This window comes from Leptospira perdikensis (genome assembly GCF_004769575.1).
Lineage (GTDB): Bacteria > Spirochaetota > Leptospiria > Leptospirales > Leptospiraceae > Leptospira_A > Leptospira_A perdikensis.
Genome location: NZ_RQGA01000003.1, coordinates 519,044 through 634,386, shown reverse-complemented (window position 1 = coordinate 634,386; position 115,343 = coordinate 519,044). Strand labels below are relative to the sequence as shown.

Sequence of the window (115,343 nt, the reverse complement as noted above, 5' to 3'; positions counted from 1 at the left end):
TCAAAAGAGTATGGATGTACTTTAGCGACTGATTAACAACTAACGATAATAACGAATGCCGGGAAAGATAAAGTTGATTCCAAAGATAAGTCCTTTGGATTTCACTTCTTCTGGTACCGGGCCAAAGTTTTGTCCTCGAATGGAATCCATACATGCTTGGTCCACTACCACTTGACCTTGTGAAGACACCAAACGAACATCCAAAACTTGGCCTTGTTCACTTAACATAAATAAAACTTTTGTTTCCCCTTCTTTGATTCCTTCTCTTGCTACAACACCTGCCATATCTCGGTAAGCGTAGTTTCCACCACCAGGAGGAGCAAAAGATTCTTCAATTCGTTTCAACATGTTTTTAAAATAATAATAACCTGCCAATTGTTTGGTGGGAATTGTGAGAGCCTTTGCTCCGTCCCATCGAAACAAAAAATCCTGTTGGAATCTATAGTTAAAAGGAATTTTTGTCATCTGTCCCGCACTTGCGGACTGGTTTGGACTTTCTTCTGAATTAGAATTACTTTTAGGATCTGCTTTAAAAATCCCTACTTCAAAAAGTTCTTCTTCTTTGGATTGTTCTGATTTGGGTTGGGCTTTACTCGGAGTGGAAGCAGAACTTCCCATGATGAATTCACGAAACTGGGTGAGTGTATGAAATCCTTGTTTTTCGGTAAGGCCACCACCACCCGATGAATCTTTGTTAGAGAGAGCTTTGTACTCATCCTTTTTGTCCGGATTGATGAACTGTTGTTCGACGAGAACTTCGTAAATTTTTTCTTGTTCTTTCGGTCCTAACATTTCCGAAGCTTGTTCTTCTGCCAACATCTTCCAGAGCATATTTCTTGTGATGAGATGTGCCAGAACCAATGAGGATATGAGGATGACAAAGGTGAAAGCAAAGAAAAATCTGCGTTCCCCTTCTTCCTTTTCAGGCAATCGGAAATCAAAAGAGAGTTGGGCCATTTTCGCGATTTTCCCCGGTATTTCCAGTATACACAATTCCTAAATGTTCGTAAGCCTTTTTCGTAGCCACTCGGCCCTGCGGAGTACGGTCCACAAGCCCCACTCGGACTAGGAATGGCTCGTATGTGTCTTCCAAAGTCCTTTCCTCTTCTCCGAGAACCACGGCAATGGGTTTGATTCCGACAGGGCCACCACCGTAACGGTTGATGAGGATGTCCAAAATTTGGCGATCCACGGCATCGAGCCCCAAATGGTCTACCCCCATTCTTTCAAAAGCAAAACGACAAGTATCTAAACTAACAGATGTTTCATTTCGAACTTCAGCAAAATCACGAACACGTTTTAAAAGATGGTTGGCGATCCTTGGAGTTTTTCGGCTTCGTTTTCCAATCTCAAAGGCCACCCCTTCGCCGAGGGCTACACCCAGAAGTTTGGCCGAACGATCCACGATGATTTGCATCTCCCCATCGGTATAAAAATCAAGTTTGAGATGGATTCCAAATCTTGTCTTTAAGGGTTCACTGACAAGACCAGAACGAGTCGTAGCACCGACTAGGGTAAACGGCTGGAGTTGGATTTGGAGGGCATTGGCAGTGACTCCTTCGCCGACAACAAGATCCACAAAGAAATTCTCCATGGCAGGATAGAGTAATTCTTCCTGTTTTTTGATAAAGCCGTGAATTTCGTCGATAAAAAGTACTTCGTTGGTTTTGAGTAAGGTTAGGAACCGAACAAGATCCGCACCCTTGGAGATGGCAGGAGCCGAGGTGGGTGTGAAGGCCACCGCAAGTTCATTGGCAATGATATTGGCGAGTGTGGTTTTCCCAAGGCCAGGAGGGCCCGAAATCAAGACATGGTCGAGGGGGCTCTTACGTTTACGAGCCGCCTCCACGTAAACCGAAAGATTGGCCAATACCTCTTTTTGTCCGATAAATTCGGATAATTTTGTGGGGCGAAGGCTAGGTTCATCTTCGCCCGGTTGGATCCAATCTTCTCTTAAACTCACCTCAATTTGGTTTCTGCTCCGGAGTGATGGAAGTCAAGATTTCATTTTTATTTCGAATGATTTTTATCTCAATTCGTTTTCCAATTTTGGAAGATCTTACAAACCCGATGAGTTCTTCCGGTGTTTGGATTTCTTTTCCACCCATTTCGATAATGACATCAAAGAGTTTCAAACCTGCTTTGTCCGCAGGAGATCCTTTCATGATTTGACGAACAATAGCACCCTTGTTGTCTTTCAACTTTAATTGTTCGATATCCTCTTCGTTGACTGCATCAAGACCGACACCAATCCAAGGGCGAGTGACTTTTCCATTTGTTTTGATCTCTTCTGCCACTCTACGTGCTTCATTGATCGGAATGGTAAATCCAATTCCCACAGACCCACCAGACTGAGAGGCAATCATACGATTGATCCCAATCACTTCACCTCGGATGTTGAGAAGTGGACCTCCACTATTTCCTTGGTTGATCGCAGCGTCTGTTTGGATATAAGAAAGACCTGAAGAATCGATCCCCCCACGTTGTACGGCGGAAACAACTCCTACAGTAAAGGAATGTTCAAAACCAAGTGGGGCTCCAATGGCAATGGCCCAGTTTCCTACTTTTACTTTATTGGAATCGGCAAGAACAATCGGACGAAGTGTTCCCTTAGGGGCATCTATCTTAAGTAAGGCGATGTCCATGGTTTCATCAGAACCAATTACTTTTGCTTCAAAGGTTTTTTGGTTCTTAAACTTCACTGTGAGTTTGTCCATGTCTTTGATCACATGGTGGTTGGTCATAATATAACCATCTTCATTGAGAACGATTCCAGAACCAAGACCGGTTTGTTTTTGTTTCATCACACGACCTGAGCCGCCACCTGGGCGTCCAAAAAAATGATCAAAATAAGGATCACCCGAAAATGGATGTTGTTGGACATTTACTGTCCTTTCTGTGGCAATCGAAACCACACTGGGGGACACTTTATCAAATACTTCTTGGAAGGCATCTTCCAAAGCCACAGCCTGTGTTTGTGCCGGGGACAATTTATCACTTCCATCCGCTTTTAACTGCAGAGGATTTTCGGAAGAATTTCCGCAAGTGAGGATGGGTGACAAAAATGTTCCCAAAAGTAAAAAACTAAAAGCAATGGCAAGGTAACGCAAAGGATTCGTTTTTTTATCAATCATAGACAATTAACTATCTCTCCTACTATATAAGACCCCCAGAGTTCCAGGAAAGTTCTCATTTCTTGGGATCGTTTTTTTACAAAAAAACTTGAACAATTTGTTTTAAACCAAACTAGTCATAGTATGGCAAAACGAGTTTTGATTCCGCTCTGCACAGGCTTTGAAGAAATGGAAGCCATCATCCTCATTGATGTTTTGAGAAGAGGGAATGTGGAAGTTGTTTCCGCTGGAAAATCAAAAGACCCCATCCTCGCTTCGAGAAAAACTCTGCACTTAGCTGATAAAGTTTTTTCCGAAATCATACCGGCAGAGTTTGATGCCATCTTACTTCCTGGTGGTTTAGAAGGAAGTAAACAATTGATGAAAGATCCAGAGATTAGTAAAATTCTAAATTCCTTTCAATCAGAGAAAAAACTCATTGGTGCCATCTGTGCTGCACCTAACGTACTACGTAACTTAGACATCATTACAGGAGATGATCCCTTTACCGCATTCCCAACTTCCTTAGATTTAGCTAAAGGAAAAGGAGGAAAATATACAGGCCAAAGAATCGAATCACATAACCATATTTATACGAGCGTTGGCCCCGGTTCTGCATTTGAATTTGTATTGTATATTTTGGAGATATTAGAAGGAAAGGATGTGATGGAAACAGTGAAAGCCGGTTTACAACTTCCATAACCCTATCGGTTAAAAAGTTTTTCCGAACAAGGGGACAAAACTTTAGTTATTCGGCAGATTCTCGTTCTTTGACCAGTGAAAGGACAGCATTTTCTTCTGTATCAAACACTTCTAAATGGCTTTCCATTCCAGTAAGTTTGAATACCTTTGCCACCGATCCATGTACACTACATACTTTTAAATTTCCATGGTATTTTTTTAGTTTATACATGGCGGTCACCAAAGTTCCAATTCCGGAACTATCCATAAAAGGAACCTTTTCCAAATTCACTACAATTTCGTATTGTTGTTTGTGCATTTTGTCATCTAGAATGTCTTTCAATTCTTTTGCATTGTACAAATCAACCTCGCCTTCAATGGATATGATTGCGACTTGATTAGATGACTTCTCGAGAATTACCATTTGTAGTTAGTTTGCATCCCAAAAGGAAATGAAAAGACAAAAAATTACATTCGAAAGACACCGAATGGTTTTCTTTCTTCTTTCCTTTGACTGAGAATTGACAAAGCCCTTCCTAAAACTTTCCGAGTCTCAGCAGGATCAATGATCCCATCATCCCAAAGGCGAGCCGAACTATAAACAGCCGATGACTTTTTCTCATAATCTTCTAAAATTGGTTTTTTAAAAACGGTTTCTTCATCTTCGGAAATAACCTCTCCCGCCGCTTCTTTTTGGTCTTTTTTCACAGTCCAAAGTACATTGGCAGCTTGTTCTCCCCCCATGACAGAGATCCGAGCATTGGGCCACATCCATAAAAATTCGGGAGCAAAGGCACGGCCACACATTCCATAGTTTCCTGCACCATAGGAACCACCAGTAACTATCGTTAGTTTAGGAACGGTAGTCGTTGAAACTGCATTCACCATCTTGGCTCCGTCACGTGCAATTCCATTGTTTTCGTATTTTTTTCCCACCATAAACCCAGTGATGTTTTGGAGGAATAAAAGAGGGATTCTTCTTTGGTCACAAAGTTCGATAAAATGGGAAGCTTTGAGTGCAGATTCGGAAAATAAAACTCCATGATTGGCAATGATTCCAACAGGATATCCATACACTTCGGCAAATCCAGTTACTATAGTTGTCGCATACAATCTTTTGAATTCATGAAACCTGGAACCATCTACAATCCGTGCAATGATCTCTCTGGGATCATAAGATTTACGAGAATCACGTTCAATGATTCCATAAATTTCTTCTGCAGGATATAAAGGTTCTTCTGTTTCTTTGGGAAGGGTTTCTTTTTTTGAATTTAGATTTTTAACAATAGAACGAGTGATCTCTAAAGCATGAAAATCATCTTCTGCATAATGATCCGTCACTCCAGAAACACGGCAGTGGACATCAGCCCCACCTAACTCTTCACCAGTGACCACTTCTCCTGTAGCAGCTTTGACAAGTGGTGGACCACCAAGAAAGATAGTACCATTTCCTTTAACAATTACAGATTCATCGGACATAGCAGGTATATATGCCCCACCGGCAGTGCAAGACCCCATAACAACCGCTATCTGGGAAATCCCTTTGGCACTCATCCTAGCTTGATTGAAAAAAATTCTACCGAAGTGGTCTTTGTCTGGGAATACTTCATCCTGCATGGGTAAAAATGCCCCACCAGAATCCACCAAATAAATACAAGGAAGAGAATTGGTTTCCGCAATCTCCTGGGCCCGAACATGTTTTTTGACTGTGAGTGGATAGTAAGTTCCGCCTTTGACCGTTGCATCATTGGCAACAATCATACAGTCCACTCCTTCCACCTTTCCAATCCCAGTGATGATTCCTGCAGAAGGAACTGGATCAGGATAAACACCCTCTCCTGCAAGACCACAAATTTCCATAAACTCTGTTTCTGCGTCGATGAGTTCGGCAATACGTTCCCTTGCCGTTAGTTTCCCTCGCGATTTATGTTTTTCGAGAGCTTTTTTCCCGCCACCTAACTTTACATTATCGATAATTTTACGAATAGGAACTATAGTTTCCAAATAAGCCGTACGATTGGCAACAAATTCGGATGTATTAGGGTTTGTTTTGGAGATGATTCTTTCCATATCAATCCTTGTTCTGTTTATTAAAATGAAAGGTTTTTGTTTTTTTATGTGAGAAGGAATCTACAAAATAATGAAGTTTTTCAAAAACAACTTCTGGACATTCTTCCATAGGAAGGTGTTTTGCGGGAAGAAAAACAAGACTACTTGTCCGAAGTGTTTCTTTCATGTATTCGGTTTGGTTTGGAGAGATACGAAAATCCTCGTCACCTAAATAAATTTGGCGAAGGCCTACAAAGTTTTTAGCACCTTCTTCAATTTCGCGAAGAGCATGAGTCGAACGATCCACATTACGAACAAACTCTAACGTGTTTTTGCGAGCCTTTCCTTCAAATAACAAATGATACATGGTCTTTTCCCATTCATAAGTTAAGTGGTGTGTTTTTTTGACTAAAAACAATTTATAAAACAAACGAAGCAGTGGCGGTCGAAACAAAAAAGAAAACACTTCACCAATGAGTGGTAATCGTAGAAAGTGTAAGGGGAAATAAAACCGAAATTTTGGTAATTTCATAAATCCACCCAAAATGGATAAAGATTTATACTGAGAAGCATGTTCTTTAAAAGTAAAACAAAGTATGGGAAGTGCATAATCAAATGCAACAACATGAACTTTTTTATCCCCTACAACCTTCTCTAAAAACGGAGCCAGGTAATGCGCCTGAAGTCTATGAGAAAGAGGACCATCTGGTCTTGTGCTAAATCCAGTTCCCAAAAAATCAAGGGCAATCACTCGATAATGAGTAGATAACAAATTCACCAATTTACGGTAGTTATATGATGTTGTCAAAAACCCAGGCAGAAGAAGAATGATCTCATCCCCTTTCCCTTCATCTAAATAAAAAAAACGTAGGTTGTCAATTTCTACTGTTTTACCAGAATTGATATGTTCTAACAAACTGGGGGTCATTGTTACTCCGCAAAACTTCCGTATAACTTTCTTAAATATTCATCTTCAAAATCAAAAAGGTTCATCCCACGACGGGCCATTATTTTTTTGGTATCAAAAAGAAATTCTTCCAAACGGTATCGTCCACCAGGTTTGATCCAAGTGAATGCAGGAACATAACCTTGGATTCTGGATTCGACGATATTACTCGCAATATCAAATACAGTTCCTGTATTCGACATCACACCAATGGCTAGTTTTGTAAAGGGACCAATGAGAGATCCAAACTTAATGGTACCCGTGTTAACAACAGAATCACCAATTTTTAGTTTTACGATTCCATAGTTATTTTTTAAATCACTAGTTGTGGATAAAGCACCTAAGTTCACCCAGGTAGAAACAAAACTATGACCGAGGAAACCTTCATGGTGTTTGTTGGTATAATCCAGAATGATAGAATTTTCTACTTCCCCACCAATTCGACACTGGTTTCCTATAAGGCATCCTCCAGTAATCCGAGCATTGTCAATTTGGGTATTTTTTCCAACAAAGAGGGGACCTTCTAAAAAACTAAACGAAGAAATTTTGGCCCCATCTTCAATGAGGATGGGGCCGTGAGTTGTATCAAAAACAACACCTGGATAGACAGTTGCCTGTGGATGGATGTAGAGATGTTTTTCTTTACCAACAATGGAAAATCCAGATTGTTTTGCTTTGTACTTTTGACGAAACCGTTTCCAATCTTTTTCTAAAGTGAGTGTGTCTTCAATGATAGAAGTGACTGTACCCAATAGTTCCCAAGGTAAATAAGAATCCGAACTATAAATCGAATCATAGGTTTCTAAGTTTGCAGGTAAAACATGTGGATATCTATGAAAGATCAGTTTCTCGAATGCTTGGTCAGGGCCTTTATAAAATATCTTAGCCCCTGGATACTTACGTTCTAGTTTTTCGAGTAAGGTGATCCCACCGAGATTCCATTCAAAAAAAGCATGGAATCTCGATAATGGTTGGAGAGACGGACTTCTTCTAGAATCATCAAGTAAAAGGTTCACTGTTTACTCCACAGTTACAGATTTCGCCAAGTTTCTCGGTTGGTCCACATTACATCCCCTAAGGATTGCTATGTGGTAAGATAAAAGTTGTAAAGGAATCACAGCAAGTAACGGAACGAGAGCATCCGCTGTTTTCGGAATTTCAAAGGTATAATCAGCCATAGCTTTTATATCTGTGTCCCCTTCTGTTACAATCGCAATCACCTTTCCTTTCCTAGCTTTGACTTCTTGGATATTGGAGATCACTTTTTCGTATGAACCATCTTTTGTGGCAATGAACACAACGGGCATATCTTCATCAATGAGGGCAATCGGCCCATGTTTCATTTCTGCTGCCGGATATCCTTCTGCATGAATGTAGGAAATTTCTTTTAACTTTAATGCACCTTCCAAGGCGACAGGGAAGTTAAACCCACGACCCAAATAAAGAAAGTTAGACGCACGATAGAAGTTTTCAGCAATTTTTAATATAGCATCGTCTTTAGTTAAAATTTTTGCAACCTTATCTGGGATCGAATCCAATTCGAGCAGAAGAGTTTGGTAGTCAGATAAAGAAATAGAACCTTTTTTCAGACCCAGATACAAAGCCATCATTGTAAGGATACTAACTTGCGAAGTAAAAGCTTTAGTAGATGCTACACCGATCTCTGGACCGGCATGTAGATATGCTCCGGCATGAGAGGCACGGGCAATCGATGAACCTACCACATTACAAACTCCAAAAATCAAAGCACCTTTTGATTTAGCAAGTTCTATGGCAGCAAGTGTATCGGCCGTTTCTCCTGACTGAGAGACAGCAATGATCACGTCTCTTTCCGTCACAATGGGGTTACGATAACGAAACTCTGATGCGTATTCTACTTCTGTAGGAATTCGCGCCAAGTCTTCAAATAGATACTCACCAATTAGACCTGCATGCCAAGATGTTCCACAACCCACAAGGATCAAACGATCGGCATTTAAAAAACGATTTAAATATTGGTCAATCCCACTTAAGAATAAATGGTGTTCTCTCGAAACCAAACGTCCACGCATGGCATCACGCACAGACTTTGGTTGTTCAAAGATTTCTTTTAACATAAAATGTGGGTATCCACCCTTTTCTATGTCTTCCAAATCCAATTCTAATTTTTGAATGAATGGAGTTTTGGTTACATTTTCTAAGTTTTTAACCACCAAGTTTCCGTCTTTAATGATGGCCATTTCTTGGTCATTTAAATAAGTTACGTTGTTCGTATATTCAATGATAGGTGTTGCGTCAGAAGCAACAAAGTATTCATCCTCACCAATTCCAATCACAAGTGGAGAACCTTTTCTTGCTGCAATCATCATTCTTTCATTTTCTTTCGAAAGGATGACTATGGCATAAGCACCAACCACTTCATTCAGAGCTAAGCGAACTGCTTCCTCAATGGAACAGTTGTTTTGTTTTTTAATTTCCTCAATTAAGTGAATGAGAACTTCAGAATCAGTATCTGACTTAAAAGTATGTCCATTCCCCTCTAATTCTTTTTTGATGGAACCATAGTTTTCAATGATCCCATTATGGATGATTGCCAATTTTCCATCAGAACTTGTATGTGGGTGGGCGTTACGATCATTGGGTTCTCCATGAGTGGCCCAACGAGTGTGACCAATTCCAAGAGTAGCAACCAACTTACGATCACCAATTTCGTTTTCTAGATCGGCAACTTTTCCTTTCTTTTTAACGATATCAAGTCCACCATTTAACAAAGCAACACCGGCACTATCATATCCGCGGTATTCAAGGCGTTTGAGACCTTTGATGATGAGAGGAAGTGCCTCTCTTTTTCCTAAATAACCTACGATTCCACACATTGTTTTACCCTCTTTAAGGTAGTTTCCAAATCTGATTTGGATTTAGTTTCAGTAATGACACGAAAGATTGGTTCTGTATTGGAAGGACGTATATGGATCCAAGAATCGGATACATACATCCAAAGTCCGTCTTTCTCTGAAATGACTTTCGGAGAAAACTCTGACTTAAATTTTTCATAAAGACTTTCTAAAGACATTCCCGTTGCCAAAGGAAAGGATTGTTTGTCCATATAAAGTGACGGCAGTTCGTCCAAAAGAGCATCCGCTGATTTACCAGTTTCTGCCATAAGATTCAGGATATGTGCAATTCCGGACAAAGTGTCCCTACCAAAAGAAGGGATGGTTGGATCAATCACACCACCGTTCCCCTCACCACCAAACACAGCTTTGGTTTTCAACATTTCTTCTACTACGTTTGCTTCACCCACTTTGCTGCGAATGACTTCGGCACCAAATCGTGATCCAACCTCTTCGTTTAAAAAGGAAGTAGATAAGTTCACAACGACCTTGGCTTTTTTCTTTGCTGTAGAGAGAACATTCATGAGTGCCAATGGCAAAGTGTATTCCTCAGAAACTGCACCACGTTTGGGAGAAAATAAAACGAGTCTATCCGCATCAGGATCCAGAGCAAAACCAATGTCTGCTTTGGATTTTTTAAAATATGGTTCCACTGATTTTAAAGCGGCCGCAGTAGGTTCTGGAGGTCTTGGGAAAGTTCCATCCGGGTTACAATTATGTGCCACAACCTTACAACCTAACATCTGTAAAAACTTTGGCACAACGTAGGAACCTGCCCCACCTACCGCATCAACAAAAACAGTAAATTTTTTCTTTTTGATTTTGGCTACATTCACTCGTTTCAAAACAGAAGATAAATGAAGGTCAATGTAATCTTCACCGGAATCAATATATCCTTTAGGTGAAATTTGTTCTTTCGGATAAGATCCATTTTGAATGATCGAAAGAAGTTTTTTGTTTTCCTCTGCCGAAAAGAAAAAACCTTTTTTAGAAATGAATTTAAATGCATTCCAATCCATAGGATTGTGTGAGGCAGAGATCATAATTCCGCCATTGGCTTTCGAAAGATTGACAACCGCTTTGGTAGTGGGAGTAGGAACCAAACCCAATGTTAAAACAGAATTTCCAGAAGCTAACAATGCCGAGGTGAGAAGTGATTCTAAGTAAGGCCCACTTGGTCTTGAATCCCGCCCAATCACTGCCGTCCCGCCATTCATCATAGAAGCAAATGATTTTGAAAATGCCAATGCCTCTTCCAGGCCAAATCCTAACCCAATTTTTCCCCGGACACCGGAGATAGAAATCATCAGGGAGGACAGATCATACTCTTTCGTAAATCGCATACAATACTATCAAAGCTGGTGGATTCACACTGCAAGTCTATCTTTTTGCTTTTTGGAATGTGTCAGTGACGTGGAATTAACGTGAAGATAAAAAGAAAAACGGTTTGGGCGATGACAGGATTGAACTGCCGACCCGCTGCTTGTAAGGCAGCTGCTCTCCCAGCTGAGCTAATCGCCCGTTGTTATGACCAGTGAACCGGAGTGGAGATTTTTGTAAATAAGATTTAGAAATAAAAAAGGCCACCAATGGTGGCCTCATTCCTTCTAGCTAAAAGCAAATGTTAGGCGGCTTTTGTTTCGATGGAGTTGATTCGAAGTGCCATACGTGATTTTTTACGATCCGCATTTTTCTTATGAATGAGTTTAGTTTTTGCAGCTCTGTCCAACTTGGAAGCAAGTTTAGAGAATACTGTAAGAGCTTCTGTTTTGTCTCCAGCTTTGATTGCTTTGATGAGAAGACGAGCGTAAGTACGCAATTCAGTGCGATCCTCACCATTTCGCTCTTTTCTACGAGCGGTTCTACGAATGTCTTTTTTAGATGATTTTAAATTAGCCAAGGAATGTCCCCTACGAGGAATTTTTACTTATCTTTTGAGTACCACCCTGCCGGTCAAGGCGAAAGAGAAAAAAAAGGGTACCAAAGAGAGCCTCCGCAACCCCTTTCCATAGGAGAAAACCATGTTCCCCATTCTACTTTGGATCGATTCCGAACTTTATGAAATCCTCAAACAAAGAAATTTGGATCTAGGTCTTGTCACGAAAATGGCTATATTGTCCCTAAAAGTAGAAGGAATGGAACCTGGAAGCTTTGAAAAACGAGAATCAGGCCATTATCAACGTATGGAGCTCAACCGGTATGATTTTTTTACCTTAACTTTGATTTCTCGGGAGAAGGAAGTTGACCCGAACGTATTACTCTCGTATGCTTTCACAGAAGCTTTGTTGGAAATTTTACGACTGTGACTCCCGATAAATCAAAATACCATTATATAAAAATAGATTCCATTTCTGAAATTGATCCTATCAAATTATCAATTTCTCAGATCCAACAAAGGTATATTGACAAAGATAACAATCGTTATGCGCTACGTTTCAATAAAGATACACGTAGAATTGAGATTTTAAAACTTATCGGCAATCATTTTGAAGTGGTTCCACAAGCCTCCACTTCTCAATTGCCAGATACATCAAAACCTTCAGCGAACCCAGCTGCTTCTACCACTCCTACGCCCCCAACTCAAATCTCCGAAGGTTTAAAAGCAAACCCCATATTAAGTAAGTTAGTTGGTGCCCAATCACAAACACAGCAAAATCCTATAGAAAAACCGATAGATTCTCAAAAAGATAAACCTGGATTTACCCCAACAAATCCAGAAGAAAACCTGATGCAGGAAGATGTGGATTTGGATATATTTGAAGGAGAAACACCACCACCCCTTCTCCCCATTAAGGAAGTGCTCTCCCATGACGGGCTTCTCAACACTCCGGATTTACCAAAACCAGAAGAAACAGAAGAAGCTAAAAATACAGAACCCAATTTACAAGTGGGAGAAGATTCCGGAGACAAAACGGCTTTTCAAAGTATAGAAGATTTTATTAAATTATTATCCACTTATCGAGAACGAGTGACCGCTATCATTCGGAACTTACAGTCTTCCCGAATTTTTGAACTCACAGGAGATCCTTCCGAAAACAAAAATATAGTGGGGAACTTTGCTCGTGAAATGGAATCACAAGTTTTTGAAGCCCTAGATAAAATGGTCGATCTTCACAAAGAAATGACATCATATCCTCGTCCTATTACGTATTATATCTCGAAAGCACCTGCAGAAAAAAGGGAAGAAATGAAATTTATTGAATCGGATAAGGAAAAATTAAACAGACTACATCTGTTTGAAATGCAAAGACATTCCGATACTATAGTCAAAGACTTCAAAAAACTTAGTTTGCAATTGTTAAATATTTTAAACCTAAAAAACGAAATTCAGGTCAAACAATTACAATATGCGAACCAGTTGATGTATGTTGACGCTAAAAATGCATCCCTTTATTTTGCACAAGATTTGGATAAAACCATACTTGATATAGAACACTGGAAACAATCGAAATGAAAGAACTGTCGGAAGCAGAAACAAAAGCAATATTAGAAAAAATTAGAGCCGAATACCAAGAACACGGAAAACTAAATCCCAAAGCCTTTGACCAAACAGGATTCGAACAAAGATATTTACAAATTCTAAAACTTCGTGGCAATATCACAAAATTTCTAACAGAAGAAGTAACATTCCTCGAACAATTAAAATCCAAATTCCAAGAACTTGCTGCGAAAAAAGAAGCAGCCAAAGCACAAACACTCAATCGGATCATGGACGAGTCCATTGAAAAGTTAGCCAACTATAAGAAAGTGGATTTTCATCCACTCGCAAAAGTAGAAACAAGATACTTCTATGGAGCGATGTTGGATTTTACAGAAACGGAACTTCCTGTTCTCATTTATATCTTTAAGGGAACTCCAGAGTATTCTTTTTTACAAGACGCAGTTTTGCAAGTAGAACGAATTGGAATGACAAGACGTGGCCTACCTTCGATGAAAATGCAAGAGTTTATCAAAACATTACTTGATGCCAATGGAAACAATATTGTGATCGAAAAGGCTTCACAGAATCTTTTAAAAGATGGATGTATTGCACTAAGAAATATTACCGTAGCCGTGCAAGATTTAGTCAGTAAAAACAGAATTAATCCAGATATGATTGTACAAGTCAATGAAAAGGATTACCCCAACGCCCACAGTTCTTTTGGCGGAAAAAAATTCGGAGAAAGCCTCACTCGAATTACTGAACGATGCAAACAAATCATACAAGATTTTCGAATGAATGCGTTGATGAATATGGAAGGTTAATTCTAATGTGCCATCATGAACCCAATTTTACTCGGTGTCAGTGACACCATCGAATCTGAATTTGATTCGGAAGTTTACAAAAATCTTTCTCCTTTAGAAAAATATCATTCCCTACTTTTCCGTTCCGTAGATAAACTTTTTGGATATTTAGGAACGGATCGTTCGTCCATTGCTCCTCACCTAACTGATTTTGTTTCCATTGAAGCCCAATCTCTTGGTCGCGAAGGTTATGGATTTACTGTCAAAGATGCAAACGATTTAGGATTTGGTGGGCTTGCTTGCCATACAGTGGATTTAGGCGGAGCAAGTGTTGGTGGAGCAATTGGGCAAGCCCATACCATTGTGAAAGCCAATCCCTATGCTGTAGTTCTTGTGGCTGCCGCAGATGTTCCTAAATCAGTATTCAAACAAGTATCGGATTTAAAACGACTCACTGCCACAGTTTGTCATAAAGAATGGGAAATGCCTTATGGGGCAACTCTCATTGGTCTATATTCTTTGTTGTGCGAAAGAATGATGTTTGATACTGAAGTGACCAGTGAAGATTTGGAAGAAATCACAAAACACTTTCGAAAGTTAGCGGAAACAAACCCCCGTGCTTTCCAATACCAAAAACCAATCAATGAAAAACAATTAAAGAAACCTCTTTCAGGTGTGTATAGTACACCGATGATTGCCATTGTCACCGATCATGGATTTGCAACTCTTGTTACTTCTGAACTCATGAAACAAAAGTTAATCGACAACAAAATCATCAAAAAAGAATCCGAACATATTTATTTGGTAGGTTCTGGTCAGAGCGCCCATGCAGAATATTTCATCCAAAAGAAAGACTTAAAAAGTCCCGCAGCTCTTGCCTGTGAAAGAGCAGTGGCTTCATCCGGCCTCAAACGATCTGACATCGAATACGCATGGATTTATGATTGTTTTACTGGAATGATCATCCATGAAGCGGGATTGTATTTTGGAGTGTCACCCAAAGACACAGCCACATCTCTTCGAAAAGGTAAAATCTCTAATGGATCAAAAGAGATTCCTATCAATTTAGGTGGAGGGATTCTGAACTACCAAGCAGCGATGGCTCTTTCTGGTGCCACAGGACTTGTGGATATTGCAAGCCAATATGGACTTGCCGTTGATCCCATTCCAGAAAAACTTGCAAGTCCACCTAAGGTGAGTTTATTGGGAGGGAATGGAGGGATCGATAGCATCAACACTGTCATTCTTTTTGCCAAAGACAAACCAGAATCTATCACACGGGAACCTCTAACCTTAAAACCATTAGAGGTAAATGTTCCCAAACCCAAACCGGGTGAACAAGCCACCATCCTGACTGTTAGTACCATTTATTTCAATCCAGGGGGAGAGAAAAAACCTCCTTATCTGATTGTTTGTTCTAGAAAAGAAAATGGAGAGATGGTCCTTACCAATCTTTTTGCTAAGGATGGATCCGAAATTGTATCAAAAGAAGGATTGGATCTTGGAAAATCAAAAGTAGAGTTCCAAGAGAAAGATGGGAAAATTCAAGGTTTTCTTTTAGGTTAAGATCTCAAAGGCCAGAGATGGAAGTTTTTGGCCTTTGTTTTCTAGTCTTTTTCAATCTACATTAGATCTGATAGCGGTTTGATCAATAGAACAAACTTGAGTTTGGATTTATGAAATTTTCAAAAACCATAACAACCCAGAACACGTTCGCCTAACTACACTAAAACTGTTTTAAAAATCTTAGATTCCCTGATTGGAAATAACGGATATCATGGATTCCGTAACGCATCATCACAAGACGGTCAAGACCAAGACCAAAGGCAAACCCAGTCCATTTTTTAGAATCAAGTCCTGCTGATTCGAGAACGTTCGGATGAACGAGTCCACAAGGGAGTAACTCCAACCAACCGGAATGTTTACAAACACTGCAACCATCCCCACTACAAACCAAACAGTTGATATCAAGTTCAAAACCTGGTTCGACAAAAGGAAAGTAACCGGGGCGTAATCTTGTTTTGATTTCTTTACGAAACACACGGGAAAGAAGTGTTTCCATGGTATAAATCAAATGAGCCACAGAAATATTTTCTCCAACCACCATACCTTCTACTTGGTAAAAAGTATTTTCATGAGAAGCATCTACCTCTTCGTATCGAAACACTCGGCCTGGGGCAATGATTCGAAACGGAGGTTTTAGTTTGCGAAGGGCACGCACTTGGATGGCAGAAGTATGAGTTCTGAGTAGGTTACCATCAGCCGTATAAAACGTATCTTGCATATCACGAGCCGGATGGTCTTCCGTAAAATTAAGAGCACCAAAATTGTTTTCATCGGTTTCTACTTCTGGCCCATCCATCACAGAAAAACCCATAGAAGTAAAGATATCTTCGATTTCGTATTGGATTTGGGAAATGGGATGGAGGCTTCCTCTTTCTTTGGTTGCCAGTGGTCGTAAACCATCAAAGAATTCTTGGCCAAGTTGGTTTTCATAAAAACTTTCTTTTAAAGAAATTCTTTTTGTTTCTACAAAACTTTCGAGCCGGCTTTGTGCTTCGTTTGCTTGTTTACCAACTGTTTTTTTCTCTTCTACAGAAAGTGATGCGAGGCCTTTTAAAACAGAAGTGAGTTTTCCTTTTTTACCAAGGAATTGGTTTTTGAAAGAATCCAATTCTTGTTCGGATGTTGCAGAAGATAAAACAGATTCCGCCTCTTTGACTAAATCTTCAATTTCTTGGGATAGGCTCATACAGTTTCTCTTAATTCTATTAATGATTTTAATTCAGGATAAATTCCACCAAAGGCACCATTAGACATAGCAAGGATGATTACTTTTTCTTTTTGGAATTTTGGTAGAATCTTTTTTAGGATGGAAGGAATTTCTTTTGCATCTTTTGCATACAAAGCTTCTTTCTTTGTATTCTTTGCAATGTCTTTGACCAATTTTTTCACATTCAAACGAAGGGATTTGTTAACCTTGTCCACTTGGTAGACCTCGGTAACAACACTAATATCACTTCCCTTAAAACATTTTGCAAAGTCATCTTGGAATACATTCCGATGAGAAGTGGCACTCCTTGGTTCAAAAAGTGCGATGATTTTATATCCAGGATAAGCTTCTTTGTGGGCTTTGATGGTTTCTTGGATGGCAACGGGATGGTGGGCAAAATCCTCTACAAGAAGACTTACGTCAGAAACAAATAAATTTTCTTGTCTACGTTTCACACCAGGGAATGATTCCACTGCTTCTAAAATTTCTTTCCTTTTTTGAGGAGCAATCTCTAAACAAATTCGAGTTGCCACTTCCACATTACGGTAGTTATGTGAGCCGATAAGGGATGGTTTTAATTTAGCTTTCGTTCTGATCTCAGACAAAATACCCTTTTCATATTTAAAAATGGAATTTTTGTCCCCTAAATCAAACGATTCCACCGGAGCATGTTTATAGTCTTTGGTGATTTCTACTAAATTTTTGGAACCTTTCCAGTAAAAAACCTTACCGCGACCAGGGACTAAATTTAACAGACGTTTGAACATAGTTTTAATTGCATTTAAATCTGCAAAAATATCTGCATGATCAAAATCCAAAGCATTCATCGCTAAATAATATGGCCTATAATGTAAGAACTTGGAACTTTTATCAAAAAAAGCAGAATCATATTCATCTCCTTCGATGACAAAATAATCCCCGTCTCCCAGGGCAAAGCCGGGATACCCATCTTTTCGAATCCCACCGACAAATAGACCGGGTTTGAGTCCGATAGATTCTAAAATCCAATGAGTTAAAAATGTGGTCGTCGTTTTGCCGTGAGTTCCAGAAATCACAATTGGTTTTTTCCCTTTTAGAAAAAAGGTTCCAATTGCCTGCGCCATACTCATGTATTCCATTCCCGTGTTTAGAACTTCTTCTACTTCAGGATTTCCGCGAGAGATTGCATTTCCTATGATTACTAAATCGGAGCCTTTTACATTTTCTTTACGATAACCAGATTTAGGCGAAAGCCCCCACTCGACCAACTTATCTGACATAGGCGGATATAGATTTTGATCTGAACCCGATACATCATGACCTTGTTGTTTGAGCATATAAGCCAAATTGCCCATAGCAATCCCACCAATGCCGACCATAAAGATTTTCAAAAGAGCACCGTCCTAACCAAGTTGTAGAGAAATAGAGGAACAGAAAGAAGAACCAAAAAAAACAGAATCACTTTCATAAGGAAAAATAAAAAATCAAAGGAGGTCCATTCCCTTCTATGAGAAAGATAGTAGTAAGCTAAATGTAATGAATAAAGAAAACCAACACCTAGCGCAAGTAAGGGGACAGGAGCAGGGAAAATCCAAAAAATTGCCGTGGCTGTAAATGGCAAAAAGGAAATCATAAATACATGAGGTTCTGGGCCTTCCCAATCTTTCGTACGATCGCGCATCTGGTGATACATTCGAAAACTATCCACAAGCCGTATGAGTAGATAACATCCTAAGTAAAAAAAGAATAATGTCCCTATTCCTTGTGTGTAGGTTAACTTTGTTTCTTCATCAACTGTGGAAACTTTGAACAAAAGGATTTGCAAAAGATTACCAAAAAATTTGGCAATCGGTGCGAGCAGAATGAGTTGTAGATGGGCCAACCATAAATCACGACCACCCAAATCCGTTTTGTGATAATAGGATTCGAAGGCGGACATGGGGGAATAAAATAAATCTCGGATCATTTCCATCCGAGATGCGACTGTAGAAACTTTTTGCACCTTATTGGATTTTCTGGTTGGGACGCTCGTACCGGGAAGCATTTTTCACTTTCATGACGGCATTCACCAAATTTTGGAAGGATTCTTCCTTGATCCAAGTGATTGTTTCCGAAAAATAAGGAAGGAGCTCTCGACGCACCGGTCTCCATTTTCCCGAATCGGATTCCCACAATGGGTAAAAGGAAAGACGGTATTTGATTCCTTCCGATTGAACCACATCCAAAACTGCTTCCGGATTTTGTGAGAGAGAAACTTCAGGAAACTGCGGCGCACCCACTTCATCGGAATAAAACTCTACTTTCAATCCTTTGGTAACCGATTCCCATTGGTTCCCGACATCCGGAGCTAAAACAATCCGTTCCCCCGTTGTGCGACTCCAATCGTTTACATAAACATTGTATTGGTTCTTTTTGGCTCGGTTTTCGACTTTTACCGAAATCACTTGGCCAGAAAAGGAAAGTTCTTTCAGATAACCATTGTTAAATGTTACATACATCTTTTCACGAAAACTGGTAACGGGTGTGCGAAACTTTTCGATCAAATAGTTATAGGGAGCAATGACTTCGTCTTTTACTAAAACGGAAATGCGACCTTCATCCGATCCAATTTTTTTACCAAAAAACAACTGTTTGTCTTTTGAGAATTCAATGGTAGTCCCATTTTCCTCTGACAAACCCAAGGAAGGAGAACTCATTCCCAAACAATAAGACTTTTGGATCTCTTCTGTTCCCTTTTCAATTAATTTTGTTTTAAGAACACTCAGTTCTGAAAAACTATTTTTTACATTGTAATTGGCTTCATAAGAAGTGGTGTTTCCATTTTTCGTAGAAGTTACCGTATACAATGGTGTTTGGTTCCAACCACGAGAAAATTTACGAAAGACCATTTCCTCTTCTGCAAACTTTGGTTCTAAGGCCCCACACCAATCGGATTTGGGTGGGATGTATCGAATGGACTTCCAATCTTCTTTCCAGTAATTCGTTTCTGAAATATTTTCTGGATGGTCTTCCATCCAATAGAAAAGTAGAAATAAACCAACAAAAGCTAATACAACTAAACTAATTCTCTGTTTCATACTTCAATCATGGAATTTTTTCGTCGAGAATACACAAAATAAGATCCCACTGCCAAAATGAACCCAGGAAACAAAAACACTCCAATCACCCAAGCAACTAACTTTTGATTGTCGGAAAGGGAGATAGTATCAAGTTCTTCTTTTTTTAATGGAATTTCAGCAACGGCTACATCTTGGAACAAACCGGTAATGGAAACAGTTGAAAACTGAGAATTCATGGCGTACGGAATGAACTGATCAGTCACCCAAGAAGTTCCTGTGTGTAAAATGATTTTTCCTGATTTTTCATTAGTAAGTGAAGTCGGAGTTAACACAACAGAAAGGATTTTACTTTCTCTTTTTTCATTTGGGTCTAATTTTCCGTTACTATTCTCATCAGAATAAGCTTCAAACCCAGACTCGAGGAGAGTTTCCGACTTAAATGCATAAGGTGAAGGAATGGAAGGTTCCAGTTCTAAAAAACCGCTATAAGGAAACAATATCCCCATATCTTTTTTCTGAAGTAAATCAGTAAGCCTATGATCAGGGAAACGTTTAGCTACAACAAATCCTGGTTTTTCTTCTCTTTCGATTAACTGAGAAGTTTTATATTTGAGACCAGCGGCCGTAAGTAACCAAACAAAATCCTCATTTCCTTTCGGTTCCATTGTAATAAGAAGTTTTCCATTTTTCTCCAAAACAAATTTCCGCAGTTCTTCTTTTGCTTCTTTAGAAAAAGGAACCGTAGGCCCAAGAATCACTAACATATCAGCATCTTCTGGTAATTTTGATGGCCAACCTTGTGCAAATCCGAGTTCAGCTACCTTAAAATTTAAAAACTGCAAGAAGGAAACAAAACGATTTACTTGTTCATTCGGAAGGGCTTTGAAGGACATTCCATATCGCTCTCCATTGGAGACTGTAAAATAAACTTTTTTCTGTTCGGTGGTAACATTCAGAAGTGCACCCACTAACTTACGTTCTAGATCTTCTAAATCTTTGGTTTCTTTAGCGATAACCCTTTCTTCCGCAAAAGGAGTTCCTGAACTAAGTAAGGATTGTTTCTGAGAACGAACAAAGATGGTTCCATTGGAAACTTGGCCAAATTCTTTTAATAAATCTACTTCCACATCCGCGTTGATAAACTGGACAGTGATATGTGAGTTTTCAGCTTTAATTTGGTCCAAAAGAATTTCTATATCAGGCCGGACGCGAGTGAGAGCAAACGCAGCCAACTTATCACCGTTTGCTGGTCCATCTGCTTCTAGAGGTCGAGGATAAAATGCAGTGATGGTAACATCTTTTGTGATTGGTTTGATCAGGTTTCTCGATATTTGGGAAAGAGAAAATTTACCCTGGCTACTCAAATCAAAATTATAGTTTCGTTTGATCGCAAAATAATTAACTGCGACAAGAATCGGCAAACCAAACAAAAATCCTAAAACTGCATTTTGTAATAGAGAACTTTTGGATTTTGCCAAATTACTTTGTGCTTCCAAGGAAGATTTTCCTATCTCCAGTAATATGATTTGAAGTAAAAAAACGATAGAAAGAAGCACCACACAAAGTAGTAAGAATTCTCTTACTTTCGGAATGGCGCTGACTTCTTCGTTAAATCCAGCAACTGGTTTCAAATCTAGAAAGTCACGTAATACTGATAATAAAAAGGCACCAATTCCAAAGCTGGCAGCGATGTAACGGTTTTGGTCTTCTTTTCTTAATCCTTTAGAGAAAGCACGAACGATAGTATCCGATGCTAAAAATAAAAAGACTACACCGAAAAAAAGAATTCTTTTTTTGGGATCTACAACCATTCCATCGAACAGAAAGTAGGCGAAAAGTGAAAGTAAACTAATAAATGGTAAAACTCGATCTGCTGTTAAAAACATGGTCTATCCCCTCCATCTCCTGGATTCCAAGACCTTTACGGTAAGATATAAGAACAAAAATGTTCCGCTAAGGAAAAACACAATTCCAGTCAATGGAACCACACCCTTTGCAAAAGCAGCAAAGTGAGAAAAGATATGTAGATGAAATAGAACTTTTCTTGTGGTTGCTTGGAATAGATGAGAGAAATATCCCACCACCCAAAGTGTCAAAATAATAAGAACCGAGATCAATAAAGATATCATTTGGTTCTTCCCAAGACTGGAACCAAACATCCCAATTGCGAAAGTAAAAACACCTAACAAAAATACTCCTACACTACCAGAAGCTACCATATAAAACGGAGCTTTCCAAAAAGAATAGAGTAACAAAGGAAACAATCCATTGATAAAAACAGTGATGATCCCACAAACGGTGACACCAAATAGGAATTTACCAAATACAATTTCCAAATCAGTAATGGGAGAGGTAAAAAGTAATTCCAGAGTTCCTTTGTTTCGTTCTTCCACAATCGATCCCATAGAAATGATCACCATTGCAATGAGGATAGTTGTCATAAAAGAAATAAAAGTGATATAGGTTGCAATTTCATAATTTGCAGTACCGTTAAAATTTAAAATCATTACGAAAAGGGCATTGAGAAATGCAGTTCCCCCAAGAACCAAAGGTCCCATATAAGTTCCAAAAAATAATCGTAATTCTTTTTTATAGATCCAAACAGCCGTTTGCCAGTTCATATTCTCTCCATAAAAATCTGTTCCAAAGACACTTCTTGTTTTTTTAAAGATTCGATTTGAATTCCAGAAGCCATCGCTTTTGAAAATAAGGATTCTTTAAATTGTTTAGGATGAATGGTTTTAACCAAAAATTGAATTTCTTCTTTATTGGTTCCAAGTTCAACTACACTGTCACCATCACCTATCACTGATTTTACGAATGTATGGAGTTCTTCGGCACTCTTTCCTGAAAGCCCCACTTCCCATCCGGCAAGTCGATTCATTTCTTCTTCTAAACGAGACAAAGAAAGTTCCTGTTTAAGACTTCCTTTGTGTAAAAATAAAAACTTATCACAAGTTTTATAAATCTCAGTCAGGATATGACTGGAAATAAGAACTGTATGATCACCAGCGAGACTTCTAATCAAATTTCGTATCTCAACAATTTGTTTGGGATCAAGACCCGATATGGGTTCATCCATAATAACAATTTCAGGATCACCCAAAATTGCTTGTGCGATTCCCACTCGTTTACGGAATCCAAGCGATAAGGTTCCAATCAACTTATCCTTAACAGCAGTAAGGTTTGTTTTAGTAAGAACCTTTTCAATCTCAGAACCAAGTTTGGTTTCCTCAATTTTTTTGATCCGACCAACAAAAGTAAGATACTCTGTGATGGTCATGTCCTCGTAGAGAGGAGGAGTCTCCGGAAGATAACCTATTTTCTGTTTGGCTTCCAAAGGAAAGTCAAAGATTGACTTTCCATCAATGGATGCATCCCCTGCACTAGGGATCAAATACCCAGTAAGGATACGAATGGTAGTGGTTTTGCCGGCGCCGTTAAGCCCCAAAAGACCGACTATTTCGCCTTTTTCTAATTTAAAATTGAGCCCTGAAATGGCTCGTTTTTCGCCGTAAAATTTGGATAAATTGCTGACTTGAATCATAACTCTGGTTTAGTTTTAGTATACCTGCACCTATGAATGAATTTCTGGAAAAAATCAAAAGCTTTTTCAAAGATGAAGATAGCTTTTTTGATGCAAAGCAACTTCTGCAACAGAATTGGCACAAATTTGTACCACAATATCTCGACAAAATCCTGGAAACTCGCGCCAATGCGGTCTTTATCTTGGATAATGAAGGAAATTACACGTATGTGAATTCTTCTGCGGAAGCAATGGTGGAAAAAACTGCAAATCAGATGCTCGGGCAAAGTATTTGGAATTTGTTCCCCAACCTCGATGTTACCGAATTTGGCAAAAAATTAGCACACGCCATCAAAAATAAGGAACCATTCCGGTATGGAGAGTTCTTTTTGGAATCTAAAGGATGGTTTGATACACAAGTTTTCCCTCAGGAAAATTTCACCATTGTCATTGCAACCGAAGTCACATCTGAAAAAAATGCAAAGGACAATTATAGCCAAGTTCTTATCAAAAATAAAGCCATCCTAAGTTCCTTACCGGACAAATTGTACGGAATTCATAAAGATGGATCAGTGATTGATCACAAAGAATTTCCTGAATTTAAAGGTTGGGATTCCCGTGAGGAAGGAAAAGGGATCCGACTCACAAGAATCGAAAATTTATTTCCCACACGAAAACTTTCCGAAATTGAACCCATTTTAGAACAAGTTTTAGAAATTGGCGGAACCAAAACTTATGAGTATTCAATCGAAGACTACGACGGTGAAAAATACTTTGAAGCTCGGTTCACTAAAACGGGAGAGGAAGACATTCTTGCTATCGTTCGGAATATCACAGAACGTAAAAAAGCCGAAGCCTTAAAAAATGAATTCATTAGTTTGGTAAGCCACGAATTACGAACCCCCCTCACTTCAATTAAAGGATCTATCGACTTACTCCTTGCAGGTGTTGCCGGCGAACTATCCAACCAAACCAAATCTCTACTCAATATTTGCAGAAAAAATACCCAAAGGCTCGTGAGGTTTGTCACAGATCTCCTCGACATCGAAGCTTTAGATTCAGGAAATATTAATTTTAAATTTCGAACCTACAGATTGGAAGAAATCTTACAAAGTTCTGTGGATGGGATGAGAACCTTTGCAGAACAATACCATGTATTATTAAATTATGATCAAAACTTTCCTTCTACTTCTGTTTATGTAGATGAAGACAGGTTGAATCATTGTATCACCAATCTAATCTCCAATGCAGTGAAATACACACCTAAATTTTCAGAAGTATATATCACTGTAGTTCCCAAAGACAATCACGCAGAAATTTTAATTAAAGATAATGGTCCTGGTATTGATCCCAATTTTGCACCTAGATTATTTCACAGGTTTGCACAAGGAGCACCACCGAAAGATAAATTAGTAGGAGGATCAGGCCTTGGACTATCGATTACAAAAGGTTTTGTAGAAGCAATGAAAGGTAAAATATTTTTTACCTCTGATGACAAAGGAACTGTTTTTACTATTGAATTTCCTATAGTAAAACCAGGAGCCATTCCTTCTGGATATGACCAATGACAGAATCTACCTTAAAACATGTGTTAATTGTTGAAGACGAAGAAGATATAGTAGAAATTCTACGAATTGCCTTGGAATTCAACTCACCTTACCAGGTTAGTTTTGCCAAAACTGGACCAGAAGGTTTACACAAGGCTATCATCTTACAGCCCGACTTGATCTTGTTAGATGTGCTGATGCCTGGTATGAATGGGATGGAACTTATTGAAGAATTAAAAATTTTTCCAGAAACCAAAGAGATCCCTGTAGCCTTTATGACATCTCGTGTTTTAAAAAATGAAATTCTAGAATACCAAAAAAGAGGAGGCATCGGTGTGATTGAAAAACCCTTTGCCCCTCTTGAGATTGCGGAGAAAATTCAAACCCTTTGGGAGGATTCGAAAAAAATTCAATAAATCTTATTTATCTTTGAACCCGTCTAAAATTTCGTCTTGTCTTCCCATAAGGCGAACAGACAAACGAGGACCTACCTCACAAACAATGCGAGAAGCAACATAGTTTCCCCAACGCGCTGATTTTTGTGCAGAGTATCCTTGAGTCAGTCCATACAATACTCCAGCAGCAAAAGCATCCCCTGCCCCTGTTGTATCAATAGGTTTTACTGGGAAACCAGGAACCAAAGTAATGACGCCATTTTCAGCAACATAAGCACCTTCTTTACCCGCAGTCATAAACACTAATGGGCAAAGTTTGGCGATATACTCAACAGCGTCTTCTGCGTTTTTTGCTCCACTAAGAGCTAAACCTTCTTCTGTATTACAAAAAACAACATCTACATATTCTTTTGTTAGATGGATAAATTCGTCTCTAGAACGATTCACACAAAAAGGATCACTATAAGTAAAAGAAACTTTTACATTGTTTTCTTTCGCCAACTTCATTGTGAGTTCACTTGCTTTTTTTGTGGAATCTCCATCCCATAAATAACCTTCCACATAAACAAATTTGCTTTTTTTAAGGTTATTTACATCAATATCAGTAGGTGCAAGTGATGTGGAAATGGCAAGATTGGTAAGCATAGTTCTTTCGGCATCAGGAGTGGTCAACACAACACAAGTGCCAGTGTGGCCATTTACGTCAGGAGTGGTTTCAAATAAAACACCTGCATCTTCCATGTCTTTTTTATAAAATTCACCATAAGTATCATGAGTGACTTTTCCCGTATAACAACATGTTCCTCCAGAGTTTGCAATTGCGATCATAGTGTTCGCAGCACTTCCACCAGAGCGAAGTTCTTTCTTTTCATCGTGTAGGTCGGCAAGAATTTGACCTTGTCTAGATTCATCTACAAGGGTCATCACACCTTTGGTGATATTTTGTTTTTGTAAAAAATTGGGATCAATAAAGGCAATAATATCTACCAGGGCGTTCCCTACGCCGAATACGTCGTAATGCTTCATGGGGACAATGCTTTTTTCCTTTAGGGAATTGACACTCAATTTTCATGTTTCAGTTTGGTAGGTACTGAGAAAATACGGCTCCATGCTTTCTAATTTCAAATTATCCATTCTCCTTTGTCTCAGTTTTGGTCCTATTAGTTTACTCGCACAAAACAAAGATATAAAAGAAGTGGAGATTCGGGCCGGTGTAGATAACCAGTCAAAAAATTCTAATTTTGCAAAAAACCCAACAGGATTTCAAAAAGAAATCGACCTAAAACAAACAAACACGCGTTACATGAGTTTACCGGACGTATTAAACCGAGAAGCCGGTGTTCGGGTCAGACAATACGGAGGACTTGGTTCCTACTCCACTCTTTCTTTGCGAGGAACCAATCCTAACCAAACAAGAATCTATTGGAATGGGGTTCCCATCAACAACTCTATGGGTGGTGAAATCAATTTAGCCGACCTACCATTTGATAACTTAGAAAAAATTGAAATTTATAAATCAGGAACCCCTGCCGGATTTTCTGGATCTTCTATTGGAGGATCCATCAATTTAGTTTCAAAATCTAAAATAGACAAACCTGTCACTCGAATCAATTTAATGGGAGGAAGTTTTAAAACTGCGAAAGCCAGTGTTACACATATGGACCAATTTGCAGGTGGTTCTTATTTTATACAGGCCCTTCAAGAAACATCTGATCAAAACTTTAGTTATCTCAATAACAAAGGAACTGTTTTATTTAATACTTACGATGATACAATAGACACGCGCAGGAATGCTCAATTTAGAAAAACAGGATTTACAGGAAACCTCTCGTTCGAATTCGGAAAAACTAAAGTTAATCTACTAAACGATTATATTCACAGAAAACAAGGGTTACCTGGTCCTGGAAATAGACAAACTGTCGCAGTAGAACGGGTTTTTAGTAAACTCTCTTCTGCCATCACAACAGAAACCAATGAATTTCTTTTACAGAACCTAACACTCGAAACAAAAGCTTACGGCAATTTTTCTAAAGATGATTTTTTCGATCCTAAATCTGAATTTAGTTACGGAACACCGAATGCATTTACGAAAACAAATCAATACGGATTCCAACTATCGCCGACTTTGTATTTATTAGAATACAATCAAGTGATTCGAACCTCTTTTCAAACGGAACAAGAGTTCTTTACAAGATACGAAAAAAGATACAACCACGAAACAGAAAGGAAAGAACCTAAAAAACGTCGAGATACTTTGAGTGCCACTTTCCAGGATGAAATCAGACTTTTTTCCAACCGACTTTTTTTGGTCCCACAAATTCGCTGGGAACGATTTACAGACAGGTTTGGAAAAGATGAAACCAGTGTTCGTAACCAACTACTCGATCCACTCAATGATGTTTTTTATGTAAAACAGGCATTCACCAATCCAAGTTTTGGAATTAAAATTGTTTGGATCAAAAAAGAAAATTGGGAATTTGGAACACTTGCTAATATCAGTAAGGACTTTCGAATTCCCACCTTTTTAGAGTTATTTGGAGAACGTGGAAGTATTGTAGGGAATACTAAGTTACGACCAGAACAAAGTAGGAATGGAGACTTTGGGTTTTATTTACACGCAAAACCTTTTACCAATTGGAAAATACAATCGGATGTTTCCATTTTTCAAAAACGAATTTATGACATGATTTTGTTTTTACCGAACTCACAATTTACACTTAGGCCTGAAAACGTTGACCAAGCTCTCATCCGCGGTTTAGAAACAAGTCACAATGTGATTTGGAACAAAGGAGTTAAATTTAATTTTAATTATACATACCAAGATGCAAAAAACTACTCCGAATCACCGGCGTTAAATGGGAAGTACCTTCCGCTACGTTCTAAAAGCCAAGGAAGTGCCTTACTCGCTTTTTTTAAAGATTTTGGAGAAATTGGATTGGAGTACCAATACATTGGCGCCAATTTCAGAGACCGAACCAATGAATATTTAGGATATTTGCCGGCTAGACAGTTCTGGAACCTTTATATCCAATACATACCTTATAAAAATTTAGAAACAGGAAACGAATTGATTTTAGGATTTGAAGTTCGTAACCTTTCAGACAAACGAGTTGAAGATTTGGTAGGATATCCACTACCCGGCCGCAGTTACTATTTTACAGGGAGTTACAGATTCTAATGAACACAAATAAGATTGGATTCGTTACCTCCAGGAAACATGGGATTAAATTCGCAATGCGGATATTTGCGGCAATTTTGTTGGGTTTCAGATATAAACCATTGCGGGAAATATACGCTATTCGTATATTCGCACGTATATATACGGCCTACTTTTATAAGCCTTTCCGGGGAATATACGCATTACATATAAATCGCAAAAGTTTCACTTTATTATTTATGTTTTTCCATTTGCAGTGTGCTCAGTTGGAAATTGAAAAACCAAGTTTATTCCAGTTCTTATTTTTATCGGCATCCCCCACTTCGGTTGGTGTTGTCACTTCGGACTTTGCGAGTGGTGGACGATTCAAAACTTTTGAACCAAACTCATTTACAACCTTTCCTACTTCAATCCCAATCCATTCGGATGCAGTGGGAAGGTATACAAACGATAGAGTGTTCATCGTCAATCGATTGAATCGCGATAGCATTCAGGTTTTAAACCCGCAACTAGGTTTTCTCACCGAACAAGAGTTCAGTGTAGGTCAAGGTAAAAATCCCCAAGACATTTCTGTCTGGAACGACAAATATTTTATAAGTTTATACAATTCTGACGAACTGGCTATTTATTCCAGAACGAACGGAACAAAAATTGGAGGTGTCTCTTTTACGTCACTACGAGAAACATTTTCTACTTCTGGAATTCCAGATAGTTCTGTTGAATCTTCTTATATGATCCAAGATGGGACCAGTTTATTTATTCTGTTACAACGATTGGATCGAAATGATGTGTCGGGGTATTTGCCACCTAACTCAGATTCTTATCTTGTGGAAATAGATATGGATCTAAATCAAATTAGAACTGTTTATACTCTTCCTTACAGAAATCCAAGTTCCAAAATCCAAAAAGTAAATTTGTTCGGGGAGCCGTATTTGGTATTCTCTTGTGTGGGGAGAGTTGGGTTTATTTCACAAATTGATGCAGGAATCATTGCATTTCGTTTGAGCACTCGCCAATTCCATCCGAGCCGCCTCTTTGCAGAAGAAAACGCAGGTGGTGATATCCTTGCCTTCCAAATTAAAAATGAAGAATTGGGATTTGCAGCTGTCCTTGACTCCGGATTTACAAAAACGGTCCAAGCCTTTCGTCCAAGAACCGGTGAACGGATTGGAACTCTTTTACAAATTCCAGGTAACATTGGGATTAGTCTCTCAGGTTTACTCCTCACAAGCGAAGGAAAACTTTTGGTGGGATCTACGGATTTCACCCGACCAGGGATTTATGTTTACGACTCTAACCTTGGGAACGTCCTTCTCAATCCCATACCAAGTTCAGTTGAACTAACACCTTTTGATATCTTCCAGTTGCAAAATCTTCAATAAATCTCAAAGTGGAAAAAGACAGGGGAATCTAATTTATGTTAACTCTTAAAAAAAATCCAAATGGTTCATTAACCAAACAAGTATTACTCATCGTCTTGGATGGAGTTGGGTTTACAGAAAAAGGATATGAAAACGGAAATGCCGTTGCCAAAGCCCAAATGCCTGTCCTTAAGGGACTTTGGAAAACTTATCCCACCGTTTTATTAAAAGCGCATGGAACTGCAGTTGGCATGCCTAGTGATGATGATATGGGTAATTCGGAAGTTGGTCATAATGTTCTAGGATCCGGAAGGATTTTTGATCAAGGAGCCAAGTTAGTATCCCAATCGATAGAGAACGGGAGTTTGTTTGTAGGTCCCATTTGGAAGAAGTTCATTTCCAATTGTAAATCCAACCAATCAACATTTCATTTTCTTGGTTTGTTCTCAGATGGAAATGTCCATAGCCATATCGATCACCTAAAAGCAATGATAGACAATGCTATCAAAGAAAATATCAAAAAGATAAGGCTCCATATCCTTCTCGATGGAAGAGATGTTCCCGAAAAATCAGCGTTAGAGTATTTAAATCCTTTTGAAGAATATTTAGATTCTTATCGGAAACAAGGAATCGATATTCTTATTGCTTCTGGTGGTGGACGAATGGAACTCACCATGGATCGTTATGATGCTGATTGGTCTATGGTAGAAAGAGGTTGGAACCACCATGTCGAAGGAGAAGGCCGCATCTTCCCGTCAGCAAAAGAAGCCATTGAAACATTTAGAAAAGAAAATCCATCCGTTATTGATCAGTATTTGCCAGGATTTGTTGTTGGAGATTCCAATGGGAAACCCGTTGGTAAAATAGAAGACAATGACTCTGTAGTATTTTTTAATTTCCGAGGTGATCGTGCCATCGAAATTTCAAGAGCATTTACAGAAGATTCATTAACTAATTTCAAAAGAAAACGATTCCCGAAAGTTGAATTTGCAGGTATGATGCAATATGATGGAGACCTTTTCATCCCCAAACAATACTTAGTTGCTCCTCCCACCATTGATCGAACTATGGGTGAATACTTTGCTAACGAAGGAGTTGCTCAATATGCGCTTTCTGAAACACAAAAATATGGACATGTAACCTTTTTTTGGAATGGAAACCGCTCTGGATACTTCAATCAAACTTTAGAAACTTATGAAGAAGTGAAATCAGACATCATCCCCTTTGACCAAAAACCAGAAATGAAAGCAAAGGAAATTACGGACAATCTTGTACTTGCTCTAACATCCCATAAATTTCCATTCCTCAGAGTCAATTATGCTAACGGAGATATGGTGGGGCATACGGGAAATATGGATGCTACTGTTCGTGGATTGGAGTATCTGGACATATGTTTAGATAGAATCAAAAAAATCTGTGATGAAACAGGAACAGTTCTATGTATTACAGCCGATCATGGTAACGCAGATGAGATGTACCAGCTTACCAAAAAAGGAACCGCTGAGACATCAAAAGATGGGAAACCAGTTCCTAAAACTAGCCATACACTAAACCCTGTACAATTTGTTCTTTATGATCCTAAAGGTAAAATCAAACTCAATCAAAACTTAAAAGAGAAAGGTCTTGCCAATGTTGCGGCAACAATGATGGATCTTTTAGGATTTGAAGCACCAGATGGATACCATCCAAGTTTAATCCAAAGAGATTAAGTCCTTAAAAGGTACTATGCACTTTCGGATTATCATTGGGGTTCTTTTCAGTTTATGTTTCACCAGCTGCACAGAATCCGGAATCGGCTCTTTTTCTGAAGAAACCAAAGAAAAGATCCGAAGAAAAATCAAACAAGAAGGTTTTCAAGGTGTTGTCTTGATTTCCCAAGATGACAATATCCTCTTTCGAGAAACCATCTATGTTGGGAAAAAAAGAAAACGATCCCAACTTTACAAAAAGCACAATTTTCCGTTAGGTGAGTCTACAAAAACATTTACTTCTTTTGCGATTCATATATTAGAAGAAGAAAAAAAAATATCTTTATCAGATCCAGTTTCAAAACATTTAAAATGGTTTCCCTATTCCAAAGTTACGATAGGCCATCTATTACGACATACATCAGGATTACCAAAAATCATTGAGTTCCTACCAAATTTTGATACTGAAAAATCTCATTTAAAACGTGAAGATATCAAACGATTTTTTTTAGAATCCAAATTAAAACCAGCCTTTCCTCCGGGCGAATACTGGAAGTATAGTAGACTCGATTACTTCCTCCTAGCTTATATCATAGAAAAAGTTTCAGGAACTTCCTATCCTCAATATTTAAAAGAAAAAATTTTCACCCCTCTTGGTTTCCAAAACACAAACGTAGAACCAAACGAAGTTTTAATTGGGAATAGGGGAATTTATTCTACTCCGGAAGACCTTTCTCTTTTCAGTTTAGAACTTAAAAAACCAAAACTAATCTCAGAACTTTCCAGAGACACAATCATCAAAAAAACAGTTTTATCTGATTCTATATCAGAAGATCCGATTGCATTTGGTGAAGGTGCCTATGTTGGAGATTATTTTTATTGGACCTATGGTAAAGAAAAAGGAATTTCCAATTTTATTTACCATGATTTAAAAAGTAGAATTTTTATCACAGTGATCAGTCCTTACGGAAATAGCAAAGGAGATCTATCATCTGTAAAATCTGCCTTAACAGAAATCATCTTCGATGCAAAAAAGTTAAACCTGAAAAAAAAATCGAATCTTCCAAACGAAGTGTATATAGAAGATTTAATGAAGGAAGAAAAAGTTCCATCTCTTGGAATTGCCGTGTTTAGAAACCACGGTCTTAGTTGGAAAAAAATGTATGGAACAAAGTCACAACATACTCTTTTTCGTGCAGGTTCTCTTTCCAAAACAATGACTGCCACCGCAACGCTAAGATTGGTTGAGTCAGGACAACTAGATTTATATTCCAATTGGATTGGAAAACTCAAACAATACAAAGTGTCCGTTCCAAAAGGAAAAAGACGATCCCTAGTGAATCTAGATTTATTACTCTCTCACACAAGTGGGCTTACTGAAAAAGGAAATTGGGACGACCCTATCAACTCAGGAAAAAAACACTTACGGGAGTTAAAGGATACAAATACAACAAAGGGTAATGGATTAAAACTATATTACAAACCTGGGACCAAATCTAGGTATTCCGGTGGCGGTTATAGCATTGTGCAAGAAATCCTTACAGAACGAACGGGAAAATCGTTTCAGAACTTAATGTCTGAAGTTGTTTTCCAACCTTTAGATATGACAAGAAGTACCTTTCGTCAAAACCTTGAGACGAAGGAAGACCGTTGTGATGGGTATGATGAACTAGGCAACATACTTCCACAAAAATCCTTTGTCACTCCCGAACTATCTTCAGGCGGGCTTTGGACCACTCCAGAAGAAGTGGGTCTGCTATTCTATGAAATTGCAAAAGCAAAACAAGGAAAGTCAAACTTCCTTACAAAGGAATCGGCGGAATACCTACTCTCACCCAAAATGAGTGCAGCCAACCTCACGGTCCATGCTCTTGTAGCCCATGGATTTTTCTTAAATCGCACAGGCAAAACAGAATATTTCTTCCATGGTGGCCATACAAAGGGACATAAGTCCTTAGCCCTTTTCAATACAGAAAAAGGGTACGGAGTGGTCATTATGACCAATTCGGAAAATGGTTCTAAGCTAATTTGGCGGATTCTCCGATCCATTTCGGTTGAAGAAAAATGGGATAAGTTCGTCAATTAATCTATTGACCAAACCGGAAAATTGGCTATTCTCAAAACGGTTCAATGGAATATACAGAATCTAAATCTGATGGCATTGTTGTTCTGAAGTTGTTCGGCAACTTAGATATGTTAAACGCCGGCATTCTAAAAGAACGAATCAAAGAATCTGCATCCCAGGAAGAACACCGATTTATCTTCGATTTGGAAGGAGTCAGCTTTATTGATTCTTCTGGATTTGGACTGATCATGTCTTTGAATGATAAATTAACAGATTTAGGTGGTGGGTTGCGTATTGTGAACGTTTCCAAAACCATCAGGCAAATCTTTCGTATCTCAAAAATCTCTTCCGTTATTCAAATCTTTGAAAGTACGGAAGAAGCAATTAACTCATTCAAATAACTTAACTCACAGAAGTAGTCACCATTTTCTTCCAAAAGTTTTTTAACTTCTGAACTTTGGGATTTTCTGGAGCCATTTCTTGTAAGGCAAGAAGCACTTCTTTGGAACGTTCAATGTCCCGTCGATGCATTAGTATTTCTGCAAGTAACAATAAATTATTAAAATTTTTGGGGTCTCTGAATCGAAGCCTTTCTGCAAAATCTGTGGCTAGTACAAAGTCTCTTCTTTGTTTATGAGCATATGCAATATAAAACAAAAAGTCAGTATCTCCTGGATTCAATTGTAAATACCGATTCGCAAGTTCAATTGCCTTTTCATAATCCTTGGATTTCATATACAACTTGGACAATTCTCTTAAACAATAGAGATCATCTGGTTCAGATTCCAATGCAAGTTCCAAAGCAAAGATTGCGTTATTCCATTCCCCGTCACGATAAGATTGAATTCCTTCTCCCAACATTTGGTAATAAATATTCGGTTTGGCAGATTCTTTCGCAGCATATGCAACTTCTTCTAAAAAAGCAATTCGCATCAAACTTAAGTCGTCGGTGAGATCTCCAAACAAAGACATTGCTTTACAAATTAAATTTAAGTCCCCTGCACCTTCCGTGACATGTCGCAAAAATACAGTTTCATCATCATTGATCACTCGGTTTCCACCCGATTGACCAACAAACAAATCATCCCGTCCATCCGATCCTAATATCAATACGTCACCAGGTCGAAGAGGATAAATTTGAATTACCACTTCGTCACCACTCATTTCGGTGAAACCGATTTTGCGTAAGGAATGTTCATTCTCAAGAAAACTTGCATTACCATCACGATACAATACAATCCAAGGGTGTTCTGCATTGATATAATACAAAGTCCCTGTTTCCTCATCAACTAATCCTAGTATAGCGGACAGTAACATATGACCATCAAAACTGATAAATACGTTATGAACTTCTTGGAAACATTCTTTCAGCCATCGTTCAGGATGTCTGTCTTGCATATAACGTAGTTTTTGGGTTCTTGTGATAATGGATTTAAAAACAGTACCCATTACAAGTGCCCCGCCAGCACCTTGAATGGACTTACCCATAGCATCTGCATTGAGAAAGACCGTATACTTTTTACCCATCAAATATATAGAGTCAGATACGGAAAGGTCACCCCCAATTTCCGATTGTTTGTTTCTGAATCGGAATTGTTTCATCTGCCGTTCAAAAATTTTAATCGAAATGGTTTCTGATTTAGAAAAAGAACCACGTAAGGGTTTGATGAGAAGTGAAGTTAAAAAATAATCTCCATCTTGTTTGTCTTGGAGTTTTTGCATCTCAGATAATGTTTCATTCAGTTCCCTGGTTCTTTGGTTTACCATTTCCTCTAAATGATTTTGGTGTTCTGCTAATTCCTCTTTCATTCCCACAAAAACTCTTCCCATCTGCCCAATTTCATCACTTCTGTGAGTTGGCAAAGTTTCCGGTTTCCACTGATCCAAATCCACCATCGCGGTAGTAAGAAGTTTAATCGCTTCCACCATATCTCGAGAAAACAAAAATGAAATAAGAAAAATGACACCACATAGCACGAGCGATGCGACAACAAAAAAGGACCAAATTTTCCAAGTTTTAGATTCTACTTCGTTTTCATCAATCATCACATGAAAGACTAACTTTTTCACAGATTGAGAATTACCAACATATGGAATTTTCACCATATAATATGGTTTACTTTGAAAGTGAAACCTCTGTTCATCCATTAACAAAGTTGGATTTTCATTCATTACCAAACGGATCATATCAGATCCTATCGTTTTAACTTTTCCCTCTTGAAAAATTGCTAAATGAATTCGATTGTCTTTCGAAATGGTTTTTGTAAAATTATCATCCACAACTTGACCGATAAGTAAAGTTCCCCGACCAAAAAGAGGAGCCGCCAATCTAAATCCCAGCCCACTATGTCCATCCTCCAAAGCAGCAGTGGATAACCCATTCAGCGCATTCCGAATGATAGGTTGATTTTTTTTATCATCTCCAAAATCTTTGGGACGATGCACGCGGAACAAAACCTTACCTTGGTTGTCTCCAATTTCGAAAATAGAAAGGCCATATCGTTTTAAAATTTGTTGTAAGTAAGGAAGTTCCTTGGATAAAACGGAACGATCGGCAAGTCCTCTTTCTAAAATCCCACGAGTTTGGGAGTTAAAAGTGATTTCCTCTAGCAATAAACGCAGTTTTTCTTCTTTAAATTCCAGTTCTCTTTGAAAATTCCGAGATAAGTCCTCGGCACGTTGTGTTTGTGGGATATTTTTAACCGATTGCAGAAGATAGGCAAAACTAGTTGTGAGAGCAATTACAAGAAGAATTTGACTCACACTCAATATTAATAAGAATTTGTAACGTATGCTCATAGAAAACTACGTGAATCTTCTCAGTTTTGAGTTACAATCAAATGACATTCCCTTGAAGGAAATGTATCATCCAAAAAATTTAAGATGAAACCAAACGCTTTTCTTTTTTTTCTCATCATCCTCGTTTTGTTACTTTATTATACAGTTGAATACTTTTTTCACATTCGAACATTAAAAAAGTTTAAACATAGAATTCACGTAAACGGAACCCGAGGAAAATCTAGTGTAACAAGACTCATACGTGCTGGACTTTCTGCGACCGGGATCTCTGTTTTTGCAAAAACAACCGGGAGTATGGCAAGAATCATTTTTCCAGATGGATCTGAAGAATCTATATCTCGATTTGGAAAACCATCAATTTTAGAACAAATTAAAATTCTAAAAAAAGCCGAACAAAGCGGAGCTGAAATTGTTGTGTTGGAATGTATGGCCCTAGAGCCACGTTACCAGTGGGCGAGCGAAGGACAAATTTTAAAATCAGATATCGGCGTAATTACAAACATTAGAGAAGATCATTTAGAAGTAATGGGACCAAACTTAGTCGACGTCGCCAAATCATTATTATCTGCCTGTCCTATAAAGGGAACACTTATCACTGGACCAACTGAATTTGAATCATTGGTTCAGGAAGTATGTGAGGATCGAAAATCAAAAGCAATTATAAACAAAGAAGGATCAATTCAAACAATCACAGATGAAGAGATGAATCAGTTTTCGTATTGGGAACATAAAGAGAATGTATCTTTAGCTCTTCAGGTTTGTGAATTACTCGGAGTCAATCGAAATAAAGCTCTAGAAGCTATGTGGAAAGTAAATCCAGATCCAGGAGCCCTTTCTGTTTCACCAATTCATTTTTTTGGAAAAGAATTTTTATATGCTAATGCAATGGCGGCAAACGATCCCAATAGCACTAAACTCATATGGTCATCAGTCATTGAAAGATATCCACAATACAATAAACGGTTTATCTTGTTTCATACGAGAGATGATAGACCAGAACGAAGTCATCAATTAGCAAAAGAGTTTGCCAATTGGGAAGGATACGAAGCAGTAATTTTGATTGGATCCTCAACATCTCTTGCTTTTAAATATCTAAAAACATATTCAAAAAAAGACATTCCTATTTTTGTATGGGAGGATTTAAGTTTAGATGAGATTTTTGAATCTTTACTTTCTATACTACCAAAACAATCTTTGGTTTTTGGGATTGGAAATATCGTAGGACTCGGAATGGATTTATCCTTATATCTGAAAAATAGGTCGGAACAAACGAATGAATGAAATTCTTCCTCTATCCATCGGGCTTAGCCTTGTTGTTAGTTTAGTATTTTCAGAATTGTTTGGAATTCTTGGAACAGGACTTGTGGTTCCGGGATATTTGGCCATGTCTTTAAACCACCCGAAAAACATAGCCCTTACCTTTCTCATTGCTTTACTTTCTTATATTTGCGTAGAAGTACTTTCCAATTTTTTACTTATTTTTGGGAAAAGAAAAATCGTCTTTATATTGTTATTTGGTTATTTTTTTGGATATTTACTAAATTATCAAATCCTACCCGATATCGATATTGGATACCTTTCAGAAGTAAGAGGTATTGGTTTTATCATTCCGGGACTGATTGCCGTTTGGTATGAAAGGCAAGGTGTATTAGAAACCACTTCAGTACTCATCCTTGCCTCTATATTTGTAAAAATTCTCCTGATTTTCATCTTGGGCACAGAGTTAGAAACATTATGATGACTAAAATTTATTGGTCTCCTTGGAAACATTCCCGAATTGCCTTATTTTTATTAGCAGTACTCGGAATCTTAGGCCTAATGTTAATCGAAACATGTAAGGTAAAAAAAGAACAATCTTACTTCAAAAAAAAACTCCATGCGGCAAAACTTGCGGAACGTGGATTCCAAATTCTAAAACCCGAACTTCTAAAACATAAAAAACCAGATTATAAAGAACTAGATCCAACCAATTCAGGACTAATTGGAGAATTTTTAACCGTTGTTACTAGTAACAGCGGTTCGTTGTCAGCAAAACAAACTTCAATCAATCCTAACTTCGCAGCAGTGATGATCCAATTTCTAAAAAAAGCAAAATTAGAAGAAGGTGATACAGTCGCAGTTGCAGTATCTGGATCTTTTCCTGCACTCAATATATGTTTATTTGCAGCGCTAGATACTTTAAAACTCAAACCAATCATTATCTCGAGTGCTTCCGCATCACAATTCGGAGCAAACCATCCACAAATGTTATGGTTGGATATGGAAAAGGAACTTGTTGAATCAGGAATTTTTTCGTTTAAATCAAGTTATGCGTCTCTTGGTGGCATTCAAGACAAAGCCATGGGAATTTCTAAAGAAGGTAAAGATCTTCTCGGTCGATCCTTACAAAGAAACCAAGTAAAACTTTTGGACCCCATTCACTTTGATGATTCAATTGAAAAACGAATGAAATTGTATGATGAATTGTCTGGTGGAAAACCAATCAAATTATTTGTAAATGTTGGAGGTGGTACAACCATCCTTGGAACCAACTTAGGGAAACAGGTGTTCAAAAATGGACTCATCACCAATTTACCGGAAGAAATTCACATTCCTAATTCAGTGATTAAATCCTTCTTAGAACGAGAAATTCCTGTCATCAATTTCATCCAAATCGAATCCCTCGCCAGAAAATTCGGCCTTCCCCAAACTCCTAAAAAAGTGCCCAAACCAGGAGAAGGAAGGGTATTTTATTCAGAAGAATACAGTCCCTTACTTTATCTTTCCGTTTTCCTTTTTCTCCTAGTGGGATTGTATGGTGTGACAAGGCTCGGTTGGGGCGAAAATCAGGAGGACCGTCATCTTCCCAAATCGCTTCGGGCCAGGTGAGGTGTTATGGCAAAAATTATCGTCCTTTCAATCCTCCTTTTTTTGGTCCTACGATGGGTGAGTCGTATTTTGATTTTACCTGCCAAAATTGCCGAAGAATTAGGAAACAAACAAAGGGAAGGACATCCCAAAAATCCAGAATGGACCCAAACAAAGGAAAAGGATATTTCGGATCGTGGAAAAATTATAGAGTAAAGTTTCGATTTCCTAACATGCGAATTCGAAATTCTGTCGAAAATGAAACTAAGATGAGACAGAATTCGGTATTAGATCCCCTCATTCGGAATTTTTCCAAACGCATCCTTCCCCTTTTGCCCATTCTATTTACAGCCACTCTCATCCAATGTGGGGTTCCTAAAGGTGAATTTGGCTGGACTACAACCAAAATGGAAGAAATGGACATTTTGGAAAAACACATCCAAACCATCACAGACTATAAAATGATGCGTGATGATCTTATCTTTTCTCCTACAGATACCATACATTACGTTTATCAATTCTCAAGAAGTCCAGGTCTTGAAACGGACTTTCATATTTCACTGAATCGTTATGAACTAGATTATGTTGAAATTGATATCAAAAAGAAAAGGGCCGAACCGGAATCTCTTGCGATCAGAGATGAATTTTCTCTATTAAGAACTGGTGAGTATTTAATCAAGATCGTTCACGAAGGTGACACCGTGGATGAAGTAAAATTTCGTGTTTTACCTGATGAAGGTTATACACAAGAAAATCTTGAACAAGAATTAGCTGGTGATCAAACAGATGAAATCATTAAATACTCTCGCTGATTGGTGCTTGTATATTTCCTGTTTCTAAAATTCTTCTCACACGTTCCAATTCTTTAAGAGCAACTCGGATATCTGTTTCTCCGCCCTCTTTGATGATTCGTTCATAAAACTCTTTTGCCTTAACAAAGTCCCTTGATTCCTCAGCCAAAACACCCAATCGAAATAAAATCTTAATCAAGGGAATTTTTTTTCGCTTCGTTTCTAACACACGAATGACGGCTTCTTGGTCTTCAATTTTTAAATCCATCAATCTGTATTGCGAAAGAATATCATCTAATGTGGTTACTAGAAGGTCCTTTTTAAGATTTTGTTTTTTCTCGACCAAATCTTTCAGTTCAGTTTCTGCAAGAATCAATTTTTCATCTAATCTCTTCCACTGTGCAAAGGATATATTTAACTTATTACGCTCCAGTTCATTACGTTTATGTTTTTTATCTTTTTTACTGAGATGGTAATAAGCGATTGATTCAAGTTCAGTAAGCCCAGTGTCTTTATCTAAAGAAGGATTCCAATCTTTACTGTTTCGTTCCAACCAATATTCTAAAAACGGAGTAGCGCGATCAGGATCTCCGATTTGTGAGTTGAAAAATACACCAATTTCATAGGAAACTCGCGTTTTATCAATAGAATCAGGCGATAGGTTAAAATACTTTTCATAATATTGGCCGGCGATGATATTTCTTTTTAAATCAGCATTGATTGTTGCTAAACGAAGATTTGCTTTTATGATTTTTTCTTGGTCCTCTGGGGAAGGATTTTTTATTTTTAAAAGTTCTCCCAATCCCTTTTCGTAAAAGTCTGCGGCTCTTTCCTTTTTTCCATCCTGCCTATATTGTTCTGCGATATCATTAAGAACCAAAGGATTTTCATTCCACAACCTGTAAGCACGTTCCAAAATTAATTCATAAGCAAAAAAATCTGTGTTCCGCTTATAATCGAATAGAACATAAATCCCTTTACCTGCAGTGCCTAATTTGTTAACTATCTTGAGACGTTCTTTGTTATCATCCTCAAGTTTCCTAACCACATTAGCAAAAGCATAAAGGTCACTTGACTCCACTTGTTTTCGTTTGTTGAGGTACGCCAAATATCTTAAATTTACAGAATCATCATATTTTTGTTTGGTGGTTTTTTGATTTTCTTCCGCAATCCGAACATCCTCTTTCCAAACTTTTGATTGAGGAATTAAATCCGAAAGTTTTTTCCCCTCTCGAATCCAGTTACTTTCCTTGAGATGAAGCTCATCTTTCGTTTTTTTCAGTTTTTCTTCTGATTGTTTCCATTCATTGAATAAACGATCATGTTCTTTTGCAGAATTTGCATCATATCCCAAAATATCTTCTTTTTGCCACTCTCCATTTCTAAATCCCTCTTCCGTCATTTCTAGTGGGTGGTATCGAAATGCAGCGAGGTAATGGCGTAAAGCGGGTGCATATTTCTCTGACTCAACATACAACCTAGCAAGCCTTATATGTAAGTTGTATAATAATGGCGAATCTCGAACAATATAAGTTTCTGAATATTTATGAGTACTCTGCCATAATAAAAGACGAATATCATTCATCTCTGTTCTAGAATTATAAACATTTCCTTTTTCTCGATCTTCCCAAATTCTTTTTTCTTCAATAAACTGACTATAATATCGTTTGAGAAGACCTTCCGCCTCACGGATCTTAGTTTCTATACTTTTAGGCCCTGTGTCTGCTCCAGAAGTTTCTGTCGGAGTATCGGCTCCTGGGACAACGGGAACATCGGCTGCATTCGGATCCACTGCCTTGGGTTCTTCCCGAAGGGCAATTCCCGAATCTTCATCTATGGGAATTCGTTTTTCTGAATCCAGAGTTTGAATTTCTTCTGTCGATATCACTTGTAAGGGAGATAAATAAAGGCCTGATAAGGAATTTCGCCGGTCTTCTTCCCCCGCCGAAACCTCCCCAAATCCACTGAGTAGGAAGTAAATAGAACCGAGGGAAAAAGCAAGACAGAGAAAATCGTAACCCGCGCGAAAAAGTAACTGACTTACCTTTTTTGCTGACTTACCAAACTGCCCCACTTTCCAAAGAAAGTTCCTTTCCATCATTCCCTCTCTTTTCTCCCTTCCCGGAAATTCTCGGAACTAAAACGGCCACAAAACATTGGCTTTTGAGTTCCCTAGTCTCCACTATCGGCGAAAAATCAAATTTCAACAACCAAAAGGTGTTGTATAATTGGTATGACTGGCGTTCACTGTAAGGCAATCCGCCAGTAGATTCGGATCACCTATGTCAAAAAACATCGTCGAAAGGTATCTCGTCCTCAAAAACAAATATCGAAATTATGATACAAAATATGCCTTAAAACGTATGCAGGCATTCCGGCTTGCTACGCAAGAATTATCACGTAAAGGATATGAAGTTGCTTTAGAACTTTTAGGATCCATCAACTTTGGGATTGTCGACCCCACTTCTGATGTGGATTGTATTTTGCTTCTGGAATGTGACTTACACAAAGATCAAAGTTGTTGTCCCGCTCATTGCACAAATTTAAGTTTTGTAAAAAACGAAATTTCTAAATTTGTTTCAAAAAGATTAGCTCCTGAAACAGTTAACATTGATTATCTGGATACAATCAATTTAAAATATGTTGAAGAAAAAATCCGAACAGAATCGGTTCTTGGTGATGAAACATTGTACTGCCTTTTATTTTATAGAAATATCGGCAGGCCAGTGAACCGTCCTCTTTTCATTCCGTTCTGTGATCAATTAGAAGAAAATCACGACTTCGTTAAAGAAATTATGTCTTGGGCGGCAGAAGCATTGGAAGGTTATTTAAACACCAACCAACATCGAATGTCTTTCAATAAATATAACGAAAGAATCCGCGCACGGGGTTTAAGTCTACCCGAAGGTTTACAACAAGAATTACAGGCCTATATGGATGGAAAAAGGTAAATTTTTGTTATTTATATAGTAAGGGTACGAGTACTTTTTTAACCAATACAGACACAAACCCAGAACCAATCTTTAATAGAAAAAACTACTGAACTTGGTTTTGTATTATTGGAATATTATTTTGTTTACCTTACAGAATGAATCACTAAATTCTTGCCATGCTGGCTAGAATTTGGAATCAAAAAGGTAGACTCTTTCCCTACCTTCTTTTGAATATCCTACTTTTTATTTTTGTTTCTATAGCCTTCTTATTGTATACTGCCAGCGAACGGAATATCGATGCGGCCGAAGAAAGCCGATACAAATCCTTACAAGTTGCAAACGAACTGAGGCAGTCCTCAGACCAACTCACAAACTTAGTGAGATTGTATGCGACCCAAAAAGATGAAAAATACAAAACCTATTTCCAGATGATTCTGGACATTCGTGATGGCAAACGCCCACGACCGAAAAATTACGATTATGCCTATTGGGATTTAGTCATCGCAAACAAACTCCCACCACCAGATAACGAAGGTGAACGCGTGAGCATTTATGATTCAATGAAAAATGCTGAGTTCCTTTGGTCCGATCATTTATTACTTTCTCAGTCAAAACTCAAATCTGACCAATTGACAAAAATTGAATTTGAAGCGATGTCCATTGTTGCCTCAGATATAAAAACAGGATCTAAATCAAACTTACGTGCTATCAATTTATTGTTCGATGACAATTACCTCCGTACAAAAGCGGAGATTATGCAACCAATCAACAATTTGTATCTTCAATTGGATGAACGTACAACAAGAGCGATTACCGATGCAAAAAGTAAGGTTTTTTTTCTAAGAACAATACTTATTATTGCAGGTATATTTTTCGCGGTGAGTCTTTTTTTGACGCATAGATCACTTACATCAATCATTGGTGGCAGTGTTGATGAAGCCTTTAGTCGGATTTCCTTACTTGGAGAAGGAAATTTTTCTGGTGAAATTCTACTGGGAGTAGAAAAAAACTCAATATTAGATAGCTTAAATATAACACAGAAAAGACTCCAGGAATTGTATGAGAATGGAGAGTCCACAAAACAAAGATTAATTGATAGTGAATCAAAACTTCGTTCTATCTTAGACAATGTGTCTGCCTGTATTTACTTAAAAAACACAGAAGGAAAATACATATTCGCCAACCAAGAAGTATGTAAACTATTCGGTCATCCGTTAGAAGAAATATTAAATCAAACGGATGAAAAATTCACAGATACAGAAACAGCAAAACAATTATTCGCAAATGATAAATTGGTTTTAGTAGAGGGACAAACACTTCGTGAAGAAGAAACCATTCACAATCTCTATGATGGAAAAGTAACTTCTTATCTTACTGTCAAAATTCCATTAAGAAATCAAAATGGAGAAATTTATGCACTTTGTGGAATTTCCACAGACATTAGCGTCACAAAAGAAATCCAAAAAGAATTAGAACGAGCAAAAAACTCTGCAGAAATTGCAAACAGAGCCAAGTCTGAATTTTTAGCTTCTATGAGCCATGAAATCCGAACTCCTTTGAATGGAGTGATCGGACTCACTCAAATGTTGTTTAAAACCAATTTAGATTCAGAACAAGAATCTCTTGTGAAAACAATCGCCTCTGCCGGAAGTTCTTTACTTTTAATTCTAAACGATATTTTAGATTTTTCAAAAATTGAAGCGGGAAAAATGAATATCGAAAAAGTAAAATTCGACATTCATAATTTGGTTACTGAAATTTATGATCTATTATCCATTGAATCCAAATCAAAATCCATTGATTTGAAAATAGAAATCGATCCCAATGTTCCTAAATTTATTTATTCAGATTCCAGTAGAATCCGCCAAATCATTTTCAATTTGCTCGGGAATGCTGTTAAATTTACCGAAAAAGGATCCGTTATTTTAAGACTCAAAAAAGAAAATGAATGGATTCTTTTGGAAGTAGAAGACACCGGAATCGGAATCTCTGAAGAAAAAATTCCATTCATTTTCCATAAATTTTCCCAAGCGGATGCTTCCACCTCACGAAAGTATGGTGGCACAGGACTTGGCCTTGCGATTTCAGAAAGGTTAATATCTTTGCTTGGGGGAAATATTGGTGTTAAAAGTGAATTAGGCAAAGGTAGTTTGTTTTGGTGTCAGTTCCCTTGGGAAAATCCTGATTCCATAAACAATGACAATACATCCTCCTTCCTTTCACCCGAATCCAATTCCATCGAAGAAGTCATCAAAAATCAAAAATTTTTGATCGTTGAAGACAATGTCTTAAATCAATTCGTTGTCGGTGGACTTTTAAGAAAATTTAACGTACATTACGATGTTGCAGAAAATGGAGAAGTTGCAGTCGAACTTTTCAAAGAAAACAACTACGACCTAATCCTAATGGACTGTGAGATGCCCGTGATGGATGGTTTTGAAGCCACACAAAAAATCCGAGAACTCGAAATAAACAAACCTAAAAAAACCATCATTCTCGCGGTAACTGCCCACGTCCTCGCCGAACACAAAGAAAGATGTTTTGAAGTAGGAATGGATGGTTTTATCGGAAAACCTTTTTATATTGAAACAATATTTCAAACTTATAAAGATATACTCGATTCCAAAACTAGGATCTAAACTTTAAAGAAAGTTTGAAAACCATCAACTAACTAAGTATTTGTTACGTGTAAAATCCCACCATCACCATATGTTTTTGTAACCTCTGCGATGATGACTTGATAACCCTCATACCATTTGGAATATTGAGACTTTGCCAAAGTATGATCTGAGTAAGTTCTTAAAGATTCCAAACCAAGATTCGATTTAAAATAATAAACAACTGCCATAGTCCCCTGTTCTAAATTCACCCAACTATCTTTTCCAAGATATTCTGGATGACTTTCTACATGAGATTCAATAGAACGATCTAAAGTTTCAAATTCTGAATCTGATTTTTTTTGTTTAAAGATAAAAGTAGCACTAATCATTTTATAACTTAAATAATGATAACTCTCGATTTAATTCTAGAATCAAGGAATTTAATTCTTGTGATGATTTTGCTGTTTTCTCGGACATAAGTGATAACTTAGCAGTATCGTTTGCCAGGTGGTGGACAGAAGAACTCATTTCTTCGTTTACTTTTTTTTGTTCCTCTGTTGCAGAAGAAACCGAACTCGACCGATCCACAATATTCTCCGATTGTTTGCGAATTTCTTCTACTTCGGTAATTTGTTCCAGATTTGCTTCATTAACTTGGTCAATGCTACGAATGATATCAATCACACTTTCCGATAAATATTTAAATGTTTCGTTTGCAGACTGCACCGATTCTACAGAAAGGGTTGTCGATGCTGACACTCTTTTGATGAGCTCCGAAATTGTTTTTGTTGAATAAGCTGTCCTTTCTGCCAATTTTCCCACCTCTGAAGCAACAACAGCAAAACCTCTTCCCATATCTCCTGCCCTTGCCGCTTCAATCGATGCATTTAAAGCGAGTAAGTTCACTTGTTCCGAAATTTCTTTGATGATTACTAAAATTTTTCCAATTTCGATCGCATTTTTATCCACTTCTTTAATAGATTCAATAGCAGTAATGATTGACTTTGCGCTCTTTGATACTTCACCTTCTACAGAGTCAGCTTTTTCTTTTGCGTGTAACGAAACTTGTTTTAAACTAGATGATAAAGTGAATAAATGAATGATGGATTCATTGGTTGATGCTGTGAGTTTTTTTTGTTCTAAAGAATCCGCATAAATTCCATTGATAGAAGATCCATTTTCTTCCAATGCTGCAGCCACCTCTTCCAAAGAGGCTGCTTGGACCTGGGAATGTTCCGCAGACTCTCCGGATAATCCTTCCAAATTTTTTGCTTCCCCTTCAATCCGAGTCGAATGACTGGTGATAGAGGAAATCAATCGATTGAGTTTCATTTTGGCTTCATTTAAATAAACAGAGATCAAACCTATTTCATTTCTTGTTTGGTTTGTTTTGATTTCAGAACGTAAATCTCCATCGGCAAATGCCCTTAACATAGAAGACAAATCTCTGATGGTTGCAGAAGTATTACCCGTTAGTTTCCAAAGCACAACAAACAAAATAACTATCATCACAAGGATAAAAACACTGAGACCAACGCAGATCACTTCTAAACGATTGGAATCCACTTGCGACCGAAACTGCGAATATACATAAAAAGCAAATAGAAAGTATTCGATCACAAATGTAGAAAAAATAGGGAAAAGTAAATTGGCAAACAAACTGAGTGGTGGTAGATGAAGTTCGTTATAGACATCATAAAGTTTCTTTTCAACAACAACATAAAAAAAGGAAGAAATCGACATCGCGAGAAGAATCCCAAGAATGATAAAAAATACAACCTCTCCATATGTTTTTACCAAACCATAATGATAAGCAAGCAACATGGTTAATATTGGTCCACCCACATTGGTAGATAAAATATTCAAAGCCCCCGTCTTTGAAAAACTTCGAATAAAAATTAACTCTTTTTCAGTATAGATAATACCTTCAGGCCGTCGCAGTTGTTTTCGAAATTCTAGATTTTTGAAAAAGAATAAAATAGCATGAAGTCCAATGATCGGGGGAGCCAGATAAATTAATATTTTTAGAATGGATTCAAAATTTTCCAATCCAAAGAGAAAAAACATCCCAACAAAAAAAATCAATGGATCTAAATTGGTAATGAGAAGATAAGAAACCATAAATCCAGGAGGTTTTTGGTTTGGATTTGTTCCATGTTTGATCATAGGCAAGGAATTGTAATACCCTCTCATATTCGATGTCAAATTAATTTACAAAGTTAGTGAGAGAATCTGGATAAAAGGAAATAAATTGTAAACAAAGAAGGATGAAAAAATTTCTTTCGGAAAGAATTTAAAAGAATTAGGGTTACACCGCAGGTGAAACTATAATCCTTCTAAGGAAAATTAGAAGCTTTCGTTTTTACATTCTCTAAATGGCGGATGTCTTTGCCGGTATTGAGTCGCACAAGTTCTTCTGCAACGTTTACCGCATAGTCACCTAACCTTTCTAGTGCGAGGATGATTCGATACACGTCTGCAAATTCTTGTTTTTCCATATCGGGAACGCAGCGATATTTATGAAATGCTTGGTCACAAAGAGCATTCAATTCTTCTTCCAAAGTATTGACACTTCCCATAAATCGCTCTTTTTCTTCTACGAGAGATTCAATGGCCATTCCTGCAAGTGTAGTCACTCGAGATAAAATGAGAGTCATTGGTTCTTCGTTTTTAAATAAACCTTTGCGAATGGTTTTATGGCGGAAAACATCAGCACAGTTGACCACTTGGTCTCCCATCCGTTCCATGTTCCTTGTGATTCGAATGGCAGAGAGTGCAAACCGTAACGGGTCTTTTTTTAAAACGATGTCGTTGTCTACATCCCCCATACCGAGAATATTACGATTACTCACTGCTTCCAAAATGGCATTTTGGGAAAGGTTATCATTTTCCTTTTCCAAATCGTCTATCAAATCATCTCTTTCTACAATACGTTCCGCTTGTGCATAATCATCATCTTCTAAAGCTTCACTTAAGAGAATCACCTGTTCCAAAACAAGTTCTGCCATGGAATATAAGTTCTTTCTTAGGTAATAAAACTTTGAAATGATCATACTTGTTAATTAAAAACAGAAACCTTTCAGTAGTTATACGGTCACTAATTCAGCGACTTCTTCCACAGTAAGAATTTTTTCAATATCAATAAGGATAATGAACCTATTGTCTTTTTTACCCACTCCGGTGATGTATCTAGAAGAAATTCCTTTGACCGAAGGTGGAGGTGGATCCACTTGGTTTGCAGGAAAATGCACTACGTGTGACACCTTGTCCACAATCACACCAATGGATTTACCAGAGACATTAATAACGATGGCCCGGTCAGCCGTTTCTGTGATGTTTTTGATATTCAGACGTTTGGCAAGGTCAATCATTCGAACCACTTTGCCACGGATGTCCATAATCCCTGCAAAAAAACTTTTGGATTGTGGAACACGGATTAGGTTAGTGATTTTGACAATTTCTTCGACAATGGTGATGGGAATCGCATACTCTTCATCGCCCAAATTGAATATAATGTACTGCTCATGAATGAATTGGTTTGCGGATGATGTTTCTTTTGCCATATAACTTTTCTACAATGTAACCTACGCCTAAAAGTAGACGTAGCCATTGTAGAAAAAATATGAACCGAAACTGAGAAATGACAACACTTTTGTCATTAAGACAGAACGTTTTCTGACAAGAAAATCGAGAAGCCCTGCGACCATACCCAAAATTCCTAGAGTCAATCCTAATACGACATAATCATAGTAGAGATAATAGACCAAACATCCAAATCCAACGCCCAAACAGATATCTTGCAAATCTCCCCAGACCCGTCTCTTAAAACGTAACCAGAGCGATCCTCGAGCCTCTCTTGCCTCTCGCCTTTCCCTTCTCCAACGTTGGAACCGAGTTTCCCGGACAATGCCGAAAATAGAATCATAACGAGTGGAAGGAAAAAGTGCCGATTCTAAAGGAAGTCTGGAAGAACGACCTTTTTCTTGGGTATCAGGTACAAAGGGGGGATAAATTTCGTACGCCCCACCAATACATGCAAGCATGTCTTTATCGGGGAGGGTACTAAAGTATTCGCGAAAGGGCCAAACCTTTCGAAAGACAGGATAAGCACGGCCAGAAGTTATATCCTTCTCAGCCTGTACAGTGCCGTTTTTCACAGTAGCACCATACATACGACCCTTCTCTTCTTTGATTTCGACAGCTAAACGAACGAGACGTTCGTGAAAGTTGAACTCAGCCTCCAGGACATCCCCGAGAGGTGTTTCCATGGTGAATGCTCGGATGAAACCGGGTGTGCGGGGTTTCTGTTTCCTCCAGACTTGTTTCATAACAAATCTATCGGAGGAAACATTAAGTCACTGAAGAAAGATTATTTCTTCTTTTTGTGTCTGTTGGCTCTGCGTTTTTTCTTACGTTTGTGGGTTGCGATTTTTCTACGCTTTCTCTTTTTTCCGGAAGGCATTCCTTCCTCCTTATATCAAGCCTGTTCTGTCAAAATTCTAGTCGAGGTACTTTTGTAAAACTTTATTTTTCCTCATTGTGGATAACATCGCTTTGATGTCTCCCACTCCCTCTCGAGAAGTGACGAGTAAAACATCTGGTTCTTCCACGACGATAAGATTCTGTACTCCAAGAAAAGCGATGAGTTCCTTCTGAACCGAAGAAATATTTCCCGAAGCTTTATGATAGAGCACTTCTTTTCCTTGGTGGTGGTTCTTTTCTTTATCACCAGGTAAAATTCGTTCGAGTGACATCCAAGATCCTACATCATCCCAATTGAAGGTTGCTTCCACCATTCGGATCCGATTGGATTTTTCCATAATAGCAGTATCAATCGCTTCCGAAGGAAGCATTTGGAAGGCTGTTTTTAAATCTCCAAAACTCTTAAAAGGAAATCCATTTTTTAAAGGACCTAAAATATGAGGGGCATGGCGTTCCAACTCAGAAAGAATGGTCTCAGTGCGAAATAAAAAAATCCCAGGATTCCAATAGAAATTCTTCTTCTTTATGTATTTTAGAGCCGTTTTAAAATCCGGTTTCTCAAAAAAGGCCTTTACCGTGTAACCTACATCAGTTGGTTTTCCCGTGCTGATATAACCGTATCCCACTTCTGGGCGATTTGGTTTCACACCGAGTAGAACCATTCCATTTTCTGTTTCGTATAAAGCTTGTTCAATGGTTTTGGTAAATTCTTTGATGGGATCAATAAAGGCATCCGCAGACAAAACGATTAAGTTTGGATTTCCAAATTTTTTCTGAAAATAAAGGGCAGAAAGGGCAATGATAGGTGCTGTGTTTTTTCCTTCTGGCTCTAAGATGAAATTAGTAGAAGGAAATTTAGGATCTTTTTTTAAGATCTCCGTTTTTAGGTTGGCGTTGGTTCCAATATAAATTCGGTCAAGTGAGGTGATGGTAAGAGCACGGTCAATGGTCTCACGCAGAAGGGTTTTATTGGAATAAACTTTCTGGAGCTGTTTAGGAGAATTGGTGCGGGAGCGAGGCCAAAACCTCTCTCCCTTTCCACCAGCCATAATGAGGACAACCGGGGATTCTTTTGGTAATTTTGCCATAGGGTTTGGAACCAGAATTTAGCAAAGCAGACAGAGGAAAACCAGAAAAGAGTTAGGTCCCTCCCGCTTCTTTCGGCGCATCTTCGCTGTGGAGTTTGATGGGTTTCGCAGGAATGATGGTGGAAATCGCGTGTTTGTACACCAAGTTCTGTTTGCTATCGTTTTCTAAAATGATGGTGAAGTTATCAAAACTGACAACCTTTCCTTTCAGCGGAACTCCGTTTAACAAGTAAATGGTGAGGTCAATTTTCTCCTTTCTTGCTGTATTTAGAAGTTGGTCTTGGATATTATTTTTTGCCGACATTGGAAATCCCGAGTGTTTTCTCTATATTTTATCTATATTTGTAAACAATTGGACAGCGGCTTCGAAGGAAATGGGTGAAAGTAACGGATCTTTTTTGAACCAAGTGATCTGTCGTTTCGCATAATTCCTGTGGCTTTGGGCCAGCTGTTCAATGAATGTATTACTGTCGATCATTCCATTTAAGAAAGCAAGCGCAAAATTGTAACCTAAGGTTCGTAGGCCCGGACAGTCCGGTCCATATAGGGAAATAACTTCTTTTGTCTCCGCTAACATACCAGTGGCGATCTCTTCCACTCGATGATTGATTCTTTTATAGAGAATGTCACGTGGCCAGTCCAACCAATGTCCAATCAGTTGGACATCCGGATAATCGTTTAAATACCCTCCGACTGTTTCCTTGGAAACTTCGGACCACAAAACTCCGGTGAGTACGACTTCCAAAGCCCTTTTGATTCGGTATCCATCTTGTGGTGATAAAGAGGCAAGGGCCTTTGGATCTTTTGCAGACAATTCAGCTGTTGCTTTTTCCAAAGAAAGATCCAAAACATAATTTTTGGTTTCCTTAGGTACATTTGGTACGGGATACATTCCTAAAAGAAAAGCTCGAAGGTAAAATCCAGTACCACCAATGAGAAAGGGAATTTTTCCCCTGGAAGTTATATCTTCAATAGCAGCACGAGCCCATAAAGAAAACTGACTTGCATTGACGGACTCGTCTGCATTCAAAATACCAACAAGCGAATGGCGGATATAAGAGGACTCTTTTATTGTAGGTGCCGTAGTGCCTACCGGAAGGTCCCGGTAGACTTGGCGCGAGTCAAAAGAAACAATTTCAAAACGTTCAGGGTCTAGAACTTGAGTGAGTGCGGTTTTTCCGGAACCGGTGGGGCCACCAAGGACGGGGAGGATCACTCCTCTTCCTCGGCTACGACCTCCTCTTCTTCGGTCTCTTCCAATTCTTCCGTTTCTTCCATGAGTTCATCATCTTCTAAAACTGGCTCTTCCTCTTCTTCCACTTCGTATTCGGAACTGCGAATGGCAGCCATTCGGGATTTGATTGCCGGTTTTGCTAATTGGTCTGCACCACATTTCGGGCATTTCTTTTCCGGTTTGTGCAAATCATAAAATTTAGTACCACAAGAGTAACAATTGAACTTTTTACCGAGAGGGTTATTGGGATCAATTTTGACGGCGGGAGCCTTTGCCACAGGAGCCGGTTTGTCTTTAGCGACTACCGCCGCTGTTTTGGGGGCTGGTATGGCTTTCGCCTTGGTAACGGGTGCTTTTGCGCCGGCTACTGCCTTTTTTTTATCTTCCTTCGGGGAAGAGGACTTGGCGTCCTTGGGTTTTTCTTTGGCTACCGCTTTTTTCTTGGGCGGAGCCTGCTTCTTAACTGCTTTTTTTGCGACCATAAACGTACTTTTGACAGTTTTGGGAATCCCCTCTCGGGGACAACCTTTTTGAAATTGGACGGTTTTCTCCTGGATGAAATTTAATGAAAAGTTTTTTTTTTCCTATGACCCAATTAAGTGTCAATGTCAACAAGATCGCCACTCTACGGAATTCTCGTGGTGGATCCATTCCTAGTGTCATTCAAATTTCTGAGATCATTCTAAATGCCGGAGCATATGGCATCACCATCCACCCCAGAGAGGACGAAAGGCATATCACCAAACAAGATGTATTCGAAATACAAAAGTTTTTAGAATCTTACAACGAAAATTTACCTAAAAAAGGATTTCCGAAAAAAGAATTCAATATCGAAGGCGAACCAAGCGAACGATTTTTGGACCTAGTTCTTGCGGCAAAACCAGACCAAGCGACTCTTGTTCCTGTGAAACCAGGAGAAATCACCTCCGACCATGGTTTCAATTTACAAGAAGAAACAGTGTTCCAGACCTTAAAGTCCATGATCCAAAAGATTCATGCACAAGGAATCCGCGTTTCTTTGTTTATGGAAACCAACTTTGAACAGTATCCTCTGGTCAAAAAATTAGGAGCTGATCGGATCGAATTGTATACTGGGCCTTTTGCTTATGCTTACGACCAGTCAAAGGAAGCAGGGGAAATCAGCTTTAAAAGCTATAAAACCGCAGCCATCGAAGCCAACAAACTAGGGTTAGGTGTGAATGCGGGACATGATTTGGATACAAACAATTTACAACTTTTTGCCAAACTTCCTCATTTAGCAGAAGTTTCCATTGGTCACAGACTGGTGAGCCAAAGCCTTCTTGTGGGAATGGAAACTACAATAAGGGATTACCTTAAAGTTCTTTCGCAAGGGAACGGAGTTTAGAATACTGAGGGTCTTGTTCCAAAAGTAACTTGGCTGCTCTTTCTAAGGCAAGGGCTAACTGTCCTTCTAGTTTTCCTTTTCGTTTGGCTTGTTGGACTTCAGATAAAAAACTACGAATGGCTTCTCGACCTTGGGTTTCATTTCCTGAAATCGAAGCAAGTTTCAATTTTCTCCAAGCCTCGGTAATCGGGGAACCAGGCCTTATGGTTCCTGAAGAGGTAGATCCTGTTTCCATTCCCAGAGAGGCGTTCACCGTCACCACCCCGGCACTGGCACCCACAGCTTCCTTTCCCGCTTCTCCCCGGTGGTAACTGGCAGTGTCCCAAATGCGAGAAAATGGATCGGACTTCATTTGATCCGCATAAAGACGTTCCTTATAAGAAAGTGAGGAGAGGCGGATTTCCTTTTGAATTTGAGATTTGTCTTCCGAATTCAATCGTTGGAAACAGTCGGCAAGGATTCCTCGACGGATCGTGTCCTTTGTGAGGATCCCATGTTCTGCGAGGAAACGAAAGGATTCAAACTCTGGAGGTTTGTCTTCCTTACAATGTTTTTGTGTTTCTGTAAAAATGGCCAAAACTTCTCCGTCTCGAGAATGAGCTTTGAGATCAGCTAAATTTCCAGACTTTTCCGCAGAAATTCGTAACATATTTTTATAAAGGCTATCGTTTGGATTTTTTTCTAGAGCCTTTCTAAAGGCAGTATAACTTTCGGCATAATTACCGCGGTGGTATTCGAGTAGTCCCCATGTGTAACATAAATATCCATCGTCTGTGTCCCGTGTTCGGCAAACGTATCTTAGTCGAGACATTGCCCCTTCCTTCGATTCTGAGGACTCCCACACATCGAGAAGTACCTCTTCCAAAAAGATTAGGGTTTCCAAACTGTACGGATCCCGGGTCGGGTTCTTTTGAGGTTCTGAGGTACAAAACCCAAGGGAAAGCGCAAAAATCAGGACAACGAATGGACGCATGGCACCGTCTATGATATACGTGTGTCCTAGATTTGTCCCAATTTTTTTTGAGTTGCATGGACTGGAAAATCGGAAATTCTTAGGATAATCTATCCACTTTACGAGAGATCCCTTGAAACGAATTGTTTACCTACTTTCCTTTTTCACCCTACTCAGTTTTGCCTTTCCCGTGGGATTTATTTCCTGCGAACCGGAAGCAAAAAAAGCTCCTAACCGTGTAACCAATTTTACATACCAAGACTTCGAAACCGTGGTCAAATCTGTGGATAAGTATTATATTGATAAAAATATCAATAAAAACCGAGCTTTCACCGATGCGGCGTCTTTTGCCGTTCTCAGTATGCCTCACCCACTCTATATTTACCCAGAAAGTTATTTCAAAGAAAGAGAAAAATACGATGATAAAGAAGATCTTTGGCCAGGAAAAACTTTCAAAATTTCTCCTTCCGACAAATTCGTGTTATTTGATCCTGATTACACTCTTGTAGAAAAAATTCAAAAAGAGAAACTTAAGAAAAACGAAAACAGAAAACTTTCTGACGCAGAAGTCAAAAAACTCATTGAAAAAGAAAAACTGAAAAAATCAGTAATCGCCTCTAAGTGGGAAGAAATTAACTTTTCTCGTAAAGAATTTGATCGAGTGATCTCTTATATCCAAGACAATTTAGAAACCTACAAAACTCCAGTACTCAAAGGACTTGTGGAACTTGACGGAGAACTTCCGGAAGAAGAGGAAGAAAAAAAAGAGTTCAGCATGGAACAAGTGTTTCTTGCTGCAGCCAATGGCTATCTGAATTCACTTGATCCACATTCCAATGTATTCTTAAAAGAAATGTGGGAAGAATCCATGGCTAAAATCAGCGATGGTTCTTTTGAAGGAATTGGAGCCATCCTTTCTGGTGGGGGAAGCCGCGAAGTTGTGGTAGAAAATCCATTGGAAGGAAGTCCAGCAGTCCGCGCTGGGATTCGCAGTGGAGATACCATTGTTGCCGTGGATGGAAAGGTAATCAAAAACCTATCTCTGGACAAAGTGGTAAAAAAAATCAAAGGTCCAAAGGCAACTAAAGTTGTTCTTACCATCACAAGAAAAGGGAATACGGGAAAAACAGATATCGAAGTGATCCGTGACAAAATTACGATTAAAAACGTAACCCATCATATCGTAAAAGAAAACCCACAGGTTGGTTATATCAAACTCACTGGGTTTGTAAAACCAGGTCCCGGCGAAGCACCGATCGACACACAAATTGCAAATGCTGTTGTAGAGATGGAACAAGAAGCAAAAGAAAGTGGTAAACCACTGAAGGCTCTTATTTTAGACTTACGTGGAAACTCCGGCGGGTATTTGGATCTTGCTATTGATATTGCTGACATGTTTGTTGAAAAAGGAATGATTGTGTTCACAAGAACTCCATTCCGTAGCGATGAAGAAAAATACGCAAAAAATAAAGATATCACGAAACTTCCTTTAGTTGTGATGATCAATTCCAAATCTGCTTCTGCTTCTGAAATTGTAGCAAGTGCCATCCAACACCATGGACGTGGAATTTTATTAGGTGAAAGAACTTTCGGAAAAGCAACGGTTCAAAGTTTAAATAACTTAGAAAACAATCCTGATTACCTACTCAAAATTACCAATGCACGTTATTACTCACCATCCGGAAAAACCATCCAAGTTGTGGGAGTTTCTCCTGACATTGAAGTTTCAGAAGAACCAGATGCTAGTTTTCCTTTCCGTTACCGTGAAGAAGATATGTGGAACCACCTTCCATTAATTCCGCACGAAGGTGTTGTGAAGTCCAAGTTCAACGTAAATGCCATCAAAGAGTATGCAAAGAAAAATGGGAAAGCCGATGCTTTCTTAAAATCACATGCCAATGATGCCATCAAACCAGACTATATGCTTATCAGAAGTTTGGATTATATTGAAGGAATGTTAAATACAAAATAATCCGAAGTCCCAAAAGACAAGGATATGGCTTTAAGATATAATTGGAAATCATGTGACACGAATTAAATCGGATTTTTTGATCATTGGAAGCGGAGTGAGTGGTCTCTTTACCGCACTAAAACTGGCTCCGCTTGGGTCTGTAGTAGTGGTTACCAAAAAAGCAGACTACGAATCCAACACCAATTATGCACAAGGGGGGATCGCCTCTGTTTTTGATGATAAGGATAAGTTTGAAGAACATATCCAAGACACTTTAGAATCGGGAGCCGGCCTCTGTGACTTAGAGGCAGTGCGGGTCCTTGTCGAAGAAGGCCCCACTCGTGTACGGGAACTTCTGGACTTGGGAGTTCCTTTTACCAGGAATCAAACAGGGGAACTGGATCTCGCCCGTGAAGGTGGTCATAGCAAAAATCGGATCATCCACTCTTTGGATCGAACAGGGAGTGCCGTAGAACAGTCGTTACTCGACCATGTACATGCTAATAAAAACATCCAAATTTTAGAAAACCATGCTTGTGTGGATCTAATCACCAAACACCATTTAAAGGATAAAGACAATCTTCCTTTAAGGTGTTACGGAGCCTATATTGTAGATACAGAAACAGGAGAGGTATTTCCTGTTCTCGCTAAAAAAACAATTTTGGCAACTGGTGGTGCAGGACAGGTGTATCTGCATACTACCAATCCCAATATTGCAACTGGTGATGGTGTGGCGAGTGCTTACCGTGCAGGTGCGATTGTTAAAAATATGGAATTTTATCAATTTCATCCAACTTCGCTTTTTCATGAACAAGGAAATAGTTTTTTAATTTCAGAAGCTGTTCGAGGCCACGGCGGCATCTTACGGGAGATAGGTGGTAGACCTTTTATGAAGGACTACCACGATATGGGTGAATTAGCACCACGTGACATTGTAGCTCGCGCCATCGATGATACGATGAAAAAAAGAGGAGAACCTCATGTCCTTCTCGATATCACTCATAGACCTGCAAACGATATCATCAACCACTTCCCATCAATTTACGAACGTTGTAAAAAATTAGGAATTGATATCACAACTGATCCGATCCCTGTTGTGCCAGCAGCCCATTATATGTGCGGTGGTGTGGCGACGGATCTTCTCGGAAGGACTAATATTGCCGACTTATATGCGTGCGGGGAAACCACTTGCACGGGAGTTCATGGTGGTAACCGATTGGCATCGAATAGCCTACTGGAATGCCTTGTATTTTCACACCGAATCGCTGGAGATATCCGTGATCAGGGTAAACTCCATTATTCCGCAGAAACGGATCTCATTCCCGATTGGAACAAAGAAGGAACGACAAACACGGAAGAGTGGGTCCTAATTTCTCACGATTTGGTGGAAATTCGAACCATTATGAGTAATTATGTGGGTATTGTTCGCTCCGATATGCGACTAGAAAGAGCACTTCGCCGCTTGAAACTAATTTCTGAAGAAGTGAAAGACTATTATAATCGTACGACTGTGTCACTGGGACTCCTCGAACTTCGTAACTTGGTAAAAGTGGCAGAACTCATAGTTCGTTCTGCACTCCTCCGAAAAGAAAGTCGTGGCCTTCATTTTAGTACGGACTATCCGGAAGACAGAACACCGTCGAGACAAGATACCATTCTTTCTCACAAACTCTGATCACAAACAAAAGTCAAACGCCAGGGACCCTAGCGGAAATCCTTTCTCGTAAGAGAAAGATTGCAGCGGAGGGCCCGGTCCTTTTTAGAATCAAATACAAATCCAAAACCAATTTGGAGGCGCCCACATAACTTAAGTTTGACTTATTTTAAACCAAGGGACCTTGTCAAATCCACCAAACACTCATTAGCCCTTGAACCCAAGAATGGTATAAACTATGCCAAAAATGATGGGAAGGATCGAATAACTAAAGACGTGGATGAAGTATCCGCGTTTTTCGCCCCATTTTTGTTTCATCGGTTCTAGTTTCCAAAAAAATCCTGGTTTGTAAAGGCGTAGGATGTAAGTCGTAGTTCCATAGAGGATAAAAAATACTCCGATTCCCAAAGTAATTAGGTTCATAAGTCTCCTTAATAAGATAAGGTTAAGCAGGAATGTGAACTTTCCAAGAAAAAAAACAGGAGTATTACGATTTGGATTTCGGATCTGGTGCATATGTGATAGAAGGTAAGCATTGGGCGGCGGGTCTAGTTCCCCTCCCTAAATCAGGGTGGGGAGATTAGATTCACAACCCCCCCCCCTCCCCAAAAACCTCACTCCTAAAATTGAGGAACCAAATAACAAAAACCACACCTAATCAACTTACCAATCTAAGGTTAGGTGTCGTGTGCTCAAATTACGTTATTCCAACAAAAACAACCGTTTCCATTTACAATTTGGTTATTCGAAACAGCTCTTTTTGATTGCGAAATCCATACCGAAAGGTTATTACGATGCACTGGATCGTTCTTGGTCTTATCCAAACGAACCAATGATCATAAAACAAATATTAAACGAATTTGAAACACATGACATTCGAATTCTTCCCAAAGAAATCCCGAAACAATGTGGGATTTTGGAAGATTTTTTCAAAGCAACAAGGGATCGAAACTTCTCCTTTTGGACAGTCAAAACATATTATTCTCACTTGATTCAATTGCTGACCTTTACCGAAAAACTTCCGGTAAACATTCGAATGAATGATTTAGAAAATTATCTTGACCACCTAACTGTACATCGCGGCGCAAAAGCCGCAAGTATTCAATCCTCAAGACAAGCTTTTGTTTTTTATTTCCGCGAAGTACGAAAACAATTCACTCATTTAAAATTTCCAAGGATGAAGATGGGATCAAGGCTTCCAGAGGTTTTATCGGCTGAAGAAATAAGAGCCATCTTCAATGCCCTTCCCAACAGAAAACATAAAATGTTACTTCTTATCAGTTACTCTTCTGGTCTTCGTGTCAGTGAAGTGATTCACTTAAAAATTTCAGATATCGATTTAAAAAGAAATATGATCCGAGTCCAACAAGGCAAAGGAAAAAAAGATAGATACACTGTACTTGCCAAAACACTTCTTGAAGAACTAAAAGAATATTTGAAAGTAAGAGAATACAATTTACTTCTCCGACAAAGTGATAACGAAGTCCGAGTGAATCCTTGGTTATTTCCAGGTGTCAAAAATCGTCCCCTACACATCCGCACGGCAGAAAATATATTCTCCAGTGCAGCAAAAAAAGCAAAAATCCAAAAGAAAGTCAGCTTTCATAGTTTGCGACATGCCTTCGCTACTCATTTGTTAGAGTTGGGAACCGATTTACGGATGATCCAAACATTACTCGGACATTCCAGTGTCCGGACCACTCAAATTTATACAAAGGTAGCACGTAGCCGATTAGAAAACATCGCAAGTCCGCTAGATCGTATTTCCCAAAACAAGTAGTTGACGTAATCCAAACACTCATTATATTTCGTTCCATTCTGATCTTAGTTAGATTCAATTAAAACATAACAATGAAACAACGTATATTTCTATCTCTATTCATCCTAGTTTTATCCACTAACAGTGTTTTTGCCCAACTCAAACCCGAGTTAGATAACGAGTGGATCCAATCCAAAAGTTTAGGTCCTGTATTAGATGAATCTTCCATCCGATGGAATTTTATCGCAGATGTAAAAGTGGATCATTTAGAAAGTATCCAAGGTTATGAAGTCAAAGGATCACAAAAAACAAAACAAATTTCAGAAACCTCCAAGATAAACCAAGGAACTCTTTCATTATCAAGCCAACCTCTAAGTGAAAAAGATTATCAATGGATTTATGAATTTGGGAACACAAGCCTCTTTTTTACATTCGAAATCACAAACAAAAAAGGTGAAAAAAAAGTTCTGAATGTCCCTATCAATTTTTCAGAAAAAAGTAAAGAAACCTTACGGCTCTTTATGGAAAAAAACCTAAACATCAAAAAGGATATCGTTAAAGTTCCTTTTCTCCGTAACTTAGATGGAAGGCGTTGGTATGTAGGCAATTCTGGTGAAAACGACGAACAGATATTAATCGAAATGATACCGGAAGGGACAAAAATAGAAACTTGGACGGAAATCTATCGATTGAACATTTTAAAAACCATTGGCACATCCAATCGAGAATCGTTTATCAACGCTGTCAAAGACGGACTTTCCGAAAACTGCCCCTCCTTAGTTTTTAATACCATCACGGAATCACCGAAAGAAATCATTTATGAATGGTCACATGAAGGTTGTAATGGTTGGCCTGCCTCCACAGAAATCACCAGAATGATTTCTACCCCGTCTAACTCCACTATGTTTACCTTTGCAAACAAAAATGGCAAAGTTTCCAAACAACTACGCGAAATTTATCTTACCATTTTGGAAAAAGAAAAATAGAAATAAGTGCGTTCCCAATCTTATTTATTTTTTTCAATTTGAAAGAAAAAGGGTCGGGCCACTCCGGGGTGCGCTTACGCTCCCGTCACCAGCCATCTAACGATGGCAGGTGACCAAGCCCTTCGTCTCCCTAACGCCTAAAGAATACAGAATGGAAATCTTGGACTTGTTTATTTTCCTTTTTGTGCCCAGAAAAAAATAAGCACAAGGATTCCAATTCCCGTCAGACCAATCAATTGCCACCATCCACTTTTTCCTGTATCGTGCAATCGACGTGCTCCCACACTCAAACTTGGCAAAAGCACAGCTAATGAAAAAACTCCTGCTAAAAAAGGAAGAACTACACTAATTGCAGCACTAATGATGATACAGGCAACAACCCACCACCAGAACTCTGGTCGTTTCGCATTACCGCTAAAATCAGCGTACTTTTGTAAACATACTTTGATCGCATCTTGGAATGACATATCGTTTTTACCTTCCAGTTTATTCGTAAATTTGTTTCGTTACAAACGAGGCAAATTAGAAATTAATTATTTATATTGTAAAGTAAAAAAAGGAGAATTGAGGTAATGTTACAAGTAGGTATCCTCGTATTTCCAGAAGTAGAAGTGATGGACTTTGCTGGACCTTTTGAAGTTTTTTCAATCGCAGAATCTAACGATCGTAAAAAACTATGCCAGGTATTTCTAATTGCAGAGAACCTTTCTCCTGTTAAAGCAAGAAATGGTTTGATGGTTTTACCTAACTTTAACTACACAAATTGTCCCACTATGGACGTTCTGATCGTTCCTGGAGGTTACGGTGCCGAAGAGTTAGAGATAAAAAATCAAACAACTCTTAGTTGGATCAAAGCGAATTACTTAAAAGTTAAGCATTTAGCCTCCATCTGTACAGGTGCTTTTCTATTAGCAGAAATTGGGTTTTTAGATCACTTAGAAGTCACCACTCATTGGATGGATATTGAAACTCTTAAAAACAACTACCCACTGTTAAATGTAAAAGAAAATGTTAGATATACGGATAATGGAAAAATTCTAACATCGGGAGGAATTTCCTCCGGTATCCATTTGAGTTTTTATCTTCTTAAGAAACTGTTTGGTTTGGAAGTAGCAACGCAAACCGCAAAACGTATGGAATACGATTGGAGTCCGGATTGAAAAAGGTATATAATATTAATCGATTTTTATTTTTTACTAATACATCATTGTTTTCGCATTGTGAAAAACGAATTAGTATTGTTTATTAGGTTTCACTCTCTCGTTTACCGAAAGATTCTATTCCTCGTCTAAATCTCTATAGATCACTAAAAAATCGTTCGAATTCCAATACGCTTTAGTCTTAAGTAAACTTTTTACTTGTACCCATTTCCCCAATGAAATCTAGTTCTTTCTGAGAAATGGCACGGGCGCCGCACAGCATCCACGGATGGATGCGAGCGGGAGCTCTGGCCATGGAGGGCCAGGCGAACGCAAGGCGCCCGTGCCATTTCTTAGAAAATATTTTCGCTGAAGGGGGAAATTTACGTGGGTGGATGACGGGATTTCGCCTTACACGGTTCTCCCATCCAGGTCGAACTCGCTCCAGGCCGTCTTTTGCGAGCCCTCGCACTTCCTGTGCTCGGTCGTTCTCGCTTAACGGAAAACATGCAAGGTGTCTTGCATGTTTATCCTACTCGAACTCTATCGCAAAATCGTTCGAATCCCAATCATTTGGTTTCTAATATAAGTTTGTTTGGAATTTGAATCGCCGAGGGCGATTTAAGTGGGTGGATGACGGGATTCGAACCCGCGACGACTGGTACCACAAACCAGGGCTCTACCGCTGAACTACATCCACCATTTCGAGAACAATCTTCGACCCGAGAGGGATTCGAACCCCCGACCAACTGCTTAGAAGGCAGTTGCTCTATCCAGCTGAGCTACCGGGTCAGATAGAACCAACTGATTCGGGATGACAGGATTTGAACCTGCGACCCTCTGTACCCAAAACAGATGCGCTACCACTGCGCTACATCCCGAGAAAGTCCTTGAATCACCAGTGTTTTTGGAAGAAGGACTGTGTCAACAAAAGGGAGATTTATTTCTTTAGGTTCTTGAGTCTTTCTAAGAGAACAGGATGGTTTGGATTCTTTTGTAGGGCCTTACGGTAGGCCTTCCATGCTTCTTCCGGTTTGCCTATGGTTTGTAGAAAGTATCCAAAAGAATCCAAGTAGGCGGGATTGTTTGGGTCCAGTTCCAGTGCTTTTTTCAGAGACCTGATGGCTTCGGAACGTTCTTCTGTATTCGTTTTTTTCTTTAGAGCCAGAAGATAACCAAGCGAGTTCAAACTATTTTTGTAATCAGGTGTGTGCCTTAGAATCCTTCTATGGATATCGATTGCTTCTTCCAGCCGATGAGTGTATTCATAAACATGAGCCAAAAAAGAGAGCAGTTTCGGATCATCCACGGCGACCTGCAAACGTTCTTTGATAATGGACTCCGCTGTTTCCCAATCCTTTAGTTCCACAAGAGCAAATACTTTCAAACGGTAAACATTATCGAGTTCAATGAATCCCGGGTATTCGCTGAGGATACGATCCAAAACCTGAATGGATTTTTTGAAGTTTTTGGTCTGAAAACAACACAAAGCAAAATTGTACAAAAGAACGGGATCTTCTGGATTTTGAAGTAAGGCCTGATCCAAAAGATTGAGTGCCATGGCATAATTGCCTTTATTCATGTAACCGAGGTAGTCTGTCTCTTCTGCCATTGTTTCTACTTAGATTGTAATTCCGAAAGCCGTCTTATCTCTGTTAGATCCAGTTGAATGGGTGTAACCGGAAGTTTTCCTTGGTAATAGGCTTCAAAGTCTGTTCCAGTTTCTTCATCATGCCCAAGTAAACTTCCATTTAATTGAAATTCGCTCACACCTTCGATGATCTGTTTTTTCTCATACTTTTCTGAATAACGACGACGGCCAAGTCTCGTAAATACGATTTCGTTTAATGTACCAGACCCAGAAATCTCTGGAGGAAAATTGAGATTCCAAACTTCACCCGATTGGATTTGTGATTTGTATTTTGAGAGGAAAGATAAAACCAACTCTGCTTCTTTTTCGTATCCATCTTCTGGGTCAATACGGCCAGAACTGACAGCAAGTGATGGAATTCCATGGAGAGCTCCATGTTTAGCAGCGCCCACAGTTCCAGAATAATGGACATCATAACCCATATTCACTCCCCGGTTGATACCAGAGATCACAAAGTCAATTTTAGGAAAAATCTCAGCATACAAACCGATGTTCACACAATCCGCAGGAAATCCATCAGCAATGTAGTGATTATCATTGATTCTTTCCACGCGCATCCCTTGGAATACAGTGAGTGCCATGGAAGTGACAGAACGTTCTTTTAAAGGAGCGATGAGATAGGTGTTATAAGATTTTCCAAGGACACGTTCTAATGCTTTAATTCCGGCGGAAGAAATTCCGTCGTCATTTGTAATGAGTAAATTCAACTAAAAACCGCCTGAAATCGATTGGAATATACTAGTTGCTGTATATAAATTCATAAGAAAAGGAAATAAAATCGTTAGTCCAAGAGCGTAAAAAGAAAACCTCAACGAATCACGACTTCTTAATTCATAAATAGATTTAAGCCCACGAGAAAGTGCCAAACAATATAACAAAACAAAAGTTAAAAGCAAAAAGAATCCAGATCCAAGACCAGAAAGACCCAATGCGTGAAAAACAATACTCACTGGAGCAAATAACAAAAATAAAACGACAGAATGTCTTGCAAACAGCAGTAAAAACAAAAGTTTTTGCGATCTTCCTTTTTTTTGGACATAGTAATCAGCCACTAAAGAATAAAAAAAAGGAAAAAATCGAAACATAAACAAATTGGCAATAAAACCAAAAACTAAAAAGGATATGGTGGAAATAGTATAAGGTGCAGAAAGAATACTCATTCCCACTGACAGAGACAAGGCGGCAAGTATCGAAAACAACCAACTAGATGCTGGGCTTGCCGCAAATGGGATTTCTTGGATCTCTTCCGAATATCGAAGTGGATCCAAAAATACCAATTCTAATACATCAACTAAGTCGAAGAAAAAATCTCTCATAACATCAGTTTTCCAAGAGCCGTCGGTAAAATGACAAGAACCTGTGATTGGATGAGGGAACGAATTTTAGACACATGAGAATTGTCTCCAAAAAACGTTACACCCAATGATTGTAAAAATCGATCAAAAGGAGAAATCTCCTGTTCAAAAAGCGGAATCAGCCCATCGTATTGGCAAAGTTCAGAAAGTTTTTTGTGAGCTTCCCTTCTCCCTCCAATGTCATCCACTAGTTTGTTACGAAATGCATCTTCACCAGAATAAATTTTACCCTCGGCTAACTCTTCAATGGACTTAACGGTTTTGTTTCGCCCTTTAGCAACATCTTCCACAAACTTGCGATAGGTGTCTTGTAACTGTTTTGCGATCATATCATCTTCTTCATTGGTGGAGTCGCGAAACGGCGAATACATATCTTTGTATTTTCCTGCTTTATAGGTGCGAACTCCCACCCCATAACGGTCGAGAAGGCCTTTTACGTTGGGGGCAAAAGAAATAACTCCAATGGAACCAGTGATCGTTCCGTTTTGTGCAAAGATATAGTCGGAAGCTGCTGCAATATAATAACCACCGGAGGCAGCTACATCTTTCATACTCACGACAATCTTCTTGGTTTTACGTAAATGAAGGAGTTCATTAAAAATTTCCTGAGATGCGGCTACGGTCCCACCGGGAGAATTGATCTCAAGAAGGATCCCTTTGACATTTCCGTCCTCTTCTAGTTCGCGTAATTGGCGTAAAACGGTATCCGCTCCTGTAGAATCAAAAGTAGACTCACCGGAGTGGATTTCACCTACGATGGGTATGACGACGGCTCCAATTTCACTGGCCTGGAAGAGAGATCCTCCGGTCCCACTAGAAAAACGGGCGAGGCTCGATCCAGATACCAAGATGGCAATTCCAAGAATTGTGGCAATTGTGGAGAACAAAAAGGAGAGAAAGAGAAGAAATTGGTTTCTTTCCATAAACTCCCACAAGCAAAACCTTGCAAAAACCCGAGTCAACTTTAATAATTCTTTACTTTTTTTAGAAAAAGTTTATTTTCCTTGTACAGGCTAACCGAAAATTAGACAGGTAGTCATAGGATTTATGTCCAGGCACCGCCGAGACATAAGGCCTTTACCAAGGAAGGTAGGACATGGATGTTCGTCTCAATCGTCTCCTCAACTCAGCAGAAAAATTAGTCCAGGACAAAAAAGACACTAAAGATGTCACTTCTGGAAAGACAGGATCCACCGTACAAAAGTCAGATGAAAAATCCGACTTCGTTGTCAGCCTTCCTGTTCAATATCACAATATCCAATCACGGCTCACGGAACTGCAAAAACAACTTTCTAAGGAACAATCTCGGATTGGTCTTTTGGAAGATTCCACACAAGAAGAAGACAAACTCAAAGAACTTCTTTTTGAAGGTGAACCACTATTCCCAGAGTTAGGCGATAGTAAGATAACCAAACCTGAAATTTTAGAAAATAGCAAAGGGAATATCTCAAACCTACTTGCAGAACTCAAAAAAAAAGAAGTGGAAGGAGAAAACATCTTTTCTCTTGGAATGATGTTAAGTCCCGAAGAATTCAAAGGTAAAATTGGAACTGTATCAACTGCTTCCATGAAACCAATTTCTGAAACTATGGTAAAAAGACTCCTCGGCGGTTAATTGGAATTAAAACGTTCCCTCAATACTTTTGATTCCATATCCGTCCTATTCTCCTCCATGGTGGGATCGGGAATTTTTTTCACCTCTGGTTATTTGATCAAAGAAACGGGAAATCTTTGGATTGTCCTACTTTGTTGGCTTGTCGGCGGACTCCTCGCTCTTTCTGGTTCTATTACTTATGCGTATGCCGCACGCCTTCTTCCCTTTGCCGGGGGAGATTATGTTTATCTAAAAGTTGCTTACTCACCTGCCATTGCTTTTATGAGTGGTTGGTCATCACTACTCACAAATTTTTCTGCCTGTGTTTCTGTACTCGCACTTGCTTTTGGTAAGTACGTACAAATTTTATTTCCAGGACTTCCAGTTTGGGAATCTCCTACATTCACCTTACTCGGGTTAGATTTACAAATTAGCTCCATCACCTTTATTGGAGTTTTGCCCATTGTATTTTTTAGTGGTCTCAATTACTTTGGGATTAAGTCTGCGGTCCGAGTACAAAATGTATTTGCTGTTCTAAAAATCACAGGGCTCCTTCTCTTTTTGGCATTGGGTTTTACTATCGGAAATACTAACTGGTCCTATTTATGGAACTCTCCTTTTCCAAATATTACCGAACTTTCTTTTTATTCTAAGATTTTGATTGGGATTGTTCCGGTTTCCTTTTCCTATTTAGGTTGGAATATGATTACTTATATTGCAGAAGAAGTAAAGAACCCCGAGAAAACGATTGTTCGTTCGGCCATCTCGGCTTGTTTTCTTGTCGCAGGTTTGTATTTTGTCATCAACTTACTTTTTGTGATTTCTGCTCCTATTGAAGATCTGGCAGGCCAAGATGGAATTGGGGCCATCGCCTTTCAAAAGTTATTTGGAGAGAACTATTCTATCCTTACTACTAGTTTCATTGCTTGGGTGATATTAGGATCAATGTCGGCGATTCTGATTGGAGGAAGCCGGGTGTATTTTGCGATGGCCAGAGACGGCGTGTTTATACCATCTTTTTCCAAAATCCATCCCAAATGGCATAGTCCTTATGTTTCTATCTTCTTTCAGGCTTTTGTGGCCATCCTCTTTTTGTTTGTAAAAGAAATTGAAGCCCTTCTCTATATGATCACTTGTTCCATCCTTATTCTTTCCTGCCTAACGGCCGCTACACCCTTTCGATTTGAAAGGATGGGAATGAAATCAGATTACAAAATTCCTTTTTATCCTTTACCTATCATACTTTATATTTTAGCAAATGTGGCAGTGATGACGATCCTCTTTATTGAAAAACCGGTAACCGCAGGATGGGGACTTATGATCACACTCATTGCCCTGCCTGTATATTACGGATTCCGGTTGGATAAAAGAATGGCCAAAGTGAAAAAATAACTCTAATTGATATCTAGGAAATGGCCATAAACGTTCGGCCAATGATCGGCATAACATCGTCTTTCGCCAAAACCCAAATCACATCCCCACCTCTTACTTGTGTATTCCCTGATGGAATCAAAAATTGTTCCCCCCGGGCAATGAGTAGGATATGTGACTGTTCAGGAAGTTTGATTTCAAACAAGGCTTTATCCACCACACTAGAGTTATACGGCACAATCAACTCTTGTAAAGTCATACCTGGAAACTCAATGTTATCGAAGTCAGTAGGGTGATAAATTTTACGATCCGGATCCTTTTTTAAAATTCCTAACCACTGCGCCACCCGAGGGATGAGAGAACCTTGGACAAGAAGGGAAACAAGAACCACAAAGAAAACAATATGAAAGAGTAAGTCACCCCAAACAAGGCCTTGTGCTATAGGAAAAGTAGCAAGAATGATTGGTGATGCACCACGGAGACCCACCCACGAAATAAATAATTTTTCTCTCACAGGTAACTTCACTCGAATGAGAGAAATAAAAACCGCCACAGGTCTTGCAAAAAGAATCAACAATACCCCAATAAGAAGCCCCGGTACCCAAATATTGGCCATACGAGTGGGATACACCAATAGTCCGAAACAAAGGAACATTCCAATTTGTAAAATCCAAACATATCCATTTAAGAATCGAAAGATGGACTTCTTGTGAATGAATTTATTTCGACCAACAATAATACCAGCAATGTAAACCGCCAAAAACCCATTCCCTTGAAAAACAGTAGTCACCGCATAAATGAAAGGAACTGATGCCGTAATAAAAACTAAATAAAGACCGTCGTATCCCAGTTTCACGGAGTTCATCAAATAAAGAATGAGGATACCTAAACTATATCCCATCATCACTCCCACAAGAACTTGCATCACAAAGAATCGAAAGAATTGAAACCCATTGAAACTTGCATCCGCGCTGATGAGATTCATAAAGATAGTGGTGAGAAGAACACCCACCGCATCATTCGAACCAGATTCAAATTCGATGATTTTCTTTAAATGGACGGGAAGGTCTGTTGAATCCGTTTTGAAAATATTAAATACAGAGGCCGCGTCTGTCGCACTGACAATAGACCCTAACAAAAAAGATTCCATAAACCCAAGCACAGGAAATAAATAATGAATGACTACACCCAAAATGAGGGCAGTAAGAATCGTTCCAATGATTGACAAACGAATCCCAACGGCGAGGAAGTTTTTTAAACTATCCCACTCACTTTCAAGTCCACCTAAAAACAGAATATAAATTAAAGCAAAAATACCTATCGACTGTGCTAGACCATAATCACTAAAATCGATTCGACCTGGGCCATCAGCGCCAGCTAACATACCAAAGGTTAAGAAAATGAGAAGTATAGGGAATCCAAAACGAAAGAATAGTTTACTCGATAAAATGGAAAATAATATGAGCGTGGAGATAACAAGAGCTTGTAAGGTAAAACTATCTATCATGTTTATTCCTTAGACGATCCTGATGGACTATCGTTTAGAAGAAAGTATCTCTAAAGCCTTGGCTTTCAATATGGGATGTACGACAAAATCATCAGGGTTCAGGGGAGTAGATGACTTCGCACTTGAGTTTATTTGGTTTGCCGATTCCGGGAGTTTCCACTTGTCACGACCGAGCCAAACTGAGAGTGCATAGACCATTCGTTGGAAAATTTCATCCACTTTGTCTTGCCTGCCTGCTTTTTTGTAGTATCCAAAGGCCAACATGGGAAGTTTCCGATCGTACATAAAATGATCACCTAAACGAATGAGTCCGTCTTTGTAATCGGTTTTTAGGAAGAGTTCACGTGCTTTCCGAATATCACCTGCATTGAAGGCGGTATTTGCTTCGCGAATCAGTAATACTCTTTCCTTGGAGTCCATACAAAGAGTATCGAACCAAAATCAGAAATTGACAACTGAAAATTGTCTAAAAGAATGCATTTACCAGGAGAGAAATATATGTTGGAAGTAGGCAAAAAAGCCCCCAATTTTACAAGTATCAATCAAAACGGCGAAAAAGTAAAACTAGCAGATCTAACAGGAAAAAATGGAATCGTTGTCTATTTTTATCCGAGAGACATGACACCAGGATGTACAACAGAGGCTTGTGACTTTCGAGACAATTTCGCACGACTCAAAAAATTCGGATACAATGTGATCGGAATTTCCAAAGACAATCCAAAATCTCACACTAAATTCATCGAAAAACAAGAAATCAATTTTGATCTTATCTCTGACGAATCGGGAGAAATCTGCGAGGCTTACGGGGTATGGAGAGAAAAAGTATTTATGGGAAGACGAGGAATGGGAATTGTAAGGTCTACCTTCCTTTTAGACAACTCCCTCAAAATCAAAAAAATCTATGACAGCGTGAAGGTAAAAGGACACGTTGAAGAAATCATCAAAGACATTCAGGAAATCCAAGGGAAATGAAAATAGAAGTCTCTCCACTACAAATTCAAATCGGTTCACCCAAATCCGGCTCTTATTACAAACTCATCCCCATCTTTCAAGAAGATGTGAAAGAAGAACTTGGAAAAAAATTTTCCGTTCAGATAGAAACCAAAGTATTCTCAGGAGAACTTGGAAAAGAGTTTCGGGATGAATCCGAACAAATCATTTATCTCGGATTAGGTGAAAAAGAAAAATTAAACTTCAGAAAGTTCATTTCCCATTTTTTTAAATACGGAGAAAAAATTCTCGGTTATGATGGAATGGGTCTTGAGATCATTATCTCCAAATCACTTTCCAAAAAGTTCTCAGCAGACCGAATCGCTTACCAAATTGCTAATACACTTTATATCGGAAGTTATCCCATTTCCGTTTTACAAACAAAGAAAAAAGAAAAAAAGAAATTAGGTGCGGTATATCTAAAGTTCGAAGATAAATCAGCAACTAGTTTAGCAGAATCCGGTCTTTCTAAAAGTAAAGTTGTCGCCAAACACGTCAACGGTGCACGTCACATCGCTCATCTACCGGCAAACTATTTCACGCCGGATGACTTTGTTTCTCGTTCCAAAGAAATCGCCAAAGAATACAAACTATCTGTAAAAGTTTGGGATGAACCTCAATTGAAAAAAGAAGGACTTGGTGGTATCCTTGCAGTTGCGCGTGGGTCAGAACTTCAAGGAAAGATGGTCATTCTAGAATATAAACCGACAAAAGCCAAAAAGAAATTTGCGATTGTAGGTAAAGGATTAACCTTTGATACGGGGGGAATTTCACTCAAACCACCGGGTGAGATGCACGAAATGAAGTACGATATGTGTGGAGCCGCGGCCACCATACACGCGATTGGCGCTATTGCTGCACTTGAACTTCCTATCCACATTATTGCAGCCATTGGTGTAGCTGAAAATATGCCAGATGGTAAGGCCATCAAACCGGGTGATGTTTATACGGCATATAATGGAACGACTGTAGAAGTACAAAACACAGATGCAGAAGGAAGACTTGTATTAGGTGATGTTTTATCTTACGTTTCCAAAAACTACAAACCAGACTATATGGTGGATTTAGCAACACTCACAGGAGCCGTAATCATTGCGCTTGGCCATGAAGCAGCGGCCATTCTCACCAATTCAGATCCACTGCGTGAAGCCCTATTCAAAGCATCCGAAACATCGGATGACAGGGTTTGGGAACTTCCTCTTTGGGAAGAATACGGCGAAGATTTGAAATCGGACATTGCCGATCTCAAAAATATCACTGGTGGTGGTAAAGGTGCGGGGACAATTTCTGCAGGAATTTTTCTGTCTAAGTTTGTGGATGAGTCCATTAACTGGGCGCATATTGACATCGCAGGTGCCGCATGGAGGAAGAAAAAATCAGGAACCCAATTTAGTGGGCCTACTGGCTACGGAGTGCGTTTGTTAGTTGATTTGGCAAACGAACTTTCTAAAAAATAAAATCTTCAATCAGCAAAAAACAAAAACGGCGGGTGAATTGATTCTCCCCGCCGTAATGATTGAATTTCACTCTGGAATATAACTCGACTGTAAATTTCAATAATGAAAATTGTAACGTAATATTATTTATTTCCCATGTTTACTCAGAACAATTTTGTTCACATTGTACATTAAAGCTACAGTAATTAAAATCGCAGCAGCAACAACATAACCTAATATATCATACCGCTCCATATAACCACTGGAAGTTTGTACAACAATAAGGCCAGCAACAGAAGCTGCAATTCCACCGGAGATTTGTTGGACAGAAGAACTAATGGCCATAAAAGCACCTCGGTCATGTAAATCGGGAACAGCAGAGGTCAATGCATTAGCAGAAATCATACGTGCAGAAACAAATACAAAAAGTATAGAGTTAACAAAAATGACAATAGGGAGTGGTGTGATTTGCATTTTTGTATAGTAAATAATGACTATGGCGGCGAGAGCTGAAGCAATCACAAACATCTTATATTTACCAATCCAGTCACTTAACCTACCCATGATTGGTCCACCAAATATGGATACAACTCCAGTGATCATATAAACCAGTGGTAAGTCTTCTAATCTCACCCCAAGATTATGAACCGAGAATGCAGAACCAAAAGGCATAAGCATAAACCCGCCGGTAGCAAGTAAGGTAGTTGCAATAAAAGCGGGAAAGTATTTGGGTTCTGCAAGTGTTTTTACTAAATGTAAAAACGCATGTCTTTCAATTTTATTATCAAGATGAGTTGTCACAGGTTTTAAATAAAAGAAAATCACAAAACCGACCAGTCCGCTGATCCCGGCAATCATCAGAAAAGGAGACTGCCATCCCCACAAATTGGAGATAAAAATACCAATCGGAAGTCCAAAAACTTGGCTTGCTGCAAAGGCAGTCATAATAAATCCCATCACCCTTCCTCTCACTTGCAAAGGAAACAGATCGGCAACTATGGCAAAAGATATGGAAGAAAGAACTCCCGCGAATACACCAGTTAAGATACGTGCCCCTAACAAAAAGAAATAACTGGTTGCGATTCCACATAGAAAGGTAGCGAACACAAATCCGATGTAAAAAAACAATAACATCTTTTTACGGTCGAAACGATCAGCAAAACCAGCCGCAAATATTCCGGAAATCCCCGCACTGAATGCATAAGCCGAAACAACAAATCCAAACTGTTGGGTTGAAATTTGTAGTTCTTTCATGACCAAAACTCCGAGCGGAGAAAGAATCATAAAATCAAGAACTACGGTGAATTGCAAAAAAGCAAGGATACCTACTACAAAAATATGATACGCGGAGAATTTAAAATCCATGGTATGTAAATAGATAGGTTTTCTTTATTTTTTAACAATTCTAAAAATATTAGATAGGTCATTTAAATAAGAATTTCTTGGTCTATCATTTCCTTTAGTTTGAGGACTTGTGGATGTTCAGGGGCCAAAGCGAGTAACTTGTCAAAAATCTTTTTTGCCCTTTCTGATTTTCGAGAAAGCCTATAACATTCGACCAAATTGATCAGGTTTCTAATATGTTTTGGATCCCTGGCTCGCAAACTCTCAGCAAGGTCAATTGCCTTTTTTATGTTTTTGGATTTACGGTAAGCAAAACTTAATTGAAGGAGGATTTCGTTATCGGTGACAAAATATGGAAAAACGGATTCTAAAGTTTCCACAGCCACATCATATCTTTTCAGCAATAAAGAGATTCTAGATTTTTCTCTAATTAAATTGATACGAACATCGTCATTCAATGTTCCATTGGAAAGTAACGATTCTATTGTTTGAAATGCTTCCTCAGCGTTGCCTTTTTCGAGAAGATCCTTAACTTTACCATACACATAACTATCAGTAGATGAATCAAAAAGTGACTCACGAGAAACACGTTTAGAAGAACTTAACCACTCTAATCGAAGTAAAGTGAGATCATCTGACAATGAACCGATCTCCAATAAATTTTCGACGATCAAATTTAAATCACCTCTCGACTTTTCAACAACTAAGAGGAACTTTGTTTCATCTTCATTGATTTGTCGAATTCCATCTACTGAATCCAACAAAACTAAATCATCACGCCCATCAGATCCAATAAAAATAACATCACCTTTCTCAAGTGGAAAAATTCGAACCCGGACATCCCCATCCATTCCTTTGGTACCAATTTTCCTAAGTTCCAATTCTTCCTCAATAAACGAAGCGCCACCATCACGATACAATACGGTCCAAGGATGTTCTGCATTCAGATAATACAAAACACCCGTATCTTCTTCGATAAGACCGAGCACAACTGAGACCAACATAGATCCGTCAAAGGATTCAAATATAGTTTGGAGTTCATAAAAACATTCTTTGATCCAACGTTCTGGTGATTTTTTTTGTCCCTCTAAAATCATTTGAGTACGTTTGATAAATGATAAAAAAACAACACCTAAAACTAGAGCTCCACCAGCACCTTGAATGGATTTACCCATTGCATCCCCATTAATAAAAACTAAATAGGTTTTACCATTCAAAGTAATGGAATCACTGATAATGATATCTCCACCGATTTCTCTTTTTTTGCCTTTAAACTCGAATTCTTTTTTCTGTTTCACATAGGAATGAATTAATACGTTTGAAGATTCTGCTTTCCCTTTACTCAACGGATCCAAAAGCAAAGAAGTCAGAAAATAATCCCCGTCTTGTTGTACTTTTAGTTCTTGTACTTTGGTTAATGTATTTTGTAATTCGTTTGTTCTTTCTTCTACTTTTTTCTCTAAACTTAAATTGAGTTCCTCTACTTGTCTGTGGACACGCAAAAAACGATTTGCAAGTACTACAGCAATCCCTAGAACAAAGGTCAAAAAACCAAATCGTAATAAGTTCAAATTCTGGATTGGCAATAATCCAGTGGCACCTAACACATCCCAGGTCCCTGTGCTCAAAAGAAAAATCAACCCGATCAAAAGCCGTTTTGCATCTTTATTGTTTTTTCTTACTGCAGAAATAGTTAAATACAACAACATAACTGCAAACAGAAGGACGGAAAACTGCCAGACCCGAAGAAGAATCACAGAAACAGAACGTGAAACAAAAATCTGAATGATACTCAAAAACAGGCTAAAATAAAAATAGACCCTAGATGGTAAACTGATACGTGAACGAAAAAACAAATCAGCAAAAATCAACAACCATACAGGAGTTAAAAATACTATAAAATATTCAATTCTTGACTGAGTAAACGGATCCAGACCAAAACGATAAATTCCTTGAGATCGGAAAATCATATATATTGCTAAAAATATAGAAAATAGAGCATAATAAAGGTTATATGATTCCTGTTTACGTTTCCAATAAAATAATCCGTGATAAATTCCTACAAAAAAATATAGAAATAACAACATATAGGTTTCGTATTCATCGACTATATTCAAATGTTCGGATGCTAAATCAATATTTGCAGGAAAATCATTAAATAGTTTGTATACATTCAGCTCTTCGCCATCTTCAGCAGCTACCAAAATTCGAATTTGGTTTTGTCCAACTTTTAGTAAGTTTCGATTTAGCCGAATGATGATATGCCTTTTATAACCACTGGTTACGATAACGTCGTTTTTAATGATACCACCCGAAGAAATCAAAGTATCATTCAAATAAATTTCAAAACAATTTGATATATAAGGAATATGCAAACTAAATGCATCATCCTCCGTTTTTTTAAAATCCGTAGGTGACAACAAAATTGATTTGAGCATTGTTATCTTACGAAGTTGATTTGGTTCCCAATCAAAACTGGAAACAATAGTTGATAACGGAAGTGTGTCTAAAGATTTCCATTTAGAAAAATCTTTAGAATCTTTTAATACAAATCCTTGAGTCACCAACCAGTTCTTTGTTAAATCAATCGGCAAAGAAAAGATTGAGTTCGTAATCAGCAAAAATAAAAAAATTATGAATACATTTCGTTTCATATCAAACTCACCTGGAATTCAATTTTAGTATTAAAAGTATCTTCAAATAGATCTTTTTTTTCGGATACAGACCATAATTCTAAATTGGGATCGGTCCCCTTTTTGTGATACAATCTACAAAAAACCTTTCCTCTTTCGTACACAGCGTCAAGCCTTTGGATAATGGATTTTTCCGAACGGTCGAGTCCATCTCCAATTCTTAAAAACGCAGCTAACTTTTTTACAAGGATTTGATCTTCTGTTCGTAAAGCCTTAAACTCTTCGTGTTTCCCTTTGGGTCCACCCTTTCTATGATAACGGGCAAGAAGAGCAATGATCTCAATTTCTGCATTAGAAAACCCCACCATAGCCTCTGAGTTTCGGATGATATAATAACTATGTTTGTGATAGTTGTGGTGGGAAATACAAAGACCCACTTGGTGTAAATAACAAGCAGTCTCCAAATAGTCTCGCTCTAGATTACCAAGACCATGTAAATCCTTCAAATCATCAAACATCTGCAAGGTGATCTTTACAACCGCTTCCGCATGCCCTTTTCCTTGGGGATAAAGATTGGCTACAGTTTTGATTGCCTTTTCACGAATATTGTCTAGTGGGGGAAGAGAACTATCGGTATGCCTGTACCAAGACTCGATCGTATCATACACAATCCCCTCTCGGAGAGCAAAATCACTTACAGTAAAAGAAGGAGCTTTGATTCTTTGTAATACTTCATCCAAAACCAAAACTCCACCGACAATGATATCCCCCCTTTTGGCATCAAGTCCTGGGATTTTTAACCTTTTTTTTAAACTATCAGCATCTAACACTTGTTTTCTTGCTTCTTTAAACTGATCAATTGTGATTTCTGTTCCGTTCAATCTGTCCCTTTTTTCCATCTTTTTTTCCAAAACAATGGAGGTCACAGAGGAGATTGTACCAGAACTTCCCACAACCATAAAGGGTTTCCAAGTTTCAATCTGAGGCAAAAATGCTGATAGAACCGATTCAATATGAATCCGGCATTTCTGGATGTCGGTAGGACTTATGGGATCTTTCTTTAAATACTTTTCCGTCAATCGAATGGCCCCAAGTTTCAAACTGGTAGAAAAAAGAATCTCCCCCTTTTCACCCACAAGTAGTTCTGTACTCCCTCCTCCGATATCAATGAGTAAAATTCGTTTATCAAAAACGGGAAGGCCTTGTAAAATCCCCATATAAATCAGCCTTGCTTCCTCATTTCCGGAAACTACTTGGATTTGGATTCCTATTTCCTTCTCGGCTCGGTCGAGAAACACTTGGCGGTTTTCTGCTTCTCTGAGTGCACTTGTGGCAACAGCTCGAATTTCTGCCTGATAGGAATCAGCAAGGGTACGAAACCGTTTGAGACAAGCAAGTCCCCTCTCCATGGCATCGTCCTGGATGACCGCATAATCACTGCTACCGCTCCCGAGTCTTACCGATTCCTTTTCTTTGGTCAGATATTCAAGCGTACCATCCGGTCTTAGTTTTACGACAACGATGTGGAAAGAATTTGTGCCCAAATCAATGGCAGCGAGTATCTTTTCCGAGCGAAATGCGGAATTGGGTTTTCTTAAGATTTGTGAGAAAGGAAGCATTTTGTTTGTAACTAGCCTAACGAAAATTTTTACGGTTGAAAGCAAAAACCAGCCGAAAATTATGGGGAACGGGTAGAATTCTATTGTTTTGGTGTGAACCCACCGTAAATTCCCCCTTTCGTACTTCTTTCACCAGGATCTGATATGATATTTGATAACCTCTATGGACTTTTCTCGAACGATATGGGAATCGATTTGGGAACCGCGAACACCCTCGTGCATGTGAAAGGACAAGGGATCGTCCTCTCAGAACCGTCGGTCGTGGCAGTCCAGGCCTCTACTGGCCGAGTCCTCGCAGTGGGACAAGAAGCAAAACGAATGCTAGGAAGAACTCCTGGTGATATCGTTGCCATCCGCCCTATGAAAGACGGGGTGATCGCCGACTTCGAAACTGTAGAAAAGATGATTCGTTACTTCATCGCTAAAGTTCACAACCGCACTACATTTGTAAAACCACGCATCGTCATCGGAGTTCCTTCTGGGATCACCGAAGTAGAAAGACGTGCCGTTCGTGAGTCTGCCGAACAAGCAGGAGCTCGTGAAATTTTCCTCATTGAAGAAGCACTCGCAGCGGCGATTGGTGCCAACATCCCGATCCATGAACCAGCGGGGAACATGATCGTTGATATCGGGGGAGGAACTACAGAAATCGCTGTGATCTCTCTTGGTGGTATGGTGATCGCTGAGTCCATCCGAACTGGTGGTGACGAATTCGATGAAGCCATTGTGAAATACCTTCGTAACCAATACAACCTAGTGGTCGGAGAAAGAACTGCCGAGGATATCAAACTGACCATCGGAAACGCTTTTGCTGACAAACGTGTGGACACGATGGAAGTGAAAGGTCGTGACGCAATCTCTGGTCTTCCACGTACCCTCGAACTTGATTCTAACGAAATTCGTAAAGCCCTCAAAGAGCCGACAGACGAAATCCTAGACGGAATCAAATCCGTATTGGAAAGAACTCCACCAGAACTTGCAGCCGACATCGTAGAACGTGGAATTGTTCTCACAGGTGGTGGTTGCCTCCTTCGTGGTCTGGAACATTACCTCACGAAAGAAACAGGAGTTCCTGTTTTCCGTGCCGAAAACCCACTGACTTGTGTGGTGCTCGGAACAGGTCGTTACCTCGACGAACTCAAATACATCAAACCAGGAATCCGTTAAACTTCGGTTACATGGTAAGGTGAAAAAGGGGAACGAAAGTTCCCTTTTTTTTTGCCAGAGTTTATCTGATTCTAGCAGATCGGTTGTTTTGTCCCCTAGGGAAGGGAATCCAGAATACAAAACATCCCTTTTCTTACGCCGTTGGTGTAACGTCGATAAAATTGTAGTGGAATTTATCGCGGACATTGACTCACTTACTGGTGACCTATCCCCAAGCAGATACAATCCAGAACAAAAAACCAACCAACTGCAGGTTTTTCCAAGACTCAAATCTGACAAAATGTTACTCTTCATCTAATAAAAACAAAACGAGTGAAAGATGAATGTATTAGAATTACTATATCATAATGTACCAATGGATATTTTTACTCTAAAGGAAAACTGTTCTCTAATAGAACAAGCCCAGAATTTAATCGACCAATGCCATCCAGGGGCAACAAATATGAAAGTTTTGAATCTTACTTCGGAAATTTCCGAAGCAGACATTCCCTACTCTCAAAGTAACAGAGCCCTTCACGGATTTATGCATGGAGGTTGTTTCTTTAGCGTCGGTGATACGCTTACCTCAATTATGGCATTCTTTCATGTGGAAAACGAAAGAGAAAGAACCTTCACAATGGATGCATCGATACGATACCTCCGCCCTGTAAGAACTGAAACCGTTCGGGCCAAGGCAAGATTAGTTCAAAAAAATGGAAAACTTTTAGAATACATCTGCGATTTTTTTAACGAAGACAATAAAAGAACTGCACAAGCAAAATACAAATACGCAATCGCAGAACCTCGTTAATTTTTTCTCCTTATTGATCGGATTCAAAGTTTTCGATTGTCTTTGTTAATCTTTCATTTAACATAAACAGATGCAGAATGTGATCTGCGCTCTTCGGGGCGCTGTGTTGTTTGTTGGGAAATTGCCATATCTTGCGTTTCATTCCACAGTTACCTCTGCAACAATCGTAAGCCTCGATACGGAAATTAAAAAACGTGTTAAAGGAAACAAACAATGGTTGAGCTCTCGTTGTTTTGTTTTTGATGGAACTTTGAGTCATGAAACAGTTTTCAACGGATCCGTTGGAATTTTGTTTGCCGATCCAGGAAGTGAAATCGGAGAAATTCTCACAAAGGAAGCAGGTCCCAATAAACTCTCTGCCAACCCTACTTGGGCTTTGGAATTGATTACAACTTGTCTTGAAATACAAACAGCCAATCCGGAACTATATCCGGCAATTCTAAATCGTTCGTTTCCGTTTAACCGATTAGCACCTGCACAAAAAATACAAGACAACGAGCGATTAATCTATGTTATGCGAAAACTGATTAAAAATCCAGAAGAAACCACAAATGTTGAGGAACTTGCTTTGGAAATCGGGATGTCTGAGTCTTGGCTCCAACATGAATTTAAAAATGCAGTGGGTCTCCCACTCCGAGCATTTCGCAAGTGGTTTCGAATCAAAACAGCAGTAATCGCAATCAAAGAAGGTGCCTCCCTTGCTGACGCTGCCCTTGGCGCAGGTTTTTACGACCAAGCTCACTTTACCAATGTATTCCGAGAAATCTTTGGAATTTCTCCTTCCCTCATATTTCAAAAAGGAGAATCAATTCGTTGGTACATTCAAAATGAAGAGATCGAAAAAATCCTCAGAGCTTCTTAACCATTAAACTATTGTTCCACACAGAGTAAATTGTTTAGAGTGCCTCCACTTCCATAGGCAGACGTGATCGCAATCGCGCGACTATCTGTCCAACTTGTCACTCCATAGGATCCACAACTTGCGGTGACACTGTCTGCCCAAGACGAACATGTATGTGTTGTATCGGTCTGCCAATCCCAAGACGGATTGTTTTTGAGCCCTGTCCAGATTGCCGCGGCCGCAACAGAAACTAGATTCGTTAAGTTATTGTTATAGACTCCATTGGCATCCGAAGTGAAAATAATTGTGGATGTATTTGTTGCTTGCACATAAGTTGCATTTGGTGACAATACCCAATCAATCTGTTCTGTAGTTCCGCCAGTAGTGCAGTTAACGCTTGTACAAGCACGGCGATTGGCATTATCCACAAGTAATGCTTTATAAATACCAGTCGAAGGTTTATTGGTATCGGAGAAACATTTACTATCGGCCCCCACAATACCTCCCAGATTGGCATTATAGGTAGTTGCGGTAACGAACATTCTACATACTGAGCAGTGAGAAACTCGAGGCGAATTTGACGGATTTGAATTTTGCATAGTCAATCGTAAGATTCCGCATCGACTGGAAGTATCAGCTGCATTACAAAGATCAGCTGGACCGCAGTTAAGAAAACACAATAGACTGAGACAATAAAATCCTATTTTGATTCTCATAAGTTCCACTATTAAATCCATATGTTAACATATTTGTATTTTCTTGTCCTCCTGGGACGGGAATCAGGAGGTTAAGAAAATTAAGATCCTTTCAGATTTTACGTGTCATAGCTACCAACATTCGTGGTAATATTTGCCACAAGCCGATTCTTTTGTCCAAAGCATCCTGGTACAACCAAAAAAACAGGAAAAGGTAAGAGTTTGGAAAGAAATTGTTTCCTATCGAATGGAATGGATTCCAAATCCTAACCCAAAAACAAAGGCAAGGTTTGGGGCGCACATTTCCGGCTATCCGCTCCAATCTTTGCATAAGCAAAGGATTTCCGCTTCTATCCGGGGCGCAGAAGAAAAGCTGATCCTAGATTTATAAATACAAATTCGATCACCAAATATTTTATATGTTAGGTGATCTTTTTCAACAAATTTCCAATCCCCAAATTATGATTTATTATACTTTTAAAAGTTAACTTATTATTTCGTTCATGAATAAACTGCAATCAGCTGATACCATTACAATGCGAACAATCGAATAACAAATAATATGTGAAAAACAAATCATGTTCTTCAAGAAACCATCAAATTTAGTTGTCGCTTGAAATATGAGACTTTCGCACCAAAGTCTGGACATGCGATTGGTAACAGAGAACAAAAAAACAAAATTAACTTGCACTATCCCTCAGACCACTGACAATTTCAAATCATCGAACTTCTATCTTAAACTCCCGTGACCATCTACGTGGTATGTTTTCAGTTTGGCCAAAGAAGTCGGTAAAAAAGTGAATTATATGGAACCAACCCCTGAACATAACGAAAAAATGGCGCGGATGACTTTCGCTTCTGTTTATCCTCTTTATCTGACCAAAATAGAAAAAAAGGGCAGAACCAAAAAAGAACTAAACCAAGTGATTGAATGGTTAACTTCTTTCGATGAAAAGAAAATAAAAGAATTAATCCAAGAGAAAGTGAGTTTCCAAACCTTCTTTGAAAGAGCCGTATTAAATAAAAATGCCCATCTGATCAAAGGAATGATTTGTGGGTATCGTGTGGAAGAAATTGAGAACCAATTAACCAAAAAAGTTCGGTATTTAGACAAACTTGTGGATGAGTTGGCAAAAGGAAAGGTGATGGAAAAAATTCTGAGGAATGAATAATTACTAGAAAGGTTCATTCGCTTCATTAAACAAATTCCTATCCATTCCGCTCAGCAAACATATTTGACATTTTTTCTTTTCATAAATTTCTGTTAGCCGGTTCACCAATAATACAAGACATCCAAAAATAAACCTTTGGGTAGGGCGGTTCCTACCAAGACAACGATTTTTACCTACCGCATCAGCTGATTTAAATAGATTTTAACAAGTGATAAACGCAAAATATTACTTTTCGAATCTTCAAGGAAATGATACCATTGTCCCTTGCATGAAATTGATTTACATTTTTCAAGTCACATTAAGCCTAACGGCAATTCTGTCCTGCTCAAGTCTACCAAAGAAACAAAACCCTACTTTCAAAGGGTGTAATTTCACATTCAACACGATCCGTTTGGAAAATGAAAAAAAGATAAAAACCTACTTATATGCGGCCGATTCTAAAATTAAAGTATTCCCTGCCGTTTATCAGGATTTATCGTATGTATCCGAAGATTGGATTCGGGCAAAAAAAGATGATAAGTATGGATTTATAGATGTAAATAGCAGGCCGGTGTTTCGATTTGAACTCTCATTAGTTGGAGACTTCTTCGATGGATTTGCAATTTATCGTTTGGGAGAACATCATAGAGACCCAAAAGGATTCTTAGATAAAAATGGGAACCTACTTGGGGACGTTGAGTATGAAAATGCATTTCGATTTCAGGATGGATATGCGATAGTCCAAAACAATGGAAAACAAGGTATTATTAATACCAAAGGAAAGTTAATTTTACCAATTAAATATGACTTTTTAAGTAATATCCACGATGGATGGGCAATCTTCAAACGAGACGAACACCAAGGCCTTGTCAATATCCAAGGTATTGAAAAAAAATTCACTCATGAGAACTATGATATAAGAAACTATTTTTATCATGGAACTATCCAGTTTTATCACTATAAAAAACTAGGATTAATGGATTCCAATTTTAAAGTAATCATTCCACCTAAATACGATTATATGGGAATACCTCAAGAAGGGTTGGTTCGATTCGAATTAAACAAAAAATGGGGATTTCTAGATCTTTCAGGGAATGTGATCATCGAACCAAAATTTGATACAGTTTATGATTTTAGCGAAGGATATGCAACGATTAGCATAAACGATAAATATGGTATCATCAACAAACAAGGTGGATATTTGATAGAGCCAAAACTAAAATCAATCGCCTCCTTCTCCAACGGAATCGCAGTTGCAAAAGAGGGCGAAAAAGAAGGTTACATCACAACGGATGCAGAATGGTTGATTCCACCTATATTCGAAAAACTAGGGACCCTTAAAGATGGTATATTTACATATCAACTGAACGAAGCCTGGGGTGTTGTTAATTTCAGAGAGTGTTTGAACTAATGAAAAAAATCATTTGGATATTGATTTATTTACTTTTTGCTTCGAACATTTTTTCAAATCCAACCAAACTAACTCAGCTCTCTTCTTTTGGATTTTCTATCGAAACTCCCGTTACATGGAGCGATGTCACAACGGGAGAATTCAAAGAAAATTTACAAAGAGTGCATCTCGGTTCACCCACGTTCACAAAACTTTTACATGAAAAATCGGAAATACCTATTTATTCAATTCGCAAAGGTGATCCAGAAATAGATGAATTTTTACCCACACTCAATGTCAAAATACAAAAAAACAATCTAGAATTTAATAATATTCCAAACACGTTACGAAAACTTTTATTTTATATTTCTATTCCGTTGAAAAATTTTGATTATTTGGTCGAACCAAAAACAGTTCGTATCAACGGAAACTTAGCTGGGTATAGTTTATTTTCCTATTCTATTTTCAATGAAAACGAAGTAGAAACAAAAGTGGTTTCGGCCGTTTGGATCTTTCCACAAAAAGATTATTTTTATTTTATTGGATCTGGAATTCCTTATGAAAACTTTGAACCCACATTGGAAGAAGTAAAATCGATTGTTGAAACTGTAAAAATAAATGCAAAATAAAATCAGGTTCGATTGCGGAGAAAAAGAGAATCAAAAAAATAGGCAACAACAATCAGGAACCCCCATAAATCGGAAATCAGTGCTGTGGCTTCTTTGAAATTTACATGTTCTATCCCACGAATGACATGTAACAATCCAGCAAGTCCAAGATACAGACCACCAAGAGTTGCCGCAGGACGTAAAGAAGGATAGAATAACGATAGTATCGCAAGTCCACCCATCAGGAAATTAGCAAAACCCAACTCTCTGATCACAACATGTGCGGATTCACTGAGTTGCATGATACTTGCCGTAAAGGCAGGATTGGCAATCTGGTTTAAACCAGCAGTCATCAGCCTAACTCCAATGGCCCAAAAAATAAACCACTTCCATGTAAGATCAAAAAATCTGATTTGGGAAGAACGATAGTAGAATTCAACAATCACCGAAACAAGTGGTAATACCAACATTGTCGCCACAATATAGATTAAATAACCCATCTGACAAATATGTCTGATTCAGAAGATTCAGTAAAGAAATTTCTCGTTTAAGTTCGCCGAGAAAATAATCTGGATCTCGTATCGAAATGTCGATTAACGACTGCTTATTGGAAAAAATTAGGATTTCTGGCGCCCCACCCTTACAAGAAGGTCAAGTTCCATTGGGCTCCACCAGGATTCACTGGCCCTATAGAAGTAAGTTCACCGGTGGTTTGGTTGATACTAAATTGAAACATATTGGATCCAGTATTTGCCGCTACATAAGCATATCTACCAGTAGGGTCAATCACCATAAATCGCATACTATTTGTACTATATCCTGTCACACTAGATGAGTATGAAATTTTCCCAGATATAGGATCGACCGTATAACAAGCAATAATTCCTTCATTCATATGAATCAAATAATAAAATCGTCCACTTGGATGTATGGCCGTACTATTGATACCCATACCGTGAAAAACGGAATCCACAAAACCCATATTACCTGTTTCGCTATCAAAACTGAAAATCGTTAAGGCGGGTTCAGAACCAACATATACAAAATTGCCACTCGGATGGGTTGAAACATGGCCTGATGTACCGTTAGGAAAAGTAGGACTGATGTTTGCTTGTGATAAACTTCCATCTGCATAATTGATGCGATACGAAATTAATTCCGTTAAGGTGGAATTCATATAAAAAATAAAATTTCCATTCCGAGAGATTAGAACGTTTGCATAACCAGTGTTGGTGGGATAGGAAGTAAGAAAGGTCAGAGTGCCATCAGCGCCAACAGCATAAGCTCGAATCTCCTGAGTTCCTTGGGAAGCCAAATACAAATACTTTCCATCAGGAGTGATGGCTAAGTTTCTTGGGTTTGTTCCGCCTGCCACAGTCGCTGGAGTGTTTAAAGTCAAACCTCCTGTTGCCTGATTGATTAGAAACTGGGATATTGTGCCCGTACCGAAATTTCCTGTGTATAAGTATTTTCCAGCAGGATCCGTAACAATCCCATTGGGATCACTCAAATTCCCTACATAAGTTGTTGCATTGGCTGTTAAGTTCCCAGTGTTTCCATTCATTGTTAAATGTCCAACATAATGACTAATGTTTAAACTCGTATACACATAACCTGTATACACAGTGATGTCAGAAGTTGCTTTGGCCCTACCATCTCCCGAGGTAGCAGTGATGATTACTTTTCCATTTCCTATACTTTGAACGAATCCATTCCCATCCACAGTGGCCACCGAAGGATTGCTACTGGACCATTGAAAAGTAGTGTCTGTTTTGGCACCGTACGAATAGTACTGTGCTTCGAGTTGTAAACTATCCCCTTTGTGAATTCCGGCCCAAGTATGGTTTAATTCCACAACTGAGTTAGAACTTGAGAGTAAGGCCCAAAGAGCAAACAACGATTTGGGGGAAGAGGGATCATCGTTCGGACAGAGTATACTTTGAACAATAGGATTTAAGAGACAAGCATTGAATGAAAAAAGACAAATGAGTAAATAGAATCCTTTTCGAATTTTTTTCAACTTGGAAAGCTTAGTTCTTTTAGAAAGATGAGTTGTCATAGAAACCAACAAACATAAATCAAACGAATCTGGTAGAAATGTCATTCCTAAAATTGGGAAGTTTAACGAATTCTATTGGTTCTCCTAAAGAATGTTAGCGCCAGGGATTGCAGTGGAAATTGGAGCAAAGCGGAGATTGGAACGGAAAGCCCGGTCGTGATTGGAAAGAATGAGGCATTTAGCTGAGATTCGAGGCGCCCAAAGTGAAAACATAAGTGGCAAATCCATGGATTTACTTGAACTTTATGGTATTTTTTGTAGTCTTAAAGATAAATACAAAGTTATTATTTTTAAAATTAAGAACCACTATGGCAAATTCAAAAACGTTAACATCCAATGACTGGCTCTCCCTCACTTCCTTTCTCGTTTTGATCGGAGTGGTCGTCGCACCCATTGGCGAAGGACTCCTCGTCACGATCGCTGTTGTGTTCTTAGCTGCAGGAATTTCGAGTGCTGTGCATAGTGCCGAAGTCATCGCAGAAAGAGTGGGGCCGGCACTCGGAACTTTGATTTTAGCCATCTCTGTAACGGTGATTGAAGTCGCTCTCATCGTAAGTCTTATGAGTAATGACACAGTCGATTCACCACAGATTGCCAGAGACACAGTTTTTGCAGCCCTTATGATTGTCACAAACGGGATCATTGGAATCTGTATTTTGTTAGGTGGTTTGAAACATAAGGAGTTGGGATTTCAGTCAGTAGGTACAACAGCTTTACTCGGAGTCCTTGCCGTACTTTCTACGCTCACATTGATTTTGCCTTTGTATACAACTTCTACCAATAAAGGAACTTATAGCGCAGGCCAACTTATCTTTGTTTCTTTAGCTTCTCTTGTTTTATACGGATCTCTTGTTTGGTCACAAACGAAATCTCATAAGAATTTTTTCGCTGCTTCGGAGGGAGAGGGATCACAAACAGAACTAACAAAAACCAGACCAAGTCAAAAAAGAGCGATTACTAGTTTCATCTCTCTTCTGTTTTCACTTGTTGCCGTTGTTGGATTGTCAAAAATCCTAAGCCCTACCATTGAACACACAATCGCAGCACTCGGTGCACCAAAGGCTGTAGTTGGGATTGTCATTGCGATTTTAGTATTGGCACCAGAAACTTTGGCCGCCATGAATGCTGCAAAAATTAATGAACTACAAACCAGTTTGAACTTAGCACTGGGTTCGGGGGCTGCAAGTATTGCACTGACGATCCCTGCAGTAAGTTTGTATTCGCTTCTATTTGATAAACCATTAACACTCGGTTTGGATACAAAAGGAATTGTCTTTCTTATGGTAACCTTTCTTGCGGGAAGTTTTACCTTTGGATCAGGAAGGACCACATCCCTTCATGGTCTCATCCACTTGGTGATCATGGCTTCCTTTTTAGCAATTTCTCTTATGCCGTAAGTGTTTGGTTAACTTCCGCAAACCAAACAGCCTTCTTCCATAGAACAGGACTCACCAACAAACTCAGACTCCACTTCTTTTTTGTTAGTTGGTCCTGGAATGGTCAATTCAATATCTTTAACAATATTTTCTTTGTTTTTTTCCACAGTGAATTGGATGGCCTGGGTTGCCGCTTTAGTTCGTAAGTAATACATTCCCGTTTTTAAACCTTGTTTCCAAGCGTAAAAATGCATGGAAGAAAGTTTGGAAACCGTCGGACTTTCCACAAACAAGTTTAAGGATTGGGACTGACAAATAAAAGCACCACGGTCCCTCGCCATATCGATGAGTGACCTTTGTTTCATTTCCCAAACCGTTTTGTAAATTTCTTTGAGCGAATCGGGAATAGAAGGAATGGATTGGATACTACCACCGGCTTCGATGATTTGGTTTTTCATTTCTGAATTCCATAACCCAAGCTCAATTAGATCATGTAACAAATGTTTATTGACTATGATAAATTCGCCACTGAGAACTCGTCTAGAATAGATATTGGATGTATAAGGTTCGAAACATTCATTGTTTCCTAAAATTTGAGATGTGGATGCTGTTGGCATTGGTGCGACAAGAAGGGAATTCCTCGTTCCAAATTGAATGACTTCTTTCCGTAATGAATCAAAATCCCAACGGCCTGTTGGTTTGACATTCCATAAATCAAATTGAAAAATTCCTTTTGAGAGAGGAGAACCTGGAAAACTCGGATAAGTTCCTTCTTCCTTTGCTAAATCTTTACTGGCTGTCATCGCTGCAAAGTAGATGGTTTCAAAAATTTCTATATTGAGTTTTTTTGCTGCATCACTTTCGTAAGACATTCGCAATTGAATGAAAACATCGGCAAGGCCCTGTACACCAATACCAATCGGTCGGTGTTTTAAATTGGAATTTTTGGCTTCAGGAACAGGATAATAATTTTCATCAATAATACGATTTAAGTTAACCGTCATTTGATAAACAATTTCATATAAGGTATCAAATAAAAACTTACCATTGGAAACAAACTTCGGCAAGGCGACAGACGCTAAATTACATACAGCCACTTCATCGGGGCTTGTGAATTCTAAAATTTCAGTACAAAGATTGCTACTTTTGATGGTTCCTAAATTTTTCTGATTACTTTTGGAATTGGCTGCGTCTTTGTATAACAAATATGGAGTTCCTGTTTCAATTTGTGATTCCACAATAGCAAACCAAAGTTCTTGGGCTTTGACTTTGGTTCGTGCTCGCCCTTCCCTTTCATACTGTTCGTAGAGTTCGACAAACTCATCGCCGTATACATCAGAAAGACCAGGAGCTTCATTGGGACAAAACAAACTCCAGTCACCACCCTCTTCCACTCGTTTCATAAATAAGTCAGAGATCCAAAGAGCATAAAATAAATCACGAGCTCGCATTTCTTCTTTGCCATGGTTTTTCTTTAATTCCAAAAAAGGAAAAATATCAGCATGCCATGGTTCTAAGTATATAGCAAAGGCACCTTTTCGTTTTCCACCACCTTGGTCCACGTATCGTGCTGTATCATTAAATACACGTAACATGGGAATAATGCCGTTACTCGTTCCGTTGGTGCCACCAATATAAGAACCTGTCGCCCGGATATTATGAATGGAAAGACCGATCCCACCAGCACTCTGTGAAATTTTTGCGGTTTGTTTTAGAGTGTCATAGATTCCATCGATGCTATCGTCTTTCATTGTAAGAAGAAAACAGCTACTCATCTGCGGTTTGGGAGTCCCTGCATTAAAAAGAGTCGGAGTCGCATGAGTGAACCAACGTTCGCTCATTAGATTATAAGTTTTGATGACGTCCTCGATTCGATCTTTGTGAATTCCAATGGCCACACGCATGTACATATGTTGCGGACGTTCCACGATTTTCCCATCAAGCTTCAGTAGGTAGGATTTTTCCAGAGTTCGGAATCCAAAATAATCAAACCCAAAGTCTCTATCATAAATGATGGAACTATCCAAAAGTTCTGAATGTTTTTTGACAATTCCCCATACATCCTCAGCAATGAGTGGCATTGTTTTGCCGGTTTTGGGATCTACATAGGAATACAATCGTTCCATGGTTTCTGAAAAAGATTTTGTCGTGTTTTTGTGGAGATTACTCACGGCTATCCTACTGGCAAGGAGAGCGTAGTCTGGGTGTTTGGTGGTAAGAGATGCAGCAATTTCTGAGGCCAAATTGTCTAATTCTGAAGTACTCACGCCATCATAAATACCTTCGATTACTTTTTTCGCGACATCGATAGGACTTACCAAACGACTGAGTCCATAGGATAATTTTTCAATCCGAGCTGTGACTTTATCAAATTTTACTGATTCTTGTTTTCCATTTCTTTTGAGTACAAACATATAATTTCCTTTTAAAAAATCTAAAAATCTTCGTTCAGTGAGAAAGTAAAACTTTGGTCTGAGTTGAGAACTCCCGCTTTCTGGTAATCACCCACTCGTTTTTCAAAAAAATTAGTTTTACCTTGTAAGGAAATCATCTCCATAAAATCAAAAGGATTGGAGGAATAGTATAGTTTTTCAAATCCAAGTTCAATGAGCCAACGATCGGCCACAAATTCAATGTACTGTTGCATTAGTTTTGCATTCATCCCTATGAGATCCACTGACAAAGATTCTGTGATGAATTCTTTTTCAATGTTCACTGCATCAGCAAATATTTCATACACACGGTCAGCACTAGGTTTGTTTTCTAACATTCTAAAAAGAATACAGGCAAACTCACAATGTAAGGCTTCATCACGGCTAATCAATTCATTGGAAAAACTAAGACCAGGAAGGAGCCCACGTTTTTTCATCCAAAAAATGGCACAAAAACTTCCGCTGAAAAAAATACCTTCCACAGCAGCAAAAGCAAGTAAACGTTCTGCAAAATTTCCTTCACCTATCCAACGTAAGGCCCATTCTGATTTTTTTTGAACTGCAGGAATAGTTTCTATCGAATGAAATAATCTATTTTTTTCTTTTGGGTCTTTGATGTAGGTATCGATTAGAAGGGAATAGGTTTCCGAATGAATATTTTCCATCATAATCTGGAATCCGTAAAAACACCTAACTTCAGGAAGCTGAACTTCTCGCATAAAGTTTACTGCTAAGTTTTCATTCACAATCCCGTCGCTTGCTGCAAAAAAAGCTAAAACATTACTCAAAAAAAAACGTTCGTTATCCGAAAGAGAATTCCAATCATCTAGATCGCTACTCAAATCGATTTCTTCCGCCGTCCAAAAGGATGCCTGTTGTTTTTTATACATCTCCCAAATTTTAGGAAACTTGATAGGAAGGATCACAAAACGATCCTTATTTTCTTTTAACAATACTTCTGATTGATAATCCATGACTAAATCTCCGTTAGTCGGGACACAACATCTTATTTTTGGAGAAGGTGTGGGTATCCCGGTAGCAATAGTCCGGGGCCCTGAAAAAAATTTTCGGTACAGATGATCGTTTACGGGCGATTCATATGTGGGAAGATCCGACTTTCCTTATCTGAAGTAAGATAAGAATTTACGGTTGCGCCGTCAGTTGAGGAGTTTCACCTCATTCCTCCCGGAATAGAATCTAAAGAAATCCAAAGAGACATATTTTGTCAATGGATTTAAACCAAAGAAAAGCCAAAAAAAGACCTGAACTAAAGAATGGATTAAGTGACGATTCGCAAACACTTAATGAATTACTTCTATCAATATTTTGATTTAGAAAACAAAGAATGGATTCCAATATTTAGTTTTCATTCTGGATTGATTCACCAAAGATTTCCTTTATGAATCTTATTTATGTTTCCATCTTAGTGATGATTTTCCTTATCCTTGCTCTTTTACATTTTCTTTGGTCCATTGGAATCCTTTGGGGATTTGAAGTGGCCCTGCCAAGGAAAAAGGATGGAAGTTTTCTATTTTATCCAAAAAGAATTGATAGTTTTATCGTTGGACTTTTTTTGCTTCTACTTTCCAGTTTTTACTTCACACTGACTGGCATTATACAGCCGTTATTGGACTCGCAAATCTATAAAATAGGCTGTTGGTTCACAACCGTTATTTTTGGAATTCGTGCTATTGGAGATTTTAATTATTTAGGTTTTACGAAACGCATTAAAAACAAAGAATTTGCATACTTTGATACAATTCTATTTTCTCCACTTTGCCTTTTGATTTCTTTACTGACTTATCTGGTTCAAAGTGGATTATAAAAATTCTATATTCTTAATGGTTATCGATTATAGGAAGGTCTTAAATCTTTTTCAATATAACCTTTGTGATTTATTGGTTTATCTTAAACTAAATTTCTGTAGATTGTTGACATCAGTTCAGCAAGAATGATTGGTTTTTTAACACATCCATTCATACCATTTTCTAAATATTCATTTAATTGGGAGTCCATACTATTCGCAGTGATCGCAATGATCGGTATGTCTCGATAGGAATCAGCACGTTTTCGAATTAGTTTTGTTGCTTCCATTCCATCCAATACAGGCATCTGGATATCCATAAGGATCATATCAAACCGATCATCCACACGACCAAGAGATTCATCTAATAAGTGAATGGCTTCAAGTCCATTGGATGCAACATTTACTTTTATGTTTTCTTTCTGGCATACTTTAACTATAAATTTCTGATTGAGCAAATTATCTTCTACTATCAAAATATGAAACTTTTTATCATCCCCGATTAGTTTAGGATTCATATTGTCTAATAACATTTCTTTTTGATCCGTTTTTTGATATGGGATTGTAAATTGAAAAGTAGAACCAACATTCAAAACACTTTTCACTTCAATTTCCCCACCCATTAAATTAACAAGTTGTTTGGAAATATAAAGACCAAGGCCAGAACCTTCAAATTTTTTAGTACGAGAATCTTCTAACTGAACAAACCGATTGAATAATTTAGGAATATTCTCTTCAGAAATGCCAATCCCTGTATCTTTTACTTGAAACACAATATCCCTTTTATCCACGCTGAATCTCACTTCCAAGGATAGAGTTCCAGTAAAGGTGAATTTAAGGGCATTCCCGATAAGATTAATTAATATTTGTCTGAGGCGATTTTCATCAACGAGTATATAAAGGTTTGGATCCAAATCTGAAACATTCACATCAAACTTCAGATTTTTTTTCTGTGCATCTGTTGAAAACAATTGGATCAGGTCCTTACATAACTTGTTCACATTTGTTGGCCTTGGGATCATTTCCAACTTTTTGTTTTCTAATTTAGCGACATCTAACACATCATTGATAATTGTTAAAAGCGATAGAACCGATTTTTTTGCGTTATCTACATAGTCTTTTTGTTCCAAATCTATCGGGGTTTGTTCTAATAAAGTCAACATTCCGAGTACCCCATTCATCGGTGTACGAATTTCATGACTCATGTTTGCCAAAAATTCCGATTTAACGCTATTGGCTTTTTCCAACTCAAAAGTTCTTTTTTCCACAATGTTTTGAATGCTTTTTTCTTTTCCCATGATGATGAGAAGAAGAATTCCGAGTAACCCTGTGAGTAAGGAAGAAATGATTAAGAGAAAACGAGAAGCATTGGTAAGATTTTTTTGAAAATATTCTTTTGTTGCTGTCGTTTTTATATTCAAAATATGAGAACCAATCGTTATCTGATGTTCATAAGAAAAATCTGAAAAAATCTTTTCTTCCATATTGGAACATTCTTTTGAAAAAATATTCATATTAGATGATTTGTTGACTTCTTCAATTTTGATACATAAATCGTGCTGATCATTTCCAACCAATGTATTATCAACGATAGTTGCAATTCGAATGATCGCAGTAGCAAATCCAGATTCTCCATTTAGTCTCTTCACTGGATAAAGAATTAAAAAACCAGAGTTATTTTCTCTATTTTGAATCAAACTGATTTTACCAGTCATCTCAATCCCTTGTTTTTCCGTTGCGAGGAGTAATGCTTCTTTGCGAGTTGGGTCGGAAAACAAGTTATATCCAACAGCCAGATGGTTTTCATCATATGGATATATATATTTGATATACACATACTCTTTGTTTACAGGTGAAGGTAACATTTTTTTATCTTCTCGTATCGATATCCCGATTGAATCTGGATAATCAAGTTTTAACTCAACTTCACTTGCTGGGCGAGAGGAATGTCGAAGGTAAGAGTTCCAAGATAATGCTGTCACACTATCAGATTCTTCCATAATTTCTTTTGAGAATTCATCAAAGTAGTTACGATTTAAATTCCCAACTAATGATATAAAGGAACCTAGAGCTTTCACAACTCTAATGTTTTCCGATAACTGATTGGTTATTCCAGTGGAAACAATATGACCATCCGACTTAATTCGATAGTTGATGAATTCTTTTTCCCAGTTTCTTGTCAGAAAAAAAATGGATAAGGTGAAAATAAAAGTACTCATTGTAGCAGAAGAAAAAATAATTAATCGTAATAGTTTCTCTTCACCTTTGTACCACTTCCAAATGAGAATCAGTAAAGGAGTAAAAATGATAATCCCAATGGAATCGCCCATCCACCAGGTAAGCCATGTTTGAAAAAGAAATTCAAAATAAATAATCTTAAAATAATATAAAGACAAACTGCCAATGACAGAAGAAATGAATGCGGTTACTGGACCGGCAAAAGCAAAAAAAACTAATATCTCATGGACTTGAAAGATATTCAAACTTGGATCCGAATATTTTTTCAAAAGATAAGCACCCAAAACAGCTGAAGTTGAATTACCAAGTGAAATTGTTATATTTTGCGGATTGGCAATTAGAAACTCCATCCAAGTTTCAGAGGTAGGGAGGTGTGTTGTATTGGTAAGGTAGGCACCCAAAAATAATGCAAGCCAAACTCGATTTCCAAACAACAAAACAAATCCAAGGGCTAGGCCCGCTGGTGGCCAAACAGGAGTGCTGTATCCATCAATGGAAGACAAATTGAGACTCAATTTTCCAACAATTAGATAGAGAAGGAATACCAATACCAGGAGAAGGAACTCTCCGCCGATTTTTTTGATAGAAGCATTCCAGGAAGGCATATAGGTTTAAAGACGATTTAAATCAGAAGAAAAAGAAATAAATTCATACCTATCTCGTCGGAAATGAATAAATTTTCCTCCGAGGCGAAAAGTTTCGTACTAACTGCACCACTTAAAATGATGTCTCTTCTGTTCGATTCATACGATATGTTTGTGAACTTGGATCACTCAAACAACCACTTTGATAGAGATTACCTTCAAAAATCAAATTTTATTGGAACTGATTTTTCTAGACTAATTCCCAATTTGATGAGGAATGTAAGATAATGAAAACTTACCAAATATATGCGTTCATATCCATGTTCTTTGCCGGAATCACAGCGGTAGTGGCAAAAACTGGACTGAAAAACGTTAGTGCAGATACGGGGCTTGCAGTTAGGACTTGTTTTGTTTTTGTGTTGGTCTGGCTTAATGTATTTGTATTCAATCAAACTAAAGATTTTTCAAATCTTACTTTTAAAGACATTTTATTTTTAGGAATTTCAGCTTTAACAACAACGATATCATGGATATTTTATTACCGAGCTATAAAAATTGGAGATGTTTCGGAAGTAACACTGATCGATAAAGCTAGTATCCTAATCACAATTTCACTTTCTATTTTATTATTAAACGAACAATTTACTTGGAAAATCCTTTTGGGAACAATATTCATGATGAGTGGACTTCTCATTTTAACTTGGAAATAACAAATGATTTTGAAAATAATATTTTTATTTTTCGCAACCATACTCGCATTTTGGATTAGCGCCATTTGTGGAGGTGGTGCAAGTTTAATCTTAATCCCAATATTAAATTTATTTTTACCAAGTTCCTTTATTCCATTTTCAATCACAATTGGAACATTAACAAGTTCAGCTTCTCGAGTCGTAGTATTCAAAAAACATATTTACTGGAAAGTTTTCATTTGGTTCGTTCCATTTTCAATTCCTGCAGTTCTTTTAGGGGGTTGGTTAATGAAATATATAAACCCTCTATATCTACAAGTAATTGTTGGTTTGTTGTTACTTGCGAATGTTCCAGAATTATTTAAATCAAAACGAGAACAAAAAGAAGAGGAAAAACCCTATCCAAACTTCATATTAGCCTTTGTTGGATTTTTTGCAGGTTTTATTTCAGGGATCACAGGCGCCATCGGGCTTTTGTTCAATCGTTTCTATTTACGTTACGGATTGACAAAAGAAGAAATTGTAGCGACGCGAGCAGCAAATGAAATATTTCTTCATTCCATTAAATTATTCATCTATTTACTTTTTGGTTTATATTCAGAGAATGCTTTGTTACTTGGAATTGTTATTGCCATAGCAGCCATTGTATCTTCATATTCGGTGAAATTTATTTTACCTTATTTAAGCGAATATTTATTTCGGAAGATTGGATATGGTGCAATGGTTATTTCTGGATTATTTTTGTTGATCAGCACATCACAAAACATTATCCAAAAAGAAAATGTTTCAGTCATAAAAAATCAACATAATGAAACCACAATGAATTGGAGAAATAGTAGTTTTGTATTAGAATTTGCAATTGACGAAGGTTTTGAAATTGAAAGGCAAATCCAACCAAATGAATTACCTCCAGAGTATAAGTCTAAATACGATCAGCTAATAAATCAATATGACCAAGTTTTCTTGGAAATCGTATATAGAATTGGTTCTAACGTAAGTTATGAATTTTATTGTTACAAAAACAATGAACTTACAAAAATTGAATTTAAATAGTAGAGAAAACTATATTATGGAAGAAAACATATTCAATCAACTTGCCAACAAATATGATACAAAGGAAAGAAAAGAGTTAGCAAATATCATTGTAACAGCCATCACAGAAGAGATAAAAAATCAAAAAAGAAAAACACTTTTAGATTATGGATGTGGTACTGGACTTGTAGGCCTGGAGTTATCAAATTTGGTGGATCAGATTTTATTTTTTGATTCTTCAGAACAAATGTTGGGAATCCTAAAAGAAAAGATCTCTCAAACCAAAATTACGAATGCAGAAGTCATTGATTCTGATTTAACAAAAAATCCATTGCATTTGAAAGTCGATATCATTATAGTCTCTTTAGTTCTTTTGCACGTTCCCAATACAGATCAAATACTCCAATATTTTTACTCAATATTAAATGTAGATGGAAAACTAATCATTGTCGATTTTGATAAAAATGAAACTATCAATCACCCGAAGGTTCATAACGGATTCAAACACGCGGAATTAAAAACATCACTGATCAAATTCGGATTTAAAAATATAGAAATCAAAACTTTCCATCATGGTAAAAATATTTTTATGAACCAAGATGCCTCTTTATTCATTTCAACAAGTTCAAAATAGAATCGTAGAGGCCATTGAATGAAAAATCAATTTGGTTTCATTAATGAGACTCTACATATTTTTTGAAGTTATCTAGAATTGCCTGCCATCCGCCTTGTTGCATTTCGATAGGATTCTGGTCTTCCGCATCAAATTTAACAGTTACTTCTGTTTTATTACCAACGGTTTCTAATGCAACTGAGGCTTTTCTGCCATCTTCCATTGTATAGGTAAATGATTTTTGATCGACAATATTGTCATAGGTTGCTTCAAACTCAAAGCCAAAACTTCCGTCCTTAGCTTCCATTCTTGCACTATACTTTCCCCCGACACGTAGATCGTTTTTCGCCCAAGGACATTGCCAATCATCAGCAGCAAAGTTCCAATGGATGATATGTTCTGGTTGGGTGTAATAGTCCCAAACTTTTTTATTGTCGGCGCTGATGGTGGATTGAACGGTAATTTGGTTGGGTTTCATTTCCTAGAAATTAATTTGGATGATAAAAAGTTGGAAAGCATTTTCTTTTGCCCTCCGAGGTAGATTTGGATAAAAATTCAACCCTACCCTGCGACATTCATAATCTTTCCTGACTGTTCAATAGGAATAAAAAGGATTTGTAAAAGTTTGCAGAAACCACAAACCCTCAAATGTTCTTATTTTATCTCCTTTCGGCAATTTCTTTTACGATATCTAAACACTGGTTCCAACTTTCTTCTGAATGTTTTACTTTGTCTTCTGCAGTAAATCCTATTTGGTTTAAATGAATTGTCACAATACCATCTGTTTCTGTTAGTTTATTCTCGATGATGGAATAGTTTTCAGGCAAATCTGGTAATCCAAAAAACGCGGTAAAGTAAGAGTATTTGAATGTGTAAGGTGGTTGAAAAGTAAGAATGATCCCTTTTTCTTCATACGGAGTTCCTTCCCAAACTCCTTTAAAAATCAGTGAACTTCCCTCTCTCCATTCCGAAATGGCCTCTGTGCCATACAAATACTCTTTGATGTATTTGGGTGTTGTTAGGATTTCCCAAACACGTTCTGAGTTAGATTGAATGGTTTTCGTAAGACTTAAGTTTAGTTGTTGGTTCAATTGATTTGTAGGATTCATAATTTACCTTAAAGAAATAAGATACCAGTGCTTAAAAGTTTTGGATTGTAAAAACACGACAAATCTTTAAAAAAGTGGTATGGCGATAGAAAAAGGGAAACCAACCCGCGGAGTTTTACGCCAAAACAAAGCAAACTTGGTAGCAAAACACAATAGGTATTTTGCAAATACAAAATTAGATTATTTTATTGAGCATTATTGGACTGTTAGTTGGGACTTAACCGACCAAGAACCTTATCTTGCAGAAACTCTTCCTTACCCTAGTGTACATATTGTATTTGAAAAAGAAAATTCAAAGATATTTGGTGTTACGCGAGGAAGGTTTTCCACTCTTTTGAAAGGTAAAGGTTCTGTATTCGGAATTAAATTTAGGCCAGGAGGTTTTTATCCATTCTTTCAACAATTTGTCTCTAACCTCACTGATAAAACCGTTCCAATTTCTGAACTAACAAAAGAAGATATCCTACCCTTAGAAAAGGAAATCTTTCAAAAAGAAGACGAAGAGAGTCGGATCAACATCGTTGAAACTTGGTTGGAGAAAATCCTTCCTGAACCCGATCCCAAAATTCCCTTGATCAACACCATCATCGATAAAATCAAAGAAGATAGGGCCATTCAATCGGTAGAACAAATTACAAAATTATATTCAATCAAACTTCGTAACTTACAAAGACTCTTTCAGGAGTATGTGGGAGTTAGTCCCAAATGGGTCATCCAACGATTTCGTATCCAGGAAGTGGCGGAACGAATGGAAAAAGAAAAAACGATTCAGTTTGCAGATTTGGCCCTTGATTTGGGATATTATGACCAGGCACATTTTATCAAAGATTTTAAAAACACAATCGGCCTAAGTCCGGAGGAATATTTGAAAACGATTTCTTAAATCAAATCTGTAGTCCCATTTATTTTAAAAAATACATATTGGTGCCAAAAATATATTTGTTTGAATCTACCTATATGATTAATTTTTAAATATGAATCGATATTACTTTTTAATTTTCATAACAAGTTTTCTCATTTCCGTAAACCTCCAAGCTCTTGAAAACGAAGATGATCATTTAGATAGATGTTTAGAACTTGCCACTAATGGAAGTGAATATGGCTTTCGAGAACCAACAAGTATTGAGGGAATCACATGTTTAGGTTTATCTAAAAATCCCAAATACATTCCTGCACTTGCCTCTCTTTTAAAAAAAGAAAGTAGTGATCATGTTCGTTTTACAGTGATTCGTGCTCTAAGTTGGATGGAAACAGAAGAAGTCACCAAATATCTATTAATGACTATCCAGGAAGATAGTTATTATCATGCAAAGTATTGTGCTGCCTTGGCATTTGAAACCATCCCAGACAAACGTGCCATTCCTGTGTTAGAAAAATACATTCATAATTTGGAAAAAGGAGAAAGGTCGGCGGTAATCGTAGTTTTAGAAGGCCTATCTGGACAAGACTATTCTCATTTGCAGTTGGAAGACATCTCGGAAGATACAAACGTAAAAAAATTAACAACAAAGGCAAAAAGCGAATTTAAATTGGGTCACTATGGAAGTACGCTCCACTACATCAATAGAGCGTTAGAAATCGAACCGACAAATCAAAACAATTTATTTCTCAAAGCAAATGCACTTGTCCTCATCAAAAACTTTTATGATTCAGAAAAAATTTATACGGACCTATTAGAATCAAAATTTCCAAACAAAAGTGCAGTGTATCAAGGTCTTGGGGATTTAGAAACAGAAAAAGGAAATTTAGCAGAAGCAAACGAACATTACAAAAATGCTCTAAAGTTCAAAGATAAATCTTCAAAATAATTTCTCATTTTACCAAACAAGGAAAGAACCAACATGCATCCGATCCTAAAACAGGCTTTCGAAGTGGAAATGAACAAAGCAAAAAATCTATACAAACAATCGAAATATACAGAATCTTTTTTTCATTTAGAACGGGCTCATATTCTTGGACAAAGGTTTGTTTTTCCTCATACTTATAATCATTGGTGGATGTTAAAGGTAGGAATTCGCAAAAAAGACAAACATGAAATTTTAGGACAACTCGTACGGATCGCTGTTGCCGGGATTGGATCTTTACTCGGTCGTGCCCCAATCGGAAACACAGGCGGAGCCAATATTGGAATTATGCAGGTATTACCAATCGAGGGAGATTTGAAAGTTCTATTCGAAAGAGCAGGTGAGAACTAATCATCTTTAGGAATCTAAATCCAAAAAACGTTTTCAATGAATGATCAATGTTTGTGCCAGGGATACGGAAGGCTTGGTCACCTACCATCGTTAGATGGTTGGTGACGGGAGCGAAAGCGGACCCTGGAGTAGCCCGGTCGGTTTTAAAATCCCATCTTTCTCTTGCGTTCCATTCGAGGCACCCCCACCGTCTGCCATGTCCAAAGTATCAGAAGTTCGAACCATATACTATGCAATATTAGACAAATTGTCTGTTATAGCGAATATAGAATTTGCCGGTCTTTCGGATTTTACCAAGTTCAGTAAAAAGCAATTTGGAGGAATCAAATGGCGAATACATTATTTGAAGCAAAAGCGTCCTGGGCCGGTGGCCTAAAATTGAACCTGGAATCAAGGCAACACAAATGGGTGATTGATGAACCTGAATTTTTAGGGGGAAGTGATTTGGGAGCTAACCCCGTTGAACATCTACTAGGTGGACTTGCTTCCTGCGTTGGGGTTTTGGTTTCTGTTTTTGCGCCTGCACACCAAGTGGAATTAAAAGATTTTCAAGTGTTTGCCGAAGGAGATTTGGATTTAGATGGATTCCAAGGTTTATCGGATGTTAGGCCAGGGTTTTCCGAAATTCGTTACCGGGTGAACATTGAAAGTGATTCTCCGAAAGCAAATATCGATGCCCTTCTAACCCACATTCACAAGGTATGTCCGGTGAAGGATAGTCTTTCAGGAGTTCCTGTACTCAACCAAGTGGTCGTTGCAGGTTGATGGATTGTAGTTGGGGCACCAACGGTTTGATTCAAACATTGGTGTCCCTTTTGTTTTTTCTAACTAAAAAACATGGCTAAAGTTGACAAATACCTGCTCATCTTCTCTAGACTTTGCGTAATCGATCATGATGATGGTTGCTTGATTCCAAGCAATTCGTAAACCGATACCTCGAGAATAAGCGTAACCTTTCCAACCTAATTTATGTTCATCGTCCCAAACACGGCCGTAATCAAAAAAAGGAACTAAGTTAAAAGCAAAGAATTCAGAACCAATCCTTGCTTCTGCAAATTTCCAACGAACTTCTGTGTTACCCCAACCCATGGCTCGGCCCACAAAGCGATCTTGTTTGAAACCTCGCAGTGTCCGGAGTCCTCCAAGACCCCCAACCAATCCTTCCGTTCCCCACATATTTCTATATTCATAAAATGGAGATTCTCCATCTGTCACACCCAAACCAAACCTGTTGGCCACAACTAATTTATCAAATACCTTAGGGAAAGGGCTCCAAAAGAGTTTTGTTTGTGCAAAGTATTTTTGATAATCATATTCAGATCCAATCGCCTTTGTATGTTTTTCGTAAGTTGCCTCGGCAAAAATCCCAGAGTTTGGATCGGGTTCAAAATCTCTAGTGTCGTAAACGAGACCTATCCGAAGCGAATTCACATAACCGCCATTGTATCCTAGTATTTTTTTGCTTTCATAGTCTTCGGTTAGACGAGTTTTTCCATTGGGAACATCTGCGGTATGATCTCCACCAAGAAGTGGGTCTACACCGCGTGCCAAACGACCATCATAAGTTCTTACAATATTGTTCGAAAACTTAAAACCTGCCACAAGTCTTACTGTTCCACCCACAAAGGAACGTTCCGTACTTGCAGTGGCCATTGGTGTTTCTATGGTGTAACGATTGTACATTTTATCCGTTACCACATAACCAGGAGTTTGTGGAAATCCAGAATAACTTTTACCACCAAAACTAATTGGATCAGAACTTGTTCCAGGTCGAAAGTAAGTTAAATTATTTTCTTGGTCCATATAACTTGCATTTAAAATATGTCTTCCATCAGGTTGGTTTCTTTCCAAGTAAGATAACGGTTTCATTGTTTCTTCACCAATTCCAAAATACAACGTGGTTGGTGTGATGGTCAGAAAAAGATCAGCTCGAAGACGCCACTGCGTATCAGCAATGAATGGCATATCCAAACTCACTTGATGGTATTGGGCATTTTTATTGGTATTGAAGTACTGCGCAAAAACCCGCATACGATACGGTGTATAATAAAAAAGGGGATCGGATTTTTTTCCGTTTTCATAGATATAAGCACGAGCCCCATATCCAATCCCTTCATTTGGATCGGAATTGATCAAAGGCAAACCAGTTGGATACCAACTTTCTTTTTTGTCTTCGATGTCCTTTTTACAAAGTTGTTTGGTCGGATCCATCGGAAAGGGAAGGTTTTTTGGTGGAGGGTCTTTTTCACAACCCGCGCTGGGTATGTATTCCTGGGCAGAAAGAGAAGCCGGGATAACAAAGGAAAACCAAACGATAAAGAAAAGAACAAAGCTTAGGTTTCGGTTCATAGTTGTGCAAGTGGACACAACCCATGGACGTTACGTACGTAAGAAGATCGGTCAACCAGGAAATGAGTTCCCACTCACTTTTTATCAGAACAGAAATAACCTGGGTGTACAGGTTTTGAACATTAAAAATAGAGATCCGTTCGGTTAATTTGCCATTTCCTTGGCCATGGAGTCCAATTTGACAATGATTCCCCCGGTTGATTTGCTACTTTCTGAAATTTGTTTGGAAATTTCGACTATGTTGGTCGCGTATTCTGAAATGTTCTCCGTGATTTTTGTGGACTCTTCCGTAGCAATCTTTTGGAAATTCGTAGAATTTTCGATGGTTTTACTGGTTTCGTAAATTCGAATGTTTAGGTTATCTATGGTTTCTATCGCTTTGTCTATTTCGACAATTTTGGAACCGACCCCTGTGATTTCATCTTTGATGACTCCAATGGCAGAGTCCAATTTTCCCATCATACTCGATGAACGATTGATGAGTTCGCTACTTTCCCCAATAAGCGAAAGATTTTCTTGAATGATCTTTGATATTTCTTTGGAATTACGAGTGGTTGCAGCAGCAAGTTTAGAGATCTCTTCCGCTACTACAGCGAACCCTCGGCCATGTTCCCCCGCCCTTGCCGCTTCAATCGCTGCATTGAGAGATAACAAGTTTACTTTGTCTGCAATGTCATTGATCACAGAGACAAAATCAGAAATTTCCGTACTTTTTTCTTTAAGAATGTTAAACTTATTAATAGAAAGATGAATGTGTTCGGTTGTATCATTGGAATAACCCATAACTACATCTAAATTTTTATAAATCCTTCCGGTTCCTGTTTGAACCGTTTCATTAATGGCCTTTAAATCATTCACTGATTGAATGGATACTTCCGACTCATTATACAATGATTTGGCGATTTTATTATTTGAATCTGCTTTGGAAGATAATTCTTTTAAGGAAATAGATATTTCTGAAAGGGATGATGCTTGGTGTTCAGAAATTTGTTTTAATTCATCCGAAATAGTATCCTGATTTTTAATCTGCTGTTTCATCAAATCAATAGTTTGCAGAATGGTTTTCGCCATATTCAACAAATTATCTAAAGCCTTCTTTGCCTCTTTTTGTTTTTCAACTGCTAGGTTTAATAGGTTTCTCGTTGCCGTTGCTCCAACAGTCGCACCAATTCCTACCCAAACAAAAATAAGAAATCTTACGATGATATTACTTCTTGGACCACCAGGAATTAATTCTGGTCGTAAAGCAAACAAAACTATTTCAGATACAATAATAAGGATAAAGTTATATATAGAGGCATTACGATTGAAATACAAAACACTCAAAACAAAAGATATATAGAATGTGGCTGCAAGTTCAGTCGCACCATATATCACATATTGAAAAACCAGTAAACAAAGTGTAACACCGGTGATTGATATATAACTTGAAGCCCAATGTGTTTTGAGTTTACTAGAAAGTAAAAATCCAAAAATCAATATGGAAGTAGCCAAAACAAATTCGATAAGAATACTTTCGTAAGTAAGGTATTCGGAACCTTTTCCGGCCATTTTGATGGAAAGTGTTGCTACATTCGCAAGGGCAAGGATCGAAAGAAACGATAGAAACATACGTTTGTTGTTTCGTAACATCACTTCTGTAAAAAGATCTTCGGAAATCGTCATCACGTTTTTTGAAACAAAAAATTTAGCAAACAAACAGGGCCTTCTTTACGCGAAATTTAGATTTAGGCCATTTTTTGAGAAGCAAACCCGTTGGCAAGAAACGTCCTTTCCCATGGAGAGGGGTCCTTTTCAGGGAATGTACGAAAAAGGTTTCCTGGCTCTGAGGATTTTCCTATATCGATTCAGCGGAACTGAACAATGTTCATTGCAGTAAAAATAGGACGAAGAGAAGATCTAAATTTTCCAATAGGATTCAAATTGATAACATAACAGAGGTCCGACTGTCCTCTGTTTCAAAAATTCTTTTTTTTAGAATTTAGAATCATTTCTGCAAAAAAACACAAACTAACGGCAATCATTCTCTCCCCACAAGACAACTATTAGGCTTTTTATTGCCCATTAGAATCATCTGAAATTAAAATATACCTATTTTTCACTACAAGACCGCTTTTTCTTTGTTAGTATTTCATTAAAAACCTCAACACGATTGACACGAAATAGAATCAAAAATACAACTGTCAAAAATCATCAGGAGAATCATGTGAAAAAGAGCATTTTCTTTGCCATCTCACTCACATTTATATTACTAACACAAAATTGTACGGGCCGTTCCCTCCACGCAACCTTTGTGCCAAGTGCAAATACAAACCCAACACGGGAGTACGCAACCGAATCAACTGTTTCAAAAGGTGGACTATTCTTCCACAAAACATTTGTTCCTGGCCCTCTAGGGTTCAATGCAGAGGGAACATCTGAAGGTAGAGGTTGTAGCCATTCCATATTACACTTGTTTTCCTTTGGAGATTCTTCAATTGAAACTGCGAAAAAGTCTGCAAACATCACAAAAGTTGCCTATTTAGATTATGAACAACTCGGCATTGTAGCAGGTTACGTCTACCATAGAGTCTGTATTATTGTTAAAGGATCATAAGCGGAGGTTCCCAATGAAAATGAAATTAGTATTTATCTCTCTTTTATCTGTATTTTTATTCGCCAACTGTGCGATTGGCCCAACTCACGGCTTTATTTTTAGCTCCACAAAGTTTGCAGGTACATTCAATGCGGAAAACAATGTAAAGGCGACAAAAGAAGGAAAAGGATGTCAATTCACTGTCCTTTATCTTTTTAGTGCGGGTGATGCTGGTGCTGGATCCGTAGCCAACAAAAACGGAATCAGCAAAATTGCAACAATCGACCACTCTTCCCTATCTGTCTTCACCGGTTTATTCCGTAACTATTGTACAATTGTATCTGGAGAATAATGATGAAATACCTTTTACTTTCAATTATCAGTTTAGCACTATTTACAAACTGTGTGACCACTCCACTTCCTGCTTATTTGTTTTCTAACACCACCCAACATTTAAATGGGGATGCTACTGGAAACATGGTAACCTCTGCTAAAGTAGAAAAATCGGGAAAATCCTGCAGTTTATCAGGTATTGGTGTGAATATTTTCTTCTACGGTGCAGGTAACTCTATTGAAGAAGCCGCACAACATGCAGGCATCAAAAAGATTGCTGTCATAGACAGAGAATCTTTGACGATTTTACCATTCGGACTTTTCTATCGCGAATGTGTGATTGTTTGGGGGGAATAAACCGTGTCCCATAACAAAATCATCCTAATTTTGGTAGCTGTGTTTTTGTCCTTTGGCAACCTTCTTGCCAAAGACTATGACTCAACACATGAATTGCCAGAAGTAAGACAACCAGACAAACACCGAGTATACTTCCGTTCTACAGGGAGTGCTGGTGGTCTTCTCATTCCAGAAAAAGATTTTGTAAGGAATGAAGATCTTTCCTATATGTTGTTCAACGGTGTCACTTTTAATAATCTAATCAATTATTCACAACAGATGCCTAAGTTCGACGGAAGTGCCAACACCCGGGAATTAGAGTATCGATACCAAGATAAGTTTCGTGTTTTTTACGAATCAAGGGTATTGGTGAATCTAAAAAAGTCGGAAGAAGCAGATCCTTATCGTACGCAATTCACCGAAAACAAAAAGAGTTTGGGAGTTGCCTATTTCCATCCGGTGAATCCATACTTCAACATTGGTGCTAGTTTAAGACATGTAACAGTTGATCAATTGACTACTACACCACTAGTTTCTTACGGATTTATCCCAGTTGGATTTGGTTCCCAATCTTTCCTTATATACCAACCTAGAGATACAAATCTAAACGTGAAAGGAATTGTACCTGGTATCCACCTAGAAATTAAACCATTGAGATGGTTTGAGATTCATTTGGGTCAACAGTTCTATTCCTTAAGCGGTAGTGATTCCCGAATCACTACATCAGTTTCATCACTTGGTACTGCAGGTCTTGGTTACTCCGGTGGCGATGCAAGTTACACGGGAACAAAACAAACACTCGACTTTGTGTTTCGATTTTCTTCGTGGTTTGCTGCTAAATGGGGATACTCTAAAGAAAGTATGAAGGTGAAATACCAAAACTACCTTTCTCTAGGGAACTCACCGACTGCCACAGTTTTATATTCGGCTTGGGATGGTTCTCAAACTACAAAATTTGATTTCACAGCTCTCAATTTTACGCTCGAATTTTCCAAAAGTTTCGGCGAGTAAATTTATAAAAACTAACAGAGATTCTAGTCTCTGTTAGTTTTTTTTCTACTAACGAATATTTATCTTTTGTATTTCAAATTTCGTAATCACCGATTAACCTTCTTTTTTTAATCCAAACTGATACCAATCTACCTTACGAGTGAAATGCATGACGGTCGCAAGGACCATAAAGAGGGCCATAGATCCAAGAAGTAAGGCTTGTTCTTCTGATGCCAGAATAACATAAAGAAAGGAATACAAAACTAAATAATAGGAAGCGGTGACCAACCCTTTACGTTTATTTTTTAATACACTGATGGCATAGTATCCAATAAGTCCCGTCACCGCCAAACTCGATAGAATGTAAGCTGGCAAAAATCCCAAGTGTTCCGAAAAGGATAAGTTCAAAACATAAAACAAAACCATTGCCGATCCAATTAAGATGTACTGAATGGGATGTAAAAGTACTCCACCAAATACTTCCATTAAAAAGAACAAAGCAAAACTGGTTACAATAAAGAGAAGTCCATACTTTACCGATCGTTCCATTTTTAAATAATGGTCTACAGGAATCACCAAACTCACTCCATATCCTGAATTTAAAATTGTATCAAGAATCAAAGTGTCCATGGAATGAATCACTTGTGGATAAGATCTTGCAAAGTAAGAAGATTCCCAAACTGCAGAAAAACCGTTATCATGAATCGATCGATCTTTTGGTAAAAGGTTTCCATTGAATGATGGATCCTTCCAATCAGAATTCATAACTAGTTTGGATTTTTTTCCTACAGGGATCACGGAAAGAGATTCGGAACCTTTGATTTCCATCTGAATTTCAAATGGGATGGAGTTACCAGTCTCTGTGATCACAACTGGCGCATTGAGTCCCGAATGGAAAAAAGAAGACCTAGTTCCAGGTAAAAACTTTTTATCTTTTCCAAACAAAGATAATTTCATTTCCCCTCCGAGTCCTTTTAAATCAGAAACAGAAACAATGAGTCGAACATCATCCCAATAAATATACGTTGTATCGATAGGAAAATCTGATGAAAGAATGGATGAAAACTTTCCTGTAATCTTCATCTTACTTGTATATAATGGAATTTCGTAGATACTTCTTTTACGCAGTTCTGTTTTCATTTCCACCACAGAATCCAATTCCTCTGGTAAAAAATAAGCATAATCGGTAACATAATCCCATTTGTCTTTTTCCTTCGTAGAACCAGACTTTGGAGTTCTGACATTGTAAGGTATCATAAGAATAGGGCCAACTATGGTTTGGTTTGTTCCCCATTTTTCACCGACTTCCGTTACAGCTTGGCTTCTTGCGGCACTTCTTTCATCAATTAAGGAACCAATCATCACAAGTGGTATGATAAATAATAAAACCATACCGCCGAGGATGGCGAGACGAAGGTTGACAGATGTTTGTAGTTTACTCATAAAAATCTCCTATCTCTAGAATAGATCTTTATCGTGAGTCTTTTATGTTCTGAATGTGAGGATTCTGTGAGGATCTAGTTTTTTGGAAAAAAAATTGAAACGAGAACCCCACGAGGATTTCGATTCTGGATCGCAAACTTACCACCATGAAGTTCAACAATTTGGTTTACAATGCTAAGCCCTAGTCCGGAACTTTTACGATTGTTATTTGGTCTTGGTAATGAATAAAATTTTTCTGTTACTCGGGTAAGTGCATAATCAGGAATTGAATGTCCTTCATCCATCACAGAAAACTTAAGAAAACCATCTGTTTCTTCCCGAATTTCAATGGTAATGGTATCGTTTTCATTAGCAAAGTCGAAAGAGTTTCTAATTAAATTTTCGATAGTTAAGTATAAATAATTTCGGTTTCCTTTTACTACCCAGGATTGATTTTCTGAGTTTACCACCACTTGGATGGACTTCCATTCTAATTCGGATTGGAAATTAAGAATGACTTCCTGGACTAAATCATACAGAAGAACTCTTTCTTCTAAAGAAATCGTTTTTTTTCCCTCCAAGGAAGAAAGCTCTAACATTTGTTCAATGAGTTTTTGGATTCGTTTCCCTTCTTCATGAATGTTTTTGGTAAGACGACTGGCCTCGTTTGGATGAGATTGTAAAAGTTCTACAGAAGCAAGTATGGAAGATAGAGGACTTTTAATTTCATGAGTCAAAGTTTGTATATACGATTCTATATATTTTTTACCTTCAATTTCTTCGACAAGTAAATCCACTTCCTTTCCTAGTTCATTCAATTCACGAATCCCAATCTTTGGGAACACAACCTTTTCTTTTTTACGCAAAGAACTCACATACTTCGACAGGCGTAAAATAGGACGAAAACTCAAATAAGCAAGTAAACTAAAAAGGATTGCAATTGCTGAAGCCACAAGGAGCGATATACGCCAAAACTTTTTTTTGGCTTCTTCGATGAAGGGAATCACACCGGTTTTAGGTTTGATTACAGTGAGAACTCCAACGATTTGGTTTTTGAATCGGATAGGTGATGCAACAAACAAAGCACCTTCTCCTTCTGTATCAATGAGTTTACTAGAACGTGCTCCGTACTTCCCTTGGAGAGTTAAATACACATCATTAAACTTAGAATAATCGAGCCCTTCCCTATAAACTTCAGAATCAAAAATTACAATTCCTTTTTCATTGGTGATATATACTTGAATGTCTGTATTTGTTTTTAGAAGAGAATAAATCTTTGCTTCAAAGGAGCGTTTGTTTGTGTTTTCGAATACCGGTGCAAATAACGAATGGAGTGTAGTTGGGAACGAACGATAGGCAAAAGGATTTTGTTCCAATCGTTCTTCCACAATCGCAGATAAAATGTGAGCCGTGTCATTTAGAGATTCCTCTACAGTTTCCATGTAACGAGGACGAATTGATTCTTCTGTTTTATCGATTAAATAATAAAATCCAATACTTAGGATAAAAAAAAACTAACGATGATTCGAATCCAAAGGTTCATATTTTTTCCTTCAATCCATAACCTTGTCCCCTTCTTGTTTCAATCGGGTCGAAGTCATTTTCAATTTCTTTAAACCTGGCACGGATGTTTTTGATAACTGTATCCACCGCGCGGTCGAAACTATCTTCTGGTTCTGTCCAAACGTTGTCCATAATTTCTTCTCTGGTAAAAATTCGACCGGGCCATTTAAAAAACAGTTCCATAGTTTTGTATTCGTAAGGTGAAAGATTTAACGTTTTCCCATTAAAATAAACCAATTTTTTATCCAATGAAATCCGAAGTTTATGATCTTCCAAAGTTTGTGTTTGTGTGGTCCGTCTTAATATAGCACGAATTCTCGCTAAAAGTTCTCTTGGGCTAAATGGTTTTACTATATAATCATCTGCCCCAATCTCCAATCCTAAAACTTTATCGATCTCCGTATTTCTGGCCGTTAGAAAGATAACAGGCGTTTGAAACGATTTTCGAATTTCTTTTAGAACCTCAAAACCGTTCTGATCAGGTAAACCTATATCAAGCACAACGAGAGAAATATCATTGGAGATTTTTTGAATCCCTTCTTTTCCAGTGGAAGCCACAGAAACCAAAAAACCTTCCGATTCCAATGTGATTTGGATGGTCTCCTGAATTCCTGGTTCATCTTCTATCAGAAGTATTTTTGTCATTGGTGAAAATTTATTTTCCTTCGGCCCAGGACTCTTCTCTAGGGTCAGCCACTCCGATGAGTTTTTTGGATTTATCATCATTTAACACTGCACAGATGGAACCTAAATCATTATCTAAGTGGCCTTTTTTATATACCTTATAACCTTTTGTTTTTAAAGGCTCGGAAACTATCGCATAGAGAGACTCTTCCAATTCAATTCCACCCGGCCTGTAACTATGTGGTGAAAAACTATCCGGCCAGTTCACCGAACGAAACCTAGGTGCTTCTACTGCTTTTTGTGGATCCATTCCAAAAACTACAACATTCAAAAAAAATTGAATCATAGCTTGGCTTTGGACATCACCACCAGGTGTTCCAAAACTCATCCACAACTTTCCTTGTTTCAACACCATTCCAGGATTGGGTGTGATTCGTGGTCGTTTTCCGGGAGCGAGAGCCGAAGGATGGTTTGGATCCAAACGGAATTGTGTCATACGAATTCCTAAAGTAAGCCCCGTTCCAGGGACCATAGGTGACTGAGGAAAATCACTTGGAGTGAGAGAAACTGCATTCCCTGTTGCATCCACAATACTCAAATAAGTGGTGTCTTTACCATATTTAATTTCACTGATTGATTGTTCCTTGGTTTCGTTAGGTTGTATTTTATTTGCGTTTGGTTTTTTTGTATCAAACACCCAAGGATTTCCGAAAGGAGGTGTGGCTCCAAAGGCATCTTTTTGAATCAGTTTCCTTCTGAGTGTAGCATACTTTTTGGAAAGTAAACCATCAATCGGAACATCTACATATTTTGGATCTCCAAAGTATTGTTCTCTATCGGCAACAACAAGTTCAATCGCTTGTGCCACTGTATGGATGTATTCCGGCGAATTATGGCCCATTGATTTAAGATCGATACCATCTAACAGTTGCAAAACCATAGGAACCACTGGTCCTTGAGTCCAAGTTTGGTTTGATAAAATTTTGTATTCTTTAAACTCACCGGAGACAGGTTTTTCCCAACCACCTGCATAGTTTACCAAATCCTCTTTAGTGATAAGGCCATTTTTATCTGTATGTAACTTTACAATGGCATCGGCAATAGGGCCTTTATAAAAATAGTCCCTTACCGATTCTAACGCTTGTTTTCTGCTCTTTCCTCTTTTTAAAGATTGAGTTTCTTCTTCGGCCATAGACTTCCATGTTTTTGCCAGATCCAATCGTTTGGTTAATTCCCCTTCTCGAATTCCATACCACCATTTTTTTTCAAGATAAACTTCCGAATTGTAAGGCATAATCAATGTAAAACCTAAACGTTTATATAAAGGTAAGTCTAAGTTTTTCACCAAGATTCGGTTGGCTGGAAATCCTTCTTCTGCTACGTTAATTGCGGGCTTTACCAATTCTGAAAAAGTTTTTGTTCCATGATCTTGCAACAATCGTACAATGACGTCTGGAGATGCGGGCAATAACTGGGTCAAAATCGAATTTTTGGGCATCACATCGTACCCCTTTTCTTTAAACCATTCGATGTTTGCTTTCTTTGGTGCAGTTCCTGCTCCAATATAACTTTTGACTTGTCCTGATTTTTTATCGTAAACTAAGGTAGGTGCAACGGAGGGAAAACTAGCGGCTTCTCCATTGGTTACATTTAATACTAAGAGTGCGACAACGGCTGCATCAACTGCATTGCCACCGCTTTCCAATACTTTAATCGCAGCCTGAGTGGCCAATGGGTTCCCAGTGGACACCATAAACTTTTTACCGACAACCGCATCACGTAAACTACCTTGCGGATCCACATAAGAAGGAACAAGCGGACGACGACTTCCCAAACATTGAAATAAAAAAATAGAAATGATAAGAGAGATAAAAAACTTCAACGAATTTGCCATGGAATCCTCAAATTACAATTTGAAAAAACAATGGCAAATTTTGATTTTATGTCGAACCAAATTTTACAATTTAAATCGTTCGGTGATCCCTTTCAAAATCTCTGCAGTGGAAGCTAAGTTTTGTGCAGAGGATGACATCTCTTCCGAACCAGAAGCCGTACTTAACGTATGTTCGTTGATTTGGAGAATCACATCCGAAATTTCTCGCACCGCTCTTTTCTGTTCATTAGTAGAGAGTTTGATTGTTTCAGCATCCATTCCCATTTTTTCTGCGCCTTCGTCTACTTCTCGTTTAATGGACTCTTGAGCAGAAGTGACGGAATACAATTTATTCATTGCTCCACTGACTGTTTCTACATTCTGAATGATATTGTGTAACATTTCGGCAGAAGATCGAATGGCATTTGCCCCGGAATCCAATTCTCGATTGTTTTTCGTGATCATAGTTCCAATGGACTTGATGGAAGAAGCCGTTTTTTCTGAAAGTTTAGAAATCTCATCGGCAACGACAGCAAACCCTCTTCCTGCTTCACCAGCTCTTGCAGCTTCAATCGCAGCATTCAAAGCTAATAATTGAGTTTGGTCAGAGATTTCATTAATGATTTGAATGATAGCTGTCATTTCCCCTGAGGAATGAAGGATATTCTCAATCATTTGGCTCATACCCTGAATAGACTCTTCCCCTTTTTTAGCTTGGTCAGAAATGGATTCTGCTAACTTTAAAGTACTTTCAATTTCAGATCCAATCTTACGAATACTTTCTGAGAGTTCTCTAATCTTAGCATGAAAGTTAGCAAAGTTTCCAAATTGTCTTTCCGTTGAAGCTGCAATATGATCCATTCCTGCAGACATTTCCTCAATGGTTGCAGACATCTCTTCGGAAGAAGCTGCAGTAGATTGTGCTCCTGTTGCAAAGTTGTTAGAAGAAGATGTTAATTCTTCGGATGAGGCAGCCAATTCAATTGTAATTCTTTGAATTTCTTCAAATGACTTTCTCAAACTGGCAATGAAAGTATTGAGTCCTTGACCCATACGTCCAATTTCATCATCATAAACAACTTTAATGGAGGAAGTTAAATCTCCATCAGACATTGCTTTGAAAATATTACTTACATCCTCAAGTGGATTCAATCGTTTGCTGAGTAATACATACAACATCCATATGGATAGGAGAGCAATAATGACGGTAGAAATTCCAATAATAATCAATAATTCAAAAAGTGCCTCTTTGATTTCTTCCTGCGGTTGGACGGCGATAATCACCATTCCCCAATCGTTTAAGTGATGATTCACCGCAAGGTGATCCCTTTCTAAATAAACAAACTCTAATACCTCACCTGTTTTTAAATTTAACATACGAGCACCTGATTCATCTTTAGACAAATCATACTTTAGAATCTGTTTTTTCTCTTTTAAAGCAATCAGTAGACCAGCCTTTGTAGAAATAACAACGTATCCATCTCGACCGATTTTGATTTTATTAATCACCTTATCAGTTAAGTTTGTCAACGAAAGAGCAAGGCCAGCGTTTCCAATCAACTTTTCACCATCATACACTGGATAGGTGATAGTAACAACGGGATTATTTGTAAGTGGATTTAGGATGGGTTTTCCAATAAAATATCTTTTTTCTTTTCCTGCTTTGAGTTCTGCAGGATCCATATCTTCTGGTTTCATCTTCCAACCGATAGCCTGACCTGTAGCATCAGCAACTACACGAGGGTCATTATCGTAGGTGTGAGTGTAGACGTTTTCATAAACTCCATAACGATCATTTATTTCTTTAAAATAGGACTGCGCGATTGGTTTTCCCGTCTTTATCGAAGTTATGGTCCTTTGGTCATTGGCAACTGTTTTAATCACGTTCACATGGTTCACAAAGAAATCATCAATCTCTTGACCGACAACCTCTACAATACCTTGCATTTGTCCTACATAAGCCTCTTTTATTTTTTTCTGGCCAAAGTAGTAAGCGACTCCACCAACTAAACAGCTGATGATAAAAAGAATGGATGCTCCACTCAATAACAGTATGAACTTGATAGAATTACGTTGCATAAATTTTCCCCAAACCTTCTTCGATTGACTGTGATTCGTTGTGTCTTTTTTTTAGAACTAACCACTACACCCATTTGTAAGAATTTGGAATCGTAGTTTTTTTGGCAACCTACCTACCTAGAATCATTCTGATAAAAAATTTCATTTTCTAATGAGTTAGGGATTAATCCCTAAGTCCAATTTCTATGAATCCTGAAATCTATACTCAATGGGAAAAACAAACAAATCTCATCACCACTCGTTTATCCGGAGCTGTAACAGAAACTGATATTTCCAAATGGAAAGAAAGTTTGAACAAAACATTTGCGGATCTACCCCAAGGAACAAAGTTTAAAATCTTTGTAAACTTACATGGCCTAAACCCAGCTTCTGTCTCTGCACACAAAGCTTATCGGGACATAATCCCACTTCTTCTTAGCCGCTACAATTGGAGGATTGGCTATTTAGATTTATTTGAAGAGGCAAAAGGATTAAAACTAACATCCGAAAACGAAATCGAATGTTTTGCAGCAGTTCATTGTCACCACGATAGTTATAAAATAAACGAATACGAAAGTCGATTCGGTAAGGATTCAGAACATTTTTTTGATGATCCTGAAAAATCAGAAACCTGGATCAGAAGTTATTCGGTTTGAAACAGATCAAACTTAGAGATTGGTCCTTCCGATAGTGTGTGGCAGTCGAACCCTTACACTTGTAACCGTTCGACTGCCTAGATACCAATGAATCTTGTTCTTTAAATAGAGAACAAGATCCTTCTTGACTTTCGATCGCAAACGATACAATCACCGGAATGAAAAAACAACTCCTTGTTTCTATCTTATTTTTATGTACCACAGTAATTGTTGCCAATCCGGAAACCAAAGCAAATGAACTCTGTGATTGTTTAAAACAAGCAAAAGCCAGCGA

Annotated in this window: 108 protein-coding genes and 4 tRNA genes (2 of these 112 running past the window's edge); 52 read left to right on the top strand and 60 right to left on the bottom strand. The window is 38.2% G+C overall.

Features of this window, described 5'->3' with window-relative positions; all coding sequences use genetic code 11:
* Positions 1-36 carry the 3' end of a hypothetical protein gene (locus tag EHQ49_RS04335; protein WP_135576693.1) on the top strand. 276 nt of this gene lie to the left of the window's left edge, so only the last 36 of its 312 coding nucleotides appear in the window; its start codon lies off the left edge, out of view; it ends in the stop codon at positions 34-36.
* Positions 37-39: 3 nt separating this feature from the next.
* Here EHQ49_RS04335 and EHQ49_RS04330 read toward each other — a convergent pair whose 3' ends face one another.
* From EHQ49_RS04330 to EHQ49_RS04320, 3 genes are read right to left on the bottom strand one after another with little or no spacing between them, the layout of a single operon-like run.
* Entirely contained in the window at positions 40-957 is a 918-nt protein-coding gene (locus EHQ49_RS04330; protein WP_135576691.1) for an energy transducer TonB, read from the bottom strand.
* Positions 938-1,963: a Holliday junction branch migration DNA helicase RuvB gene (ruvB, locus tag EHQ49_RS04325; RefSeq protein WP_135576689.1), complete on the bottom strand. Its 1,026-nt coding sequence runs from the start codon at positions 1,961-1,963 to the stop codon at positions 938-940. The genes EHQ49_RS04330 and ruvB overlap by 20 nt, the downstream gene beginning before the upstream one ends.
* A 1-nt stretch (position 1,964) precedes the next feature.
* On the bottom strand, positions 1,965-3,134 hold the full coding sequence (locus EHQ49_RS04320) for a trypsin-like peptidase domain-containing protein (protein WP_208732157.1): 1,170 nt from the start codon (positions 3,132-3,134) through the stop codon (positions 1,965-1,967).
* Positions 3,135-3,257: 123 nt separating this feature from the next.
* Between EHQ49_RS04320 and EHQ49_RS04315 the strand changes: the two genes are divergently transcribed.
* Positions 3,258-3,815 carry a DJ-1 family glyoxalase III gene (locus EHQ49_RS04315; RefSeq protein WP_135576685.1) on the top strand — a complete coding sequence of 186 codons (558 nt, stop codon included), beginning with the start codon at positions 3,258-3,260 and terminating at the stop codon, positions 3,813-3,815.
* Positions 3,816-3,861: 46 nt separating this feature from the next.
* Here EHQ49_RS04315 and EHQ49_RS04310 read toward each other — a convergent pair whose 3' ends face one another.
* The 8 genes from EHQ49_RS04310 to rpsT all read right to left on the bottom strand — a co-directional run bounded on the left by EHQ49_RS04310 (position 3,862) and on the right by rpsT (position 11,562).
* Positions 3,862-4,218 carry an STAS domain-containing protein gene (locus EHQ49_RS04310; protein WP_135576683.1) on the bottom strand — a complete coding sequence of 119 codons (357 nt, stop codon included), beginning with the start codon at positions 4,216-4,218 and terminating at the stop codon, positions 3,862-3,864.
* A 44-nt stretch (positions 4,219-4,262) separates the two neighbouring features.
* On the bottom strand, positions 4,263-5,864 hold the full coding sequence (locus tag EHQ49_RS04305) for a carboxyl transferase domain-containing protein (protein ID WP_135576681.1): 1,602 nt from the start codon (positions 5,862-5,864) through the stop codon (positions 4,263-4,265).
* A 1-nt stretch (position 5,865) separates the two neighbouring features.
* Positions 5,866-6,771, bottom strand: coding sequence for an alpha/beta fold hydrolase (locus EHQ49_RS04300; protein WP_135576679.1), 906 nt, complete (start codon positions 6,769-6,771; stop codon positions 5,866-5,868).
* Between the two features lie 2 nt (positions 6,772-6,773).
* Positions 6,774-7,805, bottom strand: coding sequence for a GlmU family protein (locus tag EHQ49_RS04295; protein WP_135576677.1), 1,032 nt, complete (start codon positions 7,803-7,805; stop codon positions 6,774-6,776).
* Positions 7,806-7,808: 3 nt separating this feature from the next.
* Positions 7,809-9,644, bottom strand: a complete 1,836-nt coding sequence (glmS, locus tag EHQ49_RS04290; RefSeq protein ID WP_135576675.1) for a glutamine--fructose-6-phosphate transaminase (isomerizing) — start codon at positions 9,642-9,644, stop codon at positions 7,809-7,811.
* Positions 9,629-11,005 (bottom strand): phosphoglucosamine mutase, encoded by a 1,377-nt coding sequence (glmM, locus tag EHQ49_RS04285; protein ID WP_167482983.1) that lies wholly within the window; start codon positions 11,003-11,005, stop codon positions 9,629-9,631. The genes glmS and glmM overlap by 16 nt, the downstream gene beginning before the upstream one ends.
* Positions 11,006-11,110: 105 nt before the next feature.
* Positions 11,111-11,183: transfer RNA gene (locus EHQ49_RS04280), tRNA-Val, on the bottom strand.
* Between the two features lie 103 nt (positions 11,184-11,286).
* Positions 11,287-11,562 carry a 30S ribosomal protein S20 gene (gene rpsT / locus EHQ49_RS04275; protein ID WP_135576673.1) on the bottom strand — a complete coding sequence of 92 codons (276 nt, stop codon included), beginning with the start codon at positions 11,560-11,562 and terminating at the stop codon, positions 11,287-11,289.
* 121 nt (positions 11,563-11,683) lie between these two features.
* Between rpsT and EHQ49_RS04270 the strand changes: the two genes are divergently transcribed.
* Genes EHQ49_RS04270 through EHQ49_RS04255 form a run of 4 tightly spaced genes read left to right on the top strand, consistent with a single transcriptional unit; the run spans position 11,684 to position 15,452 of the window.
* Positions 11,684-11,968, top strand: a complete 285-nt coding sequence (locus tag EHQ49_RS04270; RefSeq protein WP_135576671.1) for a hypothetical protein — start codon at positions 11,684-11,686, stop codon at positions 11,966-11,968.
* Positions 11,965-13,116 carry an LIC_10450 family protein gene (locus EHQ49_RS04265; protein ID WP_135576669.1) on the top strand — a complete coding sequence of 384 codons (1,152 nt, stop codon included), beginning with the start codon at positions 11,965-11,967 and terminating at the stop codon, positions 13,114-13,116. Before EHQ49_RS04270 ends, EHQ49_RS04265 begins: the two co-directional genes overlap by 4 nt.
* Positions 13,113-13,907, top strand: coding sequence for a hypothetical protein (locus tag EHQ49_RS04260; protein ID WP_135576667.1), 795 nt, complete (start codon positions 13,113-13,115; stop codon positions 13,905-13,907). The genes EHQ49_RS04265 and EHQ49_RS04260 overlap by 4 nt, the downstream gene beginning before the upstream one ends.
* Positions 13,908-13,922: 15 nt before the next feature.
* Entirely contained in the window at positions 13,923-15,452 is a 1,530-nt protein-coding gene (locus EHQ49_RS04255; protein WP_135576665.1) for a thiolase C-terminal domain-containing protein, read from the top strand.
* A gap of 160 nt (positions 15,453-15,612) precedes the next feature.
* Here the strand turns inward: EHQ49_RS04255 and pheS are convergent, their stop codons facing one another.
* From pheS to EHQ49_RS04220, 7 genes are read right to left on the bottom strand one after another with little or no spacing between them, the layout of a single operon-like run.
* Entirely contained in the window at positions 15,613-16,638 is a 1,026-nt protein-coding gene (gene pheS, locus EHQ49_RS04250) for a phenylalanine--tRNA ligase subunit alpha (protein ID WP_135576663.1), read from the bottom strand.
* On the bottom strand, positions 16,635-18,029 hold the full coding sequence (locus EHQ49_RS04245; protein ID WP_135576661.1) for a UDP-N-acetylmuramate--L-alanine ligase: 1,395 nt from the start codon (positions 18,027-18,029) through the stop codon (positions 16,635-16,637). Before EHQ49_RS04245 ends, pheS begins: the two co-directional genes overlap by 4 nt.
* Positions 18,026-18,640, bottom strand: a complete 615-nt coding sequence (locus EHQ49_RS04240; RefSeq protein WP_135576659.1) for a hypothetical protein — start codon at positions 18,638-18,640, stop codon at positions 18,026-18,028. Before EHQ49_RS04240 ends, EHQ49_RS04245 begins: the two co-directional genes overlap by 4 nt.
* Before the next feature lies 1 nt (position 18,641).
* Entirely contained in the window at positions 18,642-19,715 is a 1,074-nt protein-coding gene (locus tag EHQ49_RS04235) for a hypothetical protein (RefSeq protein ID WP_135576657.1), read from the bottom strand.
* Positions 19,712-21,583 (bottom strand): motility-associated ABC transporter substrate-binding family protein, encoded by a 1,872-nt coding sequence (locus tag EHQ49_RS04230; RefSeq protein WP_135576655.1) that lies wholly within the window; start codon positions 21,581-21,583, stop codon positions 19,712-19,714. Before EHQ49_RS04230 ends, EHQ49_RS04235 begins: the two co-directional genes overlap by 4 nt.
* A 3-nt stretch (positions 21,584-21,586) precedes the next feature.
* Positions 21,587-22,318: an ABC transporter permease gene (locus EHQ49_RS04225; RefSeq protein ID WP_135576653.1), complete on the bottom strand. Its 732-nt coding sequence runs from the start codon at positions 22,316-22,318 to the stop codon at positions 21,587-21,589.
* Positions 22,315-23,244 (bottom strand): ABC transporter ATP-binding protein, encoded by a 930-nt coding sequence (locus EHQ49_RS04220; protein WP_135576651.1) that lies wholly within the window; start codon positions 23,242-23,244, stop codon positions 22,315-22,317. The genes EHQ49_RS04225 and EHQ49_RS04220 overlap by 4 nt, the downstream gene beginning before the upstream one ends.
* A gap of 32 nt (positions 23,245-23,276) precedes the next feature.
* Here EHQ49_RS04220 and EHQ49_RS04215 point away from each other — a divergent pair, with 32 nt between their 5' ends.
* The gene (locus EHQ49_RS04215) at positions 23,277-24,791 is read left to right on the top strand and encodes a PAS domain-containing sensor histidine kinase (RefSeq protein WP_135576649.1); all 1,515 of its coding nucleotides are present in this window, start codon (positions 23,277-23,279) and stop codon (positions 24,789-24,791) included.
* Positions 24,788-25,186: a response regulator gene (locus EHQ49_RS04210; protein ID WP_135576647.1), complete on the top strand. Its 399-nt coding sequence runs from the start codon at positions 24,788-24,790 to the stop codon at positions 25,184-25,186. The genes EHQ49_RS04215 and EHQ49_RS04210 overlap by 4 nt, the downstream gene beginning before the upstream one ends.
* Before the next feature lie 3 nt (positions 25,187-25,189).
* Here the strand turns inward: EHQ49_RS04210 and EHQ49_RS04205 are convergent, their stop codons facing one another.
* Complete coding sequence (locus EHQ49_RS04205; RefSeq protein WP_167482982.1) at positions 25,190-26,191, bottom strand: adenosine kinase; 1,002 nt, start codon at positions 26,189-26,191, stop codon at positions 25,190-25,192.
* Positions 26,192-26,273: 82 nt separating this feature from the next.
* Here EHQ49_RS04205 and EHQ49_RS04200 point away from each other — a divergent pair, with 82 nt between their 5' ends.
* The 5 genes from EHQ49_RS04200 to EHQ49_RS04180 all read left to right on the top strand — a co-directional run bounded on the left by EHQ49_RS04200 (position 26,274) and on the right by EHQ49_RS04180 (position 33,837).
* Positions 26,274-28,343: a TonB-dependent receptor plug domain-containing protein gene (locus EHQ49_RS04200; RefSeq protein ID WP_135576645.1), complete on the top strand. Its 2,070-nt coding sequence runs from the start codon at positions 26,274-26,276 to the stop codon at positions 28,341-28,343.
* Between the two features lie 218 nt (positions 28,344-28,561).
* A complete protein-coding gene (locus EHQ49_RS04195; RefSeq protein WP_135576643.1) occupies positions 28,562-29,704 on the top strand; it encodes a hypothetical protein in 1,143 nt (380 codons plus the stop codon).
* Positions 29,705-29,739: 35 nt separating this feature from the next.
* The gene (gene gpmI, locus EHQ49_RS04190; RefSeq protein ID WP_135576641.1) at positions 29,740-31,392 is read left to right on the top strand and encodes a 2,3-bisphosphoglycerate-independent phosphoglycerate mutase; all 1,653 of its coding nucleotides are present in this window, start codon (positions 29,740-29,742) and stop codon (positions 31,390-31,392) included.
* Positions 31,393-31,408: 16 nt separating this feature from the next.
* Positions 31,409-33,457 (top strand): serine hydrolase domain-containing protein, encoded by a 2,049-nt coding sequence (locus EHQ49_RS04185; protein WP_135576639.1) that lies wholly within the window; start codon positions 31,409-31,411, stop codon positions 33,455-33,457.
* 44 nt (positions 33,458-33,501) lie between these two features.
* A complete protein-coding gene (locus EHQ49_RS04180) occupies positions 33,502-33,837 on the top strand; it encodes an STAS domain-containing protein (protein WP_135576637.1) in 336 nt (111 codons plus the stop codon).
* Position 33,838: 1 nt separating this feature from the next.
* Here the strand turns inward: EHQ49_RS04180 and EHQ49_RS04175 are convergent, their stop codons facing one another.
* Positions 33,839-36,235: a SpoIIE family protein phosphatase gene (locus tag EHQ49_RS04175; protein WP_135576635.1), complete on the bottom strand. Its 2,397-nt coding sequence runs from the start codon at positions 36,233-36,235 to the stop codon at positions 33,839-33,841.
* Positions 36,236-36,319: 84 nt separating this feature from the next.
* On the opposite strand from EHQ49_RS04175, the gene pgsB reads away from it, so the two are divergent.
* The 5 genes from pgsB to EHQ49_RS04150 are packed head-to-tail and all read left to right on the top strand — an operon-like array spanning position 36,320 to position 39,894.
* Positions 36,320-37,516, top strand: coding sequence for a poly-gamma-glutamate synthase PgsB (gene pgsB / locus EHQ49_RS04170; protein WP_135576633.1), 1,197 nt, complete (start codon positions 36,320-36,322; stop codon positions 37,514-37,516).
* Positions 37,509-37,973, top strand: coding sequence for a poly-gamma-glutamate biosynthesis protein PgsC (pgsC, locus tag EHQ49_RS04165; RefSeq protein WP_135576631.1), 465 nt, complete (start codon positions 37,509-37,511; stop codon positions 37,971-37,973). The genes pgsB and pgsC overlap by 8 nt, the downstream gene beginning before the upstream one ends.
* Positions 37,973-39,103 (top strand): poly-gamma-glutamate system protein, encoded by a 1,131-nt coding sequence (gene pgsW / locus EHQ49_RS04160; protein ID WP_135577730.1) that lies wholly within the window; start codon positions 37,973-37,975, stop codon positions 39,101-39,103. Before pgsC ends, pgsW begins: the two co-directional genes overlap by 1 nt.
* A gap of 6 nt (positions 39,104-39,109) precedes the next feature.
* Positions 39,110-39,298 carry a hypothetical protein gene (locus tag EHQ49_RS04155; protein WP_135576629.1) on the top strand — a complete coding sequence of 63 codons (189 nt, stop codon included), beginning with the start codon at positions 39,110-39,112 and terminating at the stop codon, positions 39,296-39,298.
* Positions 39,299-39,351: 53 nt separating this feature from the next.
* Positions 39,352-39,894, top strand: a complete 543-nt coding sequence (locus tag EHQ49_RS04150) for an LIC_12238 family plasminogen-binding lipoprotein (protein WP_208732156.1) — start codon at positions 39,352-39,354, stop codon at positions 39,892-39,894.
* On the opposite strand, the gene EHQ49_RS04145 is transcribed toward EHQ49_RS04150, so the two are convergent.
* Positions 39,878-41,974, bottom strand: coding sequence for a tetratricopeptide repeat protein (locus tag EHQ49_RS04145; RefSeq protein ID WP_135576625.1), 2,097 nt, complete (start codon positions 41,972-41,974; stop codon positions 39,878-39,880). The genes EHQ49_RS04150 and EHQ49_RS04145 overlap by 17 nt on opposite strands.
* Positions 41,975-42,155: 181 nt before the next feature.
* Here EHQ49_RS04145 and EHQ49_RS04140 point away from each other — a divergent pair, with 181 nt between their 5' ends.
* Together EHQ49_RS04140 and EHQ49_RS04135 are read left to right on the top strand one after the other, a co-directional pair.
* The gene (locus EHQ49_RS04140) at positions 42,156-42,824 is read left to right on the top strand and encodes a hypothetical protein (protein WP_135576623.1); all 669 of its coding nucleotides are present in this window, start codon (positions 42,156-42,158) and stop codon (positions 42,822-42,824) included.
* Positions 42,825-42,982: 158 nt separating this feature from the next.
* On the top strand, positions 42,983-45,445 hold the full coding sequence (locus EHQ49_RS04135) for a hybrid sensor histidine kinase/response regulator (RefSeq protein ID WP_135576621.1): 2,463 nt from the start codon (positions 42,983-42,985) through the stop codon (positions 45,443-45,445).
* A 32-nt stretch (positions 45,446-45,477) separates the two neighbouring features.
* Here the strand turns inward: EHQ49_RS04135 and EHQ49_RS04130 are convergent, their stop codons facing one another.
* The 9 genes from EHQ49_RS04130 to EHQ49_RS04090 all read right to left on the bottom strand — a co-directional run bounded on the left by EHQ49_RS04130 (position 45,478) and on the right by EHQ49_RS04090 (position 52,692).
* Entirely contained in the window at positions 45,478-45,795 is a 318-nt protein-coding gene (locus EHQ49_RS04130) for a hypothetical protein (RefSeq protein ID WP_135576619.1), read from the bottom strand.
* Position 45,796: 1 nt separating this feature from the next.
* Positions 45,797-47,599 carry a methyl-accepting chemotaxis protein gene (locus EHQ49_RS04125; protein WP_244241336.1) on the bottom strand — a complete coding sequence of 601 codons (1,803 nt, stop codon included), beginning with the start codon at positions 47,597-47,599 and terminating at the stop codon, positions 45,797-45,799.
* Positions 47,600-47,742: 143 nt separating this feature from the next.
* Complete coding sequence (locus EHQ49_RS04120) at positions 47,743-48,459, bottom strand: phosphate signaling complex PhoU family protein (RefSeq protein ID WP_208732155.1); 717 nt, start codon at positions 48,457-48,459, stop codon at positions 47,743-47,745.
* Between the two features lie 33 nt (positions 48,460-48,492).
* Positions 48,493-48,969: a chemotaxis protein CheW gene (locus tag EHQ49_RS04115; RefSeq protein ID WP_135576615.1), complete on the bottom strand. Its 477-nt coding sequence runs from the start codon at positions 48,967-48,969 to the stop codon at positions 48,493-48,495.
* A gap of 27 nt (positions 48,970-48,996) precedes the next feature.
* Positions 48,997-49,674 carry a hypothetical protein gene (locus tag EHQ49_RS04110; protein ID WP_244241335.1) on the bottom strand — a complete coding sequence of 226 codons (678 nt, stop codon included), beginning with the start codon at positions 49,672-49,674 and terminating at the stop codon, positions 48,997-48,999.
* Between the two features lie 231 nt (positions 49,675-49,905).
* Positions 49,906-50,976: a mannose-1-phosphate guanylyltransferase gene (locus tag EHQ49_RS04105; protein ID WP_135576611.1), complete on the bottom strand. Its 1,071-nt coding sequence runs from the start codon at positions 50,974-50,976 to the stop codon at positions 49,906-49,908.
* A gap of 52 nt (positions 50,977-51,028) precedes the next feature.
* The gene (gene hfq, locus EHQ49_RS04100) at positions 51,029-51,280 is read right to left on the bottom strand and encodes an RNA chaperone Hfq (RefSeq protein WP_135576609.1); all 252 of its coding nucleotides are present in this window, start codon (positions 51,278-51,280) and stop codon (positions 51,029-51,031) included.
* Between the two features lie 21 nt (positions 51,281-51,301).
* Positions 51,302-52,192, bottom strand: a complete 891-nt coding sequence (miaA, locus tag EHQ49_RS04095) for a tRNA (adenosine(37)-N6)-dimethylallyltransferase MiaA (protein ID WP_135576606.1) — start codon at positions 52,190-52,192, stop codon at positions 51,302-51,304.
* On the bottom strand, positions 52,189-52,692 hold the full coding sequence (locus EHQ49_RS04090) for an FYDLN acid domain-containing protein (protein WP_135576604.1): 504 nt from the start codon (positions 52,690-52,692) through the stop codon (positions 52,189-52,191). The genes miaA and EHQ49_RS04090 overlap by 4 nt, the downstream gene beginning before the upstream one ends.
* Before the next feature lie 104 nt (positions 52,693-52,796).
* On the opposite strand from EHQ49_RS04090, the gene EHQ49_RS04085 reads away from it, so the two are divergent.
* Complete coding sequence (locus EHQ49_RS04085) at positions 52,797-53,576, top strand: pyridoxine 5'-phosphate synthase (protein WP_208732154.1); 780 nt, start codon at positions 52,797-52,799, stop codon at positions 53,574-53,576.
* Here the strand turns inward: EHQ49_RS04085 and EHQ49_RS04080 are convergent.
* On the bottom strand, positions 53,545-54,549 hold the full coding sequence (locus EHQ49_RS04080) for a tetratricopeptide repeat protein (RefSeq protein WP_135576599.1): 1,005 nt from the start codon (positions 54,547-54,549) through the stop codon (positions 53,545-53,547). The genes EHQ49_RS04085 and EHQ49_RS04080 overlap by 32 nt on opposite strands.
* Before the next feature lie 112 nt (positions 54,550-54,661).
* Between EHQ49_RS04080 and EHQ49_RS04075 the strand changes: the two genes are divergently transcribed.
* Both EHQ49_RS04075 and nadB read left to right on the top strand, forming a co-directional pair.
* Entirely contained in the window at positions 54,662-56,500 is a 1,839-nt protein-coding gene (locus tag EHQ49_RS04075) for a S41 family peptidase (protein WP_135576597.1), read from the top strand.
* 52 nt (positions 56,501-56,552) lie between these two features.
* Positions 56,553-58,154, top strand: a complete 1,602-nt coding sequence (gene nadB / locus EHQ49_RS04070; protein ID WP_135576595.1) for an L-aspartate oxidase — start codon at positions 56,553-56,555, stop codon at positions 58,152-58,154.
* A 186-nt stretch (positions 58,155-58,340) separates the two neighbouring features.
* Here nadB and EHQ49_RS04065 read toward each other — a convergent pair whose 3' ends face one another.
* A complete protein-coding gene (locus EHQ49_RS04065) occupies positions 58,341-58,556 on the bottom strand; it encodes a hypothetical protein (RefSeq protein ID WP_135576593.1) in 216 nt (71 codons plus the stop codon).
* Positions 58,557-58,821: 265 nt separating this feature from the next.
* On the opposite strand from EHQ49_RS04065, the gene EHQ49_RS04060 reads away from it, so the two are divergent.
* A complete protein-coding gene (locus EHQ49_RS04060; protein WP_135576591.1) occupies positions 58,822-59,913 on the top strand; it encodes a tyrosine-type recombinase/integrase in 1,092 nt (363 codons plus the stop codon).
* A 71-nt stretch (positions 59,914-59,984) separates the two neighbouring features.
* Positions 59,985-60,878 carry a hypothetical protein gene (locus EHQ49_RS04055; protein WP_135576589.1) on the top strand — a complete coding sequence of 298 codons (894 nt, stop codon included), beginning with the start codon at positions 59,985-59,987 and terminating at the stop codon, positions 60,876-60,878.
* Positions 60,879-61,048: 170 nt separating this feature from the next.
* Here the strand turns inward: EHQ49_RS04055 and EHQ49_RS04050 are convergent, their stop codons facing one another.
* Positions 61,049-61,345, bottom strand: coding sequence for a DUF805 domain-containing protein (locus EHQ49_RS04050; protein ID WP_135576587.1), 297 nt, complete (start codon positions 61,343-61,345; stop codon positions 61,049-61,051).
* A 105-nt stretch (positions 61,346-61,450) separates the two neighbouring features.
* Between EHQ49_RS04050 and EHQ49_RS04045 the strand changes: the two genes are divergently transcribed.
* Complete coding sequence (locus EHQ49_RS04045) at positions 61,451-62,038, top strand: DJ-1/PfpI family protein (protein ID WP_135576585.1); 588 nt, start codon at positions 61,451-61,453, stop codon at positions 62,036-62,038.
* A gap of 607 nt (positions 62,039-62,645) precedes the next feature.
* Here EHQ49_RS04045 and EHQ49_RS04040 read toward each other — a convergent pair.
* From EHQ49_RS04040 to sppA, 7 genes are all read right to left on the bottom strand, one after another.
* Positions 62,646-62,717 (bottom strand) — tRNA-His (locus EHQ49_RS04040).
* An 18-nt stretch (positions 62,718-62,735) separates the two neighbouring features.
* A tRNA-Arg gene (locus EHQ49_RS04035) sits at positions 62,736-62,809 on the bottom strand.
* 17 nt (positions 62,810-62,826) lie between these two features.
* Positions 62,827-62,898, bottom strand: a tRNA-Pro gene (locus EHQ49_RS04030).
* A gap of 59 nt (positions 62,899-62,957) precedes the next feature.
* Positions 62,958-63,629, bottom strand: coding sequence for a tetratricopeptide repeat protein (locus EHQ49_RS04025; protein ID WP_135576583.1), 672 nt, complete (start codon positions 63,627-63,629; stop codon positions 62,958-62,960).
* Positions 63,630-63,634: 5 nt separating this feature from the next.
* Entirely contained in the window at positions 63,635-64,375 is a 741-nt protein-coding gene (surE, locus tag EHQ49_RS04020; RefSeq protein WP_135576581.1) for a 5'/3'-nucleotidase SurE, read from the bottom strand.
* Positions 64,376-64,984 (bottom strand): hypothetical protein, encoded by a 609-nt coding sequence (locus tag EHQ49_RS04015; protein WP_135576579.1) that lies wholly within the window; start codon positions 64,982-64,984, stop codon positions 64,376-64,378.
* The gene (gene sppA, locus EHQ49_RS04010) at positions 64,981-65,946 is read right to left on the bottom strand and encodes a signal peptide peptidase SppA (RefSeq protein WP_135576577.1); all 966 of its coding nucleotides are present in this window, start codon (positions 65,944-65,946) and stop codon (positions 64,981-64,983) included. The genes EHQ49_RS04015 and sppA overlap by 4 nt, the downstream gene beginning before the upstream one ends.
* 173 nt (positions 65,947-66,119) lie before the next feature.
* Between sppA and EHQ49_RS04005 the strand changes: the two genes are divergently transcribed.
* Together EHQ49_RS04005 and EHQ49_RS04000 are read left to right on the top strand one after the other, a co-directional pair.
* A complete protein-coding gene (locus EHQ49_RS04005) occupies positions 66,120-66,638 on the top strand; it encodes an LIC10415 family protein (RefSeq protein WP_135576575.1) in 519 nt (172 codons plus the stop codon).
* Entirely contained in the window at positions 66,639-68,009 is a 1,371-nt protein-coding gene (locus tag EHQ49_RS04000) for an APC family permease (RefSeq protein ID WP_135576573.1), read from the top strand.
* A gap of 13 nt (positions 68,010-68,022) precedes the next feature.
* Here the strand turns inward: EHQ49_RS04000 and EHQ49_RS03995 are convergent, their stop codons facing one another.
* Both EHQ49_RS03995 and EHQ49_RS03990 read right to left on the bottom strand, forming a co-directional pair.
* Positions 68,023-69,495: a potassium/proton antiporter gene (locus EHQ49_RS03995; RefSeq protein WP_135576571.1), complete on the bottom strand. Its 1,473-nt coding sequence runs from the start codon at positions 69,493-69,495 to the stop codon at positions 68,023-68,025.
* Between the two features lie 27 nt (positions 69,496-69,522).
* Entirely contained in the window at positions 69,523-69,915 is a 393-nt protein-coding gene (locus tag EHQ49_RS03990; protein ID WP_135576568.1) for a hypothetical protein, read from the bottom strand.
* Between the two features lie 78 nt (positions 69,916-69,993).
* Here EHQ49_RS03990 and bcp point away from each other — a divergent pair, with 78 nt between their 5' ends.
* Complete coding sequence (bcp, locus tag EHQ49_RS03985) at positions 69,994-70,467, top strand: thioredoxin-dependent thiol peroxidase (RefSeq protein WP_135576566.1); 474 nt, start codon at positions 69,994-69,996, stop codon at positions 70,465-70,467.
* Positions 70,464-71,942, top strand: coding sequence for a leucyl aminopeptidase (locus tag EHQ49_RS03980; RefSeq protein ID WP_135576564.1), 1,479 nt, complete (start codon positions 70,464-70,466; stop codon positions 71,940-71,942). Before bcp ends, EHQ49_RS03980 begins: the two co-directional genes overlap by 4 nt.
* Before the next feature lie 126 nt (positions 71,943-72,068).
* Here EHQ49_RS03980 and EHQ49_RS03975 read toward each other — a convergent pair whose 3' ends face one another.
* The 3 genes from EHQ49_RS03975 to EHQ49_RS03965 all read right to left on the bottom strand — a co-directional run bounded on the left by EHQ49_RS03975 (position 72,069) and on the right by EHQ49_RS03965 (position 77,517).
* Positions 72,069-73,286, bottom strand: a complete 1,218-nt coding sequence (locus tag EHQ49_RS03975; RefSeq protein WP_135576562.1) for an MFS transporter — start codon at positions 73,284-73,286, stop codon at positions 72,069-72,071.
* 62 nt (positions 73,287-73,348) lie between these two features.
* On the bottom strand, positions 73,349-75,919 hold the full coding sequence (locus EHQ49_RS03970; protein WP_135576560.1) for a SpoIIE family protein phosphatase: 2,571 nt from the start codon (positions 75,917-75,919) through the stop codon (positions 73,349-73,351).
* Positions 75,916-77,517, bottom strand: coding sequence for a Ppx/GppA phosphatase family protein (locus tag EHQ49_RS03965; protein ID WP_135576558.1), 1,602 nt, complete (start codon positions 77,515-77,517; stop codon positions 75,916-75,918). Before EHQ49_RS03965 ends, EHQ49_RS03970 begins: the two co-directional genes overlap by 4 nt.
* A gap of 144 nt (positions 77,518-77,661) precedes the next feature.
* Between EHQ49_RS03965 and EHQ49_RS03960 the strand changes: the two genes are divergently transcribed.
* The 4 genes from EHQ49_RS03960 to EHQ49_RS03945 all read left to right on the top strand — a co-directional run bounded on the left by EHQ49_RS03960 (position 77,662) and on the right by EHQ49_RS03945 (position 80,336).
* Positions 77,662-78,684: a rod shape-determining protein gene (locus EHQ49_RS03960; protein ID WP_002972591.1), complete on the top strand. Its 1,023-nt coding sequence runs from the start codon at positions 77,662-77,664 to the stop codon at positions 78,682-78,684.
* Positions 78,685-78,772: 88 nt separating this feature from the next.
* Entirely contained in the window at positions 78,773-78,982 is a 210-nt protein-coding gene (locus tag EHQ49_RS03955) for a hypothetical protein (protein WP_135576556.1), read from the top strand.
* Between the two features lie 21 nt (positions 78,983-79,003).
* Positions 79,004-79,474 (top strand): PaaI family thioesterase, encoded by a 471-nt coding sequence (locus EHQ49_RS03950; RefSeq protein WP_135576554.1) that lies wholly within the window; start codon positions 79,004-79,006, stop codon positions 79,472-79,474.
* A 121-nt stretch (positions 79,475-79,595) separates the two neighbouring features.
* Entirely contained in the window at positions 79,596-80,336 is a 741-nt protein-coding gene (locus EHQ49_RS03945; RefSeq protein ID WP_244241333.1) for a helix-turn-helix domain-containing protein, read from the top strand.
* An 8-nt stretch (positions 80,337-80,344) separates the two neighbouring features.
* Here EHQ49_RS03945 and EHQ49_RS03940 read toward each other — a convergent pair whose 3' ends face one another.
* The gene (locus EHQ49_RS03940; RefSeq protein ID WP_244241332.1) at positions 80,345-80,857 is read right to left on the bottom strand and encodes a DUF1554 domain-containing protein; all 513 of its coding nucleotides are present in this window, start codon (positions 80,855-80,857) and stop codon (positions 80,345-80,347) included.
* A gap of 959 nt (positions 80,858-81,816) precedes the next feature.
* Here EHQ49_RS03940 and EHQ49_RS03935 point away from each other — a divergent pair.
* From EHQ49_RS03935 to EHQ49_RS03925, 3 genes are all read left to right on the top strand, one after another.
* Entirely contained in the window at positions 81,817-82,182 is a 366-nt protein-coding gene (locus EHQ49_RS03935; protein WP_135577724.1) for a DUF2200 domain-containing protein, read from the top strand.
* A gap of 268 nt (positions 82,183-82,450) precedes the next feature.
* Complete coding sequence (locus tag EHQ49_RS03930) at positions 82,451-83,572, top strand: WG repeat-containing protein (RefSeq protein WP_135576550.1); 1,122 nt, start codon at positions 82,451-82,453, stop codon at positions 83,570-83,572.
* Positions 83,572-84,180 carry a hypothetical protein gene (locus EHQ49_RS03925; RefSeq protein WP_135576549.1) on the top strand — a complete coding sequence of 203 codons (609 nt, stop codon included), beginning with the start codon at positions 83,572-83,574 and terminating at the stop codon, positions 84,178-84,180. Before EHQ49_RS03930 ends, EHQ49_RS03925 begins: the two co-directional genes overlap by 1 nt.
* Before the next feature lie 2 nt (positions 84,181-84,182).
* Here the strand turns inward: EHQ49_RS03925 and EHQ49_RS03920 are convergent, their stop codons facing one another.
* Complete coding sequence (locus EHQ49_RS03920; protein WP_135576547.1) at positions 84,183-84,659, bottom strand: DUF6790 family protein; 477 nt, start codon at positions 84,657-84,659, stop codon at positions 84,183-84,185.
* Positions 84,660-84,799: 140 nt separating this feature from the next.
* Positions 84,800-86,179, bottom strand: coding sequence for a beta-propeller fold lactonase family protein (locus EHQ49_RS03915; protein ID WP_244241331.1), 1,380 nt, complete (start codon positions 86,177-86,179; stop codon positions 84,800-84,802).
* 347 nt (positions 86,180-86,526) lie between these two features.
* Here EHQ49_RS03915 and EHQ49_RS03910 point away from each other — a divergent pair, with 347 nt between their 5' ends.
* Entirely contained in the window at positions 86,527-87,615 is a 1,089-nt protein-coding gene (locus EHQ49_RS03910) for a calcium:cation antiporter (RefSeq protein ID WP_135576545.1), read from the top strand.
* Between the two features lie 8 nt (positions 87,616-87,623).
* On the opposite strand, the gene EHQ49_RS03905 is transcribed toward EHQ49_RS03910, so the two are convergent.
* Both EHQ49_RS03905 and EHQ49_RS03900 read right to left on the bottom strand, forming a co-directional pair.
* Positions 87,624-90,008 carry a ribonucleoside-diphosphate reductase subunit alpha gene (locus EHQ49_RS03905; protein WP_135576544.1) on the bottom strand — a complete coding sequence of 795 codons (2,385 nt, stop codon included), beginning with the start codon at positions 90,006-90,008 and terminating at the stop codon, positions 87,624-87,626.
* Between the two features lie 20 nt (positions 90,009-90,028).
* Positions 90,029-91,000 carry a ribonucleotide-diphosphate reductase subunit beta gene (locus EHQ49_RS03900; protein ID WP_135576542.1) on the bottom strand — a complete coding sequence of 324 codons (972 nt, stop codon included), beginning with the start codon at positions 90,998-91,000 and terminating at the stop codon, positions 90,029-90,031.
* A 425-nt stretch (positions 91,001-91,425) separates the two neighbouring features.
* Between EHQ49_RS03900 and EHQ49_RS03895 the strand changes: the two genes are divergently transcribed.
* Positions 91,426-91,851 carry a DUF3995 domain-containing protein gene (locus tag EHQ49_RS03895; protein WP_135576539.1) on the top strand — a complete coding sequence of 142 codons (426 nt, stop codon included), beginning with the start codon at positions 91,426-91,428 and terminating at the stop codon, positions 91,849-91,851.
* Positions 91,852-91,934: 83 nt separating this feature from the next.
* Here the strand turns inward: EHQ49_RS03895 and EHQ49_RS03890 are convergent, their stop codons facing one another.
* A complete protein-coding gene (locus EHQ49_RS03890; protein ID WP_135576537.1) occupies positions 91,935-94,673 on the bottom strand; it encodes an ATP-binding protein in 2,739 nt (912 codons plus the stop codon).
* Positions 94,674-94,939: 266 nt separating this feature from the next.
* Between EHQ49_RS03890 and EHQ49_RS03885 the strand changes: the two genes are divergently transcribed.
* The 3 genes from EHQ49_RS03885 to EHQ49_RS03875 are packed head-to-tail and all read left to right on the top strand — an operon-like array spanning position 94,940 to position 97,007.
* Positions 94,940-95,362, top strand: a complete 423-nt coding sequence (locus tag EHQ49_RS03885) for an EamA family transporter (protein ID WP_135576535.1) — start codon at positions 94,940-94,942, stop codon at positions 95,360-95,362.
* Between the two features lie 3 nt (positions 95,363-95,365).
* Positions 95,366-96,394 carry a sulfite exporter TauE/SafE family protein gene (locus EHQ49_RS03880; protein WP_135576533.1) on the top strand — a complete coding sequence of 343 codons (1,029 nt, stop codon included), beginning with the start codon at positions 95,366-95,368 and terminating at the stop codon, positions 96,392-96,394.
* Between the two features lie 16 nt (positions 96,395-96,410).
* Positions 96,411-97,007, top strand: coding sequence for a class I SAM-dependent methyltransferase (locus EHQ49_RS03875; protein ID WP_135576531.1), 597 nt, complete (start codon positions 96,411-96,413; stop codon positions 97,005-97,007).
* A 40-nt stretch (positions 97,008-97,047) separates the two neighbouring features.
* On the opposite strand, the gene EHQ49_RS03870 is transcribed toward EHQ49_RS03875, so the two are convergent.
* Together EHQ49_RS03870 and EHQ49_RS03865 are read right to left on the bottom strand one after the other, a co-directional pair.
* Complete coding sequence (locus EHQ49_RS03870) at positions 97,048-97,464, bottom strand: SRPBCC family protein (protein WP_135576529.1); 417 nt, start codon at positions 97,462-97,464, stop codon at positions 97,048-97,050.
* Between the two features lie 181 nt (positions 97,465-97,645).
* Complete coding sequence (locus EHQ49_RS03865) at positions 97,646-98,095, bottom strand: SRPBCC family protein (protein WP_135576527.1); 450 nt, start codon at positions 98,093-98,095, stop codon at positions 97,646-97,648.
* Between the two features lie 79 nt (positions 98,096-98,174).
* On the opposite strand from EHQ49_RS03865, the gene EHQ49_RS03860 reads away from it, so the two are divergent.
* The 4 genes from EHQ49_RS03860 (at position 98,175) to EHQ49_RS03845 (ending at position 101,055) form a co-directional block, all read left to right on the top strand.
* A complete protein-coding gene (locus EHQ49_RS03860) occupies positions 98,175-98,978 on the top strand; it encodes an AraC family transcriptional regulator (RefSeq protein ID WP_135576525.1) in 804 nt (267 codons plus the stop codon).
* Between the two features lie 91 nt (positions 98,979-99,069).
* The gene (locus EHQ49_RS03855) at positions 99,070-99,903 is read left to right on the top strand and encodes a HEAT repeat domain-containing protein (RefSeq protein ID WP_135576523.1); all 834 of its coding nucleotides are present in this window, start codon (positions 99,070-99,072) and stop codon (positions 99,901-99,903) included.
* A 33-nt stretch (positions 99,904-99,936) separates the two neighbouring features.
* On the top strand, positions 99,937-100,290 hold the full coding sequence (locus tag EHQ49_RS03850; protein ID WP_135576520.1) for a DUF3703 domain-containing protein: 354 nt from the start codon (positions 99,937-99,939) through the stop codon (positions 100,288-100,290).
* 327 nt (positions 100,291-100,617) lie between these two features.
* Complete coding sequence (locus EHQ49_RS03845) at positions 100,618-101,055, top strand: OsmC family protein (RefSeq protein WP_135576518.1); 438 nt, start codon at positions 100,618-100,620, stop codon at positions 101,053-101,055.
* Positions 101,056-101,118: 63 nt separating this feature from the next.
* Here EHQ49_RS03845 and omp85 read toward each other — a convergent pair whose 3' ends face one another.
* Both omp85 and EHQ49_RS03835 read right to left on the bottom strand, forming a co-directional pair.
* Positions 101,119-102,639: an Omp85 family outer membrane protein gene (omp85, locus tag EHQ49_RS03840; protein WP_135576516.1), complete on the bottom strand. Its 1,521-nt coding sequence runs from the start codon at positions 102,637-102,639 to the stop codon at positions 101,119-101,121.
* A gap of 144 nt (positions 102,640-102,783) precedes the next feature.
* On the bottom strand, positions 102,784-104,337 hold the full coding sequence (locus EHQ49_RS03835; protein ID WP_135576514.1) for a methyl-accepting chemotaxis protein: 1,554 nt from the start codon (positions 104,335-104,337) through the stop codon (positions 102,784-102,786).
* A 508-nt stretch (positions 104,338-104,845) separates the two neighbouring features.
* On the opposite strand from EHQ49_RS03835, the gene lsa14 reads away from it, so the two are divergent.
* Genes lsa14 through EHQ49_RS03815 form a run of 4 tightly spaced genes read left to right on the top strand, consistent with a single transcriptional unit; the run spans position 104,846 to position 106,894 of the window.
* Positions 104,846-105,235 carry an adhesin Lsa14 gene (gene lsa14 / locus EHQ49_RS03830; RefSeq protein ID WP_135576512.1) on the top strand — a complete coding sequence of 130 codons (390 nt, stop codon included), beginning with the start codon at positions 104,846-104,848 and terminating at the stop codon, positions 105,233-105,235.
* A gap of 13 nt (positions 105,236-105,248) precedes the next feature.
* Positions 105,249-105,566 carry a TRL-like family protein gene (locus EHQ49_RS03825; RefSeq protein WP_135576510.1) on the top strand — a complete coding sequence of 106 codons (318 nt, stop codon included), beginning with the start codon at positions 105,249-105,251 and terminating at the stop codon, positions 105,564-105,566.
* A gap of 2 nt (positions 105,567-105,568) precedes the next feature.
* Complete coding sequence (locus tag EHQ49_RS03820; protein WP_135577721.1) at positions 105,569-105,904, top strand: TRL domain-containing protein; 336 nt, start codon at positions 105,569-105,571, stop codon at positions 105,902-105,904.
* Between the two features lie 3 nt (positions 105,905-105,907).
* A complete protein-coding gene (locus EHQ49_RS03815; protein WP_135576508.1) occupies positions 105,908-106,894 on the top strand; it encodes a hypothetical protein in 987 nt (328 codons plus the stop codon).
* 93 nt (positions 106,895-106,987) lie between these two features.
* Here EHQ49_RS03815 and creD read toward each other — a convergent pair whose 3' ends face one another.
* From creD to EHQ49_RS03790, 5 genes are all read right to left on the bottom strand, one after another.
* A complete protein-coding gene (gene creD, locus EHQ49_RS03810; RefSeq protein WP_135576506.1) occupies positions 106,988-108,316 on the bottom strand; it encodes a cell envelope integrity protein CreD in 1,329 nt (442 codons plus the stop codon).
* A gap of 74 nt (positions 108,317-108,390) precedes the next feature.
* Positions 108,391-109,800 carry a two-component system sensor histidine kinase CreC gene (gene creC, locus EHQ49_RS03805; protein ID WP_279638116.1) on the bottom strand — a complete coding sequence of 470 codons (1,410 nt, stop codon included), beginning with the start codon at positions 109,798-109,800 and terminating at the stop codon, positions 108,391-108,393.
* A 34-nt stretch (positions 109,801-109,834) separates the two neighbouring features.
* Positions 109,835-110,503 (bottom strand): response regulator, encoded by a 669-nt coding sequence (locus EHQ49_RS03800; protein ID WP_135576502.1) that lies wholly within the window; start codon positions 110,501-110,503, stop codon positions 109,835-109,837.
* Between the two features lie 10 nt (positions 110,504-110,513).
* On the bottom strand, positions 110,514-112,376 hold the full coding sequence (locus EHQ49_RS03795; RefSeq protein ID WP_135576500.1) for a gamma-glutamyltransferase family protein: 1,863 nt from the start codon (positions 112,374-112,376) through the stop codon (positions 110,514-110,516).
* Positions 112,377-112,439: 63 nt separating this feature from the next.
* Positions 112,440-114,434 carry a methyl-accepting chemotaxis protein gene (locus EHQ49_RS03790; protein ID WP_135576498.1) on the bottom strand — a complete coding sequence of 665 codons (1,995 nt, stop codon included), beginning with the start codon at positions 114,432-114,434 and terminating at the stop codon, positions 112,440-112,442.
* Between the two features lie 185 nt (positions 114,435-114,619).
* Between EHQ49_RS03790 and EHQ49_RS03785 the strand changes: the two genes are divergently transcribed.
* Positions 114,620-115,069, top strand: coding sequence for a hypothetical protein (locus EHQ49_RS03785; RefSeq protein ID WP_135576496.1), 450 nt, complete (start codon positions 114,620-114,622; stop codon positions 115,067-115,069).
* 158 nt (positions 115,070-115,227) lie between these two features.
* Positions 115,228-115,343, top strand: the 5' portion of a protein-coding gene (locus tag EHQ49_RS03780) for a hypothetical protein (RefSeq protein ID WP_135576494.1). 310 nt of this gene lie beyond the right edge of the window; the window shows 116 of its 426 coding nt (coding positions 1-116); the start codon lies at positions 115,228-115,230; the stop codon falls past the right edge of the window.

Bases quoted from the DNA above. Each gene is read 5' to 3' on its own strand.
- EHQ49_RS04330 (WP_135576691.1), bottom strand. From the start codon at position 957: ATGGCCCAACTCTCTTTTGATTTCCGATTGCCTGAAAAGGAAGAAGGG.
- EHQ49_RS04320 (WP_208732157.1), bottom strand. From the start codon at position 3,134: ATGATTGATAAAAAAACGAATCCTTTGCGTTACCTTGCCATTGCTTTT.
- EHQ49_RS04315 (WP_135576685.1), top strand. From the start codon at position 3,258: ATGGCAAAACGAGTTTTGATTCCGCTCTGCACAGGCTTTGAAGAAATG.
- EHQ49_RS04310 (WP_135576683.1), bottom strand. From the start codon at position 4,218: ATGGTAATTCTCGAGAAGTCATCTAATCAAGTCGCAATCATATCCATT.
- EHQ49_RS04305 (WP_135576681.1), bottom strand. From the start codon at position 5,864: ATGGAAAGAATCATCTCCAAAACAAACCCTAATACATCCGAATTTGTT.
- EHQ49_RS04300 (WP_135576679.1), bottom strand. From the start codon at position 6,771: ATGACCCCCAGTTTGTTAGAACATATCAATTCTGGTAAAACAGTAGAA.
- glmS (WP_135576675.1), bottom strand. From the start codon at position 9,644: ATGTGTGGAATCGTAGGTTATTTAGGAAAAAGAGAGGCACTTCCTCTC.
- glmM (WP_167482983.1), bottom strand. From the start codon at position 11,005: ATGCGATTTACGAAAGAGTATGATCTGTCCTCCCTGATGATTTCTATC.
- EHQ49_RS04270 (WP_135576671.1), top strand. From the start codon at position 11,684: ATGTTCCCCATTCTACTTTGGATCGATTCCGAACTTTATGAAATCCTC.
- EHQ49_RS04260 (WP_135576667.1), top strand. From the start codon at position 13,113: ATGAAAGAACTGTCGGAAGCAGAAACAAAAGCAATATTAGAAAAAATT.
- EHQ49_RS04255 (WP_135576665.1), top strand. From the start codon at position 13,923: ATGAACCCAATTTTACTCGGTGTCAGTGACACCATCGAATCTGAATTT.
- pheS (WP_135576663.1), bottom strand. From the start codon at position 16,638: ATGAGCCTATCCCAAGAAATTGAAGATTTAGTCAAAGAGGCGGAATCT.
- EHQ49_RS04235 (WP_135576657.1), bottom strand. From the start codon at position 19,715: ATGAAACAGAGAATTAGTTTAGTTGTATTAGCTTTTGTTGGTTTATTT.
- EHQ49_RS04230 (WP_135576655.1), bottom strand. From the start codon at position 21,583: ATGTTTTTAACAGCAGATCGAGTTTTACCATTTATTAGTTTACTTTCA.
- EHQ49_RS04225 (WP_135576653.1), bottom strand. From the start codon at position 22,318: ATGAACTGGCAAACGGCTGTTTGGATCTATAAAAAAGAATTACGATTA.
- EHQ49_RS04220 (WP_135576651.1), bottom strand. From the start codon at position 23,244: ATGATTCAAGTCAGCAATTTATCCAAATTTTACGGCGAAAAACGAGCC.
- EHQ49_RS04215 (WP_135576649.1), top strand. From the start codon at position 23,277: ATGAATGAATTTCTGGAAAAAATCAAAAGCTTTTTCAAAGATGAAGAT.
- EHQ49_RS04210 (WP_135576647.1), top strand. From the start codon at position 24,788: ATGACAGAATCTACCTTAAAACATGTGTTAATTGTTGAAGACGAAGAA.
- EHQ49_RS04205 (WP_167482982.1), bottom strand. From the start codon at position 26,191: ATGAAGCATTACGACGTATTCGGCGTAGGGAACGCCCTGGTAGATATT.
- EHQ49_RS04200 (WP_135576645.1), top strand. From the start codon at position 26,274: ATGCTTTCTAATTTCAAATTATCCATTCTCCTTTGTCTCAGTTTTGGT.
- EHQ49_RS04195 (WP_135576643.1), top strand. From the start codon at position 28,562: ATGTTTTTCCATTTGCAGTGTGCTCAGTTGGAAATTGAAAAACCAAGT.
- gpmI (WP_135576641.1), top strand. From the start codon at position 29,740: ATGTTAACTCTTAAAAAAAATCCAAATGGTTCATTAACCAAACAAGTA.
- EHQ49_RS04185 (WP_135576639.1), top strand. From the start codon at position 31,409: ATGCACTTTCGGATTATCATTGGGGTTCTTTTCAGTTTATGTTTCACC.
- EHQ49_RS04180 (WP_135576637.1), top strand. From the start codon at position 33,502: ATGGAATATACAGAATCTAAATCTGATGGCATTGTTGTTCTGAAGTTG.
- EHQ49_RS04175 (WP_135576635.1), bottom strand. From the start codon at position 36,235: ATGAGCATACGTTACAAATTCTTATTAATATTGAGTGTGAGTCAAATT.
- pgsB (WP_135576633.1), top strand. From the start codon at position 36,320: ATGAAACCAAACGCTTTTCTTTTTTTTCTCATCATCCTCGTTTTGTTA.
- pgsC (WP_135576631.1), top strand. From the start codon at position 37,509: ATGAATGAAATTCTTCCTCTATCCATCGGGCTTAGCCTTGTTGTTAGT.
- pgsW (WP_135577730.1), top strand. From the start codon at position 37,973: ATGACTAAAATTTATTGGTCTCCTTGGAAACATTCCCGAATTGCCTTA.
- EHQ49_RS04155 (WP_135576629.1), top strand. From the start codon at position 39,110: ATGGCAAAAATTATCGTCCTTTCAATCCTCCTTTTTTTGGTCCTACGA.
- EHQ49_RS04150 (WP_208732156.1), top strand. From the start codon at position 39,352: ATGAGACAGAATTCGGTATTAGATCCCCTCATTCGGAATTTTTCCAAA.
- EHQ49_RS04145 (WP_135576625.1), bottom strand. From the start codon at position 41,974: ATGATGGAAAGGAACTTTCTTTGGAAAGTGGGGCAGTTTGGTAAGTCA.
- EHQ49_RS04140 (WP_135576623.1), top strand. From the start codon at position 42,156: ATGTCAAAAAACATCGTCGAAAGGTATCTCGTCCTCAAAAACAAATAT.
- EHQ49_RS04135 (WP_135576621.1), top strand. From the start codon at position 42,983: ATGCTGGCTAGAATTTGGAATCAAAAAGGTAGACTCTTTCCCTACCTT.
- EHQ49_RS04130 (WP_135576619.1), bottom strand. From the start codon at position 45,795: ATGATTAGTGCTACTTTTATCTTTAAACAAAAAAAATCAGATTCAGAA.
- EHQ49_RS04125 (WP_244241336.1), bottom strand. From the start codon at position 47,599: ATGAGAGGGTATTACAATTCCTTGCCTATGATCAAACATGGAACAAAT.
- EHQ49_RS04120 (WP_208732155.1), bottom strand. From the start codon at position 48,459: ATGATCATTTCAAAGTTTTATTACCTAAGAAAGAACTTATATTCCATG.
- EHQ49_RS04115 (WP_135576615.1), bottom strand. From the start codon at position 48,969: ATGGCAAAAGAAACATCATCCGCAAACCAATTCATTCATGAGCAGTAC.
- EHQ49_RS04110 (WP_244241335.1), bottom strand. From the start codon at position 49,674: ATGGAAACACCTCTCGGGGATGTCCTGGAGGCTGAGTTCAACTTTCAC.
- EHQ49_RS04105 (WP_135576611.1), bottom strand. From the start codon at position 50,976: ATGGCAAAATTACCAAAAGAATCCCCGGTTGTCCTCATTATGGCTGGT.
- hfq (WP_135576609.1), bottom strand. From the start codon at position 51,280: ATGTCGGCAAAAAATAATATCCAAGACCAACTTCTAAATACAGCAAGA.
- EHQ49_RS04090 (WP_135576604.1), bottom strand. From the start codon at position 52,692: ATGGTCGCAAAAAAAGCAGTTAAGAAGCAGGCTCCGCCCAAGAAAAAA.
- EHQ49_RS04085 (WP_208732154.1), top strand. From the start codon at position 52,797: ATGACCCAATTAAGTGTCAATGTCAACAAGATCGCCACTCTACGGAAT.
- EHQ49_RS04080 (WP_135576599.1), bottom strand. From the start codon at position 54,549: ATGCGTCCATTCGTTGTCCTGATTTTTGCGCTTTCCCTTGGGTTTTGT.
- EHQ49_RS04065 (WP_135576593.1), bottom strand. From the start codon at position 58,556: ATGAACCTAATTACTTTGGGAATCGGAGTATTTTTTATCCTCTATGGA.
- EHQ49_RS04055 (WP_135576589.1), top strand. From the start codon at position 59,985: ATGAAACAACGTATATTTCTATCTCTATTCATCCTAGTTTTATCCACT.
- EHQ49_RS04050 (WP_135576587.1), bottom strand. From the start codon at position 61,345: ATGTCATTCCAAGATGCGATCAAAGTATGTTTACAAAAGTACGCTGAT.
- EHQ49_RS04045 (WP_135576585.1), top strand. From the start codon at position 61,451: ATGTTACAAGTAGGTATCCTCGTATTTCCAGAAGTAGAAGTGATGGAC.
- EHQ49_RS04025 (WP_135576583.1), bottom strand. From the start codon at position 63,629: ATGGCAGAAGAGACAGACTACCTCGGTTACATGAATAAAGGCAATTAT.
- EHQ49_RS04015 (WP_135576579.1), bottom strand. From the start codon at position 64,984: ATGAGAGATTTTTTCTTCGACTTAGTTGATGTATTAGAATTGGTATTT.
- sppA (WP_135576577.1), bottom strand. From the start codon at position 65,946: ATGGAAAGAAACCAATTTCTTCTCTTTCTCTCCTTTTTGTTCTCCACA.
- EHQ49_RS04005 (WP_135576575.1), top strand. From the start codon at position 66,120: ATGGATGTTCGTCTCAATCGTCTCCTCAACTCAGCAGAAAAATTAGTC.
- EHQ49_RS03995 (WP_135576571.1), bottom strand. From the start codon at position 69,495: ATGATAGATAGTTTTACCTTACAAGCTCTTGTTATCTCCACGCTCATA.
- EHQ49_RS03990 (WP_135576568.1), bottom strand. From the start codon at position 69,915: ATGGACTCCAAGGAAAGAGTATTACTGATTCGCGAAGCAAATACCGCC.
- bcp (WP_135576566.1), top strand. From the start codon at position 69,994: ATGTTGGAAGTAGGCAAAAAAGCCCCCAATTTTACAAGTATCAATCAA.
- EHQ49_RS03980 (WP_135576564.1), top strand. From the start codon at position 70,464: ATGAAAATAGAAGTCTCTCCACTACAAATTCAAATCGGTTCACCCAAA.
- EHQ49_RS03975 (WP_135576562.1), bottom strand. From the start codon at position 73,286: ATGGATTTTAAATTCTCCGCGTATCATATTTTTGTAGTAGGTATCCTT.
- EHQ49_RS03970 (WP_135576560.1), bottom strand. From the start codon at position 75,919: ATGAAACGAAATGTATTCATAATTTTTTTATTTTTGCTGATTACGAAC.
- EHQ49_RS03965 (WP_135576558.1), bottom strand. From the start codon at position 77,517: ATGCTTCCTTTCTCACAAATCTTAAGAAAACCCAATTCCGCATTTCGC.
- EHQ49_RS03960 (WP_002972591.1), top strand. From the start codon at position 77,662: ATGATATTTGATAACCTCTATGGACTTTTCTCGAACGATATGGGAATC.
- EHQ49_RS03950 (WP_135576554.1), top strand. From the start codon at position 79,004: ATGAATGTATTAGAATTACTATATCATAATGTACCAATGGATATTTTT.
- EHQ49_RS03940 (WP_244241332.1), bottom strand. From the start codon at position 80,857: ATGTTCGTTACCGCAACTACCTATAATGCCAATCTGGGAGGTATTGTG.
- EHQ49_RS03935 (WP_135577724.1), top strand. From the start codon at position 81,817: ATGGAACCAACCCCTGAACATAACGAAAAAATGGCGCGGATGACTTTC.
- EHQ49_RS03930 (WP_135576550.1), top strand. From the start codon at position 82,451: ATGAAATTGATTTACATTTTTCAAGTCACATTAAGCCTAACGGCAATT.
- EHQ49_RS03925 (WP_135576549.1), top strand. From the start codon at position 83,572: ATGAAAAAAATCATTTGGATATTGATTTATTTACTTTTTGCTTCGAAC.
- EHQ49_RS03920 (WP_135576547.1), bottom strand. From the start codon at position 84,659: ATGGGTTATTTAATCTATATTGTGGCGACAATGTTGGTATTACCACTT.
- EHQ49_RS03910 (WP_135576545.1), top strand. From the start codon at position 86,527: ATGGCAAATTCAAAAACGTTAACATCCAATGACTGGCTCTCCCTCACT.
- EHQ49_RS03905 (WP_135576544.1), bottom strand. From the start codon at position 90,008: ATGTTTGTACTCAAAAGAAATGGAAAACAAGAATCAGTAAAATTTGAT.
- EHQ49_RS03900 (WP_135576542.1), bottom strand. From the start codon at position 91,000: ATGGATTATCAATCAGAAGTATTGTTAAAAGAAAATAAGGATCGTTTT.
- EHQ49_RS03895 (WP_135576539.1), top strand. From the start codon at position 91,426: ATGAATCTTATTTATGTTTCCATCTTAGTGATGATTTTCCTTATCCTT.
- EHQ49_RS03890 (WP_135576537.1), bottom strand. From the start codon at position 94,673: ATGCCTTCCTGGAATGCTTCTATCAAAAAAATCGGCGGAGAGTTCCTT.
- EHQ49_RS03885 (WP_135576535.1), top strand. From the start codon at position 94,940: ATGAAAACTTACCAAATATATGCGTTCATATCCATGTTCTTTGCCGGA.
- EHQ49_RS03880 (WP_135576533.1), top strand. From the start codon at position 95,366: ATGATTTTGAAAATAATATTTTTATTTTTCGCAACCATACTCGCATTT.
- EHQ49_RS03875 (WP_135576531.1), top strand. From the start codon at position 96,411: ATGGAAGAAAACATATTCAATCAACTTGCCAACAAATATGATACAAAG.
- EHQ49_RS03870 (WP_135576529.1), bottom strand. From the start codon at position 97,464: ATGAAACCCAACCAAATTACCGTTCAATCCACCATCAGCGCCGACAAT.
- EHQ49_RS03865 (WP_135576527.1), bottom strand. From the start codon at position 98,095: ATGAATCCTACAAATCAATTGAACCAACAACTAAACTTAAGTCTTACG.
- EHQ49_RS03860 (WP_135576525.1), top strand. From the start codon at position 98,175: ATGGCGATAGAAAAAGGGAAACCAACCCGCGGAGTTTTACGCCAAAAC.
- EHQ49_RS03855 (WP_135576523.1), top strand. From the start codon at position 99,070: ATGAATCGATATTACTTTTTAATTTTCATAACAAGTTTTCTCATTTCC.
- EHQ49_RS03850 (WP_135576520.1), top strand. From the start codon at position 99,937: ATGCATCCGATCCTAAAACAGGCTTTCGAAGTGGAAATGAACAAAGCA.
- EHQ49_RS03845 (WP_135576518.1), top strand. From the start codon at position 100,618: ATGGCGAATACATTATTTGAAGCAAAAGCGTCCTGGGCCGGTGGCCTA.
- omp85 (WP_135576516.1), bottom strand. From the start codon at position 102,639: ATGAACCGAAACCTAAGCTTTGTTCTTTTCTTTATCGTTTGGTTTTCC.
- EHQ49_RS03825 (WP_135576510.1), top strand. From the start codon at position 105,249: ATGAAAATGAAATTAGTATTTATCTCTCTTTTATCTGTATTTTTATTC.
- EHQ49_RS03820 (WP_135577721.1), top strand. From the start codon at position 105,569: ATGAAATACCTTTTACTTTCAATTATCAGTTTAGCACTATTTACAAAC.
- creD (WP_135576506.1), bottom strand. From the start codon at position 108,316: ATGAGTAAACTACAAACATCTGTCAACCTTCGTCTCGCCATCCTCGGC.
- EHQ49_RS03800 (WP_135576502.1), bottom strand. From the start codon at position 110,503: ATGACAAAAATACTTCTGATAGAAGATGAACCAGGAATTCAGGAGACC.
- EHQ49_RS03795 (WP_135576500.1), bottom strand. From the start codon at position 112,376: ATGGCAAATTCGTTGAAGTTTTTTATCTCTCTTATCATTTCTATTTTT.
- EHQ49_RS03790 (WP_135576498.1), bottom strand. From the start codon at position 114,434: ATGCAACGTAATTCTATCAAGTTCATACTGTTATTGAGTGGAGCATCC.
- EHQ49_RS03785 (WP_135576496.1), top strand. From the start codon at position 114,620: ATGAATCCTGAAATCTATACTCAATGGGAAAAACAAACAAATCTCATC.